The 112028-nt window shown below is 61.9% G+C and carries 113 protein-coding genes and 1 pseudogene (2 of these 114 running past the window's edge); 55 read left to right on the forward strand and 59 right to left on the reverse strand.

Translation table 11 applies throughout. The features are described from left to right. On the reverse strand, nucleotides 1–765 hold the beginning of the coding sequence (locus BLL36_RS17535) for a DEAD/DEAH box helicase (RefSeq protein WP_076952616.1). The gene continues 3483 nt to the left of window position 1, outside the view; only the first 765 of its 4248 coding nucleotides appear in the window; it begins with the start codon at nucleotides 763–765; the stop codon falls past the left edge of the window. A gap of 142 nt (nucleotides 766–907) precedes the next feature. Here BLL36_RS17535 and BLL36_RS17540 point away from each other — a divergent pair, with 142 nt between their 5' ends. After that, a complete protein-coding gene (locus BLL36_RS17540) occupies nucleotides 908–1792 on the forward strand; it encodes a sugar nucleotide-binding protein (RefSeq protein ID WP_076952617.1) in 885 nt (294 codons plus the stop codon). Nucleotides 1793–1959: 167 nt separating this feature from the next. Here BLL36_RS17540 and BLL36_RS17545 read toward each other — a convergent pair whose 3' ends face one another. The 5 genes from BLL36_RS17545 to BLL36_RS17565 form a co-directional block, all read right to left on the reverse strand. Beyond that, entirely contained in the window at nucleotides 1960–2658 is a 699-nt protein-coding gene (locus BLL36_RS17545; protein ID WP_016978527.1) for an OmpW/AlkL family protein, read from the reverse strand. Nucleotides 2659–2752: 94 nt separating this feature from the next. Further along, nucleotides 2753–3265: a DUF3299 domain-containing protein gene (locus tag BLL36_RS17550; RefSeq protein WP_076952618.1), complete on the reverse strand. Its 513-nt coding sequence runs from the start codon at nucleotides 3263–3265 to the stop codon at nucleotides 2753–2755. Nucleotides 3266–3276: 11 nt separating this feature from the next. After that, nucleotides 3277–4542 carry an ABC transporter permease gene (locus BLL36_RS17555; RefSeq protein ID WP_076952619.1) on the reverse strand — a complete coding sequence of 422 codons (1266 nt, stop codon included), beginning with the start codon at nucleotides 4540–4542 and terminating at the stop codon, nucleotides 3277–3279. Nucleotide 4543: 1 nt separating this feature from the next. Continuing rightward, complete coding sequence (locus BLL36_RS17560) at nucleotides 4544–5254, reverse strand: ABC transporter ATP-binding protein (protein ID WP_076952620.1); 711 nt, start codon at nucleotides 5252–5254, stop codon at nucleotides 4544–4546. Nucleotides 5255–5400: 146 nt separating this feature from the next. Beyond that, complete coding sequence (locus BLL36_RS17565; RefSeq protein ID WP_076952621.1) at nucleotides 5401–6006, reverse strand: DUF2796 domain-containing protein; 606 nt, start codon at nucleotides 6004–6006, stop codon at nucleotides 5401–5403. A 133-nt stretch (nucleotides 6007–6139) separates the two neighbouring features. Between BLL36_RS17565 and BLL36_RS17570 the strand changes: the two genes are divergently transcribed. Further along, nucleotides 6140–6487 carry a hypothetical protein gene (locus BLL36_RS17570; protein WP_076952622.1) on the forward strand — a complete coding sequence of 116 codons (348 nt, stop codon included), beginning with the start codon at nucleotides 6140–6142 and terminating at the stop codon, nucleotides 6485–6487. On the opposite strand, the gene trxA is transcribed toward BLL36_RS17570, so the two are convergent. The 4 genes from trxA to BLL36_RS17590 form a co-directional block, all read right to left on the reverse strand. Further along, nucleotides 6484–7356, reverse strand: a complete 873-nt coding sequence (trxA, locus tag BLL36_RS17575) for a thioredoxin (RefSeq protein WP_076952623.1) — start codon at nucleotides 7354–7356, stop codon at nucleotides 6484–6486. The two genes, BLL36_RS17570 and trxA, sit on opposite strands and share 4 nt — an antisense overlap. Nucleotides 7357–7428: 72 nt before the next feature. After that, the gene (locus BLL36_RS17580; RefSeq protein ID WP_076952624.1) at nucleotides 7429–8430 is read right to left on the reverse strand and encodes an Abi family protein; all 1002 of its coding nucleotides are present in this window, start codon (nucleotides 8428–8430) and stop codon (nucleotides 7429–7431) included. Between the two features lie 264 nt (nucleotides 8431–8694). After that, on the reverse strand, nucleotides 8695–9348 hold the full coding sequence (locus BLL36_RS17585; protein ID WP_076952625.1) for a class I SAM-dependent methyltransferase: 654 nt from the start codon (nucleotides 9346–9348) through the stop codon (nucleotides 8695–8697). Beyond that, the gene (locus tag BLL36_RS17590) at nucleotides 9345–9800 is read right to left on the reverse strand and encodes a YbaY family lipoprotein (protein ID WP_076952626.1); all 456 of its coding nucleotides are present in this window, start codon (nucleotides 9798–9800) and stop codon (nucleotides 9345–9347) included. The genes BLL36_RS17585 and BLL36_RS17590 overlap by 4 nt, the downstream gene beginning before the upstream one ends. A gap of 140 nt (nucleotides 9801–9940) precedes the next feature. Here BLL36_RS17590 and nrdR point away from each other — a divergent pair, with 140 nt between their 5' ends. The 10 genes from nrdR (at nucleotide 9941) to BLL36_RS17640 (ending at nucleotide 17367) form a co-directional block, all read left to right on the forward strand. Continuing rightward, a complete protein-coding gene (gene nrdR, locus BLL36_RS17595; protein WP_076952627.1) occupies nucleotides 9941–10411 on the forward strand; it encodes a transcriptional regulator NrdR in 471 nt (156 codons plus the stop codon). Next, nucleotides 10408–11547, forward strand: coding sequence for a bifunctional diaminohydroxyphosphoribosylaminopyrimidine deaminase/5-amino-6-(5-phosphoribosylamino)uracil reductase RibD (gene ribD / locus BLL36_RS17600; RefSeq protein ID WP_076952628.1), 1140 nt, complete (start codon nucleotides 10408–10410; stop codon nucleotides 11545–11547). Before nrdR ends, ribD begins: the two co-directional genes overlap by 4 nt. 49 nt (nucleotides 11548–11596) lie before the next feature. Continuing rightward, on the forward strand, nucleotides 11597–12259 hold the full coding sequence (locus BLL36_RS17605; protein WP_076952629.1) for a riboflavin synthase: 663 nt from the start codon (nucleotides 11597–11599) through the stop codon (nucleotides 12257–12259). 15 nt (nucleotides 12260–12274) lie between these two features. Beyond that, nucleotides 12275–13366: a bifunctional 3,4-dihydroxy-2-butanone-4-phosphate synthase/GTP cyclohydrolase II gene (gene ribBA / locus BLL36_RS17610; protein WP_076952630.1), complete on the forward strand. Its 1092-nt coding sequence runs from the start codon at nucleotides 12275–12277 to the stop codon at nucleotides 13364–13366. Nucleotides 13367–13455: 89 nt separating this feature from the next. After that, nucleotides 13456–13932, forward strand: coding sequence for a 6,7-dimethyl-8-ribityllumazine synthase (gene ribH / locus BLL36_RS17615; protein WP_003194576.1), 477 nt, complete (start codon nucleotides 13456–13458; stop codon nucleotides 13930–13932). Further along, nucleotides 13929–14429, forward strand: a complete 501-nt coding sequence (nusB, locus tag BLL36_RS17620) for a transcription antitermination factor NusB (RefSeq protein ID WP_076952631.1) — start codon at nucleotides 13929–13931, stop codon at nucleotides 14427–14429. The genes ribH and nusB overlap by 4 nt, the downstream gene beginning before the upstream one ends. A gap of 18 nt (nucleotides 14430–14447) precedes the next feature. Then, the gene (gene thiL, locus BLL36_RS17625; RefSeq protein ID WP_076952632.1) at nucleotides 14448–15401 is read left to right on the forward strand and encodes a thiamine-phosphate kinase; all 954 of its coding nucleotides are present in this window, start codon (nucleotides 14448–14450) and stop codon (nucleotides 15399–15401) included. Between the two features lie 147 nt (nucleotides 15402–15548). Further along, nucleotides 15549–16166 (forward strand): GTP cyclohydrolase II, encoded by a 618-nt coding sequence (ribA, locus tag BLL36_RS17630; RefSeq protein ID WP_076952633.1) that lies wholly within the window; start codon nucleotides 15549–15551, stop codon nucleotides 16164–16166. Next, nucleotides 16163–16582: a nuclear FMR1 interacting 1 family protein gene (locus tag BLL36_RS17635; protein ID WP_076952634.1), complete on the forward strand. Its 420-nt coding sequence runs from the start codon at nucleotides 16163–16165 to the stop codon at nucleotides 16580–16582. The genes ribA and BLL36_RS17635 overlap by 4 nt, the downstream gene beginning before the upstream one ends. Beyond that, on the forward strand, nucleotides 16579–17367 hold the full coding sequence (locus BLL36_RS17640) for a cobalamin-binding protein (protein ID WP_076952635.1): 789 nt from the start codon (nucleotides 16579–16581) through the stop codon (nucleotides 17365–17367). The genes BLL36_RS17635 and BLL36_RS17640 overlap by 4 nt, the downstream gene beginning before the upstream one ends. A 99-nt stretch (nucleotides 17368–17466) precedes the next feature. On the opposite strand, the gene BLL36_RS17645 is transcribed toward BLL36_RS17640, so the two are convergent. The 5 genes from BLL36_RS17645 to BLL36_RS17665 form a co-directional block, all read right to left on the reverse strand. Next, nucleotides 17467–19362, reverse strand: a complete 1896-nt coding sequence (locus BLL36_RS17645) for a TonB-dependent receptor domain-containing protein (protein WP_076952636.1) — start codon at nucleotides 19360–19362, stop codon at nucleotides 17467–17469. A 138-nt stretch (nucleotides 19363–19500) separates the two neighbouring features. Next, a complete protein-coding gene (gene dxs / locus BLL36_RS17650) occupies nucleotides 19501–21399 on the reverse strand; it encodes a 1-deoxy-D-xylulose-5-phosphate synthase (protein ID WP_076952637.1) in 1899 nt (632 codons plus the stop codon). Nucleotides 21400–21509: 110 nt separating this feature from the next. After that, the gene (locus tag BLL36_RS17655) at nucleotides 21510–22397 is read right to left on the reverse strand and encodes a polyprenyl synthetase family protein (protein WP_076952638.1); all 888 of its coding nucleotides are present in this window, start codon (nucleotides 22395–22397) and stop codon (nucleotides 21510–21512) included. Continuing rightward, a complete protein-coding gene (locus BLL36_RS17660) occupies nucleotides 22394–22636 on the reverse strand; it encodes an exodeoxyribonuclease VII small subunit (RefSeq protein ID WP_003176346.1) in 243 nt (80 codons plus the stop codon). Before BLL36_RS17660 ends, BLL36_RS17655 begins: the two co-directional genes overlap by 4 nt. Before the next feature lie 75 nt (nucleotides 22637–22711). Next, nucleotides 22712–23851 carry a Fic family protein gene (locus BLL36_RS17665; RefSeq protein WP_076952639.1) on the reverse strand — a complete coding sequence of 380 codons (1140 nt, stop codon included), beginning with the start codon at nucleotides 23849–23851 and terminating at the stop codon, nucleotides 22712–22714. 206 nt (nucleotides 23852–24057) lie between these two features. Here BLL36_RS17665 and BLL36_RS17670 point away from each other — a divergent pair. Together BLL36_RS17670 and BLL36_RS31315 are read left to right on the forward strand one after the other, a co-directional pair. Beyond that, nucleotides 24058–24510, forward strand: a pseudogene (locus tag BLL36_RS17670) (DUF1016 N-terminal domain-containing protein). A 4-nt stretch (nucleotides 24511–24514) separates the two neighbouring features. Continuing rightward, nucleotides 24515–24649: a hypothetical protein gene (locus BLL36_RS31315; RefSeq protein ID WP_231998932.1), complete on the forward strand. Its 135-nt coding sequence runs from the start codon at nucleotides 24515–24517 to the stop codon at nucleotides 24647–24649. A gap of 49 nt (nucleotides 24650–24698) precedes the next feature. On the opposite strand, the gene ycaC is transcribed toward BLL36_RS31315, so the two are convergent. Continuing rightward, the gene (ycaC, locus tag BLL36_RS17675; protein WP_027605204.1) at nucleotides 24699–25331 is read right to left on the reverse strand and encodes an isochorismate family cysteine hydrolase YcaC; all 633 of its coding nucleotides are present in this window, start codon (nucleotides 25329–25331) and stop codon (nucleotides 24699–24701) included. 525 nt (nucleotides 25332–25856) lie between these two features. Between ycaC and BLL36_RS17680 the strand changes: the two genes are divergently transcribed. Further along, complete coding sequence (locus BLL36_RS17680; RefSeq protein ID WP_076952640.1) at nucleotides 25857–26093, forward strand: hypothetical protein; 237 nt, start codon at nucleotides 25857–25859, stop codon at nucleotides 26091–26093. A gap of 52 nt (nucleotides 26094–26145) precedes the next feature. Here the strand turns inward: BLL36_RS17680 and fic are convergent, their stop codons facing one another. The 10 genes from fic to exaC all read right to left on the reverse strand — a co-directional run bounded on the left by fic (nucleotide 26146) and on the right by exaC (nucleotide 37357). Next, nucleotides 26146–27267 (reverse strand): protein adenylyltransferase Fic, encoded by a 1122-nt coding sequence (fic, locus tag BLL36_RS17685; protein WP_076952641.1) that lies wholly within the window; start codon nucleotides 27265–27267, stop codon nucleotides 26146–26148. A gap of 555 nt (nucleotides 27268–27822) precedes the next feature. Then, nucleotides 27823–28599: a LexA family transcriptional regulator gene (locus tag BLL36_RS17690; protein WP_076952642.1), complete on the reverse strand. Its 777-nt coding sequence runs from the start codon at nucleotides 28597–28599 to the stop codon at nucleotides 27823–27825. A 212-nt stretch (nucleotides 28600–28811) separates the two neighbouring features. Beyond that, on the reverse strand, nucleotides 28812–29339 hold the full coding sequence (gene ppa / locus BLL36_RS17695; RefSeq protein WP_076952643.1) for an inorganic diphosphatase: 528 nt from the start codon (nucleotides 29337–29339) through the stop codon (nucleotides 28812–28814). Between the two features lie 109 nt (nucleotides 29340–29448). Further along, the gene (locus BLL36_RS17700) at nucleotides 29449–30264 is read right to left on the reverse strand and encodes a M90 family metallopeptidase (protein WP_076952644.1); all 816 of its coding nucleotides are present in this window, start codon (nucleotides 30262–30264) and stop codon (nucleotides 29449–29451) included. A gap of 6 nt (nucleotides 30265–30270) precedes the next feature. Next, entirely contained in the window at nucleotides 30271–30927 is a 657-nt protein-coding gene (locus BLL36_RS17705; protein ID WP_076952645.1) for a DedA family protein, read from the reverse strand. Nucleotides 30928–31366: 439 nt separating this feature from the next. Then, on the reverse strand, nucleotides 31367–31825 hold the full coding sequence (locus tag BLL36_RS17710; RefSeq protein WP_076952646.1) for a GNAT family N-acetyltransferase: 459 nt from the start codon (nucleotides 31823–31825) through the stop codon (nucleotides 31367–31369). A gap of 91 nt (nucleotides 31826–31916) precedes the next feature. Then, a complete protein-coding gene (eutC, locus tag BLL36_RS17715; RefSeq protein WP_076952647.1) occupies nucleotides 31917–32750 on the reverse strand; it encodes an ethanolamine ammonia-lyase subunit EutC in 834 nt (277 codons plus the stop codon). Continuing rightward, nucleotides 32747–34141: an ethanolamine ammonia-lyase subunit EutB gene (locus BLL36_RS17720; protein WP_076952648.1), complete on the reverse strand. Its 1395-nt coding sequence runs from the start codon at nucleotides 34139–34141 to the stop codon at nucleotides 32747–32749. Before BLL36_RS17720 ends, eutC begins: the two co-directional genes overlap by 4 nt. A 52-nt stretch (nucleotides 34142–34193) precedes the next feature. Next, nucleotides 34194–35627, reverse strand: a complete 1434-nt coding sequence (gene eat / locus BLL36_RS17725; RefSeq protein WP_076952649.1) for an ethanolamine permease — start codon at nucleotides 35625–35627, stop codon at nucleotides 34194–34196. A 209-nt stretch (nucleotides 35628–35836) separates the two neighbouring features. Next, on the reverse strand, nucleotides 35837–37357 hold the full coding sequence (gene exaC, locus BLL36_RS17730) for an acetaldehyde dehydrogenase ExaC (protein WP_076952650.1): 1521 nt from the start codon (nucleotides 37355–37357) through the stop codon (nucleotides 35837–35839). 270 nt (nucleotides 37358–37627) lie between these two features. On the opposite strand from exaC, the gene BLL36_RS17735 reads away from it, so the two are divergent. From BLL36_RS17735 to BLL36_RS17755, 5 genes are all read left to right on the forward strand, one after another. After that, the gene (locus tag BLL36_RS17735) at nucleotides 37628–39520 is read left to right on the forward strand and encodes a sigma-54-dependent Fis family transcriptional regulator (protein ID WP_076952651.1); all 1893 of its coding nucleotides are present in this window, start codon (nucleotides 37628–37630) and stop codon (nucleotides 39518–39520) included. A 560-nt stretch (nucleotides 39521–40080) separates the two neighbouring features. After that, the gene (locus BLL36_RS17740) at nucleotides 40081–40626 is read left to right on the forward strand and encodes a hypothetical protein (protein WP_231998931.1); all 546 of its coding nucleotides are present in this window, start codon (nucleotides 40081–40083) and stop codon (nucleotides 40624–40626) included. Between the two features lie 264 nt (nucleotides 40627–40890). Beyond that, nucleotides 40891–42240, forward strand: coding sequence for a UDP-N-acetylmuramate:L-alanyl-gamma-D-glutamyl-meso-diaminopimelate ligase (gene mpl, locus BLL36_RS17745; RefSeq protein ID WP_076952652.1), 1350 nt, complete (start codon nucleotides 40891–40893; stop codon nucleotides 42238–42240). Continuing rightward, nucleotides 42237–42866: a flavin prenyltransferase UbiX gene (gene ubiX, locus BLL36_RS17750; RefSeq protein ID WP_076952653.1), complete on the forward strand. Its 630-nt coding sequence runs from the start codon at nucleotides 42237–42239 to the stop codon at nucleotides 42864–42866. The genes mpl and ubiX overlap by 4 nt, the downstream gene beginning before the upstream one ends. Next, a complete protein-coding gene (locus BLL36_RS17755; RefSeq protein ID WP_076952654.1) occupies nucleotides 42859–43143 on the forward strand; it encodes a YceK/YidQ family lipoprotein in 285 nt (94 codons plus the stop codon). Before ubiX ends, BLL36_RS17755 begins: the two co-directional genes overlap by 8 nt. A 122-nt stretch (nucleotides 43144–43265) precedes the next feature. Here BLL36_RS17755 and BLL36_RS17760 read toward each other — a convergent pair whose 3' ends face one another. The 3 genes from BLL36_RS17760 to BLL36_RS17770 form a co-directional block, all read right to left on the reverse strand. Beyond that, the gene (locus BLL36_RS17760) at nucleotides 43266–43907 is read right to left on the reverse strand and encodes an oxidoreductase (RefSeq protein ID WP_076952655.1); all 642 of its coding nucleotides are present in this window, start codon (nucleotides 43905–43907) and stop codon (nucleotides 43266–43268) included. A gap of 29 nt (nucleotides 43908–43936) precedes the next feature. Next, nucleotides 43937–45655, reverse strand: coding sequence for a C13 family peptidase (locus BLL36_RS17765; RefSeq protein ID WP_076952656.1), 1719 nt, complete (start codon nucleotides 45653–45655; stop codon nucleotides 43937–43939). Nucleotides 45656–45760: 105 nt separating this feature from the next. Further along, entirely contained in the window at nucleotides 45761–46216 is a 456-nt protein-coding gene (locus tag BLL36_RS17770) for a MaoC family dehydratase (protein WP_076952657.1), read from the reverse strand. A 158-nt stretch (nucleotides 46217–46374) separates the two neighbouring features. Here BLL36_RS17770 and BLL36_RS17775 point away from each other — a divergent pair, with 158 nt between their 5' ends. Genes BLL36_RS17775 through BLL36_RS17785 form a run of 3 tightly spaced genes read left to right on the forward strand, consistent with a single transcriptional unit; the run spans nucleotide 46375 to nucleotide 48053 of the window. Further along, entirely contained in the window at nucleotides 46375–46728 is a 354-nt protein-coding gene (locus BLL36_RS17775) for a CidA/LrgA family protein (protein ID WP_076952658.1), read from the forward strand. Continuing rightward, nucleotides 46725–47441 (forward strand): LrgB family protein, encoded by a 717-nt coding sequence (locus tag BLL36_RS17780; protein WP_076952659.1) that lies wholly within the window; start codon nucleotides 46725–46727, stop codon nucleotides 47439–47441. The genes BLL36_RS17775 and BLL36_RS17780 overlap by 4 nt, the downstream gene beginning before the upstream one ends. A gap of 21 nt (nucleotides 47442–47462) precedes the next feature. Beyond that, complete coding sequence (locus BLL36_RS17785) at nucleotides 47463–48053, forward strand: LON peptidase substrate-binding domain-containing protein (protein WP_076952660.1); 591 nt, start codon at nucleotides 47463–47465, stop codon at nucleotides 48051–48053. A 145-nt stretch (nucleotides 48054–48198) separates the two neighbouring features. On the opposite strand, the gene BLL36_RS17790 is transcribed toward BLL36_RS17785, so the two are convergent. Together BLL36_RS17790 and BLL36_RS17795 are read right to left on the reverse strand one after the other, a co-directional pair. Then, entirely contained in the window at nucleotides 48199–49515 is a 1317-nt protein-coding gene (locus BLL36_RS17790) for a bifunctional DedA family/phosphatase PAP2 family protein (RefSeq protein ID WP_076952661.1), read from the reverse strand. A 91-nt stretch (nucleotides 49516–49606) separates the two neighbouring features. Further along, complete coding sequence (locus BLL36_RS17795) at nucleotides 49607–50290, reverse strand: DNA-3-methyladenine glycosylase (protein ID WP_076952874.1); 684 nt, start codon at nucleotides 50288–50290, stop codon at nucleotides 49607–49609. 176 nt (nucleotides 50291–50466) lie between these two features. Between BLL36_RS17795 and BLL36_RS17800 the strand changes: the two genes are divergently transcribed. The 13 genes from BLL36_RS17800 (at nucleotide 50467) to BLL36_RS17860 (ending at nucleotide 62944) form a co-directional block, all read left to right on the forward strand. Then, nucleotides 50467–51732, forward strand: coding sequence for a glutamate-5-semialdehyde dehydrogenase (locus BLL36_RS17800; RefSeq protein ID WP_076952662.1), 1266 nt, complete (start codon nucleotides 50467–50469; stop codon nucleotides 51730–51732). Beyond that, nucleotides 51732–52376 carry a nicotinate-nucleotide adenylyltransferase gene (gene nadD / locus BLL36_RS17805; RefSeq protein WP_076952663.1) on the forward strand — a complete coding sequence of 215 codons (645 nt, stop codon included), beginning with the start codon at nucleotides 51732–51734 and terminating at the stop codon, nucleotides 52374–52376. The genes BLL36_RS17800 and nadD overlap by 1 nt, the downstream gene beginning before the upstream one ends. 69 nt (nucleotides 52377–52445) lie before the next feature. Continuing rightward, entirely contained in the window at nucleotides 52446–52940 is a 495-nt protein-coding gene (gene rsfS / locus BLL36_RS17810; protein ID WP_003237041.1) for a ribosome silencing factor, read from the forward strand. 9 nt (nucleotides 52941–52949) lie between these two features. After that, a complete protein-coding gene (gene rlmH, locus BLL36_RS17815) occupies nucleotides 52950–53417 on the forward strand; it encodes a 23S rRNA (pseudouridine(1915)-N(3))-methyltransferase RlmH (RefSeq protein ID WP_003176297.1) in 468 nt (155 codons plus the stop codon). 15 nt (nucleotides 53418–53432) lie between these two features. Continuing rightward, the gene (gene mrdA, locus BLL36_RS17820) at nucleotides 53433–55331 is read left to right on the forward strand and encodes a penicillin-binding protein 2 (RefSeq protein WP_076952664.1); all 1899 of its coding nucleotides are present in this window, start codon (nucleotides 53433–53435) and stop codon (nucleotides 55329–55331) included. A gap of 31 nt (nucleotides 55332–55362) precedes the next feature. Beyond that, nucleotides 55363–56466 (forward strand): rod shape-determining protein RodA, encoded by a 1104-nt coding sequence (gene rodA, locus BLL36_RS17825; protein WP_162279262.1) that lies wholly within the window; start codon nucleotides 55363–55365, stop codon nucleotides 56464–56466. Nucleotides 56467–56483: 17 nt separating this feature from the next. Continuing rightward, complete coding sequence (mltB, locus tag BLL36_RS17830) at nucleotides 56484–57494, forward strand: lytic murein transglycosylase B (protein WP_076952666.1); 1011 nt, start codon at nucleotides 56484–56486, stop codon at nucleotides 57492–57494. Continuing rightward, nucleotides 57494–58492 (forward strand): septal ring lytic transglycosylase RlpA family protein, encoded by a 999-nt coding sequence (locus BLL36_RS17835; RefSeq protein WP_076952667.1) that lies wholly within the window; start codon nucleotides 57494–57496, stop codon nucleotides 58490–58492. Before mltB ends, BLL36_RS17835 begins: the two co-directional genes overlap by 1 nt. A gap of 177 nt (nucleotides 58493–58669) precedes the next feature. Further along, nucleotides 58670–59827 carry a D-alanyl-D-alanine carboxypeptidase family protein gene (locus BLL36_RS17840; protein ID WP_003176292.1) on the forward strand — a complete coding sequence of 386 codons (1158 nt, stop codon included), beginning with the start codon at nucleotides 58670–58672 and terminating at the stop codon, nucleotides 59825–59827. Nucleotides 59828–59910: 83 nt separating this feature from the next. Further along, nucleotides 59911–60186 carry a DUF493 domain-containing protein gene (locus tag BLL36_RS17845; protein WP_048724650.1) on the forward strand — a complete coding sequence of 92 codons (276 nt, stop codon included), beginning with the start codon at nucleotides 59911–59913 and terminating at the stop codon, nucleotides 60184–60186. After that, entirely contained in the window at nucleotides 60186–60833 is a 648-nt protein-coding gene (gene lipB / locus BLL36_RS17850) for a lipoyl(octanoyl) transferase LipB (protein WP_076952668.1), read from the forward strand. The genes BLL36_RS17845 and lipB overlap by 1 nt, the downstream gene beginning before the upstream one ends. Before the next feature lie 26 nt (nucleotides 60834–60859). After that, a complete protein-coding gene (gene lipA / locus BLL36_RS17855; RefSeq protein WP_162279261.1) occupies nucleotides 60860–61861 on the forward strand; it encodes a lipoyl synthase in 1002 nt (333 codons plus the stop codon). 165 nt (nucleotides 61862–62026) lie between these two features. Next, entirely contained in the window at nucleotides 62027–62944 is a 918-nt protein-coding gene (locus tag BLL36_RS17860) for a S66 peptidase family protein (protein ID WP_076952670.1), read from the forward strand. Between the two features lie 108 nt (nucleotides 62945–63052). Here BLL36_RS17860 and BLL36_RS17865 read toward each other — a convergent pair whose 3' ends face one another. The 5 genes from BLL36_RS17865 to leuS form a co-directional block, all read right to left on the reverse strand. Next, the gene (locus BLL36_RS17865; protein WP_076952671.1) at nucleotides 63053–64378 is read right to left on the reverse strand and encodes a lytic murein transglycosylase; all 1326 of its coding nucleotides are present in this window, start codon (nucleotides 64376–64378) and stop codon (nucleotides 63053–63055) included. Nucleotides 64379–64439: 61 nt separating this feature from the next. Continuing rightward, entirely contained in the window at nucleotides 64440–64604 is a 165-nt protein-coding gene (gene arfA, locus BLL36_RS17870; RefSeq protein ID WP_003176285.1) for an alternative ribosome rescue factor ArfA, read from the reverse strand. A gap of 230 nt (nucleotides 64605–64834) precedes the next feature. Beyond that, nucleotides 64835–65872, reverse strand: a complete 1038-nt coding sequence (gene holA, locus BLL36_RS17875; RefSeq protein WP_076952672.1) for a DNA polymerase III subunit delta — start codon at nucleotides 65870–65872, stop codon at nucleotides 64835–64837. Nucleotides 65873–65911: 39 nt separating this feature from the next. Beyond that, a complete protein-coding gene (locus tag BLL36_RS17880; protein WP_076952673.1) occupies nucleotides 65912–66517 on the reverse strand; it encodes an LPS-assembly lipoprotein LptE in 606 nt (201 codons plus the stop codon). Between the two features lie 88 nt (nucleotides 66518–66605). Continuing rightward, a complete protein-coding gene (leuS, locus tag BLL36_RS17885) occupies nucleotides 66606–69212 on the reverse strand; it encodes a leucine--tRNA ligase (RefSeq protein WP_076952674.1) in 2607 nt (868 codons plus the stop codon). A 261-nt stretch (nucleotides 69213–69473) separates the two neighbouring features. Here leuS and BLL36_RS17890 point away from each other — a divergent pair, with 261 nt between their 5' ends. Then, nucleotides 69474–69791: a hypothetical protein gene (locus BLL36_RS17890; RefSeq protein WP_076952675.1), complete on the forward strand. Its 318-nt coding sequence runs from the start codon at nucleotides 69474–69476 to the stop codon at nucleotides 69789–69791. A 100-nt stretch (nucleotides 69792–69891) separates the two neighbouring features. Continuing rightward, a complete protein-coding gene (locus BLL36_RS17895) occupies nucleotides 69892–70653 on the forward strand; it encodes a YdcF family protein (RefSeq protein WP_076952676.1) in 762 nt (253 codons plus the stop codon). Between the two features lie 119 nt (nucleotides 70654–70772). On the opposite strand, the gene lnt is transcribed toward BLL36_RS17895, so the two are convergent. From lnt to miaB, 5 genes are all read right to left on the reverse strand, one after another. Next, nucleotides 70773–72296, reverse strand: a complete 1524-nt coding sequence (gene lnt, locus BLL36_RS17900) for an apolipoprotein N-acyltransferase (RefSeq protein ID WP_076952677.1) — start codon at nucleotides 72294–72296, stop codon at nucleotides 70773–70775. Nucleotides 72297–72304: 8 nt separating this feature from the next. Further along, nucleotides 72305–73144, reverse strand: a complete 840-nt coding sequence (locus BLL36_RS17905; RefSeq protein WP_057724910.1) for an HlyC/CorC family transporter — start codon at nucleotides 73142–73144, stop codon at nucleotides 72305–72307. Between the two features lie 41 nt (nucleotides 73145–73185). Further along, nucleotides 73186–73644 carry an rRNA maturation RNase YbeY gene (ybeY, locus tag BLL36_RS17910; protein WP_076952678.1) on the reverse strand — a complete coding sequence of 153 codons (459 nt, stop codon included), beginning with the start codon at nucleotides 73642–73644 and terminating at the stop codon, nucleotides 73186–73188. After that, entirely contained in the window at nucleotides 73637–74641 is a 1005-nt protein-coding gene (locus BLL36_RS17915; RefSeq protein WP_076952679.1) for a PhoH family protein, read from the reverse strand. Before BLL36_RS17915 ends, ybeY begins: the two co-directional genes overlap by 8 nt. 236 nt (nucleotides 74642–74877) lie before the next feature. After that, nucleotides 74878–76206 (reverse strand): tRNA (N6-isopentenyl adenosine(37)-C2)-methylthiotransferase MiaB, encoded by a 1329-nt coding sequence (gene miaB, locus BLL36_RS17920; RefSeq protein ID WP_076952680.1) that lies wholly within the window; start codon nucleotides 76204–76206, stop codon nucleotides 74878–74880. Nucleotides 76207–76337: 131 nt separating this feature from the next. Between miaB and BLL36_RS17925 the strand changes: the two genes are divergently transcribed. Next, the gene (locus BLL36_RS17925; RefSeq protein ID WP_076952681.1) at nucleotides 76338–76664 is read left to right on the forward strand and encodes a DUF1820 family protein; all 327 of its coding nucleotides are present in this window, start codon (nucleotides 76338–76340) and stop codon (nucleotides 76662–76664) included. A 128-nt stretch (nucleotides 76665–76792) separates the two neighbouring features. On the opposite strand, the gene BLL36_RS17930 is transcribed toward BLL36_RS17925, so the two are convergent. From BLL36_RS17930 to BLL36_RS17945, 4 genes are all read right to left on the reverse strand, one after another. After that, nucleotides 76793–77347 (reverse strand): tetratricopeptide repeat protein, encoded by a 555-nt coding sequence (locus BLL36_RS17930; RefSeq protein WP_076952682.1) that lies wholly within the window; start codon nucleotides 77345–77347, stop codon nucleotides 76793–76795. Nucleotides 77348–77571: 224 nt separating this feature from the next. Further along, nucleotides 77572–78855, reverse strand: a complete 1284-nt coding sequence (gene hemL / locus BLL36_RS17935; protein WP_076952683.1) for a glutamate-1-semialdehyde 2,1-aminomutase — start codon at nucleotides 78853–78855, stop codon at nucleotides 77572–77574. Nucleotides 78856–78871: 16 nt separating this feature from the next. Then, nucleotides 78872–79495, reverse strand: a complete 624-nt coding sequence (thiE, locus tag BLL36_RS17940; RefSeq protein WP_076952684.1) for a thiamine phosphate synthase — start codon at nucleotides 79493–79495, stop codon at nucleotides 78872–78874. 18 nt (nucleotides 79496–79513) lie between these two features. Further along, nucleotides 79514–80311 carry a hydroxymethylpyrimidine/phosphomethylpyrimidine kinase gene (locus BLL36_RS17945; protein WP_076952685.1) on the reverse strand — a complete coding sequence of 266 codons (798 nt, stop codon included), beginning with the start codon at nucleotides 80309–80311 and terminating at the stop codon, nucleotides 79514–79516. Nucleotides 80312–80598: 287 nt separating this feature from the next. Here BLL36_RS17945 and BLL36_RS17950 point away from each other — a divergent pair, with 287 nt between their 5' ends. From BLL36_RS17950 to BLL36_RS17965, 4 genes are all read left to right on the forward strand, one after another. After that, nucleotides 80599–82989: a hybrid sensor histidine kinase/response regulator gene (locus BLL36_RS17950; protein ID WP_076952686.1), complete on the forward strand. Its 2391-nt coding sequence runs from the start codon at nucleotides 80599–80601 to the stop codon at nucleotides 82987–82989. Between the two features lie 190 nt (nucleotides 82990–83179). Then, complete coding sequence (locus BLL36_RS17955; RefSeq protein ID WP_076952687.1) at nucleotides 83180–84832, forward strand: acyl-CoA dehydrogenase family protein; 1653 nt, start codon at nucleotides 83180–83182, stop codon at nucleotides 84830–84832. Nucleotides 84833–85013: 181 nt separating this feature from the next. Beyond that, the gene (gene amn / locus BLL36_RS17960; protein ID WP_162232034.1) at nucleotides 85014–86486 is read left to right on the forward strand and encodes an AMP nucleosidase; all 1473 of its coding nucleotides are present in this window, start codon (nucleotides 85014–85016) and stop codon (nucleotides 86484–86486) included. Nucleotides 86487–86556: 70 nt separating this feature from the next. Beyond that, complete coding sequence (locus BLL36_RS17965) at nucleotides 86557–87192, forward strand: pseudouridine synthase (RefSeq protein ID WP_076952875.1); 636 nt, start codon at nucleotides 86557–86559, stop codon at nucleotides 87190–87192. Here BLL36_RS17965 and BLL36_RS17970 read toward each other — a convergent pair. Beyond that, nucleotides 87187–87396 carry a DUF2788 domain-containing protein gene (locus BLL36_RS17970; RefSeq protein WP_065891203.1) on the reverse strand — a complete coding sequence of 70 codons (210 nt, stop codon included), beginning with the start codon at nucleotides 87394–87396 and terminating at the stop codon, nucleotides 87187–87189. The two genes, BLL36_RS17965 and BLL36_RS17970, sit on opposite strands and share 6 nt — an antisense overlap. 195 nt (nucleotides 87397–87591) lie before the next feature. Next, nucleotides 87592–88071: an Lrp/AsnC family transcriptional regulator gene (locus tag BLL36_RS17975; RefSeq protein ID WP_003194418.1), complete on the reverse strand. Its 480-nt coding sequence runs from the start codon at nucleotides 88069–88071 to the stop codon at nucleotides 87592–87594. Between the two features lie 397 nt (nucleotides 88072–88468). Here BLL36_RS17975 and BLL36_RS17980 point away from each other — a divergent pair, with 397 nt between their 5' ends. Next, complete coding sequence (locus BLL36_RS17980; RefSeq protein ID WP_076952688.1) at nucleotides 88469–89503, forward strand: DUF6515 family protein; 1035 nt, start codon at nucleotides 88469–88471, stop codon at nucleotides 89501–89503. On the opposite strand, the gene BLL36_RS17985 is transcribed toward BLL36_RS17980, so the two are convergent. Continuing rightward, complete coding sequence (locus tag BLL36_RS17985; protein ID WP_076952689.1) at nucleotides 89500–90393, reverse strand: cation diffusion facilitator family transporter; 894 nt, start codon at nucleotides 90391–90393, stop codon at nucleotides 89500–89502. The genes BLL36_RS17980 and BLL36_RS17985 overlap by 4 nt on opposite strands. A 9-nt stretch (nucleotides 90394–90402) precedes the next feature. Further along, nucleotides 90403–90822, reverse strand: a complete 420-nt coding sequence (locus BLL36_RS17990; protein WP_076952690.1) for a polyribonucleotide nucleotidyltransferase — start codon at nucleotides 90820–90822, stop codon at nucleotides 90403–90405. A gap of 165 nt (nucleotides 90823–90987) precedes the next feature. Here BLL36_RS17990 and hrpB point away from each other — a divergent pair, with 165 nt between their 5' ends. Beyond that, nucleotides 90988–93495 (forward strand): ATP-dependent helicase HrpB, encoded by a 2508-nt coding sequence (hrpB, locus tag BLL36_RS17995; RefSeq protein ID WP_076952691.1) that lies wholly within the window; start codon nucleotides 90988–90990, stop codon nucleotides 93493–93495. Nucleotides 93496–93617: 122 nt separating this feature from the next. On the opposite strand, the gene BLL36_RS18000 is transcribed toward hrpB, so the two are convergent. Together BLL36_RS18000 and BLL36_RS18005 are read right to left on the reverse strand one after the other, a co-directional pair. Beyond that, nucleotides 93618–94706, reverse strand: coding sequence for an endonuclease/exonuclease/phosphatase family protein (locus BLL36_RS18000; protein ID WP_076952692.1), 1089 nt, complete (start codon nucleotides 94704–94706; stop codon nucleotides 93618–93620). A 40-nt stretch (nucleotides 94707–94746) separates the two neighbouring features. After that, on the reverse strand, nucleotides 94747–95406 hold the full coding sequence (locus tag BLL36_RS18005; RefSeq protein WP_076952876.1) for a YciC family protein: 660 nt from the start codon (nucleotides 95404–95406) through the stop codon (nucleotides 94747–94749). Between the two features lie 176 nt (nucleotides 95407–95582). Here BLL36_RS18005 and BLL36_RS18010 point away from each other — a divergent pair, with 176 nt between their 5' ends. From BLL36_RS18010 to BLL36_RS18020, 3 genes are all read left to right on the forward strand, one after another. Continuing rightward, entirely contained in the window at nucleotides 95583–96329 is a 747-nt protein-coding gene (locus BLL36_RS18010) for a DUF2076 domain-containing protein (RefSeq protein WP_076952693.1), read from the forward strand. A gap of 118 nt (nucleotides 96330–96447) precedes the next feature. Then, on the forward strand, nucleotides 96448–96924 hold the full coding sequence (locus BLL36_RS18015) for a LabA-like NYN domain-containing protein (protein WP_025858209.1): 477 nt from the start codon (nucleotides 96448–96450) through the stop codon (nucleotides 96922–96924). Between the two features lie 25 nt (nucleotides 96925–96949). After that, complete coding sequence (locus BLL36_RS18020) at nucleotides 96950–97561, forward strand: 3'-5' exonuclease (RefSeq protein WP_076952694.1); 612 nt, start codon at nucleotides 96950–96952, stop codon at nucleotides 97559–97561. Nucleotides 97562–97701: 140 nt separating this feature from the next. Here the strand turns inward: BLL36_RS18020 and BLL36_RS18025 are convergent, their stop codons facing one another. Both BLL36_RS18025 and BLL36_RS18030 read right to left on the reverse strand, forming a co-directional pair. Beyond that, complete coding sequence (locus BLL36_RS18025) at nucleotides 97702–97998, reverse strand: DUF6124 family protein (protein ID WP_076952695.1); 297 nt, start codon at nucleotides 97996–97998, stop codon at nucleotides 97702–97704. 630 nt (nucleotides 97999–98628) lie between these two features. Beyond that, nucleotides 98629–99090, reverse strand: coding sequence for an Lrp/AsnC family transcriptional regulator (locus tag BLL36_RS18030; protein ID WP_076952877.1), 462 nt, complete (start codon nucleotides 99088–99090; stop codon nucleotides 98629–98631). Nucleotides 99091–99250: 160 nt separating this feature from the next. On the opposite strand from BLL36_RS18030, the gene yedA reads away from it, so the two are divergent. Together yedA and BLL36_RS18040 are read left to right on the forward strand one after the other, a co-directional pair. Then, the gene (gene yedA, locus BLL36_RS18035; RefSeq protein WP_076952696.1) at nucleotides 99251–100147 is read left to right on the forward strand and encodes a drug/metabolite exporter YedA; all 897 of its coding nucleotides are present in this window, start codon (nucleotides 99251–99253) and stop codon (nucleotides 100145–100147) included. A gap of 48 nt (nucleotides 100148–100195) precedes the next feature. Further along, nucleotides 100196–101530, forward strand: a complete 1335-nt coding sequence (locus BLL36_RS18040; RefSeq protein WP_076952697.1) for a DEAD/DEAH box helicase — start codon at nucleotides 100196–100198, stop codon at nucleotides 101528–101530. Nucleotides 101531–101650: 120 nt separating this feature from the next. Here BLL36_RS18040 and BLL36_RS18045 read toward each other — a convergent pair whose 3' ends face one another. After that, a complete protein-coding gene (locus BLL36_RS18045) occupies nucleotides 101651–102877 on the reverse strand; it encodes a TIGR03862 family flavoprotein (protein WP_076952698.1) in 1227 nt (408 codons plus the stop codon). Nucleotides 102878–103048: 171 nt separating this feature from the next. Then, nucleotides 103049–103969 carry a histone deacetylase family protein gene (locus BLL36_RS18050; RefSeq protein WP_076952699.1) on the reverse strand — a complete coding sequence of 307 codons (921 nt, stop codon included), beginning with the start codon at nucleotides 103967–103969 and terminating at the stop codon, nucleotides 103049–103051. Between the two features lie 76 nt (nucleotides 103970–104045). On the opposite strand from BLL36_RS18050, the gene BLL36_RS18055 reads away from it, so the two are divergent. From BLL36_RS18055 to BLL36_RS18065, 3 genes are read left to right on the forward strand one after another with little or no spacing between them, the layout of a single operon-like run. After that, entirely contained in the window at nucleotides 104046–104615 is a 570-nt protein-coding gene (locus BLL36_RS18055; RefSeq protein WP_076952700.1) for a GNAT family N-acetyltransferase, read from the forward strand. Nucleotides 104616–104653: 38 nt separating this feature from the next. Next, the gene (gene tesB, locus BLL36_RS18060; protein WP_076952701.1) at nucleotides 104654–105523 is read left to right on the forward strand and encodes an acyl-CoA thioesterase II; all 870 of its coding nucleotides are present in this window, start codon (nucleotides 104654–104656) and stop codon (nucleotides 105521–105523) included. Beyond that, complete coding sequence (locus BLL36_RS18065; RefSeq protein WP_076952702.1) at nucleotides 105520–106107, forward strand: HAD family hydrolase; 588 nt, start codon at nucleotides 105520–105522, stop codon at nucleotides 106105–106107. The genes tesB and BLL36_RS18065 overlap by 4 nt, the downstream gene beginning before the upstream one ends. A 241-nt stretch (nucleotides 106108–106348) precedes the next feature. Here the strand turns inward: BLL36_RS18065 and BLL36_RS18070 are convergent, their stop codons facing one another. From BLL36_RS18070 to BLL36_RS18080, 3 genes are read right to left on the reverse strand one after another with little or no spacing between them, the layout of a single operon-like run. Beyond that, a complete protein-coding gene (locus BLL36_RS18070; RefSeq protein WP_076952703.1) occupies nucleotides 106349–107323 on the reverse strand; it encodes a hypothetical protein in 975 nt (324 codons plus the stop codon). Beyond that, complete coding sequence (gene ypfJ / locus BLL36_RS18075; protein WP_076952704.1) at nucleotides 107324–108205, reverse strand: KPN_02809 family neutral zinc metallopeptidase; 882 nt, start codon at nucleotides 108203–108205, stop codon at nucleotides 107324–107326. A 45-nt stretch (nucleotides 108206–108250) separates the two neighbouring features. Next, complete coding sequence (locus BLL36_RS18080; protein ID WP_076952705.1) at nucleotides 108251–108664, reverse strand: lipoprotein; 414 nt, start codon at nucleotides 108662–108664, stop codon at nucleotides 108251–108253. 178 nt (nucleotides 108665–108842) lie between these two features. Here BLL36_RS18080 and BLL36_RS18085 point away from each other — a divergent pair, with 178 nt between their 5' ends. Then, nucleotides 108843–109721, forward strand: coding sequence for a DMT family transporter (locus tag BLL36_RS18085; protein ID WP_076952706.1), 879 nt, complete (start codon nucleotides 108843–108845; stop codon nucleotides 109719–109721). 1 nt (nucleotide 109722) lies between these two features. Here BLL36_RS18085 and BLL36_RS18090 read toward each other — a convergent pair whose 3' ends face one another. After that, nucleotides 109723–111057, reverse strand: a complete 1335-nt coding sequence (locus tag BLL36_RS18090) for an MFS transporter (protein ID WP_076952707.1) — start codon at nucleotides 111055–111057, stop codon at nucleotides 109723–109725. Nucleotides 111058–111269: 212 nt separating this feature from the next. On the opposite strand from BLL36_RS18090, the gene quiC reads away from it, so the two are divergent. Next, nucleotides 111270–112028, forward strand: the beginning of a protein-coding gene (gene quiC / locus BLL36_RS18095) for a 3-dehydroshikimate dehydratase QuiC (protein WP_076952708.1). It continues 1143 nt past the right edge of the window; only the first 759 of its 1902 coding nucleotides appear in the window; its start codon is at nucleotides 111270–111272; its stop codon lies beyond the right edge, outside the window.

The raw sequence follows: 112028 nt of genomic DNA on the forward strand, positions 1-112028 counted from the left end.
CGAGAGCGGCACCGGCGGCACCTCGATACCCAGGTCGCGGGGGCGGGCGTGGCCGATGTCGACAATCGCGCAATCGCGGCCGCTGCCCACCAGGAACCGCGACACCGCCTCGATGGGCTTTTGCGTGGCCGACAGGCCGATGCGCGTCAGCGGTTCACTGCACAGCCCCTGCAGGCGCTCCAGGCTTAACGCCAAATGGCTGCCGCGTTTACCGGCGGCGATGGCGTGGATCTCGTCGACGATCACCGTGCGTGTGCTGGCGAGCATCTGCCGGCCGGAGTCCGAGCCCAGCAGCACGTAGAGCGATTCCGGAGTGGTCACCAGGATGTGCGGCGCTCGCTTGCGCATCTGGGCACGGTCTTTTTGCGGCGTGTCGCCGGTGCGCACGGCGGTGCGGATCGCCAGCGGCGGCAGGCCCAGGCGCTGCAGGTGCTCGGTGATCCCGGCCAGCGGGTTTTGCAGGTTGATCTGGATATCGTTGGACAGCGCCTTGAGCGGCGACACATAGACCACCAGGGTTTCATCCGGCAGTTGCCCGCCGTTGGCCAGGCCCTGATGGACCAAGTCATCGAGCACCGCCAGGAAAGCCGTCAGTGTCTTGCCGGAGCCGGTGGGCGCGGCGATGAGTGTCGATTGGCGTTGGCGGATCAGTGGCCATGCCTGGGCCTGGGCGCCTGTCACCGAAGGGAAGGTGCTGGCAAACCAGGCGCTGACGGCGGGGTGGAAGCCGTTCAAGGCGCTGTCGGTGGATTCGGGTCGGTTCATGTAGTGATTGATACTGCCCGATCCAACAAGTTGCAATCGCGCAGTTTATCCGTGACGGTTGCGCTACAAACCCGCAAAATGCAACGATTCTGACAAATACCTGAACTACCTTCGTTCCACACTGACCGGGCCTGCTCAATCTATGCGAATGCGCCTTATGTTACTGGGCGGCGGGAATGCCCTCGGGCAGGCGCTGATTCGCCTGGGTGCAGAGGAAGACATCGGTTTCCTCGCACCCAAACCGCCCCAAGACGGCTGGGATGCCGCGAGCCTCACCCAATTGCTCGACGACACCCGTCCCGATGCCTTGATCAACCTCGCCTACTATTTCGACTGGTTCCAGGCCGAAGCGGTCAGCGAAACGCGCCTGGCCTCCCAGGAATTCGCCATCGAGCGCCTGGCCGAGCTGTGCCAGCACCACAACATCACCTTGCTGCAACCCTCCAGCTACCGCGTGTTCGATGGCTCCCGCGCCACCGCCTACAGCGAAAAGGACGAGCCGGTGCCTCTGGGCCTGCGCGGCCAGGCGTTGTGGCGAATCGAGCAGAGCGTGCGCGCCACGTGCCCGCAACATGTGCTGCTACGGTTTGGCTGGTTGCTGGATGACAGTGTTGACGGAACGCTCGGGCGCTTCCTGGCACGGGCCGAGAAACCGGACGAATTGCTGATGGCGGACGACCGTCGCGGCAACCCGACGCCGGTGGACGATGCCGCGCGGGTGATCATCTCGGTGCTCAAGCAACTCGATTGCGCTGCGCCGTTGTGGGGCACCTATCACTATGCCGGCCAGGAGGCGACCACACCGTTGGCGCTGGGCCAGGCGATCCTCACCGAAGCGCGCACCTTTCACCCGCTGGCGATCGAATCCCCCACGGCCCAGGCCCACGCGGCCCGGCCGGATGCCGGTGAAGAACCGCAACACGCGGTGCTCGCCTGCAAGAAAATCCTCCACACGTTCGGCATCAAGCCACGGGCGTGGCGGGCAGGGCTGCCGGCGTTATTGGACCGCTTCTATCGCCATAGCTGACACACCAAAAAAACCCCATGTGGCAGCTGGCTTGTGTGGGAGCTGGCTTGCCTGCGATGCAGACACCTCGGTGTGTCAGCTAGACCGAGGTGATGCTATCGCAGGCAAGCCAGCTCCCACATAAAGCTCACTCCCACATGGGGGTTGTGGTGTTGGTTGGCGTCGGGTCAGAACTTATAGCCAATCCCCACCATGTAAACCATCGGGTCCACGTCCACATTGACCTTGGCGCGAGTGCCCGGCGCCACGCCGTTGTTTTCAACGGTGGCCTTGGTGCTGATGTCGATGTAGCGCGCCTGGGCGTTGATCATCCACTTGTCGTTGATCATGTAGTCCGCGCCGATCTGCGCGGCCCAGCCCCAGGAGTTTTCAGCCTTGAAGTTGCTGAAGCCGGCGCCTTGGGCGCGGCTGCCGACGTGTTCGTCGTAGATCCAGGTGTAGTTGATACCGGCGCCCACATAGGGTTGGAAGGCCGACTTGTTGTCCAGCGGGTAGTAGACAACGCTCAAGGTCGGCGGCAGGTGTTTGAGGGTGCCGAGCTTGCCGTTGGCCGGGCTCAGTGCGGTGCCCTTGATCTTCACATCGTGCTCGAACGGTGTAGCGGCCAGCAGTTCGATACCGACGTGGTTGGTCAGCATGTAGGCGAAGTTCAGGCCCAGTTGGGTGTCGCTGCTCATGGTCGCCTTGCCGCCCAGGTTGGTGCCCGCCAAGGGGCCCTGGTCGACTTTGACGTGGCCGCTGTCCGCCTTCGGGTTCACCGTAATTGCACCGGCGCGAACCAGAATGTCGCCCGCTTCGTGAGCGTGTGCGACAGGGGCGACGAGGGCGAGCGCGAAAAGGGACGCGCCAAGCAGAGACTTGTTCATGGGAGCTCCAAAGGACGTTTAAAAGTTGTACGTCCAATGGTAAAGATCGTTCCGCCCGGTCTTTTGACTCAGCTCAATGAAAGCTTCATCAGCTCTATTCCGGCAGCTCATACATGTAAATCTTCTCGGCCTCCATCTGGTAACCGGCGTCGGCCAGTTCGCTGCTCGACGGCTTGACCTGCATCGCGCCTTCGATCCAGTACGGCTGATACAGCTCATCAAGCTTCACGCCGACTTCGCTGGTGACATGCACGATCTGGTTGGAAGGTGGCGGCGGCACATGGATGCAGGCGCCGAAATACGGCACCAGCAAAAACTCGGTGGTGCGGCCGTTCTCGCCGACTTCCAATGGCACGATATAACCCGGCAGGCGGATGTGCTTGCCGTCAAGGGCCGGCACCACGGGCGCGTGGGGCATTTCCTGCTTGGCCGCCGGCGCCGATTCCAGCGCATCGGCCATGCCGGACAAATTGTGCAGCGGCTGCATGTTCGGTACTTCCGGCTCGGCGTCCGGCGGGATCAGCTCCGACCAGGTCAGCTCTTTGGGCTCGGCGGCCCAGGCGGGCAGGGCGATCAGCAGCAACAGGGCAAACAGGGCACGGCGCATCGAAACCTTCCTCATAAACGGATGGACAGGCCATCGGCCAAAGACTGCCGGTAGGCGCGCCACGCGGGCACGCTGCCCATCAACAGCGCGGCGGCCAGGATACCGGCGAGCAGCGTCCATTCATATTCGCTGGGCCACGACATCGGCAGGTCCAGCCCATAGTTGGCCTGCAAATACCCGCGCGAGGCGGCGATGCACACGTAGAGCAGGCCCACGCCCGCGACCACGCCGGACAACGCCAGGGCGAACGCTTCGAAGATCAGCAACGTCGCGATATGCCACGGGCGGGCACCCACCGAACGCAGGATCGCCATTTCGCGGCGGCGCTCGTTGAGGCTGGTGAGGATCGCCGTGAGCATGCCGATCAAACCGGTGAGCACCACGAACAGCGAGATCACGAACAGCGCCTTTTCAGCCGTGCCCATCATGCTCCACAACTCTTGCAGCGCCACGCCGGGCAGAATCGCCAGCATCGGCTCGCCACGGAATTCGTTGATCTCCCGTTGCAGGGCGAAGGTGGAAATTTTGTTGTTCAGGCCCAGCATGAACGCAGTGATGGCCTGCGGCGTGAGGTCCATATTGCGCGCCTGGTCGGCGCTGATCCGGCCTTTGCCCTGGGCCGGCACGCCGTTGTGCCAGTCGATATGGATCGCTTCCATGCCGCCCAGGCTGATATGCAGTGTGCGGTCCACCGGTGTGCCGGTGCGCTTGAGAATGCCGACCACGGTGAAAGGTTTGTCATCGTGTTTGACCAGGCTGACCACCGCCACGCCATGGGCCAGCACCAGTTTGTCGCCGAGCTTGTAATGCAGCGCGTCGGCCACTTCGGCGCCAAGCACCACTTCGAACGGGTCGGTGGCAAAGGCGCGGCCGCTGGCCAGTTCGAGGTTCTGCTTGCGGCCGTACTGGTAGTGTTCGAAGTAGGACGCGTTGGTGCCCATGACGCGGTAGCCGCGATGGGAGTCGCCGAGGGAAATCGGGATGGCCCACTTTACTTGGGGGTTGGCGGCGAAATGTTCGTAGCTGTCCCAGCGGATGTTGTTGGTGGCGTTGCCGATGCGAAACACCGAGTACAGCAGCAGGTTCACCGAGCCCGAGCGGGCACCGACGATCAGGTCGGTGCCGCTGATGGTGCTGGCGAAACTGTTGCGCGCCTCAACGCGCACGCGCTCCACCGCCAGCAACAGGCACACCGACAGGGCGATGGCGAAGGCGGTGAGGATCGCGGTAAAGCGGCGGTTAGCCAGGCTGGCCATGGCTAGACGGAACAGATACATCTCAAACCTCTGCGGGCGTGGCGGCGCGATTGAGTTCGGCCAGCGACAGGTTGCGGTCGAACAGGGCGGCCAGGCTTTGGTCATGGCTGACAAACAACAGGCTGGCGCCCGCGTCGCGGCACTCGGCGAACAACAGCTGAAGGAAGGCTTCGCGGGCGTCGTAGTCCAGGGCCGAGGTGGGTTCGTCGGCGATCACCAGTTCCGGTTGACCGATGAGTGCGCGGGCGGCGGCCACCCGTTGTTGCTGGCCGATGGACAGCGAGTCGGCGCGGCGTTCCAGCAGGTTTTTGTCGTTCAAACCCAGATGCGCCAGCAAGGTCGCGGCGGCCCGGTCGACACTGCCGTGGCGCTGCTTTGCCCGTTGCGCGCGCAGTTTGGAAAAATGGCACGGCAACTCGACGTTTTCCCGAACCGACAAGAACGGCAGCAGGTTGAACTGCTGGAAGATATAGCCGGTGTGGTCGACACGGAAACGGTCGCGGGCCCCGGCCGAGAGTTCGGTCAATTCCTGGCCCAGCAGGTGAATGCTGCCCCGGCTGGGTTTCTGCACACCGCCGAGCAGGCCCAGCAGCGTGGTTTTGCCGCTGCCGCTGGGGCCCTTGAGGAACAGGGTTTCGCCCGCTCCCAGGCGGAACGCGGGAATGTCCAGCAACTGCGGGTGACCGGGCCAGTTGAAGCCCAGGTCAGACAGTTCGATTAAGGCATGAGTCATGGGGAATCAATGTCACCGTTTTAGGACTTGACGCCGATCCTCTGCGGGAGCTGGCTCGCCTGCGATAGCATCACCTCGGTATCACTGATACACCGAGGTGCCTGTATCGCAGGCAAGCCAGCTCCCACATTGACCGCATTTGCACATCAGAATTTGAGGGTGGCCGCTTTGGCCGTCGCATCAACACCCTGCTGACCGCTCGGGCCGATCAGTTGTACCTGAATTTTCTGGGTGGCGGGGAAGGTCTTGAACACCTGGGTCAGGTCAAGATTGCTCAGGGCCGTCGGCGTGGCGCAGGTGAACTGGTAGTGAGCGTGGATTTCGCTGTGGTCGTGATGATGTTCGTGGGCGGCGTCTTTGGCGTCGTGATCATCGTCGTCGTCATGGTCGGCTTCAGGCTTGTCGCCGAACAATGGGCTGTTGAGTTCCTGGGAGCTGACCACGCAACCGGCGGCTTTGGGCAGGTTGAACAAGGCCGCCGGGTTCTCCAACTGTTTGCGCGCGGCGGCGACCTTGGCTTTGTCGGCGGCGCTGGTAGCCACGTGCTCAAAGCCCACCAGGTTCATCGCCGGGCTGTCCAGCTCAAGCTCCAGGGCCTGGCCATCGAGCACGGCGTTGAGTCGCCCGACGCCGTGCTCGTGGGCGCCGAGGCTGCCGTGTTCATGGTCGTGATCGTGGTCGTGTTCATCGGCCGCATGGGCAATGGCCAGTGGCAGCAGGGCAAACGGCAAAGCAAGCAGCAGACGACGCATGGGAAAGCTCCAGGACATGAAAGTTTTGTTATGTGATCTTATAACAAATGGTGTCGAGAGTTTGACCGCCCGCTTGGCGTTGCGCAAGCCACATGGGAGCATGCCGGTCAGAAAAAAGTGCAGGAGTAGGGCGATGTTGCGAATTCGTGGAACCGTCGGCGACCTGCCGGTGGACTTGACCCTGGAGTTGGACGACGGCGACTGGGCGCGACTGGGCGCGCAATTGCAGGCAACGCCCGTGCCCGGCACGGCCGCCGCGCCAGTGGCGCCGGTCAAGCACAATGATGACCTCTGGCAGAACGCCCAGGACCTGCTGCGCAAGGCCGGGCAACTCAGCGGCCTTGAGCTGCTCGACCAACTGGAAGGCTTGACCGGTGACGCCTCGGCGGGCAAACGCCTGCTGGTGCGCCTGCGCCACAGCGCCCAGGTGAAAGTGGCCAGCGGCGGGGATACGCCGCTGTACAGCTGGATCGGCGATTAGTACAGCGCGGCAAACATCTTGCGACGGTACACGCTCACCAGTGGGTGATCGTTGCCCAGCAGTTCGAATACCTGCAGCAAGGTTTTGTGCGGCAGGCCTTCGCTGTAGCCGCGGTTGCGGATAAACAGTTTGAGCAACCCTTCCAGCGCTGCATCGTACTGCTGACGCGCCAGTTGCTGAATCGCCAATTGGTAGGCCGCTTCGTCGTCCTGCGCATTTTGTGCCAGGCGGCTTTTCAAGTCGGCGGCGTCCGGCAGCTCGGCGGCCTGACGCAAAAAGGTAATTTGTGCCTTGGCCCCGGCGAGGGCAGCTTTGTGGTCGTCGCTTTTTACCGCATCCAGCACGGCCTGGGCTTCGCCCAATTCACCGCGCTCGGCCAGGCAGCGCGCGTACAGGATCAACGCGGCGGCATTGGTATTGTCTTCGCCCAACAGCGCCACCAACAGCGCCTCGGCATCGCTGATGCGGCCTTCGGCAAACAACGCCTGGGCCTGCTCCAATGGATCTGCCGCGGCCGGTGGCGGCATCTGCACATGGGGTTCGAGCATCGCCCGCACCGCCGACTCCGGCTGCGCCCCGGCAAACCCGTCCACCGGCTGGCCGTCCTTGAACAGCACCACCGTCGGCAGGCTTTGGATGCCAAAGCGCGCGACGATATCCTGCTCGGCCTCGCAATCGACCTTGGCCAGCAGCAACTCTCCCTGATAACTCTCGGCGATCTGCGCCAGCATCGGCATCAACGCCTTGCACGGTGCGCACCACTCGGCCCAGAAATCCACCAGCACGGGTTTTTCGAAAGAATTCTGGATCACTGCCTGTTCGAAGTTGGCGGTGGTGACGTCGAAGATGTAGGGCGTGGGCTCACTCATGGGGAATCTCGAATAAAGCGGGAATGGGGCAACTATAAGGGCTGGCGCAGCCTACCGGAAGCGGCAGGGTGTTCAGCCACGCAGCGCGTGCCAAAAAGGGTCTTGATACCAGTCGGTAGGGAACCCCATCGCTTTGAGGCTAACCTCGGGAAACTCATGGACGAGCTGATACAGGCGTTGATCCCAGCGAGCTGGCGGACTCACCTGATGCATCAAGTGATTCAGAATGCAAAGAACCGTAAAAATGCGGGTATGCGGCCCAGGCTGGAACAGATGCTCGGGCCATGGAAAATGGGCTTTCTTCGGTAATTCGGGACGAATACCCAACTCCCGGTTCCACATCCGCGAATGATGGGCGCAGATGTTTCGAATGATGGTCAAGGCGTGCAGCCATGACTGCATCAGGGGCGCCGCAAGTCCCAGGCGCTTGGCAATGGCTTTCTTGTCCGCGTCTTTGGCCAGGCCTTTATACAAGTGAGACAAGTCGCCCAGCGTCAGTTCTTCCAGCATGGCCCAGCCAGGCATCAGAGGAGGATCAGCGTAGGTGGCAGGATAGTGGCGAGCGTAGTTTTCTCTCGCTCTCTGGCGTTTGAGGATGGTTTTTCTTTTGTCATCTGCGTGCAGCCTGTCGATGCGCTCGCATTCGCGTTGGTAGTCACGTGTTGCGTTGGATTGTTTGACCGACAGGTTTGCCAGCAGGCGCTGATGATCAAACGTAGGATGAAACATCCGGACGTTTATATGCCAGTGACTGCCATGGGCAGGTCCCATGTGGTTACTGATAACTGCGCGCGATGCAATTTCGACCCTTTCTATGGCATCCATCGTCAGTAGACGAAGTCGACGGTCAAAATCGTAGAGGCGGGTTAACTGACGAAATTGGCTACCGTTTCGAAAGCGATGGTCGATATCGTCCGGATGTTGGAGAGGCCGCATGTAGGGGCTTAAACGAAAGAAACTGACGGACCGCAAAAAAGCCTCGGCGCGAGCTTCATTTTGAATAAGCAAGCCGCGGCGCTTGAGCAGTTCCAACTGGGCCGGAACGTCGATGGCGGGCTTACTGAATGACCTCATGCCCTAAAAGCACCAGGCATAAAAAACCCGCACAATTTGTGCTTGGCTACTGACGCAGCCAGAGGCATGGCGGGTGTATTGCCGCAGAGGTTAGGCAGCGGTCCGGGTTTTTGCAAGGCCTTTTTACAGGGGGCGGTAAGCGAAAACGTCTGGAAATGCATGCCGGTTGATTGCCCTAGCTGCGTGCGAAAGGAGGGCATTTTCCATAGCCTCACCTTTTCTGTCTCAGCCAATGTATTGCCAGACATTTGTAACGCTCGGGGCTTACCGCCGCGAATGGTACAGGCTCACCTTGCGAAACTCCCAAGGCTCGGCCAGGTCCGGCAAGGTCAGTGCCTCAAGTACCTCCAGGCGCTGATAATCCGGGTGTTGAAAATCCCTCACCCGAGAATCCGCGACCAGCGCTTCACGGCCCCGTGTCAGGAACTGGTCCAGCAGCGGCAGGTTCGCTCGGTCATAGAGCACGTCGGCGACAAGGATCAGGTCAAAGCGGTCGGCTTCGGCGAAAAAATCCGCCGAATAACCCAATTCCACCCCATTGAGTTGGGCATTGGCCCGGCAGGCTGCCAGCGCCAGCGGGTCGAGGTCGCAAGCGACCACTTCCGATGCGCCTGCTTTAAGCGCAGCAATCGCGGCGACACCGGAGCCCGCGCCAAAATCCAGTACGCGTTTGCCGGCCACCCATTCAGGGTTCGCCGCCAGGTACCGCGCCAGTGCCAGGCCGCTGGCCCAGCAGAAACTCCAGTAGGGCGGTTCGTGCAGGATGCGCCGGGTTTCTTCGGGGCTGAAGGCGCGGTCCATGTTGTCCGCATCCAGCAGCCACAGCGACAGCGCCGTGCCCGGCAGTGGGCAGGGCACCAGGTGAGCGTCGCCGATCAGCTCGCTCAGGGCGTGCTGCAAGTCCAACGGTGGCGTCATGGTGCCTTGACGAGTTCCAGGGGGCCGGTGGTCTGGGTGATCGCCTGGGTAATGCGTACGGCGGGCAGGTGCAGGATCAACTGGCCGGACTGGCTGGCGCGGCCGCGCAATTCAACCCGCGCACCGGCCGGGAACGCCTCGGGGTTGAAGCGCAGGCGGAAGGCCAAGGGCTTGCCGTTGCCGGTCAGTACGCTGCTGGCGAGCAGCTGTTGCGGACGCGAACGGTCGTCGATCACCAGCAACGCCATCTCGACTTCAGCGCCGGCCGGCACGTTGGTCAGGCTGCCGTTGATCTCGCGCTGGTAGGCCGGCAACGGGCCAAGGTCTTCAATGCCCGGGACTTTTTTCTCCTGCGCGGGCGTGGGTTGTGGCGCGGAAGGCTTGGGGGCTTCGCTGCTGCAGGCGACCAGAACACTGAACAAGGTGAGTAAAACAAGTGGTCGTAACTGCATATACGGCTCCAGAAAGGACAAAATCCGTGGCTTGAATAATATGAAACATATAAGCCTGCCTATATACCGTAAAGGCTATGGCTTGTCTTGCCACGGGGATGCGCTACCATGGCCCTCCCTTTATTTGTTGCCTGCCAACCATGCACTGTCCCTTCTGCGGTGCCAACGACACCAAGGTCATTGACTCACGTCTGGTCGCCGAGGGCGATCAAGTACGTCGCCGGCGCGAATGCCTGGCCTCTGGCTGCGGTGAACGTTTCACCACCTTCGAAACCGCCGAACTGGTGCTGCCACGTCTGATCAAGTCCGACGGCAGCCGCCAGCCTTTCGACGAAGACAAACTGCGCGCCGGTATGCAGCGCGCCCTGGAAAAACGCCCGGTGAGTGTCGAGCGGCTGGAGGCGGCGTTGGTGCATATCAAGCACAAGCTGCGCGCCACTGGCGAGCGCGAGGTCAAGAGCCTGGTGGTTGGAGAGCTGGTGATGGGCGAGCTGCAAAAGCTCGACGAAGTCGCCTACATCCGTTTCGCTTCGGTGTATCGACGCTTCCAGGACCTCAATGAGTTCCGCGAAGAGATCGACCGCCTGGCCCGTGAGCCGATCAAAGAATGAATCCACCTTCCATGTCAGAGCTGGCTGTCCTCGACGCCCATTACATGGCCCGCGCCCTCGAACTGGCGCGCAAGGGCCTGTACACCACCCATCCCAACCCACGGGTAGGTTGTGTGATTGTGCGCGATGGGCAGATTGTCGGCGAAGGCTGGCACGAGCGCACCGGCCAGCCCCATGCCGAGCCCAATGCCTTGCGCGCCGCAGGTGCCAAGGCCCGTGGTGCCACCGTGTACGTGACCCTTGAACCGTGCAGTCACTATGGGCATACGCCGCCCTGCGCCGATGCGTTGGTCACGGCCGGCGTCGCCCGCGTCGTGGCCGGCATGCAGGACCCGAACCCTGAGGTGGCCGGGCGCGGCATGCAGCGTCTGGCGCAAGCCGGGATCGAGGTGCGCAGCGGTGTGCTGGAAGCCCAAGCGCGGGCGCTTAACCCCGGTTTCCTCAAACGCATGGAACACGGCTTGCCTTTTGTGCGGGTCAAGTTGGCGATGAGCCTGGACGGGCGCACCGCGATGGCCAGCGGCGAAAGCCAGTGGATCACCGGCCCCGCCGCCCGTGCCGCCGTGCAGCGCCTGCGCGCCGAAGCCAGTGTGGTGCTGACCGGCGCCGACACGGTGCTGGCCGACGGTGCGCGCCTGACCGTGCGCGCCGCCGAGCTGGGCCTGGACGAAGCCACCACCGCCCTGGCCATGTCGCGTCCGCCGCTGCGCGTGCTGATCGACGGGCGTCTTCGTGTGCCGCTCAACGCACCGTTCTTCAAGGCCGGGCCGGCGCTGGTGATTACCTGCGTCACCCCGGAAAACCAGTTTCCCCGCGGGCCCGAGTGCCTGGTGGTGCCGGGCGTCGAGGGCCAGGTCGACCTGCGCTCGGCACTGGTCGCGCTGGCCGCCCGTGGCGTCAACGAAGTGTTGGTGGAAGCGGGCCCGAGCCTGGCGGGCGCCTTTGCCCAACAAGGCCTGGTGGATGAATATGTGATTTTCATCGCTGGCAAGTTCCTCGGCTCCGCCGCCCGCCCTCTGCTGGACTGGCCGCTTGAGAAACTGGCCGACGCCCCCCAACTCAAGATCACTGAAATGCGCGCCGTGGGCGACGACTGGCGAGTCACTGCCATCCCGCTACCCGCAGCGAGCGTATAATTCCCGGCCTGCGCTTTGCGCGTCAGCCCCCCGTTTTCAGGAGAACGAAATGTTCACCGGCATTATCGAATCCATCGGCAGCATCCGCGCCATGACCCCAAAAGGCGGCGACGTGCGCCTGCTGGTTGAAACCGGCAAGCTCGACCTGGGCGACGTCAAGCTGGGCGACAGCATCGCCGTCAGCGGCGTGTGCCTGACCGTTGTCGAATTGCCGGGCAACGGCTTCGCCGCCGATGTCAGCCGCGAAACCCTGGATTGCACCGCGATGAACGATCTTGCGGCCGGCAGCCCGGTGAACCTGGAAAAAGCCCTGACCCCGACCACACGGCTGGGCGGTCACCTGGTCAGCGGCCACGTCGACGGCGTCGGCGAAGTGGTTGCCCGCAGCGAAAACGCACGCGCCGTGGAATTTCGCATCCGCGCGCCCAAGGAACTGGCCAAGTACATCGCCCACAAAGGCTCGATCACCGTCGACGGCACCAGCCTGACCGTGAACGCCGTGAATGGCGCCGAATTCGAACTGACCATCATTCCCCACACCCTCAGCGAAACCATCATGGCCTCGTACCAGCCAGGTCGCCGGGTGAACCTGGAAGTCGACTTGCTTGCCCGTTACCTGGAGCGCCTGCTGTTGGGCGATAAGGCCGCAGAGCCTGCATCAGGGAACATCACTGAAAGTTTTCTAGCCGCCAACGGCTACCTCAAATCCTGACCAAGGGGGTGCCGCGTGGCGCTCAATAGCATCGAAGAACTGGTTGAAGACATCCGCCAAGGCAAGATGGTCATCCTAATGGATGACGAAGACCGCGAGAACGAAGGCGACATCATCATGGCCGCCGAGGCCTGCCAGGCCGAGCACATCAACTTCATGGCCAAGCACGCCCGTGGGCTGATCTGCATGCCCATGAGCCGCGAGCGCTGCGAGCTGCTCAAGCTGCCGTTGATGGCGCCGCGCAATGGTTCAGGCTTCGGCACCAAGTTCACCGTGTCCATCGAAGCCACGACGGGTGTCACCACCGGGATCTCCGCCGCTGACCGCGCGCGCACCGTGCAGGCCGCCGCCGCGAAAGACGCCAAGGCCGAAGACATCGTCAGCCCCGGCCACATCTTCCCGCTGATGGCCCAACCGGGCGGCACCCTGGCCCGCGCCGGCCACACCGAAGCCGCCTGCGACCTGGCGCGCATGGCCGGGTTCGAGCCGAGCGGGGTGATCTGCGAAGTGATGAACGACGACGGCACCATGGCCCGTCGCGCCGAACTCGAAGCTTTTGCCACCGAACACGGCATCAAAATCGGCACCATCGCCGACCTGATCCACTACCGAATGATCCACGAACGTACCGTTCAGCGGATTGCCGAGCAGCCGCTGGACAGTGAGCTGGGCCAATTCAACCTGGTGACCTACCGTGATTCGGTGGAAGGCGACGTGCACATGGCGCTGACCCTGGGCAGCATCAGTGCCGACGTACCGACCCTGGTGCGCGTGCACAACATGGACCCGCTGCGCGACCTGCTGATGGTCAAGCAGCCGGGCCGTTGGAGCCTGCGCGCCGCGATGGCGGCGGTGTCCGAGGCCGGCAGTGGCGTGGTGCTGCTGTTGGGCAATCCGGTCGATGGCGATGTGCTGCTGGCGCATATCCGTGAAACCGCCGAGCAGACCCAGGTGAAAACACCGACCACCTACAGCATCGTCGGTGCCGGCTCGCAGATCCTGCGTGACTTGGGCGTGCGCAAAATGCGCCTGATGAGCGCACCAATGAAATTTAATGCGATATCCGGTTTCGACCTGGAAGTAGTAGAATACGTGCCCTCCGAATAAAGGCTGGCGATTGTCGCCCTTGTTCGCGGTTCAAATATCACTAAGGGGCGCGTCTTACGCGCGTCCCGGCTCTTTAAGAGATTTGTCGAATGACCCTGAAGACCATCGAAGGTACCTTCATCGCCCCCAAAGGCCGCTACGCCCTCGTAGTTGGCCGCTTCAACAGCTTCGTCGTTGAAAGCCTGGTCAGCGGTGCCGTGGATGCCCTGGTTCGCCACGGTGTGAGCGAAAGCGATATCACCCTTATCCGTGCCCCTGGCGCCTTCGAAATTCCACTGGTTGCGCAAAAAGTTGCTCAACAGGGCGAATACGCGGCAATCATCGCCCTGGGCGCGGTCATTCGTGGCGGTACGCCGCACTTCGAATACGTGGCTGGCGAATGCACCAAGGGCCTGGCCCAGGTGTCCATGGAGTTCGGCGTGCCGGTCGCGTTCGGCGTGCTGACCGTGGATTCCATCGAGCAAGCCATCGAGCGTTCCGGCACCAAGGCCGGTAACAAAGGCGCTGAAGCTGCCCTGTCCGCCCTGGAAATGGTCAGCCTGCTGTCGCAGCTGGAGGCCAAGTGATTTCCGACGAGAGCGACAACTTCAACCCGCGCGAACCACGCCCGGCGGACGCCGGCAAGCCATCCAAGAACGAGAAGCGCCGCGCGGCTCGTCAGTTGGCGACCCAGGCGTTGTATCAGCGCCAGATGGCGGGTACGTCGTTGAACGAAATCGAAGCACAGTTTCGTGTCGACAACGACTTCACCTTCGCTGACCTGCCTTACTTCCATGACATCCTGCACGGTGTGCATGCCAACCTGACCGAGATCGACACGGCGCTGGCGCCCTGCCTGGACCTGACCCTCGAAGAGCTGGACCCGGTCGAGCTGTGCGTGATGCGCCTGTCCACCTGGGAGCTGCTCAAGCGCGTCGACGTGCCGTATCGCGTGGTGATCAACGAAGGCATCGAACTGGCGAAAGTCTACGGTTCGACCGACGGCCACAAGTTCGTCAACGGCGTGCTCGACAAGCTGGCCCCGCGCCTGCGGGAAGCCGAAGTGAAGGCGTACAAGCGCTAATCCGCGCTTGACTCCCGAATGGGCGAGTTCGAGCTGATCCGCAAATATTTTGCCGCCGCGCCCTGTGCGCAAGGCGGCGAAGGCATTGCCCTGGGGATCGGCGACGACTGCGCCTTGCTGGCGCTCCCTGCCGGGGAGCAACTGGCAATTTCTACCGATACGCTGGTGGCCGGGGTGCATTTTGTCGACCCCTGCGACCCGTTCCTGCTCGGCCAGCGCTCGTTGGCCGTGGCGGTGAGCGACTTGGCCGCCATGGGCGCCCACCCGCTCGCGTTTACCCTTGCTCTTACCACGCCGACGGTCGATGCCGATTGGCTGCAGCGCTATGCCCAGGGATTAAACCTCATGGCGCAGAACTGCGGCGTCGGCCTGGTGGGCGGCGATACCACGCGCGGGCCGTTGAGCCTGACCCTCACAGTGTTCGGCCGTGTACCGGCCAGGCAGGCGCTCAAGCGCAGCGGCGCACAACCGGGCGATCTGCTCTGTGTCGGTGGCGAGTTGGGCAATGCGGCCGGCGCCTTGCCGCTGGTATTGGGCCAGCGCTGCGCCGAAGCCGCCATCGCCGACCCGCTGCTGGCCCATTACTGGTCGCCGCAACCGCAATTGGCCCTGGGCCTGGCGCTGCGCGGCAGGGCCACAGCGGCCATGGATATCTCCGACGGGCTGCTGGCCGATTGCGGGCATATCGCCAAGGCGTCGCAGGTCAGCCTGTTGATCGAGCACCGCAAGCTGCCGTTGTCAAAAGCCTTGCTGGCCTTTGTCGGCGATGACGCCGCGCGCGTGGCCGCATTGAGCGGTGGCGACGATTACGTGCTGGCCTTCACCTTGCCGGCTGCACAATTGCCGGCGTTGCTGGCCGAGGGCTGGCCGATCCACGTGATCGGCCGCGTGCAGGCGGGGCAGGGCGTGACGTTACTGGATGCCAACGGCCAGGACATCACCCCGGCGGTACGGGGTTACCAGCACTTTTAGCGATGCGCCCCGACGCGGCTTGCATAGAACCGAAGCGAACACCAATCGAACCGATTGATCTTTATCAGCGATCATTCAGCTTAAGCGTCTGTAGGAACCTGCTGTTACAATGGCCGCCTTTGTAAAAACTGAAATCAGGAGCACACGGTGCCCGTCGTTTTCGTCGCCGCTTCCAAGCTGCCTACCCCTTTTGCCACGTTCACCATGAACGGCTTTCTCGAAGAAGGCACCGGGCGTGAACATGTTGTGCTCAGCCTCGGCGATATCGCTGACGGCGCGCCGGTGCTGGGGCGGGTGCACTCCGAGTGCCTGACCGGCGACGCGCTGTTCAGCCAGCGTTGCGACTGCGGTTCGCAACTGGAAGCCGCCATGCGTGCCATCGCGCGCGAAGGCCGTGGCGTGCTGCTGTACTTGCGCCAGGAAGGCCGTGGCATTGGCCTGATGAACAAAATCCGCGCCTACGAGTTGCAGGATGGCGGCGCCGATACCGTCGAAGCCAACGAGCGCCTGGGCTTTGCCGCCGACCAGCGCGACTATGCGATCTGCCTGCCGATGCTGCAGCACTTGGGCGTCAAGTCCCTGCGGTTGATGACCAACAACCCGCGCAAGGTCAAAGCCTTGACCGAGATGGGCATCACCGTGGCCGAGCGCGTGCCGTTGCACACCGGGCACAATCCGCACAACAAACTCTACCTGGCCACCAAGGCCAGCAAGCTCGACCACATGATGGGCAACGAGCACCAGGGCGAGGTCGACCGCGCGTGACCCGAGGCCAGGTGAAACGGCGACTGTCCTTCAGTTGGTGGCAATACCTGGCGCTGGCGCTGCTGCCGTTGTTCGTGATCAACCTGGTATTTGGTCGCGGCGAGTCGCTGCTGCCGATGCTGGCCATGCCGTTCTTCATTGCCGGCGTGGCCTCGATGTTCCTCAGCCTGCGCTACTTCAACGGCTATAAACACGCGTTGATCGCCACCTCCAAAGCCCTCGATACACCCGAAGAACCGGCCGCCTGGATCACCCTGGCGGCGCGTCGGCGCACGGCCTTGCTGGTGGCCGGCATCCCCGCCTGGATCGGTGCGCTGGCGGTGTTTGTCGGCCTGGAAGCGGTGCCGCTGTTTCTCCTGGCGCTGTCGACCACGGTGCTGTTTTACCTCTATCGCATCCCGCGTCAGTTGGGATGATGCGTCGCTGGCTGGCGCTCGTGCTACTGGCATTGAGCGCCCAGGCATTGGCGGCCGAGCGGGTCGTCAGCCTGGCGCCGTCCCTCTCTGAAATCGTGGTTGAACTGGGCGCCGCCGACTTGCTGGTGGGCCTGCTCGACGGCGGCGATCGCCCGCCCGCCCTGGCGCAAGTGCCGTCGGTGGGGCGTTACGGCCAATTAGACATGGAGCGCCTGCTCAGCCTCCAACCCGACCTGATCCTGCTGTGGCCCGGCAGTGTCGGCCCGGCGCAGCGTGAGCAATTGCAGCGCCTGAATATCCCGGTGTATGTCGCCGAACCCCATAGCCTTGAACAACTCACCACCCAGGTCCAGGCCATCGCCGGGCAGTTGGGCCGCGCTGACGCCGGTCGTCAGCTCGCCACGCAGCTGCGCCAACGCCTGGCCGAACTGCGCCAGCGCTATCAGCGTGCCGAGCCGTTACGGGTGTTCTATCAGGTGTGGAACACGCCGCTGTATACGGTAGGTGGTGGGCAGATCATCAGCGATGCGTTGCGTGTGTGCGGCGCGCGCAATGTGTTTGATGATCTCAAGTTGCCGGCGCCGCAGGTGAGTATCGAGTCGGTGTTGCAGCGTGATCCCGAGTTGATTCTGGTCGGTGATCAAGCGCAGAAGGAGGCCTGGAAGGTCTGGCCAGCGATGGCTGAGCGTGTGCGGCTGGTTCCGGATAAAGGGCTTGAGCGGCCCAGTGGGCAGATGTTGGAGGCGGTGGCGCGGTTGTGTCAGGTGATTGCTCCGAATCTGTGACACCGCTATCGCAGGCAAGCCAGCTCCCACCTTTTGAATGTGGTCGCAAATCAAATGTGGGAGCGGGCTTGCCCGCGAAGAGGCCAGCACAGGCGACCCTTAAATTTCCGGTGTCCAGGTCACTCCCATCATCCACACTCGACCTTCTTCCCTGTAATCCTGATTATTCAGGAACGCCGGATCGTCATAGCTGTAACGCGCCCGCGCATAAGTCTTGCCCAGCAAGTTATCGACCTTCAACGACAACGCCACTTCCCGACTGAGCGCCCAGCTGCTGCGCAACCCCAGCAACGCATACCCGCCCAGTCGGTGGGTATTGTCTTCATCGTCATAGCTGCTGCTGATCGCCTGCCAGGTTGCGCCCACCCCGAGCTTGTCGAACTGCCGGTCCAGATCCAGGCTCAGCGTACGCCGTGCCCGACGAGCCAGGGTGTGGCCGCTGTCGCGGTCGCGTGGGTCGATGAGCGCCAGCCCCAGGTTGCCTTGCCAGCCAAACAGCTCCTGCTTGAGTGCGGCTTCGAAGCCGTTGATGCGCGCGGTCGCCACGTTCTGCGGCTTGCCGGCGCGGTCGAGGATGATCGCGTCGCTCAAATCGGTGCGGTACAGCGAGGCTTCCAGGCGCGTGCTGTCGCTCAACTGGCTACGCCATTGCAGCTCGTAGCTCTTCGAGGTTTCAGGCTGCAGGTTGGGGTTGCTGTACTGGGTGTCGGGGTAATACAGGTCGTTGAAGGTCGGCGCGCGGAAGCCTTCGCTGTAACTCAGCAGCAGGTCATTGTCCGGGTTGAGCGGCAAGGTGACGGTGCCGCTCCAGCTGTTCTGGCCCCCGAACTGCTGGTTCTGGTCGCGGCGCAGCCCAAGCTCCGTGGAAAACCCGTCGCCGTGGAAGCGATGCTGCACAAACGCCGCGCGGTTCCAGCGACTGTTTTCGGTAAAGGTCGTGGAGCCGTGGAAGCGGTCTTCGTACCAGTCGCCGCCGAGAATCAGGCTGTTCTGCTCGTTCAACGTCAGGTCGTTCTGCCAGTTGACGGAATCGCGGTAGGTGTTGAACACGCTGAAGTCATCGCTGAGGGTGTCGCGCTTGGTATCGCGGTTCTCGCTGTGGCCCAGCTCCAGGCGTGATTGCCAGCGCTCGTTGAACCTGGCATCGACATAACCGCTGGCGCTGCTGACGGTGTAGTCGGTGTAAGGCTTTTGCCCGACGGTTTGCCCGCTGGCGAAATCGTAGCGGCCGAAGCTGTTGTCGTACTCTGACTTGCCACGGCTATCCAACAGGTTGAAGCCCACCTCCAGCCCATCGGTGAAAGCGTGGCTGAGGTTCACGCTCAGGGACTGGTTGCGATAGGCGTCATGGTCGCCATCGCTGGGGAATGAGGTGTGCGTCGAGTTAATGCCTGCGGTTTCATCCAGGCTGGCGCCAAGGTTGAAGCGCGTGTGTTCATCGCCACCGGAGAGGCCGAGGCTGCGCTCCCAGGCCTGGTGGCTGCCAACGCCCAGTTTCAGGCGCGGTTGCAGGCCTGGCTCGGCATTGCGGCGGGTGAAGACCTGGATCACCCCGCCAATCGCATCGCTGCCGTAGATCACCGAGCGTGAGCCGCGCAGTACTTCCACCCGTTCAATCTGGTCCACGTTCAGGTATTGCAGGCCGCTGTCGCCGGAGGTGGTGTTGGCGATGCGCTGGCCGTCCACCAGCACCAGGCTCTGGGCGGATTTGGTGCCGCGGATATAAATCCCTGGCAGACTGCCCCGGCCACCGGTTGGTGCCACTTGCACGCCGGGAACGCGGCTGAGCAGATCGGTGAGGCTGGTGGGTTGCAGGCGGTCAATGTCGTCGCGGGTGAACACGCTGTTGGCGGCGCTGCTGTCGTTGCGGGCCTGGACCTGGCGGTTGGCGCTGATGACTACGTTGGGGAGTTTGAGGGCGTCGTCGCGATTATCTGCGCGCAGGTCCGGGGAAGTCAGCAGCAGCAAGGGCAGGGCGAGGCGCGGAAGTTTCATGGCTGTCCATAGCATTTGAAGTTGACACAAACCCATGTGGGAGCTGGCTTGCCTGCGATGACGGCGGCACATTCAACATCAATGCGTCAGTTAAACCGCTATCGCAGGCAAGCCAGCTCCCACATTTTGATCGAGGTTCTACAGGTTGAGTAGTGCCATGCGCTCGCGCACCGCCGCTTCTATCCCGGCCTCATCCAGCCCGCATTCAGCCAGCATCTGCGCCGGCTTGGCGTGCTCGACATACACATCCGGCAAACCCAGGTGCAGCACTGACTTGAGGATATTCTCCCGCGCCAGGAACTCGCTGACGGCCGCACCGGCACCACCCATGATGGCGTTTTCTTCGACGGTCACCAGCAACTCATGGCGGCCGGCGATTTCGCGTACCAAGGCTTCATCCATGGGTTTGACGAAGCGCATGTCGACCACGGTCGCGTCGATCTTCTCGGCGACTTTCAAGGCTTCGGCCAATTGCACGCCAAACACCAGAAACGCGGTCTTGCTGCCTTGGCGACGCACAACACCCTTGCCGATCTCGATAGGCTCCAGGTCCTTCTCGATCAGCGCATTCGGGCCATTGCCGCGCGGATAACGCACGGCCGCCGGGCCTTTGTACAGGTGGCCGGTGCTGAGCATCTTGCGCAGTTCGTTTTCATCGCTCGGCGTCATTACCAACATGCCGGGGATGCAGCGCAGGTAAGAGAGGTCAAAGCTGCCGGCGTGAGTCGGGCCGTCTTCGCCCACCAGGCCTGCGCGGTCGATGGCGAACAGCACGTCGAGGTTCTGCACCGCCACGTCATGCACCAGTTGGTCGTAACCGCGTTGCAGGAACGTCGAATAGATCGCCACCACCGGCTTGGCGCCTTCACAGGCCATGCCGGCCGCAAACGTGACGGCGTGCTGCTCGGCAATCGCCACGTCAAAGTAGCGCAGCGGGAAACGTTCGCTGAACGCCACCAAATCGGAGCCTTCTTTCATCGCCGGGGTAATGCCTACCAGGCGCGAATCGGCGGCGGCCATGTCGCACAGCCATTCACCGAACACGCCGGAATACTTCGGCCCGCTGGCTTGTTTCGGCGCGGCGGCCGGGGCGTCCAGGGGGTCGAGCTTGGTGATCGCGTGGTAGCCGATCGGGTCGACTTCTGCTGGGGCGAAACCCTTGCCTTTCTTGGTGACGATATGCAGGAATTGCGGGCCCTTGAGGTCACGCATGTTGCGCAGCGTGGCGATCAGGGTGGGCAGGTCGTGACCGTCGATCGGGCCGATGTAATTCCAGCCCAGCTCCTCGAACAGGGTGCCGGGAACCAGCATGCCCTTGGCGTATTCTTCGGTACGACGGGCAATTTCCCACGCGCCGGGCAGGCGCGAGAGCACCTTCTTGCTGCCTTCGCGCATGCTGGCATAGGTACGGCTGGAAAGAATCTTTGCCAGATAATTCGACAAGCCACCGACGTTGCGCGAAATCGACATGTCGTTGTCGTTGAGGATCACCAACATGTTGGCGTCCACTTCCGGCGCATGGTTCAGCGCTTCGAAGGCCATGCCGGCGGTCAGCGCACCGTCGCCAATCACGGCAATAGCCTTGCGCTCGCTACCCTGCAGGCGGGCAGCAATCGCCATGCCCAGCGCGGCGCTGATGGACGTGCTGGAGTGGCCGACGCCAAAGGTGTCGTACTCGCTCTCGGCGCGGCGCGGGAAGGCGGCAATGCCGTCCTTCTGGCGCAGGGAGCCCATTTGCTCGCGGCGCCCGGTGAGGATTTTATGCGGATACGCCTGGTGGCCCACGTCCCACACCAGCCGGTCGTCCGGGGTGTCGAACACGTAATGCAGGGCGATGGTCAGCTCGATGACGCCCAAGCCTGCACCAAAATGCCCACCGGTCTGGCCGACCGTGTAGAGCAATTCCAGGCGCAACTCATCGGCCAGGGTTTCCAGCTCGGCTTCAGCCAGTCGACGCAGGCCGGCCGGCGTGACAGCACGGTCAAGCAGGGGCGTGGACGGGCGCTTGCGGGGAATCTCTTGAAACGTCGTGGGCATCAGGCGAATCGTTATAGGTATAGAAGAGGCCGCAGTTTACCTCAAGCATCGCGAACTGCGCACGCCGAGCGCCGAACTTGGCGGATAGGTGGCCGCGATGGTCGTTGTAATCAGTACCGACGTTCGACGATATACCGCGCCAGGTCGCGCAGTGGCGTGGCTGCCGCGTCGAAAGGTCGCAGGGCGTCCAGGGCCTGGTCGCGCAGCTCAATGGCATACGCCTTGGCCGCGGCAAGCCCGAGCAGCGCAGGATAAGTCGGTTTGTCCCGTGCGATATCGGCGCCTTGGCGTTTACCCAGGGTCGCGGTGTCACTTTCCACGTCGAGAATGTCGTCCTGCACCTGGAACGCCAGGCCGATGGCCCGGGAATAGGTCTGCAACGCGGCCAATTGCGCCGCGTCGGCGCGGCCACTGGCCAAGGCGCCCAGGTGCACGGCCGCTTCGATCAGTGCGCCGGTCTTGTGCCGGTGCATGTGTTCCAAGGCGTGTTGATCCAGCTTGAGGCTGACCGAACCCATGTCGATGGCTTGCCCGCCGACCATGCCGGCTGGGCCGGCGGCCAATGCCAGGGCGGTGACCATGCGCAAGCGGATCTCGGCGTTGACGCTGCTCAAGCGCGGGTCCAGCAATGCGCTGAACGCCAGGCTCTGCAAACCGTCACCGGCCAGGATCGCGTAGGCTTCATCAAAGGCTTTGTGGGTGGTCGGCTGGCCACGACGCAGATCGTCGTCGTCCATCGCCGGCAAATCGTCATGTACCAGGGAATAGGCGTGAATCAGTTCTACCGCGCACGCCGCGCCATTCGCTTCTTCGGCTGGCGCACCCAGCGCTTCACACGCCGCATACGCCAGCAACGGGCGCACACGCTTGCCGCCGTTCATTACGCTGTAGCGCATGGCGGCATAGAGGCGCTCCATTTCCGGGCTTGGCGCAACAAACAAGGGCTCCAGCGCCGCATTCACCCGGGCTTGGCTACTGGCCTGATACGCGTCGATCATTCAGGTTGTTCCGCATCGAAAGGTTCTTCGGCCAACTCCCCATCACGTTCCAGCAACACCTGCACCTTCTGCTCCGCCTGCGCGAGCGCGCTCTGGCAGTCACGGGTCAGGCCGATGCCTTGCTCAAACGCGGTCAACGAGTCTTCCAGCGACAACTCGCCGTTCTCCAGACGCTCGACCAGGGTTTGCAGGTCGGCGAGGGATTGTTCGAAATCGAGTGCAACTTTTTTGCGGGCCATGGCGGCTATTCCGGTAGACGGTAAACCCGCGCGACACTAGCAGACATGCGGATTCTGGGCAAATGAGCGGGGGCATTACTCGCGCGCTGTATTGACCTTATAACGCGTGCTGCGGCCGCCTCCGGGTAGACGTATCAGGCAGTTTTTTTCCAGCAGGTCGGCCAGGTGCCGCGTGGCCGTTGCCTTGGATACCTGGGCCACCGCCTGGTACTGCGCGGCGCTGATCCCGTGTTCAAAGCCCCTTTCACCGCCGTCGAGCAAACGGTTGAGCGCCTTGATCTGTTCGGCGGACAGCACGAGGTCGCGGTGCTGCTGCCAGAACCGGCTTTTGTCCAGGACCCGGTCAATCCGCGCCATGGCTTGCTGAATGCTGCGCAACAGGGTCTTGAGAAACCATTCCAGCCAATCCGTGATGTCCAGCGTGGCTTTCTGGCTTGACTCCAGCGCGTTGTAATAACCGGTGCGGTCCTCAAGGATGCTGGCCGACATCGCATAAAAGCGGATGGCCTGGTGCTCCCCCTGTGCCAGCGCCAAATCCGTAATGGCGCGTGTCAGGCGACCATTGCCGTCATCGAAGGGATGCAGCGTGACAAACCAGAAATGCGCCACGCCGGCGCGCACCAGCGGGTCGAGCTCCGGTTGATGTCGGCTGGTTTCGAACCATTCCAGAAAGTCTTCCAGCGCTTGTTCCAAGCCCTCACGCGGTGGCGCCTCGAAATGCACCGTTGGCCGATCAAGGCGCCCCGACACCACCTGCATCGGCTCATCCCCGCGCAACGCGCCGACATTCAATGCTCGCGCCGCATAGCTTGCTTGTGGCGTTGGAAACAACAAATGGTGCCAATTCAAAAGACGGGCGAGGGTGAAGGGTTGGGCGTATTGCTGGGTCGCATCCATTATCAGTTCGGCCAGGCCTTCACTGCGGCGGCTGACGCTCGTGTCCTTCGAGGGCTCCAGGCCCAGACGCCGCGCCAGCGATGAGCGCACCGAGCCGACATTCAGCTGTTCCCCTTCGATGGCCGAGGAGGTCAGGATGTTCTGTAGCAAGGCATCCAGCTCATTCTGCGCATTGACCGCCTGGCTGACCGTACCGAGCATGCCCAGCAACTTGCCTTGCGCTTGCCCGCACTCGCGCAGCAAAGGCGCCAAGCGGCCTGGTCGCCAATGGAAGTGCGGCCAGTCGGTGTGTTTCCAGATCCAGAGGGGTTGGTCCATGGAGGGATACCTGATTATCTGAGCCGAATGGGAATGTTATTCGGCTCACTTAATGAGCCGATTGTGCATGCTTTCCGGCTCATCGCCTATGGGTATTTCTGCTCATGCTGAGGGAACCAAGGGCGAAGGACGGATGACCCTGCGACCAGAACTTACTGCGTTGACTGCCTATACAACGCGCAACACTGTCGGTAAACCGCGAATTGGTGCTGCTCTATTGGCAGGTCGGTCACGATATTCTGATCCGCCAGGCCGCACAGGGGTGGGGTACCAAGGTGATTGAGCGCCTCGCTCAAAATCTGCGTGCGGCCTTTCCAAAAATAAACGGCTTTTTCGCCACGTAATCTCAAGTACATGCGTGCTTTTGCGCAGGCCTGGCCTTATACGGAATTGTGCAAGAGGTGCTTGCACAGATGCCCTGGTATCACCAACTGGCTCTGCTGAATAAACTCCCCGGCCCCGAAACCCGACGTTGGTACGTTAGTCAGGCAATCGAGCACAACTGGTCGCCCAACACGCCGGTGATGCACATCGAAAATCGTCTGCTGGAGCGCAGTGGCAAAGCCGTCAGCAACTTCGAAACCCATCTGCCCAAACCACAATCCGATCTTGCGCGCGACTCGCTGAATTGGCTTGCTGTTATGCAAGCGCAAGAATGAGGTTGTGGCGGAATATGCGTTGCGTGACAACAACGGACCTATTGGGGTGGCGGAATATCAACGGGTTGAATCGTTGCCTGCGGAGCTGCAAACCAGTTTGCCAAGCATCGAGCAGACAGAGCGAGAACTGGCAAAATAACGGCGAAAGCCTGCTTCTAAGGGCAGGCTTGTCGTACGGCTTTGCTTACTTACTTCTGATGCGCCGTCAGCGCGGCATACCCATTCATCAAATTGCGATAGTTAGGAATCCGCTGCGACAGCAAATTCCCCAGCCCTTCAATATCGTTGCGCCAGTCGCGATGCAGCTCACACGCCACCGAAAACCAGTTCATCAACTGCGCACCCGCTTGCGTCATCCGGCTCCACGCCGCCTGCTGCACCGTGGTATTGAACGTGCCCGATGCATCGGTCACCACAAACACCTCAAACCCTTCCGCCAGTGCCGACAATGTCGGGAACGCGACGCACACATCCGTGACCACACCGGCAATGATGATCTGCTTACGGCCGGTGGCCTTGATCGCCTTGACGAAGTCTTCGTTGTCCCACGCGTTGATCTGGCCAGGGCGGGCGATGTACGGCGCGTCCGGGAACATCTCTTTGAGCTCTGGAACCAGCGGGCCGTTGGGGCCTTGTTCGAAGCTGGTGGTAAGGATGGTCGGCAAGTTGAAGAACTTGGCCAGGTCGGCCAGGGCGAGCACGTTGTTCTTGAACTCGTTGGGCGAGAAGTCCTGCACCAGGGAAATCAGGCCGGTTTGGTGGTCGACCAGCAGAACTACGGCGTCGTCTTTGTTGAGGCGGTTGTAGGTTGGAGTGCTCATGGTTGAATCCTTTTTTGTTTAGGTTGGTTGGGCGTTGCGTTCAACATGGGCACAGGTTAATGGGTGGAAGCTGGGTGATAAATCGGCTGGAAGGCGTCTTACTGTCAACTTAAAAGGGACGATTGGGTTTGGCGGTTTGTGCAGCAGCCTGTTGCACAACTATAGGTAGCGAGTGATTGCTGTCTGGTTGGGGCCCTGATCTTGAGTGGCCAGCAGGGCCTCTCCCTTTCATTTGCAGGACGTTTCCGAGAGAATCCCAACCGCATTGCGCCAGCGGGGATGGGTGACTAGGCTGCGGATTATCACTGCACATTCAGTGATCGGGTTTAGTCGCCCGGATTCGATTGGCGTATGAGCAACTCATGAGTCAGGCACCCCTTCGCCTGCATCTTATGGTGGCTGTACGCAGGGCACCTTCGGGTGCGCCGGGTTTCCAATCGACCGGTCGACTAACCTGCGTACAGCTGCCGCCTTTTGTTTAGTCGCGGGAAGTGGCAGCTCCAAATTATCGATTGGAGGTTTGCTATGGATAACGTTGTTTCGGGTTCCCCGCCATCGGCTGCGACCAAGCCATTTGTTGTTAATGAAGAACTGAGCTTTGAGGATGCCTGGGTGCGTGTGGCTGAGCTGCTGCAGTGTGCGGTGGCGACGTCGCAGATGCTCGGGGAGCCGCAAGGTGCACCGCAAAGGGCGGTGATGCATTTGGTGGAGATGGCGAAGATGGTGGCGGATCGGGCTGTGGAGTGTATGCAGCTTAGGTAAGTCGAAGTCGCCTGTTCGGGCTTCACCGTTCAGGCGATTTAATTCTTACTGTTCAGTCATAGAGCCTAAATTCGTTGCTATCGCGAATTAGCAGTTGCATCAGCTTGGGATGAATGAAGAGCTTCTCTTTGCCGACCTGAACCTCTCGCAAAACACCAATGGAGACCAAGTCTTTGAGGTAGCGAGCGGCGGCCTGGCGCTGAGCAATCTGTTTATCGACGACGTTGGTAATGCGGCAGTAAGGCTGTTCGAAAATTACATCCACCAGTTCACGGGAGTAGGTTTTTGGCAGACGCTCGCGAACAAACTGGCTGGTGTGCTCGGAAAGGCTACGAATGGCGGCAATTTTGGCGCTGGTCCAGCGAGCGGTTTCTTCCACCGCGGTGAGCATATACAGCAGCCAGGGTTCCCAGGCTTGATTGCGTGTGACGTCAAGCAGAAGTCGGTAGTAATCGGCTCTATGCGCAATGATGAAATGGCTAAGGTAAAGAATCGGTAGATTCAACAGACCTTCCTGGATCAGGTACAGAGTATTGAGCACTCGCCCAGTACGACCGTTGCCGTCGGTGAAAGGATGAATTGCCTCGAATTGGTAGTGCCCTACTGCCATTCGCACGAGAGGATCGAGGTCGGTCTCGTTGTGCAGGAAACGTTCCCAGTTGGCGAGCAAGTCGCGTAAGCGATCTTCGCCCTCTGGTGGGGTGTAGATAATCTCGCTGGTACGATCATTGGCGAGTTGGACGCCTGGCACTCGGCGGATGTCCATGTTTACGCCCTTGAGCGTGCGACATATCTCTACGGCCGTGCCGGTGGACAGTGGTCGCTCAGCCAACGATTGGTAACCGTTATGCAGAGCCTTGCGGTAACGCAGTGCTTCCTTGGTTGCGGGGTCTGCATGGTTGGCGCCATCCTGGGCGTGCTGGAAGAGCAAGTCCGTAGTAGTGACGATACTTTCGATCTCGGAGCTGTCCTTGGCTTCAAGCAAAGGGATGGTATTGATAAGCATCGTTTGATTAGGGATCAGCTCGGCCGCCTGTTTCAATTCAGCCAGGGCTGCACGGGCTTCAATACAGCGTTTAAGTACTGCTCGAGTTTCAAGCTCAGCAGTCGGCGGCAATGGCGGAAGCTGGTTGTAGGGCTTATCGGCCTGCCAGGGAAGATGAGGTTTAGTCATGGGAGCGCGCGCTCACTAGGTCGTACAGTTAAAGGCGAGAGCGCCCGTATATGCGTCTTTTTTCATGTCGTCAGTGTAAGCACGTGTGCCTATCGTGTCGCTGTTTTTTGGTTTTTGCGACACGTTTCGCGTTTGTGTCGCTGTTAGCGACATGTCGGATAAGGCCTGCGAGGCTCTCCACGGTATTTGCAAAAAAAGGGCCGCAGATGCAGTGGCCTAATCCGTTATCTGGGTTGAGGTGTGCAAGGCCGGCACATAAATGCGTAAGTCACGTTAGCTTGACGAGGTTAGGGCGAGTTTAGTCAATGGTCATTGAGCCATCGACTTGCGAATGCGAGATTCTTCAGACATTAAAAAGCCGGCTTGTGGCCGGCTTCTCGGGGACTGGTTCAGTCTATTTTTGGTAAACCTCACCAGCCTTCAAATCGCTCAACCCACATTGCGTCGGGCTGAATAGCAGGGGCATCCGCGGGAACTCCTCCGCATCGCCGAGCAGGGTGAATAGCTTCAAGCCACCCCCTGCCAAATGTGCGGCGCATGATACCCACATCCATCTCAGTTGCCCACCTCCGGATCCGATTTAGAGCCTTCCCAGCCCAACAGGTGATCATCCAGCGGCACCGGTGGCCTGCGGTTGTTCAGCGTGGACCACCAGAACACCCAGCCCAGAATCTGGAAGTTCTGCTCAAAGCGTTGTTCGTACGTAAGGTATTCATCCGGATGCTCGCCGGCATTGTGGCTACGCATGCGCAAGCCACCTCCGGGTCGGTTGTAGAGGTATTTGATGCGCAGCATGCCGTCGTGTTCTACGGCGTAGATTTCGCCGTCGATGATCTGGGTGCGGCCTCGGTCCACGGCGAGGGTGGCGCCTTGTTGGATGATGTCGATCATGCTGTTGTCGACCATGTAGGCGCCCAGGGCGCGGTCGGGGTTGACGTTGAGGGTTTCGAAAGTGTGCAGGGAGATGCGGATGCGTTCGGTTGAGGTGAATGAAGGGTGGAGGTCGATCTCCACGTCAATTTTTTCTGGAGAACAGGCGGGGCCTGTGAGGTATTTGCCGCTTCCTTCGCGCAGTGTGGGCAGTCCTTTTCGGGTGTCCGGGCCTTCCAGCAGGAAGTTGGCCGGTGGGTGTTTGGGGCCTTCGCCGGTGCGCAGCCAACGGCTGGAGACGCAGAGCAATTCTGCGATCTCGTTGAGTCGGCCCATGGGTACACCGCGCTTGAACCAGTTGTTCACGTGTTGAGGCGTGACACCGCGGTTCTTGGCGAAGTCGGAGGCGGAAAGATGAACTTCCCGCAGTAACGCTTTTAAACGATCACCTGATGTATTCATAAACGCAGAGTTTACTGGCGGGATTTACAGATCAAATAAACCATGCGTTGAGTTGCCCGTGTAGGCTTTTGCTTAGTTGTAGCTTGATACTTCAGATTCAGGCGCTAGTTAAACGGTGTTTATAAAGTATTGAACTTGTCGTTTAATTTCTCCCACAAAAAAGCCCCGAATGATCGGGGCTTTTTCAATTCGCGGGCAATGAAGAGCAGGTATCAGCCTTTGTAGGCGGCGACCGACTTCATGATCTCGGCGCGGGCGGCTTCTGCGTCGCCCCAACCGTCGATCTTCACCCATTTGCCTTTTTCGAGGTCTTTGTAGTTCTCGAAGAAGTGCTTGATCTGTTCCAGCAGCAGGGGCGGCAGGTCGGTGTATTCCTTCACGTCCACGTACAACTGGGACAGCTTGTCGTGGGGGACCGCGATAACCTTGGCGTCGCCGCCGCCGTCGTCGGTCATGTGCAGGATGCCGACCGGGCGGGCACGGATGACCGAGCCTGGGGTGACGGGGTAAGGGGTTACCACCAGCACGTCGAGGGGGTCGCCATCGTCAGCCAGGGTGTTGGGGATAAAACCGTAGTTGGCCGGGTAGAACATGGGGGTGGCCATGAAACGGTCAACGAACAGGCAGTCGCTGTCTTTGTCGATTTCGTATTTGATCGGCGCGTGGTTGGCCGGAATCTCGATGGCGACGTAGATGTCGTTCGGCAGGTCTTTGCCAGCCGGAATCTTGCTGTAGCTCATTGGGCGTTGCCCCCGTTAGTTGGCCATATGACATGGCCGGATTGGCCTAAAAGTGGCGGCGATTATAGGCATATTCCGGCGCCGATGCCATGCGCCAGACGTCGTACGGTCATTCGCCTTGTGGTTGATAACGCGGGTCACTGGCTTGCAGTTGGGCGAGGCGGGCCAGTGGATCCTGGCGGTAAAAGCGGCTGAGTTGGGCGTACACCTGTGGATAACTGTTAGCCAGCAGGTCCGGGGCGCTGAAAAAATATTCGCTGGTGACGGCGAAGAATTCCGCCGGGTTTTCCGCGGCGTAGGGGTCGATCTCGGTGTCGGCGTCCGGGTTAGCGTCCAGTTGGCGATTGAGGTCGTCGTAGGCGCTTTGCATCACGCTCGCCCATTCCTGCACGCGCATGTCGTTGTGCAGCGGCGGCAGGCCGTTGGCGTCGCCGTTGAGCATGTCGAGCTTGTGCGCCAGTTCGTGGATGACCAGGTTGTAGCCTTCCCAGTTGCCACTGGCCAGTACGCCGGGCCACGCCAGGATCACCGGGCCCTGTTGCCAGGCTTCGCCGCTGTGTTCGCCGTCCCATTCGTGTTCGATGCCGCTGCTGTCGCGATGGCGCTGGGGGCTGACGAAGTCGTCGGGGTACAGCACGATTTCGTGAAAGCCCTGGTACCAGTCGAGGTCACCCAGGTTCATCAGTGGCAGTTGCGCCTGGGCGGCGAGCAGCAGGCGTTGTTCCTGGTGCAGTTCGACGCCGGGCAGGGCGGTGAGATGTTTGTCGGCGAGGAACAGCACGCAGGCTTCGCGCAGCCACTGGTCCTGCTCGGGGCTGATGCCGTCGAGAAAGGTCAGGTGCTCGCGCACCCGCTGCCAGGTGTCATCGGCAATCGGGTGCTTCGCCAGCAAGCGCTGGCGACGCCAGGCGCTGAGGGACCACATCGCAGGTTACTGCTGCTTGGCTTCGGAGGACGCACGGCCAAAGCGGCTGCGGAACACGCCAATGATCATCGGCACCAGCGACAGCAGGATGATGAACACCACCAGCAGCGACAGGTTTTTCTTGATGAACGGCACGTTGCCGAAGAAGTAGCCCAGGGTCACCAGGCCACCGACCCAGAGGACGGTGCCGAGCACGCTGAAACCGAAGAAGCGCGGGTAAGGCATTTTCGCGATGCCGGCGACGAACGGCGCAAAGGTGCGCAGGATCGGCAGGAAGCGCGCCAGGGTCACGGTTTTGCCGCCGTGCTTGTCATAGAACTCGTGGGTTTTTTGCAGGTAGTCGCGGCGGAAGATTTTCGAGTTCGGGTTATTGAACAAGCGTTCGCCCACCGTTCGCCCGATCACGTAGTTGGTGCTGTCGCCGAGGATGGCCGCGAGCATCAACAGGCCACCCAGCAGCACCGGGTCCATGCCCCCGCCTGCAGCCACGGCGCCGGCGATAAACAGCAACGAATCACCTGGCAGGAACGGCATGACCACCAGGCCGGTTTCGCAAAAAATGACCAGGAACAGAATGGCGTAGATCCACGGACCGTAATTGGTTACCAGCAGGTCGAGGTAGACATCGAGATGCAGGATAAGGTCGAGCGGGTTGAAATCCATGGATGGCACCTGTGTGAATGGCCCGGCTCTGCAGGCCTGTGCGGAAGCTCGGGTAATAAGGCTACAAGTGTATGCCGCATTTCTTACAACCCTGAAAGGTCCGCATTATACGGATTGAGAGGTGAAAAGCGTGTTGGTTTTGTAGCGGGGGATGTCTCGCAGATGCTGGGTTGCGGTGTGAATGTTATCGAATGTCCAAATAGTGGAATAGGGCTTGTGTGGGAGCTGGCTTGCCTGTGATAGCCACGGGTATCTACGCACTGTAGTGAGCGGGCTTGCCCCGCGCTGGGTGGCGAAGCCGCCCCAATCGGACCGCTGCGGTGTTTCAGGTGAAATTGGGCAGACTGGTTTTGGGGCGGCTTCGCCACCCAGCGCGGGGCAAGCCCGCTCACTACAGAAATATCCAGCCTCATGTACGCCAGCGTTCGACAGGTGTTTGTTAATCCTCGTTAATGGGCAACGTGTAGTTCTTGAATTCGGTGTCCTCGCGAAACCCGATCGACTCATACGTCTTCTGCGCCACTTCGTTATCGCTGCTGGTCGACACCCGCAGCCGTACCGCGTGGGTTTCCTTGGCCATCTTCTTCGCCGTGCGTATCAGGTTGTCCGCCACCAACTGGCGTCGCGCATCTTCGGCGACATAGATGTCGTTGAGAATCCATACGCGCTTGAGCGACAACGATGAAAAGCTCGGATACAGCTGGCAAAACCCCAGCAGCCGTTTGTCGTCATCATCCGCCAGCGCCAGGTAAATCACCGATTCCTTGCGGCGCAGGCGTTTTTCCAGAAAGGCCCGCGACGAATCCGGGAAGGGAAGGGCCCCGTAGAACTCGCGGTATTTGACGAACAACGGGGTCAACAGGTCCAAGTGTTCCAGGGTCGCTTGAGTAATCCGCATGCCAGGCCTCAACTTCCTAATGGGTATGACCACACGCGCGGCCGTGACTCGATGCTGCCTAAAGGTGCGAAAAAGCGCAATCGTGCAGCGATCAGTCCTGCGGCGGGCTGAGCAGGAAGTTACCTTTCATCAGGTCCGGATCGTCGGACTCGAGGGTCTGAACCTGCGCCTCGTCCTTGAGATTAACCCCCGACAACTGGCGGCGACATGCCTCTCGCATCAGGTACAGCAGGCGATGGGCTGCCATGCCGTAGCTGAGCCCTTCCAGGCGCACGTTGGAGATGCAATTGCGATAAGCGTCGGTGAGCCCCACCTTGGGGTTGTAGGTGAAATACAGCCCCAGGCTGTCCGGCGAGCTGAGGCCAGGCCGTTCGCCGATCAGGATCACCACCATTTTGGCGCCGAGCAATTGCCCGATTTCATCCGCCACCGCCACGCGGCCCTGTTCGACCAGGATCACCGGCGACAAGGACCAGCCTTCGGCGTGGGTGTGTTCCTCCAGGCGCGCAAGAAACGGCAGGGTATGTTTATGCACGGCCAGCGCCGATAAACCATCGGCCACCACCACCGCCAGGTCTACGCCGCCGGGATTGGCCGAGGCGTGATCACGCAAGGCCTGGGCCGACTCGTCACTGAGCCGCCGCCCCAGATCCGGGCGTTGCAGGTAGCTGTGCCGGTCGGCGGCGGCACTGTGCAGCAGCAGGCTGTCGCGGCCGCGTTCGGCCAATTGGCGGCTGAGGCCGGCATGGTCAAACGGCAAGTGCACCGCGTCGCGCGCCTGGGCGTGGGCGAATTGGAAATCCAGCTGCGCGCTGGTGGGAAGGCTGGTGCCGGTGCGGCCCAGCGCAATGCGCGCCGGGGTGAGGCGGCGCAGTTCCAGCCATGGGTTGTCAGGCAGGTCGAGTTGCACGGGCGGCTCCTTCATCCCAGTTGCGCCAAGGCGTGGCGGAACGCCGGCGGCAGGCTGTTGCCGAAGCGCACCTTGCCGTCGGCTTGCGTGAAGATGCCCATCTTCGCCAACCACTGTTCAAATTCCGGCGCCGGTTTCAAGCCCAGCGTCTGGCGGGCATACAAGGCGTCGTGGAACGAGGTGGTCTGGTAGTTGAGCATGATGTCGTCGGAACCGGGGATGCCCATGATGAAGTTGATCCCGGCCACGCTCAGCAGGGTCAGCAGCGTGTCCATGTCGTCCTGGTCGGCTTCGGCGTGGTTGGTGTAGCAGATGTCGCAACCCATGGGCACGCCGAGCAACTTGCCGCAGAAGTGGTCTTCCAGGCCCGCGCGGATGATCTGTTTGCCGTTGTACAGATACTCGGGGCCGATAAAACCCACCACGGTGTTCACCAGAAACGGCTTGAAGTGCCGCGCCACCGCATAGGCGCGGGTTTCGCAGGTTTGCTGGTCGACGCCAAAGTGCGCATTGGCCGACAAGGCACTGCCCTGGCCGGTTTCGAAATACATCAGGTTCTGGCCCAGCGTGCCGCGATTGAGGCTCAAGCCCGCGTCGTAACCTTCCTGCAGCAGGCTCAGGCTGATGCCGAAACTGGCGTTGGCCGCTTCGGTGCCGGCAATCGACTGGAACACCAGGTCCAGCGGCACGCCACGATTGATCGCCTCAATGGAGGTGGTGACGTGGGTCAGCACGCAGGCCTGGGTCGGGATCTCATAGCGCTGGATGATCGCGTCGAGCATCTCCAGCATGGCGCAGATCGAGGCGGTGCTGTCGGTGGCCGGGTTGATGCCGATCATGGCATCGCCGTTGCCATACAGCAGGCCGTCGAGGATGCTCGCGGCGATGCCCGCCGGCTCGTCCGTGGGATGGTTGGGTTGCAGTCGTGTGGATAAACGCCCGCGCAAGCCCATCGTGCCGCGAAATTGCGTGACCACGCGGATCTTCTGCGCCACCAGGACCAGGTCCTGCACGCGCATGATCTTGGACACGGCGGCGGCCATTTCCGGTGTCAGCCCCGGCGCCAAGGCACGTAGGGATTGTTCATCGGCGGCGTCGCTGAGCAGCCAGTCACGCAGGTCGCCGACGGTCAGGTGGCTGACGGTGGCAAACGCCTGCTTATCGTGGGTGTCGATGATCAGTCGGGTGACTTCGTCGCTTTCATAGGGGATCAGCACTTCCTGCAGAAAGTGTTTGAGCGGGATGTTCGCCAGCGCCATCTGCGCCGCCACCCGCTCGCCGTCGTTCTGCGCCGCGACACCGGCGAGAAAGTCCCCGGAGCGTGCGGGGCTGGCCTTGGCCATCACGTCCTTGAGGCTGTCGAAGCGGTAGGTCTGTGCGCCCACCGCGTGGGAAAAGCTTGCCATACAGAGTCTCCTTGACGACGCGAGCAACTGCCCGCGTCGAGGTTTACGGCATTCAGTGCAGGGCGGCCTCTGCGGCCTGGATCGCCGCGAATTCCTCTTCGGGCGTGCCCGCTACCAAGTGATGCCGGCTGTAGAAAGCAAAGTAAGCAATTAATACTCCATAGATGATCGCGGCGCCAATCACCACCCGCGGATCCACCAGAAAGCCCGCCACTACGGCCACGCAGGCCAGTACCAGCGCGACGCCCGAAGTGAAGATGCCGCCCGGCGTGCGGTAGGGGCGATCCATTTTGGGGCGGCGGATGCGCAGGGTGATGTGCGCAGCCATCATCAATACATAGGAAATGGTCGCGCCAAACACCGCCACCAGGATCAGCAAATCACCCTGGCCGGTCAGCGACAGGCCAAAACCGATGATGCCGGGGATGACCAAGGCCAGTACCGGCGCCTTGCTTTTGTTGGTCTGGGACAGCTTGCGCGGCAGGTAGCCGGCACGGGACAGCGCGAAGATCTGCCGCGAATAGGCGTAGATGATCGAGAAGAAGCTGGCGATCAGCCCGGCCAGGCCGACCAGGTTGACGAAGCTGCCCATCCAGGTCGAACCGCCGTAGGCCAGGGCCAGCGCTTCCACCAGTGGGTTGCCGGATTTGACCAGTGCATACGTGCCGGCGCCGCCCGGAGCGATGACGAGGATCAGCAGGGCAAAGCTGGTCAGCACCACAATGGCGCCGATCAAGCCGCGCGGCAGGTCGCGTTTCGGGTTCTTGGTTTCTTCAGCCGCCAGGGGCACGCCCTCTACCGCGAGAAAAAACCAGATGGCATAGGGAATCGCCGCCCACACCCCCACATAGCCGAACGGCAGGAAGCTGCTGGCGCCCTTGGCTTCGCTCACCGGAATATCCAGCAGGTTGGCGACGTTGAAGTGCGGCACCATCGCCACCAGGAATACGCCCAGGGCAATCGCGGCCACGGCGGTGATCACAAACATCAGCTTCAAGGCTTCGCCGACGCCGAAAATGTGGATGCCGATAAAGATGATGTAGAACGCCAGGTAAATCATCCAGCCGCCGATACCGAACAGCGACTCGCAATAGGCACCAATAAACACTGCGATGGCGGCGGGGGCGATGGCGTATTCGATCAGGATGGCGGTGCCGGTGAGGAACCCGCCCCAAGGGCCAAAGGCGCTGCGGGCAAAGCCGTAGCCACCCCCGGCGGTGGGGATCATGGAAGACAGCTCGGCCAGGGAAAAACACATGCACAGGTACATGGTGGCCATCAGTAATGTGGCGAGGAACATCCCGCCCCAGCCGCCTTGGGCCAGGCCGAAGTTCCAGCCGGCGTAGTCGCCGGAAATCACGTAGGCAACACCCAGGCCAACCAGCAGCACCCAGCCGGCGGCGCCTTTTTTCAATTCGCGTTGTTGGAAGTATTGGGAATCGACTTTTTCGAAGTCGACCGAGGATCCAGTGGGTTCGCTAGGCATAGGGAAGTACCTTTCGTTTGTTATTGTTTTAACTCGGCCTCTGTGTGCCGAATGAAGTTCGCAAGTACTTATGAAAATCTGAAACTGTGGGAGCTGGCTTGCCTGCGATGGCGGTGTCTCAGCCAATGCACAGCCAACTGACACACCGCCATCGCAGGCAAGCCAGCTCCCACATTTGATTGCATTTCAAATGTGGGACGGGAGGTTGGTTAGAAAAAGCCCAACGGATTAATGTCGTAACTCACCAGCAAGTTCTTGGTCTGCTGGTAGTGATCCAACATCATCTTGTGCGTCTCACGCCCCACGCCAGACTTCTTGTAACCGCCGAACGCGGCATGCGCCGGGTACAGGTGGTAGCAGTTGGTCCACACGCGGCCCGCCTTGATCGCCCGGCCCATGCGGTAGGCGCGGTTGATGTCGCGGGTCCACACGCCTGCGCCCAGGCCGAACTCGGTGTCGTTGGCAATCGCCAGGGCTTCGGCTTCGTCCTTGAATGTGGTGATGCTCACCACCGGGCCGAAGATTTCTTCCTGGAACACGCGCATTTCGTTGGTGCCCTTGAGCAGCGTCGGCTGGATGTAATAGCCGCCGGCCATATCGCCTTCGAGCTTCTCGACCTTGCCGCCGGTGAGCAGTTGCGCGCCTTCGCCCTTGGCGATTTCCAGGTAGGACAGGATCTTGTCGAACTGCTGCTCGGACGCCTGGGCGCCGACCATGGTGTCGGTGTCCAGCGGGTCGCCGCGTTTGATCTGCTCGACTTTCTTCATGACCACTTTCATGAAGTCGTCGTAGATCGACTCTTCCACCAGCGCGCGGGAGGGGCAGGTGCACACTTCGCCCTGGTTGAAGAATGCCAGCACCAAGCCTTCAGCCGCTTTCTCGATAAACGAAGGTTCGGCTTTCATGATGTCGGCGAAGAAGATATTCGGCGACTTGCCGCCCAGCTCAACGGTGGACGGAATAATGTTCTCGGCCGCCGCGTGCATGATGTGCGAGCCCACCGGGGTCGAGCCGGTGAACGCGATCTTGGCGATGCGTTTGCTCGTGGCCAGCGCTTCGCCGGCTTCCTTGCCGAAACCGTGCACCACGTTGAGCACGCCCGGTGGCAGCAGGTCGCCGATCAGTTCCATCAGCACGTTGATGCCCAGCGGGGTTTGCTCGGCCGGCTTGAGCACCACGCAGTTGCCGGCGGCCAGGGCCGGGGCGAGTTTCCAGGCGGCCATCAGCAGCGGGAAGTTCCACGGGATGATCTGGCCGACCACGCCCAGCGGTTCATGGAAGTGATAGGACGCGGTGTGTTCGTTGATCTCGGCGCTGGTGCCTTCCTGGGCGCGGATGCAGCCTGCGAAATAACGGAAGTGGTCGGCGGCCAATGGGATGTCGGCGTTGAGGGTTTCACGCACGGCCTTGCCGTTGTCCCAGGTTTCGGTGATGGCCAGCAGTTCGAGGTTCTGTTCGATGCGGTCGGCGATTTTCAACAGGACCAGCGAACGGTCCTGGGCCGAGGTCTTGCCCCAGGCGTCGGCGGCGGCGTGGGCTGCGTCCAGTGCCTTGTCGATGTCCTTGGCCGTGGAGCGCGGGAATTCAGCGATTGGCTTGCCATTGACCGGCGAAGTGTTGGTGAAATAGTTGCCATCGACCGGTGCAACGAATTCGCCACCGATGTAGTTGCCGTACTTGGCCTTGAACGAAACGATGGCACCTTCAGTACCGGGGTGTGCGTAACGCATGGTGGGTATCTCCTGGCTTTTATGTTTATTGGGAGCGCAGCGCAAAGCGCTTGATAAAGCGTAGAGCAAAGGTTGGGCCACCGCTGTGCGGGTCAACAAAATCAGGGGGTTGGAGTTGTCGCAAGGCGTGACTGTCACGCCCGTGGTACAAGCAGGGTGACAGTTTGTGCCATGACCGGTACAGCCAGTGACCGGTGGGTCGGCCCGGGATTGCATTGCCTGGATGGCTGAGGGATGCTGGGCGTTCTCACGCAGGGAGAATAATAAGAAATGCACAACGATCATTTCAGCCGGCATGCCCAGCAGGTGCTCACCGTGGCCCATGGCCGCGACCCGTCAAGCGACCCGTCCATCGCCCGCTCCTGGCTGCGTTGCCTGGAGGACTACCACCTCGACCCTGCCCAAACCATTGCTCCCACCGTGCTTGAACATGGCCGCCTGCTGGAAAGCCGCGAACGCCTGCAACAGGTGCTGCACATCGCCGGCAGCGAGATGAACAGCCTGCATCAACAGCTCTCGGGTGCGGGTCATGCCGTGCTGTTGACCGATGCGCGCGGGGTGATCCTCAACTGCGTCACCGCGCCGTCCGAACGCAAGATCTTCGAGCGAGCCGGGCTGTGGCTGGGCGCCGATTGGAGCGAAGCCTGCGAAGGCACCAATGGCATCGGCACCTGCCTGGTGGAGCGCCAGTCCCTGACCATTCATCGCGACGAGCACTTCCGTGGTCGCCACACCGGGTTGACCTGTTCGGCGAGCCCGGTGTTCGACCCCCATGGCGACCTGCTGGCGGTGCTGGATGTGTCGTCGGCGCGCGAAGCGGTGTCGCGCCAGAGCCAGTTCCATACCATGGCGCTGGTGAACCTGTCGGCGAAGATGATCGAAAGTTGCTACTTCCTGCGTCACTTCGAAAACCACTGGTTGCTGCGCTTTCACCTGCAGGCGGAGTCGGTGGGGCTGTTCAGCGAAGGACTGTTGGCATTCGACGGCGAAGGACGCGTATGCGCGGTCAACCAGAGCGCACTGAACCTGCTGGGGCAATTGCGTGGCCGTTTGTTGGGCCAGCCGGTGGAGGCGTTTTTCGACTGCTCCCTGGACCAGTTGCTCGAACGCGCCAGCGCCAATGCCACGGCCAGTTGGCCGTTGCGTACCCGTGATGGGCGGCAGCTGTTCGCGGCATTGCGCGGCCAGGCACGCCGCCCCTCGGCGTTCGTCGCCAAGCCTGCCGCATTGGACCGGCCGCGCCTGCCTGGTATCTGCCTTGGCGATCCAGCGCTGCAGGAGGAATTCAGCAAGGCGCTGCGGGTATTCGAGCGCGACGTGCCGTTATTGATCATTGGCGAAACCGGCTCCGGCAAAGAGGCCTTCGCCAAGGCGGTGCATCAGGCCAGCCAGCGCGCCGACAAGGTGTTCGTTGCACTCAACTGCGCCGCCATCCCGGAAAGCCTGATCGAAAGCGAACTGTTCGGCTATCGCGGTGGCAGCTTTACCGGCGCGCGCAAGGAGGGCATGCAAGGCAAGTTGCAGCAAGCGGATGGCGGCACCCTGTTCCTTGATGAAATCGGCGATATGCCTCTGGCGCTGCAGACCCGTCTGCTCCGGGTGCTGGAGGATCGACTGGTGGTGCCGCTTGGCGGTGAACCCCAGGCGGTGAACGTGCGGATTATCAGCGCAACCCACCGCAATTTGCTGGCGCGGGTGCAGGACGGCAGCTTCCGCGAAGACTTGTACTACCGGCTCAACGGCCTGGAAGTCGGGTTGCCGCCTTTGCGCGAACGCAGTGACAAGTCCCAGTTGCTGGACTTCCTGCTGGCGGAGGAAGCCGGTGGGCAGTCCGTGCGCCTTGAGCCCGCTGCGCGCCAGGCATTGCTGGGGTTTGCCTGGCCGGGCAACGTACGGCAATTGCGCACGGTATTGCGCACATTGGTGGCGCTTTGTGATGACGGCCGAGTGGGGCTGGCGGACTTGCCTGTGCCCATGCGCCACGCGCCCGCACAAACGGTCGCCGAGTTGCCGCTGGAGGATGCCGAACGGCAAACGCTGTTGGCGGCCCTGGAGCGCCAGCACTGGCACATGACGCAAACCGCCGAACACTTGGGGGTCAGCCGCAATACGTTGTACCGCAAGTTGCGCAAACATGGGATTGCGCGTTTAGCCTCGCTGTAAGTTTAATGGGCGATATTTGTCAGTTGAGGCTGTAGGTTTTGATGTTCTAGCGTTGTCGGTCATCCACTGTTTTTTATTGTTGTCTTGAGCATGACTTGCATGTTGAGTCGGGCTGGTCCGACAGGAACTATTAAGTACCGGCTGTTCACTCAATTAAGGCAACTCGAACAGTATTTAAAACAATAAAATTTAGTTGGGTGAATAGGATGATCATTACAATACCAGCGGCGCCTTTCGTTCCTGCGCATTTCCCCTCGGCAGAAGTACCTTCGGGCTCGACCGAGGCTAAAAATCACGAGTCTCAGGACCCACCGTTAACGCGCAGTAAAAGGGCACTAAGAGGTTTTTCATGGTTGGGAGGCAGAAAGTCTTCAGTCGCGCCTTCGTTGCCCGGCGCTGCGACCTTGCCCACGCCCAAGCCGCCAATACCGGCGCCTAAATCTTCGCCCAGGCCCGGCCCTTCTGCCAAACCCGGTCAGCACCCACCGTTGGATAAGTTCAAGGGGGCGGGGCAGGCGGCGATTCATGCCAATAAGATCAAGGCAAATGACGAAGTACTCATGACCAACCTGCGTAAGCAGGCGCCGATGAACGTCGCCGAGGCCGCCAAGCGACTGATCGATGCCGAGCGGCTGGTCAAGTCAGGGGTCATTGCCACCGGGCCCAATGCCAGCCGGGTCGCCCGTGATGCGTTCATCAGCGCGGGGATTACCGGGATGGTCAGTGCGCCGATTAACGTGGCTGCCTATGCGGGTTCCGTCGCTACGGGCGAGACGATCAAGTCCAGCTATGCGCCAGGCGTGTTGCCGCCACCCTTTTTGCCGAGCACCGCCGGCTCGGCGAAGACCGCGTCTTTGCCCGTAGAGCCCACGCCGTCCAAAGCTGACCCGATCATCACGCGATTGGACGAAGTTGAAATGAAGTTGTTGGGCATGTCCTCTACGGTCATGTTCACGCTTGGGGATACCAGCAGTGTGTTTACCAAGGATGAACATTGGCCGACCGACACTAACGGACGCCTGGCCAATGTCGAGAAGTTGTTGCAAGTGTCGGAGCAACACCTTAAAAAAGCCGCTCGGAAAAATGGGCTTGTGTTCAAACCGTAAAAACCGGCAGAGCCAATCCCCACGGAGCCGAAGGACCGTCTCGCCTTGATTGAAAAGAAATTTGAGCGCATGGCCGAAACCTATGAGAAGTTGCGGTTTCTGGCGGCAATGAAAGACAGCGAAAACCAAGCTAAAACCGTCGCCTGAAGCACGCCGAGGCCGAGCGAAGCGCCAGGGGGCTCTTCACTCGGCCGGTGGCCGCATATAAAGGTGCGATTTTCGCCCCCCTGCGCTAACCTGCCTCGATGTTTTACGAGGTCGACTATGCACATTCATATTCTCGGTATTTGCGGCACGTTCATGGGTTCGATGGCGGTACTTGCCAAAGAGCTGGGCCATCACGTGACGGGCTCCGATGCCAACGTTTACCCGCCCATGAGCACGCAACTCGAGGCCCAGGGCATTGAGCTGACCCAAGGCTACGACCCCTCGCAGTTCAACCCGGTCCCGGACCTGGTCGTGATCGGCAACGCCATGTCGCGCGGCAACCCGGCCGTCGAGTACGTGCTCAATAAAGGTTTGCCTTATGTGTCCGGCCCGCAATGGCTGGCGGACCATGTGTTGCAAGGCCGCTGGGTGCTCGCGGTTGCCGGCACCCACGGCAAGACCACCACCAGCAGCATGTTGGCCTGGGTGCTGGAGCATGCGGGCATGGCTCCGGGTTTCCTGATCGGCGGCGTGCCGCAGAACTTCTCGGTGTCGGCGCGCCTGGGCGATACGCCGTTCTTCGTGATCGAGGCGGATGAGTATGACAGTGCCTTTTTCGACAAGCGTTCCAAGTTCGTCCACTACCGCCCGCGCACGGCGATCCTGAATAATCTGGAATTCGATCACGCTGACATTTTCCCCGATCTGCCAGCCATTGAGCGTCAGTTCCATCACTTGGTGCGCACCATTCCAAGCGAGGGCCTGGTGATCCATCCCACCACCGAGCCCGCCTTGCAGCGCGTGATCGAGATGGGCTGCTGGACCCCGGTGCAAACCACCGGCGCGGGCGGGCAGTGGCAGGTCAACCTGCTCAGCGAGGACGGCTCCAGGTTTGAAGTGCTGTTCGAAGGCCAAGCCCAAGGCATTGTCGAGTGGGACATGACCGGCCAGCACAACGTTGCCAATGCGTTGGTCACGTTGGCTGCCGCACGGCATGTTGGCGTGGTGCCGTCCATGGGCATTGCCGCGCTCAGCGCCTTCAAGAGCGTGAAGCGGCGCATGGAAAAAGTCGCCGACGTGAACGGGATTACCATCTACGACGACTTTGCCCACCACCCGACGGCAATCGCTACTACCTTGGATGGCCTGCGCAAGCGTGTCGGCGATGCGCCAATCATTGCGATTGTCGAGCCGCGTTCCAACTCCATGAAGCTCGGCGCCCACCGCGACGGCTTGCCGCAAAGCGTCAACGATGCCGACCAGGTGGTGTGGTACGCGCCGGCCAATCTCGGCTGGGACCTGCCGGCGATTGCCGCATTGTGCACGGTGCCGTCCACCGTGTGTGATTCCATCCAAGGCATCATTGAACACGTCAAGCGCTTGGCCACACCCGGCACCCACGTGGTGGTCATGAGCAACGGCGGCTTCGGCGGCCTGCATGGCAAGCTGGCTGAGGCGCTGAAATGAGCGGCCCGGAACGCGTCACCCTGGCGATGACCGGTGCATCCGGCGCGCCCTATGGTTTGCGCCTGCTCGATTGCCTGGTGCGCGAAGACCGTGAGGTGCACTTCCTGATCTCCAAGGCCGCGCAGTTGGTGATGGCGACCGAGACCGACGTGGCGCTGCCGCCCAAGGTGCAGATGATGCAGGCCTTCCTGACCGAATACACCGGTGCGGCGGCAGGGCAGATCAAGGTTTACGGCAAGGAGGACTGGATGTCGCCAGTGGCCTCCGGCTCCGGTGCGCCGGCGGCGATGGTGGTGGTGCCGTGTTCCACCGGCACCTTGTCGGCGATTGCCACCGGTGCCTGCAACAACTTGATCGAGCGCGCGGCGGACGTGACGTTGAAGGAACGCCGCCAGTTGATCCTGGTGCCCCGTGAAGCGCCGTATTCGAGCATCCACCTGGAGCACATGCTCAAGTTGTCGAACATGGGCGTGACGATCCTGCCGGCCTCGCCAGGGTTTTATCACCAGCCGCAAACCATCGATGACCTGGTGGACTTTGTGGTGGCGCGCATTCTCAACCTGCTGAACATCCCTCAGGACATGCTGCCGCGCTGGGGCGAACACCATTTGAGCAATGATGAATAAGGTCCTGTTGGTGGTGCTGGCGTTGCATCTCACGGGCTGCGCCACCGTGCGCACGCTGGACGCGGCGCAGCCAAACGCGCCGGTGGTGTATGCCGGCACGCGCCTGGATCTGTATGCAATGAATGGCGGTTGCTGCGCCAAGGACAGGTTTGGTGCCGAGGCGCCGAGTTACCCCGGCCTTGACCTGCCGGCGAGTGCGTTGCTCGATACCTTGCTGTTGCCACTCTCGGTGTTGACGGTGATTGGGGTGGGTTTCAACGCCACTGGCGGTCTATAAAAGTGTATTGCCTGTGCTGGCTTCATCGCAGGCAAGCCAGCTCCCACATTTGGAGCTGTGTGAACTCGATCAAATGTGGGAGCCGGGCTTGCCCGCGATGAGGCCAGCACAGGCACCTCAGATCATTTGCCCAGCTTGCGCAACTCATCCGACTCCACCACCCGCACCCCATCCTGCTCTTCCAGCGCCAGGCGCCACATGGCCCGGGCCAGCTCGCACACTTCAATACCGTGGTACTTGCCTGGAATCAGCCGTGACAATGGCCCGGCCAGTTGCTCGGCCAGGCGCGGTTCCAGCCGTTCCCCCAGTAACAGCGAAGGCCGCACGATGGTCAATTGTGGCCAGTCCTGGGCCTTGAGCGCCTCTTCCATTTCGCCTTTGACGCGGTTGTAGAAGATCGACGATTTCGGATCGGCGCCGATTGCGCTGATCACGATCAAGTGCCGCGCACCCATGTCCCGCGCACGCCTGGCGAAGGCCACGACCAGGTCCAGGTCGACGGCGCGAAAGGCGGCTTCGGAGCCCGCTTGTTTGATGGTGGTGCCCAGGCAGCAGAAGGCGATGTCCACCCGGCCGCTCAGTTGCGGCAGGATCACCGCCGGGTCGCCGACGGGGTTTTCCAGATGCGGGTGTTCGGCCAGCGGTTTGCGACTCGGTGCAAGCACGCGGGTCACGGTGGGTTCGTTGAGCAGGCGGTCGAGCAGGTGTTCGCCGGTAAGGCCGGAGGCTCCGGCAAGCAGGATATGCTGAGGCGTCAGGTACATGGTGTTTCCCCCTTGTTACACGTTACAGCTTAGTTGCCTTTGGCTTCCTTGCTATTCATTGAGACGCTTTCGAGCGCCTTTCGTGCCTGCTGCTTGCGTAATAATTGCCAGTGGGCGATGACGCCCTTGGGGGCCCAGATCTGCGGTTCAGAGGCTTCGAAGTTGTCCGCCTGTTCGCGTTCGGCCACATGCAGTTGGGCCAGTTTGAAGGCTTGCTGCAGGTCGTCGGTCTGGTTGAAGGCCTGGGCGAAGAGGGCGTCGCCGAAGTAAGTGAAATCGGCTTCCTCCGAGCAGCCGAACGACACGCGGTCGGCCCGGGAGGCGGTCATGATCAGGGTGCGCTCATCTTTCAAGGCCGGGATGAAGCCGCCGGAGTAGCAGGCCGAAATCACCACGATCTTGTCGCGGTTCTTCAGTGGCGCCAGCACGGCGGCCAGCTCATCGGCGGGCAGGTCGGCCAGCTCCATGCGCGGTTGGTCCAGCACCAATTCGTGTTCGTGGGTGCCGTGGCTGGTCATGTAGATAAACACCAGGTCTTCCGGCCCGGTGCGTTCGGCCAGGGTTTGCACGGCGCGACGCAGGCTTTCTCGGGTGGCCAGCGGGCGGTCGGTGATGTGGTCGCGGTGGTTGACCAGGCGTACCTGCCCGCGCGCGCCGAAACGGGTGGCTAGCAGGTTGCTGACGTAATCGGCCTCGCGCAGGAACACGCTTTGCTTGCCGTCGCCGGCCACGGCCAGGGTGTACAGTTCCACCGCAGGCGTGGAGGCGGGCACGGCGATCAGGGCCGCGTCCAGCAGGCGGCCTTGGGCCAGCACGCCGATTTCCAGTGGGTCGGGCAACAAACTGCCGTCGGCGTCACGCACGCGCATGCCGTTGACCCAGGTGCCGGCCTGTACGGTGCCGTCGGTTAGCACAAGGGTACCTTTGCCCTGGTAGCTGTCGCCGTCGAAGCCGCCGATATAGAAGCTGCCGTCGGTGAGGTTCAGGCGGCCTTCGCCGCTGAAGCGCCAATCGCTGAACTGACCGACATAGTGGCTGCCGTCGACACCAATCAACTCGCCCTTGCCGCTGAGCGCGCCTTCCTTGAATTGGCCGATCCACACGTCGCCGTCGGCGTTCTCATAGCGGCCTTTGCCGTTGAGCTGGTTCTGTTTGAACTGGCCGACATAGATGTCGCCATCGGCGCTGTTGAACGTGCCGTTGCCTTCCAGTTGGCCATCGACGAAATGGCCACTGAACTGGTTACCGCTGTCGTCGTTGCGCTGGCCTTCGCCATTGGGCTTGCCGTGGGCGAACTGGCCCTGGTACTGGCTGCCGTCGGCCAGCTCCAGGCGACCGAGGCCGGAGTACTGGTCGTCCTTGAACTCGCCGCGATACGTCATCTTCCCCTCTTTGAGGGTGCCTTCGCCGTTGCGTCGCCCGTTCTTGAACCCGCCCACGTACTGGCTGCCCGCGGTGGTCAGGCTGCCCTGGCCATCAAACAGGCCCTGCTTGAACTGGCCCTTGTAGACTTCGCCGTTGCTGCCATGCCACTCGCCCTGGCCGTGCCATTGGCCCTTGTCGAACTGCCCGGCGTACCAGCTGCCATTGGGATAGTCCACGCGACCCTGGCCTTGCAGCAAGCCATCGACCACGTCGCCCCGGTAGCGCCCGCCATCAGGCAGGCGCGCATCGGGCGGCAACAGCGATTCGCCGTCTCCGCAAGCGGTGAGCAACAGGGCAAGGGCAAGGGGAGCGAGTGGGCGCATAGCGGGATCCGGATAATTGAGCGCCGAGTATGCCGCAGCTGCGAGTTTCATACATAAATTTACATACACTGTGGCAAGGTTTATTGCCTCACCACAGGTACGGCCCTACACGAAGCAGAGGGACAGCGACTCGGCGATGTAAGCGGGTTTTTCCTGGCCTTCGATCTCCAGGGTGGCGGTGGCCTTGAACAGCCATTGGCCAGGTTTTTTCTCGGTCACGTCGCTGAGGGTCACGTTCAGGCGCACCTTGGAATCAACCTTCACCGGCTGGATGAAGCGCACGCTGTCCAGGCCGTAGTTGACCGCCATCTTCAGGCCTTCGGGCATGATCAGGATGTCTTCCATCAGCATGGGCATCAGCGACAGCGACAGGAAACCGTGGGCAATGGTGCTGCCAAACGGCGTCTGCGCGGCCTTGACCGGGTCGACGTGGATGAACTGATGATCGCCGGTGGCTTCGGCGAACAGGTCGATGCGTGCCTGGTCAATGGTGAGCCATTCGGAACGTCCCAGTTCCTTGCCGACGTAATCTTTGAGCTGCGCTACGGGTACAGAGGGCATTGCGTCTCTCCTTGGTTCATCAGTTGTTATGGGTGACAGAGAACCAATGTAGATCATCATGGCCATTAGGCCCGGTCAACCCTCCATGCTTTTGGCGAATGCCGATGCATAGGTCGGGCGTGCTTATAATGCGGGCGAGTCTTGAGGGGGAATGACGGATGCTGTTACGTGGCCTGACCTGGCTGGTGCTGTTTCAACTGATCGGCACGGCGATCAATCATTTGCTGTTGCCGGTATTGCCGGGGCCGATCATCGGCCTGCTATTGATGCTGGGCTTTCTGGTCTGGAAGGGCGAAGTCGGAGAGCCCTTGAGCCTGGCGGCCAGCAGCCTGTTGCGTTACCTGCCGTTGCTGCTGGTGCCGCCGGCGGTCGGGGTGATGGTGTACGCCAAGGACATTGCCGCAGACTTCTGGGCCATTGTCGGCGCCCTGGTCCTGTCGCTGGTGATCGCTATGGGCTTTGTCGGTGTGCTGATGCAGCACCTGGTCAAGCGCAAGGAGGGGGATCAATGATCTTCGACTGGCAGGGAGCGTGGACGGCGGTGATTCATCATCCGTTGTTCGGCATCGGCATTACTCTGGGCGCCTATCAACTGGTGCTGGCAGGGTTTGAGAAAACCCGCTGGATCTTTCTGCAGCCGGTGCTGGTCTCCATGCTGTTGGTGATCGGCGTGCTGCTCACCTGCGGCCTGAGCTACGCCGAGTACCGCAAGAGCACCGAGATTATGGGCGTCCTGCTGGGCCCGGCGACGGTGGCGCTGGCCGTGCCGCTCTATTTGAACCTGCGGCGCATTCGGCAATTGTTCTGGCCGATTTTTACTACGCTGGTGGTAGGCGGGGTGCTGGCTACCGGCCTGTGTGTGCTGCTGGGGTGGTGGTTCGGCGCCGAGCACAGGATGTTGATGACCATGGCGCCCAAGTCCGTGACCTCGCCGATCGCCATGCTGGTGGCCGAGCAGATCGGCGGCGTCGCGGCATTGGCGGCGGTGTTTGTGCTGATCACCGGGGTGGTGGGCGCGATGGTCGGCCCGGCGCTGCTTTCACGCTTGGGTGTGTACAGCGTTGAGGCGCGCGGCATGGCCTTGGGCATGACCGCCCACGCCGTCGGCATCTCGGTGGCCTTGCAGGAAAGCGAAGAGTGCGGCGCCTTTGCGGCGCTGGCGATGAGTCTGATGGGCGTGGCCACGGCGGTGTTCCTGCCGCTGGCCGTGTCGGTGATTGTTTAAACCGGGTTTAAGGAAACCTTTATGAGTCTGGCGCTGTTCCCGCTCAATACCGTGCTGTTCCCTGGCTGCACCCTCGACCTGCAACTGTTCGAGGCGCGCTACCTGGACATGATCAGCCGCTGCATGAAAAAGGGCGAAAGCTTCGGCGTGGTGTGCATCCTCGACGGCACGGAAGTGGGCCAGGCACCGGACGGCTATGCGCTGGTTGGCTGCGAAGCGCTGATTCGCGACTTCAAGCAACAGGACAACGGCCTGCTGGGGATTCGCGTCGAAGGCGGGCGCCGGTTTCGCGTGCGGGATGCGGGCGTGCAGAAGGACCAATTGCTGGTGGCCGAGGTGCAATGGCTTGAAGAGCTGCCGGACCGGCCATTGGAAGAAGAGGACGCCGACCTGCTTGCGCTGCTCCAGGCGTTGGCAGAGCACCCCATGGTGGCGTCGCTGGACATGGACGCCCATGCGCAAGGGCAGCAAGCCCTGGGTCATCAGCTGGCGTATCTGCTGCCCTTCTCCGAGGCCGACAAGATCGACCTGCTGCAACTCGACGACCCGCAGCAGCGCCTGGATGCGATCCAGATGCTGCTTGATGAGCTGCAGGGCGAGCTGTTTACCTAATGGATATCTTGTAGTGAGCGGGCTTGTCCCGCGCTGGGGGGCGAAGCCGCCCCAACCCAGGCAACCTGGTTCTACCTGGAGTTCGGCGGTGCCTTTATTGGGGCGGCTTCGCCACTCAGCGCGGGGCAAGCCCGCTCACTACAAGTTAATAGGCGTAGCGCAGCAGCGCGTGCGATGTGCCGGCCAGTGCGATAAAGCCCAGCACCGCCACCAACGCCGGCAGCAGCAGCCACCAGGTTTTTTGCGGCATGGCCGGCAATGGGCTTCGGTATTCGCTGATGCCCAGGCTGAACGCGCACACCGTCATGGCCAGCAGCGTGCCGGCGAGAATGTCGGTGGGCCAATGGGCGCCTAGGTAAACCCGCGACAGCGCGATGAATGCCGCAGGGATGCAGCCCAGCAGCATCCAGGTCAGGCGCAGCCGCGTGGGTTGGCCGCGCCCTGCCAGTACCGCCAGGGCCAGGAAAAACGCGAACGCGCCGGACGCGTGGCCGCTGGGCATGCTGAAACTGGTCAAAGGGTCTGTCAGGATTTCCGGGCGGCCGCGCGCAAAAAACAGCTTGGTCCCGGTGTTGATCACCGCAGCCCCGGCCAGCGTCACGCCGACAAACAGCGCATGACGCCATTGCCGCGCCAGCAGTAGCAAGCCGGTGAAGAGGGCGCTGGCTACAAACATCTTCTTGAATTCGCCCAGTTGGGTGATGCGCACCATCACTTCGTCCAGCCAGGGGCTGCGGTGTTCCTGCACGAGGGCGCTCAGGCCGTGATCGAAGTTATCCAGCGAGTGGTAGCCGATAAACAGCGCGATCAACAGCACCAGGCTGGCGCAACCAATCCATAAGGTGGCGCGCCGATGGCCGCGCAGGCTGCTGTTCAGGCTCAGCCCGACCACCACCGCCAGGCACCCCGCGACCACCGCCGCCTCGGGCCAGAACCCATCGGGCAACGGCAGGCGGAACGCGGCGCCGGTCGCCCAGCCCGGTAACAGATACGCCACCGACCAGCCCGCCGCCGCCACGATGCTCACGATTGCGAAGCGTGGGAAGGGCATGTCGCACATCCCGGCCACCATCGGCAGCATGGGCCGCAGCGGGCCGATGAAACGGCCTACCAGCAGGCTGGCGATGCCGTACTTGTGGAAGTAGGTTTCGGCGCCGCTCATCCATTCCGGGTGCTGGCGCAGACCCGGCAGGCGCCGGATGTTCTGATGGAAATTTCGGCCCAGGAAGTAGGAAACCCCATCACCCAACAACCCGCCAAGGAAGCCCAGCAGCAAGGTTTCACTCAGCGACAGCGCGCCGCTGCCGGCGAGCGCCGCAATGGCGAACAACAATACCGTGCCCGGCACGATCAGGCCGGCGATGGCCAGGCATTCCACGCAGGCAACGATGAATACCGCCACCGCCAGCCATTCGGGGTTCAGGCTCAACCAGCCGGTAATGCTATCGAGCCATTGGCCCATACAATCCACTCCATCAATGCACAACATACTTGGAAACACTGGGGATCAACTGTGGGATCTGCTGTGCTGCAGGTCTCAATGTTCACTCAATTCAAATCAAAAAATAGTCGCGGCCTTCGACCTGGCCCCTGCGCAACGGGTTCCGTGTGCAATAAGGCGCATAGCTTGCATCGACGAAGCGGTACATCAGGTGTTCATCGCGACCGATTGGAATACCCAGGCGCGTCGTCTGGATGATCTGGGCCGGTGTCTGGCCCACATCCTCGACGTAGAGCAACTCCTGATCGAAGCGCTTGGCATCCCACATCGGCACCTTCAGCCCCAGGGCTTTGCACAACAGGGTCTGGCCGGCGCACAGCTTGTGCGACGGGCGCGGGCTGCCGTCGGGATTGGGGTTGTTCAACAACATTTGCGCCAGGCTGGCCGGGCCGGACAATGCGTCGACCCACGGATACGCCGATTTGATCAGCACGGCATTGCCGGGCCCGTGTGCGCTGAAGTTAAGGGAGTCGCCGCCGCGGGCGTAGTACATGTAGATGTGGCCGCCATCCAGAAACAAAGCCTTACGCTTTTCTGTGTAGCCCAATGAAGAGTGACTGCCCTTTTCGGCCGCGTAATACGCCTCGGTTTCAATAATTCGCGCCGAAAGCCAAATTTCGCCGACACGATGGCGAATGACTTTTCCGAGCAATTGCTGGGCAAGCAATTGCGCGTCGCGGTCGAAGAAGCTGTCGGGCAGGGCGCTGGCGGGGAGTTGCGGCATTGAACTGGGCATGGCGGTCAGGGTAAATACGGCTAAATGTGACGGAATCATAACAAGTCCCGCCTTAATTACGGCTGAACACAAGGTTTTTACAGTTCATTTCGACCATCCGCCCCTCACCGCTGTCAGTCAGGCGGCGTCACAGCTATAATCTGCCGCTTTCCTCTTTGCCAAGACTTCCTGACCCAATGACTGAGTCCGTTCTTGACTACATGACCCGCCTGGGTCGCGCTGCCCGTCAGGCCTCGCGGTTGATCGCCCGTGCGAGCACCGCGCAGAAGAACCGTGCCCTACTGGCCGCCGCCGATGCGCTGGATGCTTCGCGCGCAGCGCTCGCCGCCGCCAATGAGCTGGACCTGGCCAACGGCCGCGCCAATGGCCTGGAACCGGCCCTGCTGGACCGCCTGGCGCTGACCCCGGCACGTATCGACGACATGATCGAAGGCCTGCGTCAGGTGGCCAAGCTGCCTGACCCCATCGGTGAAATCCGCGATATGCGTTACCTGCCGTCCGGCATCCAGGTCGGCAAGATGCGCGTGCCCCTGGGCGTGATCGGCATCATTTACGAGTCGCGCCCCAACGTGACCATCGACGCCGCGAGCCTGTGCCTCAAGTCCGGCAACGCCACCATCCTGCGTGGCGGTTCCGAGGCCATCCAATCCAATCGAGCCATTGCTGCGTGTATCCAGCAAGGCCTGGCCGTGGCCGAACTGCCCGCTGAAGTGGTGCAGGTGGTGGAAACCACCGACCGCGCGGCCGTCGGCGCGCTGATCACCATGCCGGAATTCGTCGACGTGATCGTACCGCGCGGCGGCAAGAGCCTGATCGAGCGCGTCAGTCGTGAGGCCAAGGTGCCGGTGATCAAGCACCTGGACGGCGTGTGCCACGTATTCATCGACGTCGCCGCCGACATCGACAAGGCGATCCGCATCGCCGACAACTCCAAGACGCACCGCTACGCGCCCTGCAACACCATGGAAACCCTGCTGGTGCACGCCGGTATTGCCGAGCGCGTGCTGCCGCCGCTGGCCGCCATCTACCGCGACAAGGGCGTGGAGCTGCGCGGATGCGTGCGCACCCGAGCACTGTTGGGCGCGGACGTGATCGAGGCGACCGAGCTGGACTGGTACACCGAATACACGGCACCGATCCTGTCGATCAAGATTGTCGACGACCTGGACGAGGCCATCGAACACATCAACACTTACGGCTCCAAGCACACCGACGCCATTGTTTCCGAGCATTTCAGCGATGCGCGGCGTTTCCTCAACGAAGTGGATTCCGCTTCGGTGATGATCAATGCCTCGACGCGCTTTGCCGATGGCTTCGAGTACGGCCTGGGGGCGGAGATCGGTATCTCCACCGACAAGCTTCACGCCCGCGGCCCGGTTGGGCTGGAAGGCCTGACCAGCGAGAAGTACGTGGTGTTCGGCGACGGTCATGTGCGCACTTGATGGCTAAACGCATCGGGTTGCTCGGCGGTACCTTCGACCCCGTGCACATCGGCCATCTGCGCAGTGCCCTGGAAGTGGCGGACGCGCTGGCCTTGGACGAGCTGCGCCTGATCCCCAATTTCCGGCCGCCGCATCGCGACACGCCGCAGGTGGCGCCGCAACAACGCCTGGAAATGGTGCGCCTGGCGGTTGAAGGCATTGCGCCGCTGGTGGTGGACGATCGCGAGCTCAAGCGCGACAAACCGTCCTACACTGTCGACACCCTGGAGCTGATGCGCGCCGAGTTGGGCGCCGATGACCAGTTGTTTCTGCTTTTGGGCTGGGACGCATTTTGCGGCCTGCCCTCTTGGCATCGCTGGGAGGAACTCCTCCAGCATTGCCACATCCTGGTTTTGCAACGCCCGGATGCCGACAGCGAACCGCCGGATGCCTTGCGCAACCTGCTGGCCGCGCGGTCGGTAAGTGACCCCTTGGCCCTGACCGGGCCGAACGGGAATATTGCATTCGTCTGGCAGACCCCGCTTGCGGTGTCCGCCACCCAGATCCGTCAACTGCTGGCCAGCGGGAAGTCGGTACGTTTCCTGGTGCCTGACGCGGTCCTGGCCTACATCGATGCGCACGGGCTTTACCGTGCGTCGAACTGAAAAGGCGCGCTTGAACCTACGCACAGTCGTAGCGCGAGCGCCCGAACATACGAGCAAAACAGGTTTTATATGACGAACAAAGACGTAAGCAAAGTTAAGCGCAAAGGCACGTTCAAAAGCGCCCCGCTGCCGGTTGAAGCCCACGTTGGTCCTGAACTGGCTGGCGAAGAGCTGGTAAAAGTCGCCGTGGCGGCCCTGGAAGACGTGAAAGCCCAGGACATCCAGGTGCTGGACGTGCGCGACAAGCAGAGCATCACCGACTACATGATCATCGCGACCGGTACCTCGAACCGCCAGATCGGCGCGATGCTCGACAAGGTGCGCGAAGCCGTCAAGGCCCAGGGCGTCAAGCCGCTGGGTGAAGAAGGCAAGGGCGACAGCGACTGGGTGCTGCTGGACATGGACGACGTGATCGTGCACATGATGACCTCCAACGCTCGCCAGTTCTACGACCTGGAGCGCCTGTGGAAAGGCGCCGAACAGAGCCGTGCCGCCGATGGCAAGCACCACAGCCCGGAAGTGGGCCACGCGCACTTCGACAAGCTCAACAAAGACCAGGAATAAGGAACGGCTGTGCGCCTGCGTCTGATTGCTGTCGGTTCACGCATGCCCAAGTGGGTGGAAGAAGGCTGGCACGAGTATGCCAAGCGTCTGCCCGCCGAGCTGTCGCTGGAACTGGTAGAGATACCGCTCAATACCCGGGGCAAGAATGCCGATGTGGCGCGCTTCATCCGTCAGGAAGGCGAAGCCATGCTGGCCAAGGTCGGCCCCAACGAGCGCATCGTTACCCTTGAAGTGCACGGCAAACCCTGGAGCACCGAGCAACTGGCGGTGGAGCTGGATCGCTGGCGCCTGGACTCGCGTACCGTCAACTTCATGGTGGGCGGTCCCGAAGGGCTGGCGCCGGAAGTCTGTGCGCGGGCGGACCAGCGTTGGTCGTTGTCTGCGCTGACGCTGCCGCATCCGTTGGTAAGAATCCTGATCGGTGAACAGCTGTATCGCGCCTGGACAGTTCTGTCCGGGCACCCTTACCACAAATAATCTGCGCCCCTGCCGATGACCCAGCCGATCCGCATCAAGGACCACGAGAAAGACGCACGTCTGGTACGCGCTCGCGTGGTGTTTGGCGCCTTTATGGTGGTGGGTTTGATCGGTGTGCTGGTGGCGCGCCTGTATTTCCTGCAGGTCATCCAATACGACTATCACTCCACGCTGTCGGAAAACAACCGGGTGCATGTGCAACCGATTCCGCCGACCCGTGGGCTGATATTCGACCGCAATGGCGTGGTGGTGGCCGATAACCGGCCCAGCTTCAGCCTGAGCATGACCCGGGAACGTTCCGGCGACTGGCAGCAGGTGCTCGACGTGATCGTCGAGGTGCTGCAGCTGACGCCGGAAGACCGCGTGATCTTCGAAAAGCGCATGCGGCAGGGGCGCCGACCATTCGAGCCGGTGCCGATCCTGTTTGAGCTGACCGAAGAGCAGATCGCCCGGATCGCGGTGAACCAGTTCCGTTTGCCCGGTGTGGAAGTGGTGGCGCAGTTGGTGCGGCATTACCCGCAAGGGCCGCACTTTGCGCACTCGGTGGGCTACATGGGGCGGATCAACGAGAAAGAGCTGAAAACCCTCGACCCGGTCAATTACAGCGGCACCCACCATATCGGCAAGACCGGCATCGAGCGGTTCTACGAGCCGGAGCTGCACGGGCAGGTGGGTTACGAAGAAGTCGAGACCAACGCCCGTGGCCGTGTGCTGCGGGTGCTCAAGCGCACCGACCCGGTGCCGGGCAAGGACATCGTGCTGAGCCTGGACATCAAGTTGCAGGAAGCCGCCGAGATGGCCCTGGGCGGTCGTCGCGGCGCAGTGGTTGCACTGGACCCGAAAACCGGCGAAGTGCTGGCGATGGTCAGCCAGCCGAGCTTCGACCCCAACCTGTTCGTGACGGGGATCAGCTTCAAGGCGTACGCCGAATTGCGCGATTCCATCGACCGGCCGTTGTTCAACCGCGTGCTGCGCGGCCTGTATCCGCCGGGGTCGACGATCAAGCCGGCGGTCGCGATTGCCGGGCTCGACGCCGGTGTGGTCACTGCCTCCAGCCGCGTGTACGACCCCGGTTACTACATGCTGCCCAACTACGATCACAAATACCGTAACTGGAACCGCACCGGTGACGGCTATGTCGACCTGGATACCGCCATCATGCGTTCCAACGACACCTATTTTTATGACCTGGCCCACAAGCTGGGCATCGACCGCTTGTCTGCCTATATGGGCAAGTTCGGCCTGGGTCAGAAAGTCTCCCTGGACATGTTCGAAGAGTCCCCCGGCCTGATGCCGTCGCGGGAATGGAAGCGTGCGACCCGCCGGCAGGCCTGGTTCCCGGGCGAAACCCTGATCCTCGGCATCGGCCAGGGCTATATGCAGGCCACGCCGCTGCAGTTGGCCCAGGCCACGGCGCTGGTGGCCAACAAAGGTGTGTGGAACCGTCCGCACCTGGCCAGGACCATCGAAGGCGAGAAGCCGGTGGATGAGAACCCGATCCCGGACATCGTCTTGCGCGACCCGTCCGACTGGAACAAGGTCAATCACGGCATGCAGCAAGTGATGCACGGCGCCCGCGGTACCGCGCGCAAGGCGGCCATCGGCGCGCAGTACCGCATTGCCGGCAAGAGTGGTACGGCCCAGGTGGTCGCTATCAAGCAGGGCGAGAAATATGACCGCTCCAAGGTGCAGGAACGCCACCGCGACCACGCCTTGTTTGTGGGTTTCGCGCCGGCGGACGACCCCAAGATCGTGGTGGCGGTGATGGTCGAGAACGGCGAATCCGGCTCCGGCGTTGCGGCCCCTGTAGTGCGCCAGATCATGGACGCCTGGCTGTTGGCGAGCGACGGCCGGCTCAAGCCCGAATATGGCGGCCCCCCTACAAGCACCGAGGTTACGGCCAATGAAGAGTAATTTTGACCGCATCCTTTCCAGTGAAGATGTGATGCGTCGCCGTGCAACGTTGCTGCAACGCATGCACATTGATGGCCCGTTGTTGATCCTGCTGCTGACCCTGGCGGCCGGCAGCCTGTTCGTGCTGTATTCGGCCAGCGGCAAGAACTGGGACCTGCTGATAAAGCAGGCGTCGTCGTTCGGTCTGGGTCTGTTGTCGATGGTCGTCATCGCCCAGCTTGAACCACGCTTCATGGCGCGCTGGGTGCCGTTGGGTTATGTGGCCGGCGTGTTGCTGCTGGTGGTGGTGGACGTGATGGGCCACAACGCCATGGGCGCGACCCGCTGGATCAACATTCCTGGGGTAATTCGCTTCCAGCCGTCGGAATTCATGAAGATCCTGATGCCGGCGACCATTGCCTGGTACCTGTCCAAGCGCACCTTGCCGCCGCAGCTCAAGCACGTGGGCATCAGCCTGATCCTGATCGGCGTGCCGTTCATCCTGATCGTGCGCCAGCCCGACCTGGGTACCTCGTTGCTGATCCTGGCGGGCGGTGCGTTCGTGCTGTTCATGGGCGGCTTGCGCTGGCGCTGGATCCTCAGCGTGCTGGCCGCCGCCGTGCCGGTGGCTGTGGCCATGTGGTTCTTCTTCATGCACGACTACCAGAAGCAGCGGATCCTGACCTTCCTCGACCCGGAAAGCGACCCGCTCGGCACAGGCTGGAACATCATCCAGTCGAAGGCCGCGATCGGTTCCGGCGGCGTATTCGGCAAGGGGTGGTTGCTGGGTACGCAGTCGCACCTGGACTTTTTGCCTGAGAGCCACACCGACTTCATCATCGCGGTGCTGGGCGAAGAGTTCGGCCTGGTGGGCATCTGCGCGTTGCTGCTGATCTACCTGCTGTTGATTGGTCGCGGCCTGGTGATCACTGCGCAGGCGCAGACGTTATTCGGCAAACTGCTGGCCGGCGCGCTCACCATGACTTTTTTTGTTTATGTTTTCGTCAACATCGGTATGGTCAGTGGCCTGCTGCCGGTGGTGGGGGTGCCGTTGCCGTTCATTAGCTACGGCGGAACTTCGCTGGTGACGTTGATGTCAGCGTTTGGGGTTTTGATGTCGATTCATACGCATCGCAAATGGATCGCACAGGTTTGAATAAGGTGAAGATGTCAATGCAAGTAATGCGCGGCTGGGCGACTCGGCACGCGTCCTGGATGGGCCTGATCGGGCTGCTGGGCGCAACGCAAGAGGCGCAGGCCGGTGACTATGATGGTTCACCCCAGGTCGCCGAGTTTGTCGGTGAAATGACCCGCGACTATGGGTTCGCCGGCGAACAGCTGATGGGCGTGTTCCGCGAAGCCCAGAAAAAGCAGGCGATCCTCGACGCCATCTCCCGCCCTGCCGAACGCGTGAAGCAGTGGAAGGAATACCGTCCGATGTTCCTGACCGATGCCCGCGTGGCCCGGGGTGTGGACTTCTGGCGCCAGCACGAGGCGGTACTGGCCCGCGCCGAGCAGGAATACGGCGTGCCGGCTCAGGTGATTGTTTCGATCATCGGCATCGAGACCTTCTACGGGCGCAACACCGGCAGTTACCGGGTGATCGACGCCTTGTCGACCCTGGGCTTCGATTACCCGCCGCGCGCCGACTTCTTTCGCAAGGAACTGCGCGAATTCCTGTTGCTGGCGCGCGAAGAGCAGGTCGATCCGCTGACGCTCAAAGGTTCCTACGCCGGTGCGATGGGCCTGCCGCAGTTCATGCCGAGCAGCTTTCGCGCCTATGCGGTGGATTTCGACGGTGACGGCCATATCAATATCTGGAGCAACCCCGACGACGCCATTGGCAGCGTGGCCAGCTACTTCAAGCGCCACGGCTGGATGGCCTGCGAGCCGGTGGTGGCCCGCGCAGAGGTCGCTGGCGATCGTGCCGACGAGGGCCTGACCCAGGGCATCGAGCCGGCGAAGACGGTCGGGGAGTTGCGGGCGCTGGGCTGGTCGAGTCAGAATGCGCTGCCTGACGATATGCCAGTGACGGCGTTCCGCCTTGAAGGCGAAAATGGCCCGGAATACTGGATGGGCCTGAAGAATTTCTACGCAATCACGCGTTATAACCGCAGTGTGATGTACGCCATGGCCGTGCATCAACTGTCAGACATGCTGGTCCAAGCACGGGGCAACAAGTAATGCGGGCATCGCTGTTCAATCAACCGCTCAAGCTGGTGGCGTTCGCCGCGTTGTCCCTGCTGGTCGTCAGTTGTTCCACCAGCCGCGGGCCGGTGCAGCAGAAATCCGGGGGCGCGGTGGTCCGTGCCCAGCCGGGCCTGGACATCAACCGCGCGCACAAAGACGGCGCGCCGTGGTGGGACGTCGACGTGTCGAAGATCCCGGACGCCACGCCGACCCTGCACACCGGCCCGTACAAGGCCAACCCCTATACGGTGCTGGGCAAGAATTACTTCCCGCTGCAGGATTCCAAGACCTACGTGCAATCGGGCACGGCGTCCTGGTACGGCACCAAGTTCCACGGCCAGAACACCGCCAACGGCGAAGTCTATGACCTGTACGGCATGAGCGCCGCGCACAAGACCTTGCCGCTGCCCAGCTATGTCCGCGTGACCAACCTGGACAACAACCGCACCGTGATCCTGCGGGTCAACGACCGTGGGCCGTTCTATTCGGACCGCATCATCGACTTGTCCTACGCGGCCGCGAAGAAGCTCGGTTACGCCGAAACCGGTACCGCGCGCGTGAAGGTCGAAGGTATCGACCCTGCGCAGTATTGGGCCCAGCGAGGCAAGCCGGCGCCGTTGATGCTCAACGAGCCGCCGACCCAGCCGCAAGTGACCGCCTCGACGGGCAAGATCGAGCAATGGACGCCTCCGCCGCAGCAGCACGCGCCGGACACGGTCGTCGTGCCCAGGGCTGCGCCGGGCGCAGCGGCAGCGGGTGGTCAATACCTGCAGGTCGGCGCTTTCGCCAACCCGGACGCGGCAGAACTGTTAAGGTCCAAACTCAGCGGTATGGTCAACGCGCCGGTCTTCATCAGCTCCATCGTGCGTAACCAGCAGACCCTGCACCGGGTGCGCATGGGCCCGATCGGCTCGCCGAGCGAGGTCGCACAAGTGCAGAACAGCGTGCGCCTGGCCAACCTGGGGCAACCCAGCGTCGTCACGGCTGAATAATAAAGAATTGATGGTCCTGGCCCGTCGGGCCTGGGCTGTGGTTGTTGGCTCGTTGAACAATAAAAACCCAGGGGCAAGGGGTGAGCGGGCAACCGAACACGCGACAGTCTGGCAACGGGCTGTCTGAATAAGTTTTGCCCGCGAGGGCAAGTTTCCATAAGCAATTTCGAGAGACGGATGAACATCACCACCTTAGCCAAACGCACGTGCCTGCTTCTTTCGCTGATCATCACCCCGGCCGCCTGGGCGGTTGAAATGGTGCCGGCCTCCCCGCAACTGGCCGCCAAGGCCTGGGTCCTCATGGATGCCGCCAGCGGCAACGTGCTGGTCGAGAACAACGGTGACCAGCGCCTGCCGCCGGCCAGCCTGACCAAGCTGATGACCGCCTACATCGCGACCCTGGAAATCCGCCGCGGCCAGATCGGCGAGAACGACCCGGTGACCGTCAGCGAAAACGCCTGGCGTACCGGCGGCTCGCGGATGTTCATCAAGGTCGGTTCGCAGGTCACCGTGAGCGACCTGCTGCACGGCATCATCATCCAGTCCGGCAACGACGCCAGCGTGGCCCTGGCCGAGCACATCGCCGGCAGCGAAGACGCGTTCGCCGACATGATGAACAAAACCGTGGCCGACCTGGGCATGACCAACAGCCACTTCATGAACCCGACCGGTCTGCCGAACCCTGAGCACTACTCGTCGGCTCACGACATGGCAATCCTGGCGCGCGCGATCATTCGCGTCGACCCGGTGCACTATGCGATCTATTCCCAGAAGGAATTCTTCTGGAACAACATCAAGCAGCCTAACCGCAACCTGCTGCTGTGGCGCGACAAGACCGTCGACGGTCTGAAGACCGGCCACACCGAAGAAGCCGGCTACTGCATGGTGTCGTCCGCCGTGCGTGACGGCCAGCGCCTGATCGCCGTGGTCTTCGGCACCAACAGCGAGCAGGCCCGTGCGGCCGAGACGCAAAAACTGCTGACCTACGGTTTCCGCTTCTTCGAAACCCAGACCTTCTACCAGAAGGGTGCGGAGCTCGCGACCGCGCCGGTCTGGAAAGGCGCAACTTCGCAAGTCAAGGCCGGCCTGGCTGAAGACCTGACCCTGACCATGCCTAAAGGCCAGCTGAAAAAGCTCGCGGCCAGCATGACCATGAACCCGCAATTGGTGGCGCCGATCGCCAAGGGCGACGTGATTGGTAAAGTCGAAGTCAAGCTGGACGACAAGGTGGTGCACAGCGCCGACCTGATCGCCCTGGACGCCGTCGACGAAGGTGGTATCTTCCGCCGCGTGTGGGATAGCATCCGTCTATTCTTCTACGGCTTGTTCAACTGATAGTGTGCACCTGCAAAGCCCCGCGTTGATCCGACGCGGGGCTTTGTTGTCGCCAAGGCTTACGCTTACGAGGCCGTTACGCCATGACCGATACCGAAGTAAAGGCGCCAAAGATCGAATTCCCGGTGGTGGACTATCCGATCAAGATCATCAGCGATACCGGCGTAGGCCGCAAAGATTTGATCCTCGAGATTGTGCGTAAGCACGCGACGATCAATGACCAGCGTGTGGACGAGCGATCCAGCTCCACAGGCAAATACACCACGATCCAATTGCACATCGTTGCAATCGGGCAAGACCAGCTCTACGACATCAACAGTGAACTGCGGGCCACCGGCTTCGTGCACATGGTGCTGTGATGCCACAGGTATTGGGCTTTCGCGAGCTCGGCCGGATGGCCTACGAGCCCGTCTGGCATGCCATGCAGCGCTTTACCAACGAGCGCGGCAGCACCGCCGCCGATGAAATCTGGCTGGTGGAACACCCGCCGGTGTTCACCCAGGGCCAGGCCGGCAAGGCCGAGCATCTGTTGCTGCCGGGGGATATTCCGGTGGTGCAGGTCGACCGAGGTGGCCAAGTGACTTACCATGGGCCGGGTCAACTGGTGGCTTACTTGCTGCTGGACGTGCGCAAGCTTGGGTTTGGCGTACGCGACCTGGTGAGCCGAATGGAGGCTTGCCTGATCGAGCTGTTGGCCAGTTACGGCGTGACCGCCGCGGCCAAGCCCGATGCACCCGGTGTGTATGTGGATGGCGCGAAAATCGCGTCCCTCGGCTTGCGCATTCGCCACGGTTGTTCCTTTCATGGCCTGGCCCTGAACGTGGACATGGACCTGGCGCCGTTCCGGCGGATCAACCCGTGCGGTTATGCCGGGTTGGCGATGACGCAACTGAGTGACCACGCCACACCGATTAAATTTGCCGAGGTAAGTGCCCGGCTGCGTGCGCAGCTCGTCAAACACCTCGACTATGCTGAGCAGACGACCCTTACGGGCGGAATCGACTGACTATGACTACTGATGCAGTGCAAACCATGATCCCGACGGTCGACGTGACCGACCGTCCGGCCCCGGCCCCGCGTGCCAAGGTGGAAGCCGGCGTCAAGCTGCGCGGCGCCGAGAAGGTTGCACGCATCCCGGTGAAGATCATTCCGACCACCGAACTGCCGAAGAAACCCGACTGGATCCGCGTGCGCATCCCGGTTTCGCCGGAAGTCGACCGTATCAAGGCCCTGCTGCGCAAGCACAAGCTGCATAGCGTGTGCGAAGAAGCCTCCTGCCCGAACCTGGGCGAGTGCTTCTCCGGCGGCACCGCCACCTTCATGATCATGGGCGACATTTGCACCCGTCGTTGCCCATTCTGCGACGTCGGCCACGGCCGGCCGAAGCCTCTGGACGTCAATGAGCCGGAGAGCCTGGCTATCGCCATCGCCGACCTGAAACTCAAATACGTGGTGATCACCTCGGTCGACCGCGACGACCTGCGTGACGGCGGCGCCCAGCACTTTGCCGACTGCATCCGCGAAATTCGCAAGCTGTCGCCGAACGTCATGCTCGAAACCCTGGTGCCGGACTACCGTGGCCGTATGGACGTGGCGCTGCAAATCACCGCCGCCGAGCCGCCGGATGTATTCAACCACAACCTGGAAACCGTACCGCGCCTGTACAAGGCCGCGCGTCCGGGTTCGGATTACCAGTGGTCGCTGACCCTGCTGCAGAAATTCAAGCAGATGATGCCGCACATTCCGACCAAATCCGGCTTGATGCTGGGCCTGGGCGAGACCGACGAAGAAGTGATCGAAGTCATGAAGCGCATGCGCGAACACGACATCGATATGCTGACCCTGGGCCAGTACCTGCAACCGTCCCGCAGCCACTTGCCGGTGCAGCGTTTCGTGCACCCGGACACCTTCGCCTGGTTCGCCGAGGAAGGCTACAAGATGGGCTTCAAGAACGTGGCGTCCGGCCCGCTGGTGCGCTCCTCGTACCACGCGGACGAGCAGGCCAAGCTGGTCAAGGCGAGTCTGGTCTCGTAATACAAATTTGGCCAACACCGCTGATCCAATGTGGGAGCGGGCTTATGTGGGAGCTGGCTTGCCTGCGATGCAGACACTTCGGTACAACAGATGTACCGAGGTGATGCCATCGCAGGCAAGCCAGCTCCCACAGTTCGTTCTGCGCTAATTTAGGGAGAGTTGTGGATGAGCATTGCCGTACCTGCCTTGCGATCCGAAGGCACCATCGCCCTGATCGCCCCCGCCGGCCCCGCCGCGCTGGACGTCGAAAAAGCCGGCCAATGGATGCGCGCCCGCGGCTATGACCTGCGAATCTTCCCTGGTGTGTATGAGCGAGACGGTTACCTCGCCGGCAGCGATAAAGTCCGCCTCAACGACCTGCACAGCGCCTTCGCCGACCCTGCCATCGACGCCATCTTCTGCCTGCGCGGCGGCTACGGCACGCCACGCCTGCTCGACAGCCTGGATTTCGAACTGCTGCGCGCCAACCCCAAGCCCTTCGTCGGCTACAGCGACATCACCGCCTTGCACCTGGCGATCAACCGCTACGCTGGTTTCGTGACCTTCCACGGGCCCATGCTCAATGCCGACCTGCTCGGTGCCAAGCAACCACCCACCGAGTCGTCATTGCTCGGCCTGCTGCGCGGTGACCTTGGTGCGGGCAGCGTGCTTGCCCACCCCGCAGCCTTCCCGTTGACCACCCTTGAGCCAGGCATCGCCTGTGGGCGTTTGCTGGGCGGCAACCTGTCGATGATCGCGGCAGTGATGGGCACGCCTTACGAGATCGACGCCGACGGCATCATCCTGTTCATCGAAGACATCAACGAGCCGATCTACCGCATCGACCGCCTGCTCACGCATTTGCGCCTGGCGGGCAAGCTGCAGCAGGTTGCGGGGGTGCTGGTGGGGGATGTGGCGGGTGTGGAGTCTGTTGCCTTGGAGCGTCTGTTGAAGCAGACCTTTGCGCCGCTGTGCATTCCGGTGCTGTCCGGCTGGCGCAGCGGGCATTGTGACCCGAACCTGACGCTGCCGATGGGCGCGTGGGTGCGGTTGGATGCGGGAGAGCAGCGGGTGGTGCTGGAGCAGGATGTGGTCTTTAAGTAGTTGTTGCCCGGCAGGGCCTCATCGCAGGCAAGCCAGCTCCCACAGGGAAATGCATTCCAAATGTGGGAGCTGGCTTGCCTGCGATAGCGGTGGTCGCCATAAGCAGATCTAACGGTTCTGCAACGATTCCAGCAGTTTCACCGTCGGATACCCATCCGCCGGCCAGCCCAGCGCCTGCTGCGCCGCGCGGATCGCCTTGCGCGTATTGGCGCCGATGATCCCGTCCGGGTTGCCCGCGTCATAGCCATTGGCACTCAACGCCGTCTGCAAATCGATACGCTGCGAGCGGCTCAACGGCAGCTCATCTTTTGGCCAATCGCCACGAATCACGCCGCCACCGCCGAACCGCTCCGACAGCAAGCCAACCGCCAGCGCGTAGGACGACGAGTTGTTGTACTTGAGGATCGCACGGAAGTTATCCAGCACCAGGAACGCCGGGCCACGGTAACCCGCTGGCAGCAATAGCGCGGCGGACAGTTGGTCGACGTCGGGCGGCAGGCTGGCGCCGGGTGGCAGTTGGATGCCGAGTTTCAACCATTCAGCGACGGTCTTGCGGATGCCACCGTCGGCGAGGGCGTAATCAAAGTTCGTCGGCAGTTGTTTTACCTCGAAACCCCATGGCTGGCCTTTCTGCCAGCCGGAGCTTTGCAGGTAGTGCGCGGTTGAGGCGAGGGCGTCGGCCGGGCTGTTCCAGATATCGCGGCGACCGTCGCCATCGAAGTCCACGGCGTGGGTGTTGTAGGTGGTCGGAATAAATTGGGTCTGGCCCATGGCGCCGGCCCAGGAGCCTTTCATCTGGTCGGCCTGGATGTCGCCGTGCTGGATGATCTGCAACGCCGCCAGCAGTTGCGCCTGGGCAAACGCCGGGCGACGGCCTTCGTAGGCCAGGGTCGCCAGCGAGCGGATCACCGAGTTATTGCCCTGGAACTGGCCGAAGTTGCTTTCCATGCCCCACACCGACACCAGCGCCTGGCGGTCGACGCCGTAGCGTTGCTCGATGCTCTGCAGGATGTCGGCGTACCTGACCAGCAAGGCCTGGCCGTTGCGCACGCGCACCGGCGAGAGGGCGCCGTCCAGGTATTCCCACACCGGGCGGGAAAATTCCGGCTGGCTGCGGTCGGCGCGGATCACTGCCATGTCGGGCGTGACGTTGGCGAAGGCATTGTCGAACACGGCGGCAGTGATGCCGGCCTGCAGGGCTTGCGCGCGAAAGCCGGCCTGCCATTCGGCAAAGGTCTGGGTGGGTTGGATATCAAGGTTGTCCACGGCCAGCGGGGCCACTACGGCAGGCGCGACCACCGGGGCGGTCTGGAGTTTGGGCAGTGGTTGAGCGTCGGCGGCGGTTGGTTTTTCCGCGCAGGCGACAAGCAGAATGAGGCTGGAGGCAGCGATCAATTGGCGAAGGTGCCAACGACGGGAAAGACTAGAGGGCATGCACAGGTCCAGGGATTACAAATCAGAAGCAGACCTTATCATGCCGGAGGGGCGCTTGCCTTCAGGCAGCCAGAAAGTAAGAAGCCTCCCAGCTATTAGACTGGAAGGCTTCGCGGCGGTAGCTGCCTTTGCCCTTGCCGGCGCGTTCCTGACGGCTGCGGAACAGTGGCTGGGCGATGATGGATTTGGCCTTGTTGGGGCCATGCTTGGATGGCTTTTTGCTCATGTCGGTACTCTCGATAGGTGAGGGGAAGCGGGGCAAATTTTCTGCCGAAGTTTGGCCGCTGTAAAGCCCCTCGATGCGTAGGCGTTTTCACAGAGTAATGTGGGCACAGTCAATGTGGGAGCTGGCTTGCCTGCGATAGCGGTGTATCAGTGCCAGAGATGCAAGCTGACCGACCGCTATCGCAGGCAAGCCAGCTCCCACAGGGTTTTGTGGTGATTTTTTGGACGGGGTTATTCGGCGGGAAGGGTCAGGCGCTGGCCGCACATCAACAGCGACAAACGGCTCAGGCTCATCCACGGCGAACCGGCTGCCTGGCCCTTGATCTGCGCATCGATGCGCTGCGCTTCCAGCAAAAGCTGCGCCCAGCGTTGCGCCGAGTGCCGTTGCAGGGCTTTGCTCATCAGGGGCTTGCGCTTGTCCCAGACCGGCGGCCGAGCCTGGCTGAAACATTTGTCCAGCGGCGTGCCCTGGCTGTATTGCAAGGCAATATTGGCCAGCACCCGCAGTTCTCGGGCCAGGGCCCACAGGATCACCGGTGGCTCCACGCCTTCGCCGCGCAGGCCTTCGAGCATGCGCAGGGCGTGGGCGGGTTCGCCGTTGAGGATTGCGTCCACCAGCCCGAACACGTCAAAGCGCGCGCTGTCAGCCACGGCGCCCTGAACGGTTTCGACGGTGATCTGCCCGTCTTCAGCCATCAGCTTGAGCTTTTCGATCTCCTGGGCGGCGGCCAGCAAGTTGCCTTCGACCCGCGCGGCGATCAGCTCGACTGCGTCCTGGGTGGCCGACAGCCCCGATTGAGACAGGCGCTGGCGAATCCACTGGGGCAGTTGGCTGCTGTCCACCGGCCAGATCTGGATGAACTGGGTGTGTGCCCCTTCCACCAGGGCCTTGCCCCATTTGGTTTTCTGCGCACTGCCATCGAGCTTGGGCAGGCTGATCAACAGCACCGTGTCTTCGGCAGGCCGTGAGCAATATTCCATCAAGGCTGCCGCGCCCTTGTCGCCGGGCTTGCCTGAAGGCAGGCGCAGTTCCAGCAGGCGTTTTTCGGCAAACAGCGACATGCTCGCGCCGGCTTGCAGCAGCGTGCCCCAGTCGAAACTGGCGTCGGCGCTGAACACCTGGCGTTCATCGAAGCCTTGCTGGCGCACGGCGGCGCGGATGGCGTCGGCGGCTTCCTGGCACAGCAGCGGATCATCGCCGCTGACGATGTAGACAGGCGCGAGGCCACCTTGCAGGTGCTTGGCGAGTTGGGCGGGGGCGAGTTTCATAGGCAGGGCGAACGGGGCGCTTGGCGCGCCCCGTCTGGCTTACTCGACAGGGACTTCAACAGGCGATTGTTTCGGCGTGTTGTCTTCGTACTCTTGGGCAGCCTTGAGTGCGTCGGCGTCAGCCTTGGCCTTGTCGTCAGCCCGTTGCTGCAGGACCTCAAGCTGTTGCGGCGTGATCATCGCCAGGCGCAGCATCATGCGCTGTACCAGTTCGCGACGCATTTCCTTGCGCACTTGGATGGTTTCGGAGTCCGAACCCACCAGGTTGTTGCCGTCGTGGCTGACGATTTTCTGGATCTGGATGTCGTCACCCATCAAAGGCAGCTTGTCGTGGCCCTGGATTTCAAAGCTGAGCACGGTGCTCAGTTCGATATCGGACGCACGCCCGGCGCTGGCATAACTCAGGTTGCGCTGGGTTTCCCGTTCGTTGGCCAGGAACAGCTTGTAGGTCGCGCCGGTGTAGACGTGTACGCCACTGTTTTCCAGGACCTGACGCAACTGGGTCACTGTTTCGCTGTAGGCGTCGCGGGCACTGACGTCCAGTTCCTTGATCGCCAGTTCCTGGGTGCCGGTACCGCGCAGTTGGAAGCCGCAAGCGCTTAGCAGCACGGCAAGGCCCATAACCAGCAAATTGCGTTTGATCATTTTGTTGCTCCCCTTGAAACCATGTGGGCCTTATCGAGGCCCTGAAGGCTTTGTTCGGCGCAGGGCTCAAGCCCTGCGCCCGATCCGATTAGCTAGCGACGATATTGACCAGTTTGCCAGGCACCACGATCACTTTGCGGATCGTCAGGCCCTCGGTGAAGCGCAGCACGTTTTCGTTGATGCGGGCGGCCGCTTCCACGTCTTCGCGGCTCGCGCTGGCCGGCATGTCGATCTGGCCGCGCAGTTTGCCGTTGACCTGGATCACCAGCTGCAGCGTGTCCTGTACCAGGGCGCTGTCATCCTGCACCGGCCAGCGTGCATCGATGACCGCTTCGCTGTGGCCCAGACGGTTCCACAGGTCATGGCTGATGTGCGGCGTGATCGGGGCCAGCAGCAGGGTGACCGTTTCCAGGCCTTCCTGCACCAGCGCGCGATCCTGTTCAGTGGCTTGTGGGGCTTTTTCCAGCACGTTCATCAGCGTCATTACCTGGGCGATGGCGGTGTTGAACTTGTGGTGCTGGCCCACGTCCTGGCTGGCTTGCTTGATGGCCAGGTGGGTGCTGCGGCGAATGGCTTTCTGCTCGTCGTTCAAGGTCGCCACGTCCAGCTTGCCCGGCAGGCCCTGGCTGATGTGCGCGTGCGCCAGGCGCCAGACGCGCTTGAGGAAGCGGTGCGAACCTTCGACGCCGGAGTCGGACCATTCGGCGCTCATGTCGGGCGGCGAGGCGAACATCATGAACAGGCGGCAGGTGTCGGCGCCGAATTGATCGATCATCGACTGAGGGTCGACGCCGTTGTTCTTCGACTTGGCCATCTTCTCGGTGCCGCCGATTTCCACCGGCAGGCCGTCGGCGATCAGCTTGGCGCTGATGACCTTGGCTTTGCTGTCGCGCTCGAGCTCGACGTCGGCCGGGTTGAACCAGGTGTAGGCGCCATTGGCTTCACGGCGATAGTAAGTCTCGGCGACCACCATGCCCTGGGTCAGCAGGTTCTTGAACGGCTCATCGGAACTGACCAGGCCTTCGTCGCGCATCAGCTTGTGGAAGAAGCGCGCGTACAGCAGGTGAAGAATAGCGTGTTCGATACCACCGATGTACTGGTCCACCGGCAGCCAGTGGTCGGCGGCGGATTTTTCTACCAGGCCGCCTGCATAGTGCGGCGAGGCGTAGCGGGCGTAGTACCACGAGGACTCGACGAAGGTGTCCATGGTGTCGGTTTCACGCTTGGCAGGCTGGCCGCATTTCGGGCAACTGCACTCGTAGAACTCTGGCATGCGCGCCAGTGGCGAACCGGCACCGTCCGGTACCACGTCTTCCGGCAGGACGACCGGCAGTTGGTCTTCCGGCACCGGCACGTCGCCACAGCTTTGGCAGTGGATGATCGGGATCGGGCAGCCCCAGTAGCGCTGGCGGCTGATGCCCCAGTCACGCAAGCGGAACTGGGTGCGCGAGGCACCGAGGTTTTTCTTGATCAGGGCGACTTCAATCGCGTCGAAAGCGCCCTGGAAATCCAGGCCGTCGAACTCGCCGGAGTTGATCAGCTCACCGTGCTCGCCGTAGGCGTCCTGCCACGGGGCCGGGTTGGTGTCGCCCGCGCTGGTGCGCACCACGGACTTGATCGGCAGGTTGTATTTGCTGGCGAATTCGAAGTCACGCTCGTCGTGGGCCGGTACTGCCATGACGGCGCCATCGCCGTAGTGCATCAGCACATAGTTGGCGACCCATACCGGCAATTTCTCGCCAGTCAGCGGGTGCTCGACGAACAGCCCGGTCGGCAGGCCTTTTTTCTCCTGGGTGGCGACGTCGGCTTCAGCCACGCTGCCACCTTTGCATTCGGCGATGAACGCCTGCAGCTCAGGGTTGTTGCGTGCGGCCTGGGCGGCCAGCGGGTGTTCAGCGGCCACGGCGACGTAGGTCGCGCCCATCAGGGTGTCCGGACGGGTGGTAAAGACTTTGAGCACGCCCGCTTCGCCGATCGAATCGACGTTGTACGGGAACTGCACTTCCATGCCCTTGGACTTGCCGATCCAGTTGCGCTGCATGGTCTTGACCTGTTCAGGCCAGCCCGGCAGGTCGTCGAGGCTCGACAAGAGCTCATCGGCGTAGGCGGTGATCTTGAAGTAGTACATCGGGATTTCGCGCTTCTCGATCAGCGCGCCGGAGCGCCAGCCGCGACCGTCGATCACCTGCTCGTTAGCCAGCACGGTCTGGTCGATCGGGTCCCAGTTCACGGTACCGCTCTTTTTGTAGATCACACCTTTTTCGAACAGGCGCGTGAACAGCCATTGTTCCCAGCGGTAGTAGTCCGGCTTGCAGGTGGTCACTTCACGGGACCAGTCCACCGCCAGGCCCAGGCTGCGCAGCTGGTTCTTCATGTAGGCGATGTTTTCGTAGGTCCACTTGGCGGGCGCCACGTTGTTTTTCATCGCGGCGTTTTCCGCCGGCATGCCGAAGGCGTCCCAACCCATGGGTTGCAGGACGTTCTTGCCTTGCATGCGCTGGTAGCGGGAAATTACGTCGCCGATGGTGTAGTTGCGCACATGCCCCATGTGTAGCTTGCCGCTGGGGTAAGGGAACATCGACAGGCAGTAGAAAGTCTCCTTGCCTGGCTGTTCGCTGACTTCAAAGGACTTTTGCTCGTCCCAGAAGGTTTGGGCGGCATTTTCTATTTCACGGGGCTGATAGTGTTCGTGCATGGCTACTTTTGAACTGGATAGGGGTGGCCTAATCCTCTTCGGTGCAACGTTCAGGTTGATCGACACCAGAAAGCGGCGCGTCCGTGCCCAAACCCTGCGGGAAGTGGAGTGACAGGAAGCGCCGTAGCATACATGAGCCCGCTCTATCGAGGGAAACCCTGATTGCGCAGGCCAGGCCGTCTGTCGCGGCGCCAGGCAGGCGCAGCAACGGGGACTACGCTGTTTATTGGGGAGCAAGTCTTTCTTCAATGAGGTGAGGGGATGGTTGAATCGCAGCGAATCGTATCGAAACCGGATATCTACGAAGGATTGATCGACCGTTTGGGTCGTGCATTGGATGCGGCGAGGACGGCGGGCCGATTGCGTGATGAACGGCCCGTTGAGTTGGAGTTGCGCGGTTTGAGCCGCGCGGAGCTGGAGCTGATCAAGGCTTATCTGGAACGCAATGGGCGTACCACGCCTCCCTGGGTGGCGACCCCGCCAGCCAAGGGGCCTGCTCACTCTGCCAAGGTGGTGTGGCTCAAGGACTTGTCTGCCGGTCGTGGCCCGGAAAAACTCCGGTCCGCCCGCTACACGTAGTCAACCGCTCTCCTGTACCGCATCACCGCGCCATTTCACCGTAAAGATTGTCGCTAAACCCCGTTACACCTTAGGCTTCGGGCATCTATGGAGATGCTCGATGCCTATTCGTTATTTCATCAAACAACTGCTCCTGCCGCCCGGCATTCTCTTGCTGTTGCTGGCCCTTGCCTGGTGGTTTCGTCGCAGCCGCCCACGCCTGGCGGCGTGTTGTTTTGCCTTGGGGTTCGGCGGGATGTGGCTGATCAGCCTGCCGGCGGTGGTGGAGTGGGGCGCACGGGCCCTGGAAACCGAGCCGCCGCTGGCGCGGGAAGATTGGTCGACCCTGGCTGGGCGCGCCGACGCCATTGTGGTGCTGGGGTCGGGACGCGAGCGTGGAGACCCGGCCTGGGGCACCGACCAGCCCACCGGTATCGGCCTGGAACGCCAGCGTTATGCCGCGCGCTTGGCCAAGGCGTCCGGTTTGCCGGTGCTGACCACCGGCGGCCTGCATTACGGCACGCCGCCCAGCGAGGCCGAGTTGATGGCGGTGTCGATGCGCGATGACTTCGGCGTGAACGTGCGTTGGAAGGAAGAGCGCAGCCGCACTACGTGGGAAAATGCGCAGATGAGCGCTGAGATACTACTGCCCGAAGGCGTCAAACGTGTGGTAGTCGTGACTCATGCCTCGCATATGCCGCGGGCGGTATGGAGTTTTGAGAAAGCCGGTTTCACCGTAGTGCCTGCGCCGGTGGGGTTTCTGGGGGTGGATAACGCTCGCCCGCTGGGTGGCTGGTTGCCGGAATTCAAGTCGATATGGCAGAGCGGGCAGTTGATCAATGAAGCGGTAGGGCAGGTGGGTTATCGGGTATTTTACAGGTAACACCGCAGGGCAAATGTGGGAGCTGGCTTGCCTGCGATGGCATCACCTCGGTATCACTGAACACCGAGGTGTCTGCATCGCAGGCAAGCCAGCTCCCACAAAGGTTTTGTGTCTGCCGGTTAGACGGTTTTCGACATGCGGGCCGCCAGCAGCGCCCAGCCGAACAGCACCACGCACACAATAATCAACGGCCACGACCGCCATTGCAGGTACGGCGTGAGATTGTGCATCGGCACCACTTCACCGTAGAGAATGCCGCGCTCGAATTGCGGGATCTGCGCGGTGATCTGCCCGAATGGGTTGATCAGGCCGGTCACGCCATTGTTGGTGGCGCGGATCATCCAGCGGCCCGCCTCCAATGCCCGCATCTGCGCCATTTGCAGGTGCTGCAAGGGACCGATGGAGCGGCCGAACCAGGTGTCGTTGCTGATGGTCAGCAACAGGTCGCTCTGGGCCGACAGGCCGGCGGCGAATTCCGGGTACACCACTTCGTAGCAAATGAACGGCGCAATCTGGTAGCCCTTGGCCTGCAACATCGCCTGGTCGGCGGGGCCGCGGGCGAAGTCCGACATCGGCAGATCGAAAAAGGCGATCAGGCCGCGCAGCATGTCCTGCAGTGGCACGTACTCACCGAACGGCACCAGTTTCTGCTTGAGGTAGGTGCCGTCGCCTTCGCCGACCACGGTGATGCCGTTGAAGTAGCGCTTCTGGTGATGCACTTCCTGGCGGATCGGCACGCCGGTGATCAGCGCCGTATGCCGATCGGCGGCGAACTTGCCCATCATGCCCAGGTAGCCTTCGACGGACTCCTTGAGAACGGGCACGGCGGTCTCCGGCCACACCAGCAGGTCGACGCGCTTGGAAGCGAAGCTCATGTCACGGTACAGCGCGAGCTGCGCATTGAGCTGCTCCGGGTCCCACTTCATGCTTTGTTCAACATTGCCTTGAAGAGCTGCAACGGTCAGCGGCGCGCCAGACGGGCTGGTCCAGGCGTGATGCTTGAGCGCCAGGCCGATCGCCCAGGGCGCCACCAGCAGCACCAGGCCCGCGCCGATGAATGCGTTGCGCTTGCCTGCCAGCAGGCGCGGCAGGTTGCACAGCAGCGCCGCGGTCAGTGCGAGGGCAAACGAAATCAGCCACATGCCGCCCACCGGCGCCAGGCCCGAGAGGGGGCCTTCAAGCTGGCTGTAACCGGAGTACAACCACGGAAAGCCAGTAAGGAACCAGCCCCGAAACGCTTCCTGGCCGACCCACAATGCGGCGAATGTCAACGCATCCGCCAGCGGTGCCTCATTGCGACGCAGCCAGCGCGCCCACAGCCAGGCGGGCAGGGCGAAGAACCAGGCGATGGCGGCGGTAAACAGCAGCATCAGGAAGCCCGCCAGCAGCACCGAAGCGCCGCCGAAGTGGTGAATGCTGTAGTAGATCCAGCTGGTGCCGGCGCCAAACAGGCCGAAACCGAAACACCAGCCACGGCCCAGTGCCTGGCGTGGGCTCAATTCCCGCAGCCCCACGTAAAAGAACCCGACCGCCACCAGGGCAAGCGGCCACAGATCGAACGGCGCCAACGCCAGGGTGGTGATGGCGCCGGCCACCACGGCCAGCAGATTACCGGGCCAGCCGGGTGCGATCAGACGGCGCATTTGAGTCCTTATCGGGCAATAGGGGTCAGACGGATCAGGTGGATACGACGGCTGTCGGCATTCAGGATGCGGAAGCGATACGCGCCGATCTCGGTGGTTTCGTTACGTTTTGGCAGATGCCCGAACGCGCTCATCACCAGGCCGCCGACGGTGTCGAACTCGTCGTCGGAGAACTCGCTGTCGAAAAATTCGTTGAAGTTCTCGATCGGCGTCAGCGCCTTGATCAGGAAATCACCGCTGGGCAGTGGCTTGATGTAGCTGTCTTCCTCGACGTCGTGCTCGTCTTCGATGTCACCGACGATCTGCTCCAGCACGTCTTCAATCGTCACCAGGCCGGCCACGCCGCCGTATTCGTCGATCACAATGGCCATGTGGTTGTGATTGGCGCGGAATTCACGCAGCAGCACGTTCAGGCGCTTGGATTCGGGCACGAAGGTGGCCGGACGCAGCAGGTCCTTGATGTTGAAGCTGTCGCCGTTCTCCTTGAGGATCAGCGGCAGCAGGTCCTTGGCCAGCAGGACGCCCATGACGTCGTCATGGCTTTCGCCGATTACCGGGTAGCGCGAGTGCGCCGAGTCGATCACGGCCGGGAGGAACTCCCGTGGGGTCTGGGTCGCCCTGATGCTGATCATCTGCGAGCGCGGGACCATGATGTCGCGTACTTGCAGGTCAGCCACCTGAATGGCGCCTTCGACGATGGCCAGCGCTTCGCTGTCCAGCAACTTGTTCTGGTGGGCCTCGCGCAGCAGCTCAAGCAGCTCCTGGCGGTTTTTCGGCTCGTGGGCAAAAGCCTGGGTCAGTTTCCCCAGCCATGACTTCTGCCCGTTGCTCGATCGGTCTTCGCTCATAGCGATTACTCTGAATCCTTTAGTGTGACAGTTGAGTGTTTTTAAACTTCGTCGTCCGCATACGGGTCCGGATGGCCCAGTTCTGCAAGCAACGTTTGTTCCAGTGCTTCCATTTCCTCGGCTTCGTCATCGTCTATATGGTCGTAACCCAAGAGATGCAAGCAGCCGTGGATGACCAGATGGGCCCAATGGGCCTCAAGAGCCTTGCCCTGTTCCTTCGCTTCGCGTTCCACCACCTCGACGCAAATCACCAGATCGCCCAGCAGCGGGATATCCAGCAGCTCATCCGGTACATCAGCGGGAAAGGACAACACGTTGGTCGCGTAATCCTTTTGACGCCAGGTGTGGTTCAGCGCTCGACCTTCGGGTTCATCCACCAGACGGATGGTCAGTTCCGAGTCGGCGCTGCGCTGGCGCAGGGCCAGCGCACACCATTGGCGAAACTGTGCTTCGCTGGGGACGGATGCTTCGGTGGCCAACTGCAGGTCAAGCTCAAGCATCGCGGCGTGCGTCCTTGGCCGGTGCGTCGTCGCGATGATCGAAGCGCTCATAGGCCTCGACAATGCGCTGCACCAGCGGGTGGCGCACCACGTCCTTGGGCATGAAGTGCGTGAAGCTGATACCCGGTACGTCCTTGAGCACTTCGATCACCTGGGCCAGGCCCGATTTGGTGCCCTTGGGCAGGTCAACCTGGGTGACGTCACCGGTGATCACGGCAGTGGAGCCGAAACCGATGCGGGTGAGGAACATCTTCATTTGTTCGACGGTGGTGTTCTGGCTCTCGTCGAGGATGATGAAGCTGTTGTTCAAGGTGCGTCCGCGCATGTAGGCCAGCGGAGCGATTTCGATCACCTGGCGTTCGATCAGCTTGGCCACATATTCGAAGCCGAGCATCTCGTAGAGCGCGTCATAGAGCGGGCGCAGGTACGGGTCAATCTTCTGGGCCAGGTCGCCGGGCAGGAAGCCGAGCTTCTCGCCGGCCTCGACCGCCGGGCGCACCAACAGGATGCGACGCACCTGCTCGCGCTCCAGCGCGTCGACCGCGCAGGCCACGGCCAGGTAGGTCTTGCCGGTACCGGCGGGGCCGATGCCGAAGTTGATGTCGTTGCCGAGGATTTCCTTGACGTACTTCTGCTGATTCAAGCCGCGCGGGCGAATCATGCCTTTTTTGGTACGCAACGCCACGCTGGCTTCGGCCACGGGGTTGTTGGCGAGGTCTTCGACCGCCGATTCCTGCAGGTACAGGTGCACGGTTTCCGGCGACAGCTCGCTACCCTTGGTTTCGCGGTAGAGGCGGCGCAGCAGGTTTTCTGCGGACGTCGTGTGTTGGGGTTCACCAATGAGCTCGAACTGATTGCCGCGGTTGCGGATCTCGATGCTCAGGCGTTGTTCGATCAGGCGCAGGTGCTCGTCGAACTGTCCGCACAGGTTGGCGAAACGGCGAGCCTCAAACGGCTCGAGAATGAAACGATGGGGTTCTACTATGGGTGCGTTCAAGGTCGCTTTTAGCCGCCCTTTGGCTGTTGAGGTGGATTAGAGAATAACGCCAGCCGCCCGTGTGCGAAAGCACTTAAATGGACTGGGTTATCTCTCAAGAACAACAAAAATCTACTGTGGGAGCTGGCTTGCCTGCGATAGGGCCGGCACATTCAAAAAAGATATTGCCTGTTGCACCGCTATCGCAGGCAAGCCAGCTCCCACATTTGATCTTCATTTGTCTTGAGACCTGCGTGTCAGTTGATCAACGACCCCCGCAACGAATGCGGTTGCGCCGCATCGATATGCACCTCGGCAAACTGGCCGATCAGGGTCGGATTGTCGCACCGGAAGTTGACGATTCGGTTGTTCTCAGTACGGCCCTGCAATTCGCCGGGGTCTTTTTTCGAGTAGTCGGTGACCAGGATGCGCTGGGTCGAACCGACCATTTGTCGGCTGATCTCGAAACCTTGTTGGTTCAGGCGATGTTGCAGCGCGTTCAGGCGCTCTTTTTTCAGCGCTTCCGGGGTTTCATCCGCCAAGTCGGCCGCCGGGGTGCCGGGGCGCTGGCTGTAGACGAACGAGTAGGAGAAGTCGAAACCGACGTCTTCGATCAGCTTCATGGTCTGCTCGAAGTCTTTCTCGGTCTCGCCGGGGAAGCCGACGATAAAGTCCGAGCTGATGCAGATGCCCGGCACCGCCGCGCGCAATTTGCGCAGTTTGGATTTGTACTCCAGGGCGGTGTGGTTGCGCTTCATGGCCGCCAGGATGCGGTCCGAGCCCGATTGCACCGGCAAGTGCAGGTGCTTGACCAGCTCCGGCACTTCGGCGTGGGCCTGGATCAGGCTGTCGGAAAACTCCAGCGGGTGCGAGGTGGTGTAGCGAATGCGCTCGATCCCGTCCACGGCCGCGACCACGCGGATCAACTCCGCCAGGTCGGCCAGGCGGCCGTCGTGGGTCTGGCCGCGATAACCGTTGACGTTCTGGCCCAGCAGGGTCACTTCACGCACGCCATTTTCGGCCAGGTGGATAATTTCTGACATGACATCGTCAAACGGCCGGCTGACTTCTTCGCCACGGGTGTAAGGCACCACGCAAAAGGTGCAGTACTTGCTGCAGCCTTCCATGACCGACACGTAGGCGCTCGGCCCGTCGATGCGTGGCTCGGGCAAATGGTCGAATTTTTCGATCTCCGGGAAGGACACGTCGACCTGCGGCAGCTTGGTGAGGCGCGCGGCGTCGATCATTTCCGGCAAGCGGTGCAGGGTCTGCGGGCCGAACACCACGTCGACATAGGGCGCGCGGTCGCGGATCGCGGCACCTTCCTGGCTGGCCACGCAACCGCCGACGGCGATCACCATGTCCGGGTTGGCCAGTTTCAGTTCGCGCCAGCGGCCCAGCTGCGAGTAGACACGGTCCTGGGCCCGCTCGCGGATCGAGCAGGTATTGAGCAGGATCACGTCGGCATCTTCGGCGCGGGCGGTGACTTCCAGGGCCTGATGTTCGCCCAGCAGGTCGACCATGCGCGAGCTGTCGTACTCGTTCATCTGGCAACCGTGGGTTTCGATGTAAAGCTTCTTGGCCATGGGAATCGTCAACTGGTGGTAAAGAACCGCGCATTATAGGGGGCATGCCCATTGGTTCCTAGCGCTGTGCATCGGGTGCCATGCTATAGTTCGCGCCCTCTTTTATATCCCCGATGTGTTATCCGCCCACCATGACCAAACGTGAAGCTCCAATCTATAAGGTGATTTTCCTCAACCAGGGCCAGGTGTTCGAAATGTACGCCAAGCAGATCTATCAGAGCGATCTGTGGGGTTTCCTGGAGGTGGAAGAGTTCGTCTTTGGCGAGCGCACCCAGTTGGTCGTCGACCCGGGCGAAGAGAAGCTCAAGGCGCAGTTTGAAGGCGTGGTGCGCAGTTTTGTGCCGATGCATTCGATTGTGCGCATCGATGAGGTCGAGCGCATGGGCACGCCGAAGATCAGCGAGGCGCGGGGCACCAGCAATGTGATGCCGTTTCCGATGCCGATGCCTGAGAAGTAGGGCGTTAGACCGCGTCGCGTCCATCGCAGGCAAGCCAGCTCCCACAGTCGATCGAGTTCCAACTTTGGAATGCATTCAACTGTAGGAGCTGGCTTGCCTGCGATGGCGGTAAAAGGGTTTAGCTGAAATCAGGGCAAGGGTGAAAAGGGCGAACGCCCATCCGCACTCTGCAATTCCTGCAAATAATTGCGGAAAATCTGCCCCAGCACCTGCGTCGCCACTTCCAGCTCATCGCGCTGCATGTGCTCGGCCACTTCATCAGCCGTGTCCAGCGCGTCTTCGGCGCCGTTGACCGCAGCCATTTTCAACACGATGTACGCCTGCACGTTGTTGGCCGGTACGCCTTCGCCTTTGAAAAACATGCTGCCCAACTGAAACTGCGCTTGGGCATGACCCTGCAGCGAAGCTTTCTCGAAGTAGCTCAAGGCCTTGTTGAGGTCACGTGCCGGGTTTTTGCTGTCGTGGAAGTACTCGCCCAACTCGTATTGCGCCTGCGCATCGCCGCCGTCGGCCTGTTTTTGGCACGCGCTCAGGGCTTCGGCCTGGCTGTCTGGCTGGGTATTGAGGGTGCAGCGACCCATCGCTGGGATTAACAACGAGTTGCCGCCTGCTTGTGCATGCGCCAGCAGCGGCTGAAGGAGCAACAGGCAGCCCAGAACCAGGGTGCGGCCGGTGCGTTTCATGGGAATCGACTTACCTCTGACGGGGCGCGCGGACCCTCGGGGGGTCCAATAAGCGCGCATTATGAAATAAGCAGGCCTCTGCTTACAAAGTCTTTACTCGTTTTTCTGCTGGTTGGGCAAGTTATCTGCCGGATTGCAGGTAATTTCTCGAAAAAAGTCGGAAATATCTGTCAGTAAAGTAGCAATCAGGCACCGTTTGCGCGGTGCCTGATGGTGGCTGCCGATTACTTCAGTGCAGCGAAGGCCCGCTCGGCTGCGTCGAGGGTCAGTTTCAGCTCGGCGTCGCCATGGGCGATCGAGGTGAAGCCGGCTTCGAAAGCGCTCGGCGCCAAGTACACGCCGCCTTCAAGCATAAGGTGGAAGAAGCGCTTGAACAGATCGGCATCGCTGCCCATCACGTCATCGAAGGTGACGATATCGTCGGCGCCGCTGAAGTACAGGCCGAACATGCCGCCCGCCTGGGTGGTAACAAAGGGGATACCGGCCGCATCGGCGCGCAGTTGCAGGCCATCGAGCAGGCGAGTGGTGTAGTCGGTCAATTCGGCGTGGAAGCCTGGGCGGCTGATCAGGCGCAGGGTGGTCAGGCCGGCGGCCATCGCCAGCGGGTTACCCGATAAGGTGCCCGCTTGATACACCGGGCCCAGCGGCGCGATGTGCTGCATGATTTCGCGTTTGCCGCCGAAGCAGCCCACCGGCATGCCGCCGCCGATGATCTTGCCGAAAGTGCTCAGGTCCGGCGTCACACCGTAGTGGGCCTGGGCGCCGCCAAGGGCGACGCGGAAACCGGTCATCACTTCGTCGAAAATCAGCACCACGCCGTGCTTGTCGCACTGCTCGCGCAGCCCTTCGAGGAAGCCTGGCGCCGGCGGTACGCAGTTCATGTTACCAGCCACCGGTTCGACGATGATGCACGCCACGTCCTGGCCCACCTCACTGAGCATCTGCTCGACGGCGCCGATGTCGTTGAACGGCAGGGTCAAGGTGTGTTTGGCAAACGCCGCCGGCACACCGGCCGAGCTTGGTACGCCTTGGGTCAGCGCACCGGAGCCGGCTTTTACCAACAGGCTGTCGGAGTGGCCGTGGTAGCAGCCTTCGAACTTGATAATGCTGTCGCGGCCGGTGAAACCACGGGCCAGGCGGATTGCGCTCATGGTGGCCTCGGTGCCGGAGCTGACCATGCGCACCATTTCCATCGACGGCACAATGCTGCACACCAGGTCAGCCATCTCGGTTTCCATGGCGGTCGGCGCGCCGTAGGAAAGGCCGTGTTGCAGTTGCTGACGCACAGCGTCCAGCACGTCCGGGTGGCTGTGGCCGAGGATCATCGGGCCCCAGGAGCCCACATAGTCGACGTAGCGTTTGTCATCTTCGTCGGTGACGTAGGCGCCTTCGGCATGCTTGAAGAACAACGGCGTGCCGCCCACGCTCTTGAACGCACGCACGGGGGAGTTCACACCGCCGGGGATGTGTTTCTGGGCATTGGCAAACAGGGTTTCGGAACGGGACATGATGGGCTCTCTGAAATCAAATCTTGAAAAGGGCGTTGAACGCACGGGCGCGACGCGTGACTTCCTGGGTGCTGTCGGCACCGAACAGGCCGTGCACCACCGCCAGCAGGTCGGCACCGTGGCCCACCAGGGGTTCGGCGTTCTCCAAGGTGACACCGCCGATCACGCAGATTGGCAGGTGCAGACGCTTGCGCGCGTCGGCGAGCATCTCAACGGTGGCGGCCGGTGCGCCGGGCTTGGTGCTGGAATTGAAAAAGCGGCCGAAGGCGACGTAGCTGGCGCCTTCCTTGGCGGCCTGTTCGGCCAGTTCGATATGGCTGTGGCAGGTGGCGCCGATGATCGCCTTGGAGCCGAGCAGCGCACGGGCCGGGGTCAGCGGGCCGTCGGTCTGGCCCAAGTGCACGCCGACACCGAGGCGAGCGGCCAATTCAGCGTCATCGTTGATGATCAGTTGAGTCTTGTAGCGCGAGCACAGTTCCCGCAGTTTTTCCGCTTCACGCAGGCGCCGGGCTTCGTCGCTGCTTTTGTCGCGGTATTGCAGCAGGGTCACGCCTCCGTCCAGCGCCGCTTCGACGTAGGCGAGGAATTTGCCGGCCAATAATTGGCTGTCGGTAATGGCGTAAAGGCCACGTAGTTTCATCGGGCGAGCCTCTCGGCGTTACGAACAGAAATCCAGCGGCAACCGGCGCGGTACAAACTGGCCCTGGCCGAGTTGTTCGGCATCACGCAGGGTGCGCCAAGTGTAGTTGAGCGCCGATTGCACGGCGCTGACCAGGCCTTCGCCCTGGGCGATTCGCCCGGCCAACGCGCTGGCCAACGTGCAGCCCGAACCGTGATAACTGCCGGGCAGGCGCTGGCAGGTAAAGGTCTGGCGCGTGCCGTCGCGACTGTACAGCCGGTTGTGCACTTCGTGCTCGTCGCCGTGGCCGCCAGTGATCAGCAGATGCTTGATGTACGGCAACAGCTTCTCGGCGCACTCATCCGCCGTGCCTTCAGGCAGTTCTGCGAGGATGCGCGCTTCGGGCAGGTTCGGCGTGGCGATCAGCGACAACGGCAACAGCCGCTCGCGCATCGCGAAGCCGACTTCGTCCTTGCCCAGGCTGCCCCCGCCACCGGCGCGCAGTACCGGGTCGCACACCACCGGCAGGTGCGGGTGCGCCTGCAGCAGTTCAACCACGGTGTCGACCATCGCGGTGGAACCGAGCATGCCCAGCTTGACCGCCGCCACCTCGGAATCGCCGAGCACGGCATTGGCCTGGGCCAGTACCCACTCGCGGTCGAGCACGCGGAAATCGCTGACGTTGACGGTGTTCTGCACGGTCAGGGCGGTGACGGCCGGGGCCGCATGGCAACCCTGGGCGAGCAGGGCTTCGATATCTGCCTGCAAGCCGGCGCCACCACTGGGATCATGGCCGGAGAGACAGAGGACAACGGGGCGAGAGCTGTAGATATTCATGGTGCGCGAGCTTACCACCAAACGCTTTTGGCGGGGCCTTCCGACGATGCCTGAATGTTAGACGTATTTATCGCGGTTTATGGCGGTTTGCTAGTATTTGCCGGATGCGGTAGAACGCGCTGTAACCCTTGTTCTAGAGCCTTTCGAAATTTTATTTCAATGGTGTCTAATTGCCTTTAGCGGCTATGCTAGAGTGGATCCAAACGACTAACTGTATTGCCGGTGTACGTCTTCTCAAAAGGATGGGGGGCTTTTTGACATAACCGGACAGGCCACGCTGGGGCTCTATGCGCTATTTGCTGATGTTACTGTTGTGCGGGCTGCCGATGCTCGCCGGCGCCGTTGAGTTCACCCAGGACACGCGAAGCCTGCCGTTGGGTCGGGCCATGCAAGTGCTCGAAGACCCGACCGATGCCTTGACCATCGCTGATGTCAGCGCGCCTTCCGCCGCCGTGCAGTTCAAACTCCACGATAAAGACACCCTGAATGCGGGCTACTCGCGCTCAGTGTTCTGGCTGAAGGTCAATCTGCACTACCAGCCCGATCATTCCGACGCGCAACGCACCTGGTTGCTGGAACTGGCCTACCCGCCGCTCGATCATCTTGACCTCTACTTGCCTGACAGCACCGGTATCTATCGCCTGGCCGGGCGAACCGGGGATGCGCTGGCGTTTTCCGCCCGCGAGATCCGGCAGAACAACTACCTGTTCAAGGTCGACTTTGCCCCTGGGGAGGCGAAGACCGTCTACCTGCGTCTGCAAAGCGAAGGCTCGATCCAGGCGCCATTGACGCTCTGGTCCAGCACCGCCTACCTGGAGCAGCAACCGCTGCGCCTGTACGTATTGGGTCTGATTTATGGCGTGTTGCTCGGCATGCTGGTCTACAACCTGTTCATCTACCTCAGCGTGCGCGACACCAGCTACCTCTATTACATCTTCTATATCGCTTCGTTCGGCATGTACCAGCTGTCGGTCAACGGCGCGGCGGTGGAGTATTTCTGGCCGAACAACCCCTGGTGGGCGAATGCCGCGACGCCGTTCCTGATCGGTGCGTCGGCGTTGTTCGGCAGCCTGTTTGCGCGCAGCTTTCTGCACACGGCCCAGCACAGTCGCTGGATCAACCGCCTGTTGCTGACACTGGTGGCCTGCGGTGGCGTGGTGATGCTGCTGTCGTTGATGACCAGCTATGCCCTTGCGCTGCGCCTGGCCACCGGGTTGGCGCTGGTGTTCACCGTGACTATCTTTGTGGCGGCCATCAAGGCCTGGTATTGCGGCCAGCGAGTGGCGCGCTACTTCATCATCGCCTGGTCGGCGTTCCTGCTGGGTGGGGTGGTGAATACACTGATGGTGCTGGGCTACCTGCCCAATGTGTTCCTGACCATGTACGCCAGCCAGATCGGCTCGGCGATTGAAGTGGCGTTGTTGTCCCTGGCCCTGGCCGACCGCATCAACGCCATGCGCGAGCAACAGGCGCAGATCCTGTTCGACGCCAGCCAGAAGCTCGAAGTGCTCAACCAGCAATTGGCCCGCAGCAACCGCCTCAAGGATGAATTCCTCGCCACCCTGACCCATGAACTGCGCACGCCCATGAACGGCGTGATCGGTTCCCTTGAACTGATGCAAACCCTGCCGCTGGACGCGGACCTGGCGAGCTACCAGCAAACCGCGGCGGGTTCGGCGCGGGACATGATGCGCATGGTCAATGGCATCCTCACCCTCACCGAATTGCAGGCTGGACGCTTGAGTGCCCAGCCCCAGGTGTTCAGCCTGCGCGGCACGCTCGACACCTTGCGCCAGCAGTTCAACGCCAGTGCCCAGGGCAAAGGCCTGGCGTTTTCCATCGACGTGGCGCACGAGCTGCCGGACCGCGTGCTGGGCGATGCCGATAAACTGCTGCAGTGCCTGGACTGCTTGCTCGATAACGCCTTCAAGTTCACCCACGAAGGCTCAGTGCGCCTGCGTGTGGTCGGCGTGCCCCAGAGCGACGGTGCCCTGCACATAAGCTTTATCGTCACCGACACCGGTATCGGCTTTGCTTTCCTCGATGAGGCTACGCTGTATCAGCGGTTCTTCCAGCTCGATGGCTCGACGACGCGCGAGTACGGCGGACTGGGTATCGGGCTGGCGATCTGCCGTCAATTGATCGAGTTGCTGGGCGGGCGCCTTACCCATCATTCCGAACCGAGCAAGGGCAGCCGCTTCCAGCTGGACGTAACACTCAGCCCGGTTGCGCCCGAAGCGAAGCCTGCGCCAGAGCGGCAACGTTCGCCCCAGGAGTGCGCGGTGCTGTTGGTCGATGACAACAGCGTCGGCCAGTGGGTGGTGCGTGGCATGCTGCTCAAGCTGGGTTACCGGGTGAAAACCGTCGACACGGCTCCGAACGCGTTGGCGGCTTTGCAGGGTGGGGATTTTGACGCGGTACTGCTGGATATTCCCGAAGGCGGGTTCTCATTGTGCTGTCAGATTCGGGCACTGCCTGGCTGTGGTGAGTTGCCGGTGATCGCCTTGAGCACTTCGCTCAATGTGTCGGAGCGTGAGGGTTGCCATGGTGTGGGCGTGTCTGATCGCCTGGCCAAGCCGGTGCGGTTCGAGGCGTTGCAAGCGGTGTTGGAACGCCGCTTGTTGTGTCCAGCAGAGGGCAAAAGCGCCGCGTATTCGGCAGGTTTACCACTTTTTTAAGCGGGTTGACGGTGCTTAACTGAAAAGACCGGCCTCTCGGCATGCCCTTGTAGGAGCGAGCTTGCTCGCGAAAAACCTGAGAACAACGCGTTTATCTAGAATGAACGCGTTATCGTTGACGTTCTTCGCGAGCAAGCTCGCTCCTACAGGAGGCGTTGATCGACATTGGCCTTTTTCCTGGAGGCCCGTCATGAACCTGCATCAGTTCGCCGAAACCCACGACGTCACCAACCAGCCCCCGTCCCTGGACGGCACCAACCTGTACCGTATCGATGTGCCCCTGCAAGAATGGTCGCGCCGCTTTGGTGCCGGCTGGGCGCAACCGCGCATCGATGCCTACGGCGCGTTGGCCGGCGGGCCGCTGATGGCGGCCGGGTTCCTGGCGAACCAGAACAAACCGGTGTTCAACAGCCATGACCGTTATGGTCACCGCATCGACCTGGTGGAGTTTCATCCGGCCTATCACGAGCTGATGCGTACCGCCGTCGAGCACGGCCTGCCGTCGCTGCCGTGGGCCCATCCGCAGCACGGCGCCCATGTAGCCCGCGCCGCCATGACGTACCTGCACACCCAGGCCGAAGCCGGCACCGGTTGCCCGCTGACCATGACCTTCGCCTGTGTTCCGGCCCTGCGTTTGCAGCCGGAGTTGGCTGACACCTGGCTGCCGAAAATACTCAGCACCCACTACGACCCGCGCAACGTCGGCATCGCCCACAAGGCCGGCGCCACCATCGGCATGGCTATGACCGAAAAGCAGGGCGGCACCGATGTGCGCGCCAACACCACCCGTGCCTATCCAGTGGGCGCCGGCGGCCCGGGCCAGGCCTATGAGCTGGTGGGCCATAAATGGTTCTGCTCGGCGCCGATGTGCGACGCGTTCCTGACCCTGGCGCAGACCGACAAGGGCCTGACCTGTTTCCTGCTGCCCCGGCACCGCCCGGACGACACACGCAACGCGTTCTACATCCAGCGTCTCAAAAACAAGCTCGGCAACTGCTCCAATGCCTCCAGCGAAGTGGAGTTTCGCGGCGCCCTGGCCTGGATGATCGGCGAAGAGGGCCGCGGCGTGCCGACCATCATCGAAATGGTGGCGATGACCCGCTTCGATTGCATGGTCGGCTCCAGCGCCCTGATGCGCCAGGCGCTGACCCAGGCCAGCCATCATTGTGCCCATCGTTCGGTGGGCGGCCGCATGCTCAGCGAGCAACCGCTGATGCAAAACGTGCTGGCTGACCTGGCGCTGGAAAGCGAAGCCGCCCTGGCCTTGAGCCTGCGCATGGGCCGCGCGTTGGACCACTTGGGCGATGAGCAGGAAGCCAAGTTCGCCCGGCTGGTGACCGCGGTGGGCAAATATTGGATCTGCAAGCGCGCCCCGGCGATGATCAACGAGGCCGCCGAGTGCATGGGCGGCGCGGGGTATGTCGAGGACAGCATCCTGCCGCGCCTGTACCGCGAGGCACCGGTGAACTCGACGTGGGAAGGCTCCGGCAACGTACAATGCCTGGACGTGCTGCGGGCGTTGTCGAAGGAGCCGGGGGTGCTGGAGGCGTTGTTTGTCGAGCTGGGGGACGGCCATGGGGACAAGCAACTGGCGCGGCGGATTGAACAGCTGAAGTCGGCATTCATGGACACCCAGGACATCCAGTACCGCGCGCGACAGCTCACCGAGGATATTGCCGTGGCGTTGCAGGCCAAATTGTTGCTGGAGGCGGGGCATGCGGCGGTCAGCGATGGGTTTATTGCCGGCCGGTTGGGGGAGTCGTCCGGTCGGGTCTACGGCGCCTTGCCGCGTGGCGTGGATGTGGAAGCGCTTGTCGCCCGCGCAACCCCTCAATTTATCTGAATAAACACGGTCAATTGTGGGAGCTGGCTTGCCTGCGATAGCGGTGGGACAGTTATATAGTTGTTGGCTGGCACACAGCCATCGCAGGCAAGCCAGCTCCCACATTGGTAGCATTCCAATTCCTTTGTTTAAGTGAGCCTGGGATACAGGCAAGATAAAGACCTGCAACTCAGTACACAGGATGCTTACCGTGACCGAAGCTTTTGTTGTCGTTCAAACCGCCGAAGAAGCCGTGGATCGGCTGGCGGCCCTGCATGAGCGCGCTACCGGCGCGCTCAATCAAGCCCTCAAGCAATACCTCAAGGACCGCGTAGAGCCCGACGCCGAACAACGCGCGCTGTTTCGCTACCCGGAACTGCGCCTGACCTACCACTGCCACGGCGAAGTCCCACAGACCACCCGGGCGTATGCCAAGGTCCAGTTGCCGGGAACCTACAGCGTTACCGTCACTCATCCGGCGGCGTTCCGTAAATACCTGCTGGAGCAACTGGTGCCGCTGATGCACGATTTCACCGTGACGGTGGAAGTGGGCGTCAGCCAACAGAACATCCCGTATCCGTATGTAGTGGAGCAGGGCGACGAGTTGGCCGGCTCCGGCGTGACCGCCGCGACCCTGGCCCGCGTGTTCCCCAGCACCGACCTGTCGGCCGCCACCGATGGCATTGCCGATGGCCTGTACGATTGGGAAAACACCGACCCGCTGCCGTTGGCGCTGTTCGATGCGGCACGCGTGGACTTTTCCCTGCGCCGCCTGGTGCATTACACCGGCAGCGACTGGCGCCACGTGCAGCCATGGATCCTGCTGACCAACTACCACCGCTATGTCGACCAGTTCATCCTGCATGGCCTGGAACAACTGCGCAGCGATCCGCGGTTTATCCGCATGGTGCTACCGGGCAATGTGATCATCGACAAGAGCATGGACCATGGCGAAGCGTCGGCGATTGCCGCCGGCGTGGTCTGGCACCGCTACCAGATGCCGGCCTACCACCTGCAAGCCACCGACGGTCACGGCGTGACGCTGGTGAACATCGGCGTCGGCCCGTCCAATGCCAAGAACATCACCGACCACCTGGCCGTGCTGCGTCCGCATTGCTGGCTGATGATCGGCCATTGTGGCGGCCTGCGCCAATCTCAGACCATCGGCGATTACGTACTGGCTCACGCCTACATGCGTCGCGACGGGATTCTGGACCGCGTGGTACCGCCGAACATCCCGATTCCGGCCCTGGCCGAAGTACAGATGGCCTTGCAGCAAGCGGCCGCCAACGTGACTGGCGAAAAAGGCGAAGAGCTGAAAAAACGCCTGCGCACCGGCACCGTCCTGACCTATGACGACCGCAACTGGGAACTGCGCTGGGCCCAGGAACGACCGTTGATCAACCTGTCCCGCGCCGTGGCGGTGGACATGGAAAGCGGCACCATCGCCGCCCAGGGTTATCGTTTGCGGGTGCCGTACGGCACGTTGCTGTGCGTATCGGACAAACCGCTGCACAGCGAGATCAAGCTGCCGGGTTCGGCCAACGCGTTTTATGAGCGTGCGGTCAGCCAGCACCTGAAGATCGGCATCGAGGCGGTCGACCTGCTGCGCACCGAACTCAACTCGCTGCACTCGCGCAAACTGCGCAGCTTCGACGAGCCGCCGTTCCGCTAAGCGCTGGGGATGGTCATTTAACGGTCAGGCCACTAGCATTGTCGGTCCTGACCGTTAGATGTTCCTTGCCATGTCCCGTCCCACCCGTCCCGATTCGCGCCGCCCTGGCGCGAAACCTCCGTATTCCGCTGCGCGCCGCGTCGCCAAGGCGCCGCCGGCCGAGCCGAAGTTGATCCTGTTCAACAAGCCGTTCGACGTACTGACCCAGTTCAGCGACGAAGGCGGGCGCGCGACTCTCAAAGACTTTATCGATATTCCCGGCATCTACCCGGCCGGCCGCCTGGACCGTGACAGCGAAGGCCTGTTACTGCTGACCAACGATGGCCAGTTACAGGCGCGCATTGCCGACCCCAGGCACAAGCTGGCGAAAACCTATTGGGTGCAAGTCGAAGGCGAGCCCAGCGAAGAACAGCTGCAACGCCTGCGCGACGGCGTGGAGCTCAACGACGGTAAAACCTTGCCCGCCGAAGCCCGGCCGTTGGATGAACCTGAGTTATGGCCACGCAACCCGCCGGTACGCTTTCGCAAAAGCGTGCCCACCCATTGGTTGGAGCTGGTGATTCGGGAAGGGCGCAACCGTCAGGTACGCCGCATGACGGCGGCCGTGGGCTTGCCCACGTTGCGGCTGGTGCGTGTGCGAATTGGCGATTGGACCCTCGACGGCCTGGATCAAGGCCAGTGGCGGGAAGTACCGGCGCGTTTATAAGGCGCCGGACTCGATCAGGCCGATCACCACGCTCTTGATGATGAACGCGGCCACGCCCAGCCCCAGCACGAAGAACAGGATAAACGAGCCAAAGCGCCCTGCCTTGGACTTCTTCGCCAGGTCCCAGACGATAAAGCCCATGAAAATGATCAGGAGGGTGACCAGGCCGGTCATCATCCATTCTTCAAACAGGACGGGGTCGATGTTGTTCATAGGGACTTTTCCGACAGGGCAGGCGGGCAGTATAGGGCAGGGTCACAGGCGCAATATTGACCTGAGTCGGTCGCGGTCAATGTGGGAGCTGGCTTGCCTGCGATAGCGGTGGACCAGTCAGCCTCACTGTGACTGACAGACCGCCATCGCAGGCAAGCCAGCTCCCACATTTGAACTTCGCTGCCTTTAAGTACGCAGGTGGGTCAGTGGCAGTTCGGTGCTATTCAATACCTGGTTCAGCACAAAACTGGAACGCACACTGGTCACGCCTTCAATGCGGGTCAAATGCCCCAGCAGCAGTTTCTGGTAGTGGTCCATGTCCGGCACCACCACTTTCAACTGGTAGTCGGCATCCATCCCCGTCACCAGGCTGCACTCCAATACCTGTGGCAGGGTGCGGATCGCCGCTTCGAAATTCTCGAAACGCTCGGGGGTGTGGCGGTCCATGCCGATCAGCACATAGGCCGTGAGGCTCAGGCCGAGCATCTTGCGGTCGAGCAACGCGACCTGGCGGGCGATGTAGCCGTCGTCTTCCAACTGCTTGACCCGGCGCGAGCACGGCGAAGGCGACAGGCCGATTCGCTCGGCCAACTCCTGGTTGGAGATCCTCGCGTCACGCTGCAATTCCGCCAGAATACTCAGGTCGTATCGGTCAAGCTTGCTCATCGGGTTAACCTTTGTCGTAACTATTGCGGTGAATTATCCATGAAGGGTTAAAAATTGCGCAAGCACTGTTTATTGACGCAATCTTCGCAATCATCTGTCGGGCGCGGGCGGGTATCGTTATCAACAGAATCACCGCCTGGACAACAGTCCACAGCAGCCCGCCCAATCAGGTGCGCTGCGGCCGCCACCCCAGCAGGGTTGAGCCGGCCTCCAGGCTGCACACTGTCCACAAGACGGCGTGAGGTGAGCCAACGCCAAAAGCGTTGAGCCAGGACGAAGTTCTCAAGGGGTGGCCGACGGGTCGCCCCTTTTCTTTTGCCTACTGATAACCTGTGCCAGAACCGGGCCTCGCTTTTCCAGTCTTATGGACAGGCCCTAATCCGCAGTGAGGAATAGCATGAAGCGCATCTGGCGTATGGCAGGTGTTGGTTTGCTGGTGGTCAGTGTCGGCACGCAAGTAGTGGCCGACGAGCGCGATAACTCACCGAATCAGGGGCAGCGGCCGCAGGGCGGAGGTGGGCAGCATGAGCGTGGTCCTGAAGGCGGGCGGCCGGAAAGTAATCCGCCGCGCCCTGAGAACAATCAGCCACGCCCGCAGAATCAGCATTTTGAACGTGGCGGCCCTGACGGCGGCGGCCAATGGCAAAGCCGTCCGCTAAACAATGAGCAGCCTCGGCCGGCGCCGCAGCCCCAGCCGGCGAACAACCTGCCGATCCAGGGCCGGCCCGATACCGTGCGTCAGACCCAGGAACCGCGCCAGGGCTACTACCGCGACATTCCCCGGCGCAACGACGACAACCGACACTGGGAGGCGGGTGGCCCCGGTTCGCGCCCCGGCTACAACGGCCATCCCAACGATAACCGCTGGCCAGGCCGTCCCGACGGCCACGGCAATGGCTGGGGCCCGGGCCCGCAGTATCGCCCCGGCTATATCGTCGACCGCTTCCCGGAGCGTAATTACCGTGTGCCCTATCGTGGCCAGGATTACTTTTTCTCGGGCGGCTACTGGTATCGCCCGCAAGGCCCGCGCTACGTCGTGGTCGCTCCGCCGTATGGCATCCGCGTGCATTACTTGCCGGACTATGCCCGAGAAGTATGGGTGGGCGGTTCGCTGTTGTTCCTCGCCGCCGGCGCTTACTACGCCTACGAAGAAAGCACCCAGCAGTACGTGGTGGTGCAACCACCGGCGGCTGTGCCCACGCCGCCGCCCGCGCCGCAGGGCAACGGTTATGACGTGGTGGCGTACCCCGCCAACGGCCAGTCACCGGCCCAGGTGCAGCAGGACGGCAATGACTGTTATCGCTGGGCGGTGCAGCAAAGCGGCTTCGACCCCCAGCAAGTCACCTACGCCCCCGACCCGGCCGTGGTGCGCACCTACCGCCAGGCCCAAGGCAATTGCCTGAGCAGCCGCGGCTATCAGGTGCAGTACTAGGCCTTATTGCCCGTGACCACTTCCCGTGGGTCGGCGTGCACCAGCACTTCGGCGCGCGGGTAGGCTTGGTGGATGGCATCGGCGGCTCTGTCGCTGATGCCGTGGGCGACGGACAGCGTCAATTCCCCCGGCAGCTCCAGGTGCAACTGCACAAACCAATGGTTGCCCGACACGCGCGTGCGCAAGTCATGGGCACCCAATACCCCCGGTACGCCACGGGCCAGTTCCAGCATGTGCTGGCTCACATCCGGCGGCAGTTCCTCATCCATCAGCACCGCAAAGCTTTCGCGGGCAATCTGAATCGCGCTCCATAAGATGTAGGCGGCGATGCCCAGGCCGAACCAGGCGTCCACCCGATGGTAGCCAACGCCGGCCAGGATCAGTGCCACCAGAATGCTGCCGTTGAGCATCAGGTCCGAACGGTAGTGCAGCGAGTCGGCGCGCACGGCGTTGGAGCCGGTTTCACGGACCACCCGGTGTTGCAGCATCAACAACGCCACGGTCAGCACCAGGGAGAAGACGATCACCCCGATGCTCAACCACGGCGCGCCCACCGGTTCCGGGTGTTGCAGGCGCCCGTAGGCCTGGAACGCGATCAGTACCGCGCTGCCGCCGATAAACAGCGCCTGGGCCATGCCCGACAGCGACTCCGCTTTGCCATGCCCATAGCGGTGATCGTCATCGGCCGGGCGCAGCGCGTAATGCACGGCCACCAGGTTAAGTAGCGAGGTCACGCCGTCCAGCAGTGAGTCGGTCAGCCCGGCGAGCATGCTCACCGAGCCGCTGAACCACCAGGCGATGGCCTTGGTGACAATCAGCACACAGGCCACGCCCACCGACGCGCGGGTGGCCAGGCGCAAGAGCCTGGCGTGTTCGGCACTGCTGGTCATAAACGGTCCTTAGGCGGCGGGCTGCAGGCCCAGGGCCGCGAGTTGCTGCACGCTGCCCTTGAACTGGATCATGCGCGGATCGTCCAGCGGCAAGGTACGGCCGGTTTCTTTCTGGATGATGCTTTGCAGCTTGGCGTTGTCGACCTTGCCGTCGGCGCCAATGGCTTCGTGGAGTTTTTCCGGGGCGACCAGGGCGGTCTTGCCCGGTTCGAAGTAAATGGCGCCGGTGGCGAAGTCCACGCCAAAGGCGATCAGGCCGGGGATTACGTAGAAGAGCAGGCCGATGGCGTCGAGCGCAGCGATAGCCGGGTCGATCTTGCCGTCGATCTGGCCGCGGCGGTCGGGGTAGAAGATCGAGCCGCAGGCGGTGAGTTGGCTCAGCAGGGTGAGGGCGAGGACACCGCCGATGACACGGGAAGCGATACGCATAAAATTCTCCTGAACTCGTTTGAAAGGTGACTATAAGCCAGATCTACCAGGCGACGCTGTTCCCACATTGGACCGCATTCACAGCCCATGCCGGTGGTGCTATACAGACCATCATCGGCATCCGGCAGTTCGCCGTTATACTCGCCGCTCTGCTTTGGAGCCAGTATGAATTCGTTGCCGATTGATGAAGTTTTACCCGCCCTGCGTGACGCTTTGGCCAACCGCCATGAAGCCGTGCTGGAAGCGCCGCCCGGCGCCGGTAAAACCACCCGCGTGCCCTTGGCTTTATTGAACGAGCCCTGGCTGGCCGGGCAGACCATCCTGATGCTCGAACCCCGGCGCCTGGCCGCCCGCGCCGCAGCGGAGCGATTGGCCAGCGAATTGGGCGAAAAGGTCGGTGAAACCGTCGGCTATCGCATTCGCCTCGACAGCAAAGTGGGCCCCAACACCCGCATCGAAGTGGTCACCGAAGGCATTCTCACCCGCCGCCTGCAGGATGACCCGGCGCTGGACGGCGTGGGGCTGCTGATCTTTGACGAGTACCACGAACGCAGCCTCGATGCCGACCTGGCGCTGGCCCTGAGCCTGAACGGTCGCGATCTGTTTCGTGATGAGCAGCCGCTGAAAATCCTGCTGATGTCCGCCACCCTGGAAGGCGAGCGCCTCTCCGGTTTGCTGGACAACGCGCCGATCCTGCGCAGCGAAGGGCGCATGTTCCCGGTGCGGATGCGCTGGGGGCGGCCGTACCAGGCTGGGGAATTTATCGAGCCGCGGGTGGTGCAGACCATCCTTGAAGCGCTGCATGATGAAACCGGTAGCGTGCTGGTTTTCCTACCGGGCCAGGCGGAAATTCGCCGGGTCAATCAGCAACTGGCCGACGCTCTGGGTAACCGCCCGGATCTGCTCCTTTGCCCGCTGCATGGCGAACTGGACCTCAATGCCCAACGCGCCGCCATCGACCCCGCGCCCGCCGGCAAGCGCAAAGTGGTGCTGGCCACCAACATCGCCGAGACCAGCCTGACCATCAACGGCGTGCGCGTGGTGATCGACGCCGGGCTGGCCCGTGTGCCGCGTTTCGACCCGGGCAGCGGCATGACCCGCCTCGATACCCAGCGCATTTCCCGCGCCAGCGCCACCCAGCGCGCCGGCCGGGCAGGGCGCCTGGAGCCGGGCGTGTGCTATCGCTTGTGGTCCGAAGACCAGCACGAAGGCCTGGCCGCTTATGGCAGTGCCGAAATTCTCGCGGCAGATCTAGCCGGCCTGGCCTTGCAGTTGGCGCGCTGGGGCGTCACGCCCGCGCAGCTGGTATGGCTGGATCTGCCGCCGGCCGCTGCATATGCCCAGGCCGAGGATTTGCTGGTGCGCCTGGGCGCTTTGAAGGAAGACAAGCTGACCGCCCATGGGCAGAAGATGGCCGAGTTGCCGGCCCATCCGCGCATCGCCCATTTGTTGTTGCGCGGGCAGGACCTGGGGTTGGCGGCGATGGCGTGCGAGGTCGCCGCGCTCTTGGGTGAGCGCGATATCCTGCGTGGCGGCGGTGCGGACTTGCACAGTCGCCTGGCGCTGCTGTCCGGCGAAGAACGTGCGCGCGGTACGCAAGGCGGCGTACAGCGCGCCAAGCAGCTGGCCCGGCAATATCGCGGCTACCTGAGAGGCCAGGCCACGCAACCGGTTGGCGACCCCGACCACCCGCGCTGGCTCGGCGCTTTGCTTGCCCTGGCGTACCCGGACCGCGTCGCCCAGCAACGCCGCCCCGATGGCGCCGAATACCGCCTGGCCAACGGCCGCGCCGCGCTGTTCGCCGAGGCGGACAGCCTGATGAAGCAACCCTGGTTGGTCATCGCCGACCTCGGCAGCCGCCAGGGCCAGCGCGAAGAACGCATCTACCTGGCGGCCGAGTTTGATCCGGCATTGTTCGATACGGTACTCGCCGAACAAGTGCGCACTGTCGACCAGTTGGATTGGGACGAGCGCGAAGGCGTGCTGCGTGCCGAGCGCCAGCGCAAAGTCGGCGAACTGGTGCTCAGCCGCGAACCGCTGACTGGCCTCGACGAATCCGCCCGCAGCCAGGCGCTGGTCAACCTGGTGCGCCGCAAAGGCCTGGAGCTGCTGCCGTGGACCCCCGAGCTGCGCCAGTGGCAGGCCCGCGTCCTGCTGTTGCGCCATCTCGACGCCGGCAAAGCCAGCGAATGGCCCGACGTCAGCGACAGCGCCTTGCTCGCCAGCCTCGAACACTGGTTGATGCCCTACCTGGGCAAAGTCTCGCGCCTGAGTCATTTCGCCAATTTGGATATCTCCAGCTTCCTGCACAACCTGCTGCCCTGGCCGCTGCCCCAGCGCCTCGACGAACTGGCGCCGCAGCATGTGAAAGTGCCGTCTGGCTCGTCGGTGCGCCTGGACTACAGCGAACAGCCGCCGATCCTGGCGGTGCGTTTGCAGGAGCTGTTCGGGCTGGCGGATACGCCACGCATCGCGGGCGGGCGTCAGGTGGTCAAGCTGCACCTGCTGTCCCCGGCACGGCGGCCGGTGCAGGTCACGCAGGATCTGGCGAACTTCTGGCGCAGTACCTACGCCGAGGTGAAGAAGGATTTGAAGGGGCGGTACCCCAAGCATTACTGGCCGGATGATCCGTTGATCGCCGAGCCCACTGCGCGGATCAAACCCCGCAAGTAGCCGCGACAGAGGTCAAATGTGGGAGCTGGCTTGCCTGCGATGATATCGCTGCGGTGTTACTGACAAACCGCGTCGTCTGCATCGCAGGCAAGCCAGCTCCCACATGGGTTTTGTGGTGTGGCTTATTGCGCGGCGGGGAGCAGGAACCGCGCAATCACCGGCAGATGATTTGAGATGCGCAGCGTATCTTCCTGCCGCACCTTCGCTTCCACGCGTTTGATCCGCGGGCTGTAGAACAGGTAATCCAGGGTGCGATCCGGGCCATCAAGGCTTGGGTCGTTGGGGAAGTGGGTCAGCCATTTTTCACGGTCAATCCCGCTGGATTGGCTGTTGCTCGGGATCATCGGGTATTTGTCCCAGAGCAAATGCAGTTCGCTGTCCGGTGAATACTGCCCGCGTTTGCCGGCGTCCAGGCGCAGGAATTGGCCCAGGGGCAGCAGGTTGAAATCCCCGCCGATCAGCCAGGGCGTGCCACGGCTTTCGAATTTATCCAACAGCTTTACCGTGGTTTTGACCTGCTCCTGTACCGCGTTGCGCCCAGGGGCATCGCCGTCCAGGCGCGTGTTAAGCACCGCCAGTTGGCCGCCGTCGCTCAGTGGCAGGTAGGTCAACAGCAAGGCCGGCTTGGGTTGGAACTGACGGCTCAGGATGTTCGCCTCGGGCGCCGGCAATTGCAGGCGTTCGGCGTGTTCGATCTGGTAGCGGCTCAGGGTCGCCAGTTTGCGGCCGACGCTGCCGAAAATGTGCAGGTCTGGCACGAAGTCGGCTTTCCAGTCGAAGGCTTGTGCGCTGCACGGGTAAAGATCGACCAGGCGTTCCTGCAGCAGGGCGAGTTGGTCCTGGTAGTGGGAGGGCTTGGCGTTTTCGTCGAGTTCCTGCAGCAGCAGGATGTCCGGTTGTTCGTCGCGAATCACCCGCGCCACTTCGTCGAGGCTGGCGGCCATGTCTTCGACCGTGGGGCGGTCGTCGGGGCCGCTGCCGTCGGCGGTGTCATACCAGAACACATAGTTCTTGCCGGCCAGGTATTGCACGTTCCAGGTCATGACCTTGAGCGCCTGGCCCGGCAACAGCGTCGGCGCACGGGGCGCGACGCAGCTCACCGGCAGGGTTTCCTTGGCCTCGGGGCGCCAGGTCGCGCTATAAATCAGGGTTGCGAGCAGGCCTGCGATGATCAACAGGCCCAGCAAGGTGATGCGCAATAAACGGGTCATCGGCTCGGCTTATGGCGTTTCAGGAATGGAGCGGAGCATATCACCGCGCGTCGGCATCGCCACCGATCAACATGAATAAACGGAACAGCACCACGCTGGTAAACAGTTGCAAAAAGCTGTGAGCGCTGTCGAGCAACAACCCGACCAGCGGCGCAGGCGTCGGATACGCCGCCACGCTGGCGCCCTTGAGCAACCACAGCGGCGTCATCACGCACAGCAGGCACACCAGGATCCGCCAGAAATGCCCACGGGTCAGGCGAAAGCTTTCCTTCATCGCCTCCAGTGCCGGCATCCCGCGCAGTACCAACAGGTACTCGGCGAAGGCCAGCACCACCATCAGCCACAGGCCCGGCAGGAAATACAGCGACAGCCCCAGCAGAATCAGCAGCGTGCTCATGGCCGTCAGCAGGGCGAAGCGCGGCCACAGGGTCAGGGCCCTGGCCCACACGTCCTGGGTGCGCGGCGACTCGCCACGGGTGCGGGCGTCGAGAAACAGGATCAGGGCACCGGTGTACAGCGGGTACACCAGCAACCCCACCACCACGCTGTATCCGGCAAACGCATCCGGGCCGACGACGTGGTTGAGCACCTGTTGCAGCAGGGCTTCGAAGATCACCAACGGCAAACACAACTGGACGATGGCGCCCAGGTTGTGCCGAGTGAAACGCAAGGAGTCACGCAATACGTCTAACGGATTCATCAAGTTCATCGCAGGCCTGAGAGCAAGGACAACACTTTAACCGATCAGCACCGGCGGTGAGCAAACGTAAACCTTGAGTAAAGACCATTGAAACAACTCGTAACACCCCCATAACTGGAACGGCGCCTGATACCAGGCGAAACCACGATTTCCAACGGCAATCTAACGAGGTCGCCATGAACAGCGAAGAGCAAACCCTGATCGATGGACTGTTTTCACGGTTGCAACAAGCCGAAACGGACTCAGCTCCCCGCGACGCCCAGGCCGAAGCGCGGATCAAGGAGCACATGACTCGCCAACCGGCCGCCGGGTACTACATGACCCAGTCGATTCTGGTGCAGGAACACGCGCTCAAAAGTCTCGACGCGCAGAACAAGCAACAGGCGCAGCAGATCCAGCAATTGCAGGATGAGCTGCAACGGGCCAAAGCCACGCAGCCTGCCGCTTCGGGTGGCGGTGGCTTCTTGTCGAGCATCTTTGGAGGTGGCGGTTCGCGTGAACCGCAACCGGCCCAAAACGCACCGGCATCGTCGAACAGTGGCTGGCGTGAACCGGCGCGGCCTGCGTTTGGCCAGCCTGCGCCGCAGCAGAACTATCAACAGCCGCCACAACAAGCTGCCGCCGCAGCGCCAATGGGCGGCGGCTTCCTCGGCGGCGCGATGAAAACCGCTGCCGGCGTGGCCGGTGGTGTTTTGCTGGCCGAAGGTATCAGCAGTTTGTTCCACCACAACCAGCAGCCGCAGGTGGTGGAGGAAATCATCGAGCAACCGGCACCGGCCAGCGACACAGGCGGCTGGGGCAATGATGACCAGAAGTTTGCCGGGGGCAATGACAGCTGGGGCAGCAACAACTCGGACAGCTTCGCGGACAGCGATTATTCCGACGACTCCTCCTCTTTCGGCGACGATGATTCCTTCGTCTGACCCTCCCGGATCGGGGCGCAACGTCGCCCCGGTCTGATTTTTTCCCGGAAACATCCTCGTGGCTGGCATACTTGCACCCTTTCCGGGCCCTGGCGCCTGGCTGTCATGGGGAAGTGCGGTGAAGAAAATTGCAGTGTTCGCCGATGTGCAAAACCTCTACTACACCGTTCGCCAGGCCTATGGCTGCCACTTCAACTACGCCGCCCTGTGGGCTGATATCAGCGCGCGCGGGCAAATCGTCGAGGCATACGCGTATGCCATCGACCGTGGCGACAGCAAGCAGCAGCAATTCCAGCAGATCCTGCGCAACCTGGGCTTCACGGTAAAACTCAAGCCGTACATCCAGCGCAGCGACGGCTCGGCCAAGGGCGACTGGGACGTGGGCATCACCCTCGACATCATGGATGCCGCCGACCACGTCGACGAAATCGTATTGGCCTCCGGCGACGGCGACTTCGACATGCTGCTCGATCGCGTTATCCACAAGCACGGCGTCGAAGCCGTGGCCTACGGAGTACCGGGGCTGACGGCCAACTCGCTGATACGCGCTGCCAGCCGCTACGTGCCGATCGAAGGCGCGTTGTTGCTCAAATAAATGCTTAAACGGAGTTGAAACAGGTTTGGAACGTATAGCGGTCATCGACTTTGAAACCACCGGTATCACCCCGAGCAGCCACTGCCGGGCCACGGAAATCGGCGTGGTCATCCTTGAGCGTGGGCAAATCGTCGACCGCTACCAGAGCCTGATGAATGCCGGCGTGCGCGTCCCCGGTTTCATCGAGCAACTCACCGGCATCAGCAACGCCATGCTGCGCAACGCGCCGCCGGCCGAGCGGGTGATGAACGAAGTCAATGAATTCGTCGGCACCACGCCCTTGATGGCGCACAACGCTGCGTTCGACCAGAAGTTCTGGGACTTTGAGCTGGGCTTGATCCGCCGCACTCGTTTGCAGAAGTTCGCCTGCTCTTTGTTGCTAGCTCGTCGGTTGATGCCTTCGGCGCCGAACCACAAGCTCGGCACGCTGAACACGTTCGCGCAACTGCCCCACACCGGCAAGGCTCACCGGGCGTTGGCGGATGCGGAGATGGCGGCGAACCTGACCGCGCACCTGGCCAATGAGTTACGCCAGAAGCATGGCCTGCGCGAGTTGTCCCACGATTTGCTGTGCACCTTGCAGAAAGTGCCGGCGGCGAAGATCAATGAGCACCTGAAGAAACATCGCGGGTTCTGAGCCAGCCACAACCTCAGGAACACCGAAGATCCAACTGTGGGAGCTGGCTTGCCTGCGATAGCGGTGTATCAGTCAGCCATTTTTCGCCTGACCCTCCGCTATCGCGGGCAAGCCCGACTCCCACATGGGTTATGCGGTGCCTATTGAGGCTGCACACACTCCAGCGCCCGATCCACCACCCCCTTCGCCATCTCCACCAAATGCATCACCGCCCGCTGCTGCACGTTCATCGCTTCAGCGGATGAATGCGCCGTCTCGACTGCGCAATGCAGCAGATCCGCCGCATGGGCGAGGGCGTCTTCAAAGCTCAGGTTGTCGTTCAGAATAAAGGTGGGCGCATCCGGGGCGGACGCTTTGAGGTAGTAGTCAATGGCTCGGCGATTGAGCAGGGCGTCTTCGCTGAGGAAACGGGGTGGATCGGGGGTGACTTTGACCATGGTGAAACTCCTTGCTGGAAGAAGTCGACACCGTTCGCTTGCACGCGAGTTAGGGTGGCAACTGTGCGTAGGTGTGCAAGACCGGGGCAAGGATCCAAACCCGGCAGGCCCGAAGGCCTCCCACGCACAGCCGCCATAACAGGCTTATTGTCTGTAGGTTTATTTGTGATCTTGCTTGCCATCGGACTTGCACGTCCGGTCACCGAACATTCGATGACGCAGCGAGACTAGCTACCCAATCCGACGGAAACAAGGCCGTGGGATTCTCTCGGAAACTTCCCGCAAATGAAAGCGAACGTTCAGCGCTTAGAGCTTCGGTGAGGCCACTGACGCCATCGCAGGCAAGCCAGCTCCCACAGGTGATCGCATTCAGCCCAGGCAACTCGGTCTACTGTGGGAGCTGGCTTGCCTGCGATGGCCATAGGTATCTACACAACGTTCAAAGGCTGACAAATCTCCCTGTAGTGAGCGGGCTTGTCCCGCGCTGGGTGGCGAAGCCGCCCCAATAAAGACACCGTGCAGTTTCAGACAAACCCAATTCGCCTGGTTTGGGGCCGCTTCGCAGCCCAGCGCGGGACAAGCCCGCTCACTACAAAAATGTGTAGATACCTATGCTGCGATAGCGGTAGATCAGCCTGCACTTTTCCCATTCCCCTCCAACTGCCCCAACGGCACCCGCCGCTCTATCGCACTCGACAAGATGATCGAGGTCTTGCTGAACCCGAACTTCGCGATCCGATTGATCAAGTCTTCCAACTCCGGCATCGAGCCCACCGCCGCTTGCATAATCACGCACGGATCTCCCGTCACCCGGTGGCATTCGGTCAGTTCGGGAATCTCGGCCAGGGCGTCGTATACCTTCTGGCTGCCATGATTGGTCAACCTCAGTTCGATCACACACTGAATCGGCAAACCCACCTTGGACAGGTCCACCTTGGCCTGATACCCGGTGATCACGCCGCTGGCCTCCAGCTTGGCCACGCGTTCGGCCACGGCGGGGGCGGAGAGGTTTACCATGCGGGCCAGTTGCGCGTAGGAAGCGCGGCCGTCTTCGAGCAGGGCGCTGAGGAGCATGCGGTCATATTTGTCCATGATAAGGCTCAGGTTACGCGTGGCTTTCGAAAGCATGGTTTATAGCCTTCACAACCATGCTTTGAAAAGTGTATGGGCGGTTTAAACAGGTTTTGTAACTTATGTTTATTCGCCTTCGTTTCTAGAATAAGCCTCCCATCTACTGCCAAAGAGCCACCCAATGCCTGGCCCACGTCGCTTTCCCTTACCGTTGATCGCCGCCTTTTTTGCCTTGTATGTGATCTGGGGGTCCACCTACCTGGTGATTCGTATCGGCGTGGAGTACTGGCCGCCGCTGTTGCTGGCGGGGATTCGGTTTTGCACGGCAGGCGCGTTGATGTACGGCTACCTCAGGTGGCGCGGGGTGCCGGCGCCGACCTGGTCGCAATGGAAGGCCGCCGGGATGATCGGTATTTTGCTGCTCACCTTCGGCAATGGCGGCGTGAGCGTGGCGGAACACACGGGCGTGTCGTCCGGCGTGGCAGCGCTGGCGGTGGCGACGGTGCCGCTGTTTACCTTGTTGTGCGGGTATTTCTGGGGCGCGCGCAATACGCGCCTGGAATGGGCCGGGGTGATCCTGGGGATTATCGGCATCGCCATGCTCAACATGGGCAGCACCCTGCAATCGAGCCCGATGGGCGCGGCGTTGCTGTTGTTCGCGGCGGCATCCTGGGCGTTCGGCTCGGTGTGGAGCCGGCACTTGCCGCTGCCCCAGGGTGCCATGGCCAGCGCGGCGGAAATGCTGGTGGCCGGTGTGGCGCTGTTGATTGGCAGCGTGGCGTCCGGCGAGCGCCTGCAGGCCATGCCGCCGCTGGAAGGCTGGCTGGCCCTGGCCTACCTGACGGTGTTCGGATCGATCATTGCGTTCAATGCCTACATGTACCTGCTCAAGCACGTACGCCCGGCGGCGGCGACCAGTTATGCCTACGTCAACCCGGCGGTGGCGGTGTTGCTGGGGATTGTGTTCGTCGGCGAGACCATTGGGTTGGAAGAAGCCTTGGCCATGCTGGTGATCATCAGCGCCGTGCTGTTGATCAGCCTGCCCCAATGGCGAAAGCCAAAACCGGAAATAAGGTAAACTGCCGCGCAATTGCGACGTGCGCTGAACTTTTCCTACGGTAAACACATGACTTTCGCCACCCTTGGCCTGATCGAACCCTTGCTGCGCGCCCTTGAGACGCTTGGCTACCAGACCCCGACGCCGGTGCAGGCGCAGGCCATTCCGGCGGTGCTGGCCGGTCGCGACCTGATGGCCGCGGCCCAGACCGGCACTGGCAAGACCGCCGGCTTCGCCGTGCCGCTCCTGCAACTGCTGACCCTGGAAGGGCCGAAAGTCGCCGCCAATTCGGCGCGTGCGCTGATCCTGTGCCCGACCCGCGAACTGGCCGAGCAGGTTCACGCCAGTGTCGCCGAGTACGCGCAAAACCTGCCGCTGACCACCTACGCGGTGTACGGCGGAGTGAGCATCAACCCGCAGATGATGAAGCTGCGCAAGGGCGTCGACATCCTGGTCGCCACGCCTGGCCGCCTGATCGACCTGTTCCGCCAGAACGCCTTGAAGCTCAATCAGCTGCAAACCCTGGTGCTGGATGAAGCCGACCGCATGCTCGACCTGGGCTTTTCCGAGGAGCTGGCGAACATCTACCGCATGCTGCCGAAAAAGCGCCAGACCTTGCTGTTCTCCGCGACCTTTTCCGATGAGATCCGCCTGCTGGCCGGGCAGATGCTCAACGACCCGCTGACCATCGAAGTCAGCCCGCGCAACGTCGCCGCCAACACCGTGAAGCAGTGGGTGGTGCCGGTGGACAAGAAGCGCAAGGCGGAGCTGTTTGTGCACCTGATGCGCAAGGGCCGTTGGAAGCAGGTGCTGGTGTTCGCCAAGACCCGTAACGGCGTGGATGCATTGGTGGATAAGTTGCAGGGCCTGGGCATCAATGCCGACGGCATTCACGGCGACAAGCCGCAAGCCACGCGTCAACGTGCGCTGGACCGGTTCAAATCCAGTGACGTGCAGATCCTGGTGGCCACCGATGTGGCCGCGCGCGGGCTGGACATCGAAGACCTGCCGCTGGTAGTCAATTTCGACCTGCCGATCGTGGCGGAGGATTACATCCACCGTATCGGGCGTACCGGGCGTGCAGGCAACACCGGTGAAGCGATTTCCCTGGTTTGCGCCGACGAGGTGAACATGCTGTCGGCCATCGAGATGCTCACGCGTCAGACCTTGACCCGGCACATGGAGCAGGATTTTGAACCGGAGCATCGCGTGCCGGACACCGATGCCAGTGGGCAGGTGGTGAAGAAACCGAAAAAGCCGAAGAAGCCTAAATCGTCGGGGGGCGGCGGTAAGCGCAACCTGGGCAAGTGGGTGGACAGCGGGGAAGTGACGCCGGCGGAGCCTTCGATCAAGCCGGTGCGCAAGGTGCCGGTGTTCAATACTGGGCCGCGTAAGAAGAAGTAAGATTTTCGGCGCCTGTGCGGGCGCTATCGCAGGCAAGCCAGCTCCCACATTGACGGTGTTTACACATCAAAATGTGGGAGCTGGCTTGCCTGCGATGCGATCTAAGGTTCACCGCAAGACTCAGCGCTTAAGCCACTCCAACATCCCCCGCCCAGCCGCCCGGCCACTGGCAAAACACCCGGTCAGCAAATATCCTCCGGTCGGCGCTTCCCAATCGAGCATCTCGCCCGCACAAAACACTCCGGGCAATTGCTTGAGCATCAGCCGTTCATCCAGCGCCTCAAACGGCACGCCGCCTGCGGTGCTGATGGCTTCATCGATGGGCCGCGTCTTCACCAGGGTCAATGGCAACGCCTTGATATCCACCGCCAATTGCGCCGGGTCGTTAAAGTGTCCGGCCGGCGTCACTTCGCGCAACAACGCGGCCTTGACCCCGTCCAGCCCCAACTGGCTGTGCAGATGTTTGCTCATCGAGCGCGAGCCACGTGGTTTGGCGAGTGCCGCCTGCACCTTGTCCAGCGGCTTGCTCGGCAGCAAATCGATATGCACCGTGGCGGCGCCGTCGCGATTGATCGCCTCACGAATCGGCGCCGACAGCGCGTAGATCAGGCTGCCCTCGATACCCGTGGCGGTGATTACGCATTCGCCCAAGCGAGGCTTGTCATCCCCCAGCCCGATGGCGACGTTTTTCAACGGTGCGCCGGCGAATTTGCTGACCATCAGGTCGCTCCAGGCCGACACCTCGAAGCCACAATTGCTCGGCTGCAAGCGCACGTAGGGCACGCCTTTGCTTTCCAGGATGTTAAGCCAGGCCCCATCGGAGCCAAGGCGTGACCAGCTGCCGCCGCCAAGCGCCAGCAGCACGGCGTCGTTGTGGACAACGTGTTCGCCTGTCGGGCTGTGGATAAGTAAATCGCCTTGGGCATTCCAGCCGGTCCAGCGATGCCGGGTGTGGATAACCACGCCCTGGTCGCGCAGGCGCTTGAGCCAGGCGCGCAGCAGAGGGGCGGCTTTCATGTCGGTAGGAAAGACTCGGCCGGAGGTGCCGACGAAGGTTTGAATGCCCAAACCATGGATCCATTCGCACAACGCCTCGGCACCAAACCCTCGCAGCAACGGCGCCATCTGCGCTGCGCGCTCGGCGTAGCGCGACACAAACGCCGGGTACGCTTCGGAGTGGGTGATGTTCATGCCGCCCACCCCAGCCAGCAAGAATTTGCGCCCGACCGAAGGCATGCCGTCGTACAGGTCCACGCGTACCCCGGCCTGGCTCAATACTTCGGCGGCCATTAGCCCGGCTGGGCCGCCGCCGATAACGGTGACGCGGTGAGGTTGGGTCTGAGGCATGGGCAGGGCTACGGTGCTGTGAATAGGCCGAACATTCTACCGGACAGAGCGGCGCCTGCCTGATCAAAAAATGTACACTTTCCTACAAGCCTTGCTGCGGCGTGTTCTTAGCCGCTTACGCTCAAGTTATCCACAGGCCGTTCCACAGCCATTGTGGGTAACGCCCACACCTCAATGACAACCTGATGACGTCCATACCCGTTGTGCGCTGTGGTGCAGAATGCCATGGCGGCGCGCCAGGGCCGGGCGGTCCTTGCTGTAGCCGCCGCCGATCACGCCCATCACCGGAATGTCGCGGCCCAGGCAGTGGCGCATCACGCTTTCGTCGCGGTTGGCGACGCCTTGGTCTGTCAGCTTGAGGTAACCGAGGGCGTCGTCTTTATGCACATCGACGCCGGCGTCATACAGCACCAGGTCAGGTTGATAGAGCGGCAACAGGTAGTTGAGCGCGTCGTCCACCACCTTGAGGTAATCGGCATCGCCCATGCCCATGGGCAACGGAATGTCCCAGTCGCTCTGGGCCTTGCGCGCGGGGAAGTTCTTTTCGCAGTGCAGCGACACGGTGATGGCGTCCGGTGTGTCGTGGAGGATGCGCGCGGTGCCGTCGCCCTGGTGCACGTCGCAGTCGAAGATCAGCACGCGGTTGACCCGGCCGCTGGCCAGCAGGTAATGGCTGATCACGGCCAGGTCATTGAAGATGCAAAAGCCCGCCGGATAGTCGTAGTGCGCGTGGTGAGTGCCGCCCGCCAAGTGGCACGCCAGGCCGTGCTCCAGCGCCTGTTCCGCCGCCAGGATGGAACCGCCCACCGCCCGCACGGTGCGGCGCGCCAGGGCCTCGTTCCAGGGCAGACCGAGGCGCCGTTGGTCTTCGCGGGACAACTCGCCGCCCATGTAGCGTTCGATATACCCAGCGTCATGGGCAAGCGCCAGAATCTCGGGCGGGCACAGGTCTGGGCGCAGCAACTGGCTGTCTTCGGTCAGGCCGCTGTCCACCAGGTGGTCGCGCAACAGGCGGAACTTGTCCATGGGGAAGCGATGGTCCGCCGGGAACTCTGGGCTGTAGTCATCGTGGTAGATCAAAGGCAAGGGCATGGGATTTTCTGACGGGAACCTGCGACGGATCTTACCAGCGCTGTACACTCACGCACATGGCAAGGAGAGGGGCCCCATGGAGCCGATACTGCAATTGGAAAGCGCACGCCTGGTGCTGCGCCAATGGCGCGACAGCGACCTGCCGGACTTTGCGCGCATGTGCGCGGACCCGCAGGTGATGCGCTATTTCCCGGCCAAATTGAGCCACCTGGAAAGCGCCGCGTTGATCGGCCGTATTCGCGGCCACTTCGCCGAATACGGCTTTGGTTTTTGGGCCTTGCAGCGCAAGGACACCGGCGAATTCATCGGTTTGACCGGGCTGCAGAACGTCAGCTTTGAAGCCGGCTTCACGCCTGCGGTGGAAATCGGCTGGCGCCTGGCCCGTGAGCATTGGGGCCTGGGTTACGCCAGCGAGGCCGCCTGGACCGCACTGCGCTGTGGTTTCGACCGCCTACAGTTGGATGAAATGATTGCCTTCACCACCGAAGCCAATCTGCCATCACAAAAAGTCATGCAGGCCATCGGTATGCATTACGATCCGCTGGCAGATTTTGAACACCCCAAGGTCGCAGCCGATGACCCGCTGCGCCATCACGTTTTGTACCGCATCACCCGCGCCCAATGGTTGGACACGCTGCACGGATAAGCAGCGCGGAATGCCCCGTAGATTGTAGGAGTTGCTCTATGAGCCAAGTATTGGAAGATCTGGTGGACTTGCTGACCCTGGAGCCGATCGAGGAAAACCTCTTTCGCGGCCGCAGCCAGGACCTGGGCTTTCGTCAACTGTTCGGCGGCCAGGTGCTCGGCCAGTCGCTGTCGGCGGCCAGTCAGACCGTGGAAGAAGCGCGGCACGTGCACTCTCTGCACGGTTATTTCCTGCGTCCGGGTGACGCGGCGTTGCCAGTGGTGTACTCGGTGGACCGGGTGCGCGACGGTGGCAGTTTCAGCACCCGCCGCGTGACGGCGATCCAGAAGGGCCACCCGATCTTCACCTGCAGCGCCTCGTTCCAGTACGACGAAAAAGGCTTCGAGCACCAGACCACCATGCCCGTGGTGGTCGGCCCGGAAAACCTGCCGTCGGAACTGGAGCTGACCAAGCAGCGCGCGCACCTGATCCCCGAGCACATGCGCGACAAGTTGCTGTGCCCCAAGCCGATCGAAGTGCGCCCGGTCACCGAAAAAGACCCGTTCAACCCGCAGCCGTCCGATCCGGTCAAGTACGTGTGGTTTCGGGCCGACGGCGCCCTGGCCGACGCGCCGGCGCTGCACAAGTACTTGCTGGCCTACGCTTCGGATTTCGGCCTGCTGACCACGTCCTTGCTGCCCCATGGCAAGACCGTGTGGCAAAAAGATATGCAAGTGGCCAGTCTGGACCACGCGCTGTGGTTCCACGCCGACCTGCGTGCCGATGACTGGCTGCTTTACGCCATGGACAGCCCGTGGGCCGGCAATTCCCGGGGTTTCTCCCGTGGCAGCGTGTACAACCGCGCCGGGCAACTGGTGGCTTCGGTGACCCAGGAAGGCTTGGTCCGCCATCGCAAGGACTGGGCATGAGCCTGAGCGCGGTCAAGCATTGGGTGTTCGACATGGACGGCACCCTCACGGTGGCTGTGCATGATTTTGCCGCCATTCGCGTGGCCTTGGAGATCCCGCCCGAGGACGACATCCTCACACACCTGGCCGCATTGCCGGCGGATATCGCAGCGGCCAAGCATGCCTGGTTGCTGGAGCACGAGCGTGAGCTGGCGCTGGGTTCGGTCGCGGCGCAGGGCGCGGTTGAGCTGGTTCGCGAGCTGGCCGGGCGCGGGTATCGCTTGGGCATCTTGACGCGCAACGCGCGGGAGTTGGCGCATGTAACGCTGCAGGCAATCGGCTTGGCGGACTGTTTTGCCATCGACGATGTGCTGGGGCGTGAGGATGCGCCTCCCAAACCCGACCCCGGCGGTTTGCTGAAACTGGCGGCGGCCTGGGCTGTAGCGCCGAGCGAAATGGTGATGGTGGGGGATTACCGCTTCGACCTGGATTGCGGCCGGGCGGCGGGGACGCGGACGGTGTTGGTTAACCTGCCGGAAAACCCGTGGCCGGAATTGGTGGATTGGCATGCCGAGGATTGCGTGGTATTGCGCCGGATGATCTAAACCCCAGGCGATGATTATCAAAATGTGGGAGCTGGCTTGCCTGCGATGGCGGTGTGTAGTGAGCGGGCTTGCCCCGCGCTGGGCTGCGAAGCGGCCCCAATAAAAACACCGTCGACCTCCAGGTAGAACCGAGTCGCCTGGTTTGGGGCGGCTTCGCCACCCAGCGTGGGACAAGCCCGCTCACTACACACCGCCATCGCAGGCAAGCCAGCTCCCACAGGGTGATTGGGTTTCTTCAGGGCTATTGAGGAAACAGTACTTTCTGCCCCTGCGCCGACGTAAACATCTTTTCCCCGTCATGTCCCACCCCCGGCACCTCCACCAGCTTGTGGCTCAACTGCGGATGCCGCAGCTTCAGGGCGTCAAAATAGTTATGCCCCCGAATCAACCGATAAGCGCCCTGGGTCTCGGCTTCGCAGCCTTTGTCGAGCGCCGGGTGGTTCGGGTCGGTGTCCTGCTGGCCCAGCAGATACGTGATATCCCGTGACACATAAGCCTGTTCCAACTGCTGGGGCCCGCGGCCCTCGGCGTAGGCTGGCAACTTCTGCATGCCGTACTTCCAGTCGTTGAAGCTGGGGCAATCGGCCACGGCAAATTCTACCGGGCGCTGTGGGTTGAAGTAGGCGTAGGACGAAGGGTTGGCCACTACATAACGCAGGCTGATGCCTTCGCTGTGCAGGGCAGGGTGGTCGTGACCCATGAGGGCGAAACGTTGCACCACCTGGCCGCCGCCGGAATGACCCGCCACCACGATTTCCTTGAGCGCCGGGAATAAGCTGCGGTTGCCCAGGTGCTTGATGATCTGGTCCAGGGCGCCGAAGGAGCTGATATGGCCGGGCCCCGTCGATTCCTCGCCGGCCATCCAGTCGTTGCCGTTCCAGCGCAACACCTGGTTACCCAAGTGGTTGCGCTTGATGTCGGCGTCGTTGAGAAACTGCGGCGCAATCACCAGCGTGGTGCCGCCAACCTTCGCGTGCGCAGCCGCGTCCTCACCACTTTGCAGATAGGTCTGCGCGTTACGCAGGCGGCCATGCACGATGATCAGCACGCGGGTGACGTTCGGCAGCGGCTGGCGCCAGTCCTGGCTCATGCCCAGGCTGAGGTCGCCGGCCTGCAGGTGAAAGCGATCGGGGCTGACTACCTTTACGCCATGTTCGGCCGCCACCGTTGGACACGCCAATAACACGGCCAACAGCCATCCCCATCGTGGGTTCATTTAAAGGCTCTTGGCGGCAAAGGTGTCGCATTGCGAGATCTGGCCTTGGGCAAAGCCGGTCTTGAACCAGCGCACCCGCTGCGCGGAGGTGCCATGGGTAAACGAGTCCGGCACCACGCGGCCCTGGCCCTGTTGCTGCAAACGGTCGTCGCCAATGGCGTTGGCCGCATTCAGGGCCTCCTCGATGTCGCCGGGTTCCAGCCAGTTCAAGCGCTTTTGCGCGCGGTTGGCCCACACCCCGGCGAAGCAGTCGGCTTGCAGTTCCTGGCGTACCAACAGCCCGCCGTCACCTTCCATCTGCCGGCCTTGTTGGCGCGCGGCCTGGATCTTCGACGAAATGCCCAGCAGCGTCTGCACGTGGTGCCCGACTTCGTGAGCGATCACGTAGGCCTGGGCAAAGTCGCCGGCGGCCTGGAAGCGTTGCGACATTTCCCGGAAGAACTCCAGGTCCAGGTACACCTGCTGGTCAGCCGGGCAGTAGAACGGGCCGCTGGCCGAGGTAGCGCCGCCGCAGGCGGAATTCACCCGGCCACGGAACAGGACCAATTTGGGGTTCTTGTAGGCCAACCCGTTTTCCTGGAACACCTGGCCCCAGGTGTCTTCGGTATCGCCCAGCACGGCGCGGACGAAATCAGCCTGCTCATCGTTGGCCGGCGGCGCCTGGCGCGACTGTGTGCTCACCGAAGGCGCCTGTTCCATCTGCCCGGTCAGTTGGCCGAGGATCTGCATCGGGTCCTGGCCGGTCAGCCAGCCGATGCCGACGATCAGCACAATGGCCGTGAGGCTCAGGCCCTTGCCGCCACCGAAGCGCATGCCGCCACCGCCGCCGCCATCGCGGGCATCCACCACGTTGTCGCTGCGTCGGCCTTTTTTCCATAGCATGTGGGCAATCCTCTGGGTGATGACAGTATTTGAGTATGGCTGTAATTAGCGGCAGTAGCCTTCGCCGGTATCGACAATCAGGCAGTCCTTCTTGTCGGCCAGCCATTTCAGCCCGGTGGCTTCACCGTCGCCGGCACGCAACAGTTGCGGGCCGTCCGGGCGATTGAAGGCGATGCCGTCCTCGGCGGCCTCACCCTTGAAGGTCCCGGAGTCGTCCGCATCGAGGCCGTATTGCATGGTGAGCAGGTAGTGACCGCGGCCGACGCTGTCGTCCTTGGCGATGGTCAGGTAGAGGCCCTCGACGCCGATCCATTTACCGACCCATTTGTCGGTGGGCGGGGTTTCTGGCACCAGGGTGGCCTGCACGGAAGCCGGCGCGGGTTTAGGCGCGTCCTTGGCTTCTTGATTGCACGCGGTGAGCAGGGCAAGGGCAGACAAGGCGAAGAGTATTTTTTTCATAGTGGCAGGGCCTTGGTTAAAAAATGTACAGCACGGAGATCAATGTGCAGCGTTGGACTCGAATCCCGTGATTTAGTGCGCTGTTCGCACGGTGTTTGGTTATGCTCTTGGGGCAGACTCTGGCCCAACTGCTAGATTATCGGGTTGAACGCCATCGCGCTTCCCACACGAGGATTCAATGACACTCAGCACCCCCCTTTCCGGCGTCAACCATCCTTTCAAAGGCATTTTGCTGATTGTGCTGGCGACGTTTCTGTTCTCCAGCCATGACGCGTTGTCCAAATACCTGGCCGGGTTCTATCCGATTGTGATGGTGGTGTGGGCACGTTACCTGGTGCATACCCTGTTGATGGCGGGCATTTTCCTGCCGCAATCAGGCCTGCGCGTACTGCGCAGCAAACGGCCTGGCATGCAGGTGGTGCGGGCGCTGTGCCTGTTGGGCACCAGCCTGTTTTTCACGGCGGCGCTGCATTACATCCCGTTGGCCGAGGCCACGGCGGTGAACTTCCTCGCGCCGATCCTGGTGACAGCGCTTTCTGTGCCGCTGCTCGGCGAGCACGTGACGCGTGGCCAATGGCTGGCGGTGATCTGCGGGTTTGTCGGCGTGGTGATCATCATCCACCCCGGCGGCGAATTGTTTACCCCGGCGGTGCTGCTGCCGCTGTGTTCAGCGACGTTTTTCTGCTTCTACCAATTGCTCACGCGCATCCTGAGCAAATTCGACACGCCGACCACCAGCAATTTCTTCGCCGGGCTGTGCAATACCCTGGTGATGAGTGCGATGGTGCCGTTCTTCTGGCAGGTGCCGACCCTGTGGCACGGCGTGTTGATGCTGGCGCTGGGCACGTGCGGGATGACCGCGCACCTGATGCTGACCCAGGCGTTCCGCTTCGCGGCGCCGGCGTTGCTGGCGCCGTTCGGCTACTGCCAGATCGTGTTCGCGGGCTTGCTGGGCTGGCTGGTGTTCAGTCATACCCCCGACATGACCACCGTGGTCGGCATCGGGGTGATCTGCATGAGCGGGTTGGCCGCTGCCTGGCAGCAGCGGCGCAGGTAGATCAGGCGTCTACGGCGGGAATCTTGCGCGGCGCCATGAAGTACATCCAGGTCAGCGCAATGAAGTACATCGCGGGGATCAGGGTGAACAACACGGTGTAGTTGTTGTGGGTCACCGTCAGGATGTGACCGACGATCTGGGTCATGAACATGCCGCCGATGGCCGCGCACATGCCGCCGAAACCAAACACCGTGCTCATCATGTGCTTGGGCGTGTAGTCCATCACCAGGCTCCAGATGTTGGCGGTCCAGGCCTGGTGCGCGCCAATCGCCAGAGAGATGGCAAACACCGCGACCCACAGCTGGCTGGAGCCGGCGGCCATGATCACGCCGACGATGCAGCAGGCAAACAGCAGCATCGACAGCAGCCGCGCCTTGATTGAGTTCATCCCGCGACCGATCAGGAACGAGGACAGAATCCCGCCCCCCACGCTGCCGAAGTCCGCGGTCAGGTAGATGATGATCAGCGGGATACCCATCTGGGTCACGTTGATGCCCAGGTTGTATTGCTGGTTCAGGAACGGCGGCAGCCAATACAGGTAGAACCAGAACACCGGTGCGGTCAGCGCGTAGGCGATGGCGAACGCCCAGGTGCCGCGCATGCGCAGGATGCGGCTGAACGGTACGCCAGGTTGTTCCGGCTCGACCTGCTGTTGCACGTAGTCCAATTCGGATTGTTTAACCGTCGGATGCTCTTCGGGGTTGTAGTACTTCAACCCCCAGAACACCAGCCAGATCGCGCCGAGCGATGCCATGCACAGGAACGCCGCTTGCCAGCCCCACACGTGCAGGATCAAGGGCAACAGCATCGGCGTCATCATTGCGCCGACGTTGGTGCCGGCATTGAAGATACCGGTGGCCACCGCACGTTCACCCGCCGGGAACCACAGACGTGTGGTTTTGACGCACGCCGGGTAGTTGGCCGCTTCGGTCAGCCCGAGGATGAAACGACACACCATAAAGCCCACCGCCGACGTGGCCAGGCCGTGGGCGCCGGTCGCCAGGCTCCACAGCAATACGGCGCAGAAGAACACGCGTTTCACGCCCACCCGGTCGATCAAGCGGCCTTGCAGCACAAAACCGATGGCGTAGCCGACCTGGAACCAGAAGTTGATGTTGGCGTAGTCCATCGCCGTCCAGCTCATTTCCTTGGCCAGGATCGGTTGCATCACGCCCAGTGCGGCGCGGTCGATGTAGTTCAGGGTGGTGGCGAAAAACACCAGGGCCAGCATGCCCCAGCGCGTTTTACCCACGGCCAGGGCGCCGCGGATCTTGTCGCCGATGCCGGCGTGCGGGTTGCCTGGGCGATCGGCCAGGACGGAGTTTTGCAGAGGCATGAGGTCGTACCCGTTTTTTGAAATTTTTATGGTGTGTTTTGGGTCTTCTTTGCGTGATCGATGGTGCGCAGTGGCTAAAAAATCGTCAATTCGCCAAACCGGCATAGTGTTCGATAATCGCACCAAAAACTAACCGGTTCGTACATTTTAATTGCTGCGTGTAGGCTGGGGGCGAATAATTTGCCGCAAACAACAATTGCCGGGAGTCGCCCATGCAACGTTCCATTGCCACCGTTTCCTTGAGCGGCACCCTGCCGGAAAAGCTCGAAGCCATTGCCGCCGCCGGGTTCGACGGGGTTGAAATATTCGAGAACGACTTGTTGTATTACGACGGCAGCCCGCGCGAAGTTAAGCAGATGTGCGCCGACCTGGGCGTTGCCATCACGTTGTTCCAGCCGTTTCGCGACTTCGAAGGCTGCCGCCGCGACCGCCTGGCGCGCAACCTTGAGCGCGCCGAGCGCAAATTCGATCTGATGCAGGAACTGGGCACCGATCTGGTGCTGGTGTGCAGCAATGCGTCGGCCGATTGCGTGGGCGACGAGTCTGTTTTGCTCAATGATCTCAGTCTGCTCGCCGAGCACGCCGGCCGCCGTGGCCTGCGCATTGGCTACGAAGCCTTGGCCTGGGGCAAGCATGTGAATACCTGGCAACAGGTGTGGAACCTGGTGCGCCAAGTCGATCATCCGGCCCTTGGCGTGCTGTTGGACAGCTTTCATACCTTGTCCCTCAAGGGCGACCCGAACGCCATTGCGCAGATCCCCGGCGACAAGATCTTTTTTGTGCAGATGGCCGATGCACCGATCCTGGCCATGGACGTATTGGAGTGGAGCCGGCATTTTCGTTGCTTCCCTGGCCAGGGCGAATTCGATCTGGCGGGGTTCCTCGCGCCGATCATCAAGAGCGGTTACACCGGGCCACTGTCCCTGGAAATTTTCAACGATGGTTTTCGCGCCGCGCCCACCCGGGCGAAT

This window comes from Pseudomonas cedrina subsp. cedrina, from assembly GCF_001983175.1.
GTDB lineage: Bacteria > Pseudomonadota > Gammaproteobacteria > Pseudomonadales > Pseudomonadaceae > Aquipseudomonas > Aquipseudomonas cedrina.

Coding starts and splice junctions, on each gene's coding strand:
- BLL36_RS17540 (WP_076952617.1), top strand. CDS start 908: ATGCGAATGCGCCTTATGTTACTGGGCGGCGGGAATGCCCTCGGGCAG.
- BLL36_RS17545 (WP_016978527.1), bottom strand. CDS start 2,658: ATGAACAAGTCTCTGCTTGGCGCGTCCCTTTTCGCGCTCGCCCTCGTC.
- BLL36_RS17550 (WP_076952618.1), bottom strand. CDS start 3,265: ATGCGCCGTGCCCTGTTTGCCCTGTTGCTGCTGATCGCCCTGCCCGCC.
- BLL36_RS17555 (WP_076952619.1), bottom strand. CDS start 4,542: ATGTATCTGTTCCGTCTAGCCATGGCCAGCCTGGCTAACCGCCGCTTT.
- BLL36_RS17560 (WP_076952620.1), bottom strand. CDS start 5,254: ATGACTCATGCCTTAATCGAACTGTCTGACCTGGGCTTCAACTGGCCC.
- BLL36_RS17565 (WP_076952621.1), bottom strand. CDS start 6,006: ATGCGTCGTCTGCTGCTTGCTTTGCCGTTTGCCCTGCTGCCACTGGCC.
- BLL36_RS17570 (WP_076952622.1), top strand. CDS start 6,140: ATGTTGCGAATTCGTGGAACCGTCGGCGACCTGCCGGTGGACTTGACC.
- trxA (WP_076952623.1), bottom strand. CDS start 7,356: ATGAGTGAGCCCACGCCCTACATCTTCGACGTCACCACCGCCAACTTC.
- BLL36_RS17580 (WP_076952624.1), bottom strand. CDS start 8,430: ATGAGGTCATTCAGTAAGCCCGCCATCGACGTTCCGGCCCAGTTGGAA.
- BLL36_RS17585 (WP_076952625.1), bottom strand. CDS start 9,348: ATGACGCCACCGTTGGACTTGCAGCACGCCCTGAGCGAGCTGATCGGC.
- BLL36_RS17590 (WP_076952626.1), bottom strand. CDS start 9,800: ATGCAGTTACGACCACTTGTTTTACTCACCTTGTTCAGTGTTCTGGTC.
- nrdR (WP_076952627.1), top strand. CDS start 9,941: ATGCACTGTCCCTTCTGCGGTGCCAACGACACCAAGGTCATTGACTCA.
- ribD (WP_076952628.1), top strand. CDS start 10,408: ATGAATCCACCTTCCATGTCAGAGCTGGCTGTCCTCGACGCCCATTAC.
- BLL36_RS17605 (WP_076952629.1), top strand. CDS start 11,597: ATGTTCACCGGCATTATCGAATCCATCGGCAGCATCCGCGCCATGACC.
- ribH (WP_003194576.1), top strand. CDS start 13,456: ATGACCCTGAAGACCATCGAAGGTACCTTCATCGCCCCCAAAGGCCGC.
- thiL (WP_076952632.1), top strand. CDS start 14,448: ATGGGCGAGTTCGAGCTGATCCGCAAATATTTTGCCGCCGCGCCCTGT.
- BLL36_RS17640 (WP_076952635.1), top strand. CDS start 16,579: ATGATGCGTCGCTGGCTGGCGCTCGTGCTACTGGCATTGAGCGCCCAG.
- BLL36_RS17645 (WP_076952636.1), bottom strand. CDS start 19,362: ATGAAACTTCCGCGCCTCGCCCTGCCCTTGCTGCTGCTGACTTCCCCG.
- dxs (WP_076952637.1), bottom strand. CDS start 21,399: ATGCCCACGACGTTTCAAGAGATTCCCCGCAAGCGCCCGTCCACGCCC.
- BLL36_RS17655 (WP_076952638.1), bottom strand. CDS start 22,397: ATGATCGACGCGTATCAGGCCAGTAGCCAAGCCCGGGTGAATGCGGCG.
- BLL36_RS17660 (WP_003176346.1), bottom strand. CDS start 22,636: ATGGCCCGCAAAAAAGTTGCACTCGATTTCGAACAATCCCTCGCCGAC.
- BLL36_RS17665 (WP_076952639.1), bottom strand. CDS start 23,851: ATGGACCAACCCCTCTGGATCTGGAAACACACCGACTGGCCGCACTTC.
- ycaC (WP_027605204.1), bottom strand. CDS start 25,331: ATGAGCACTCCAACCTACAACCGCCTCAACAAAGACGACGCCGTAGTT.
- BLL36_RS17680 (WP_076952640.1), top strand. CDS start 25,857: ATGGATAACGTTGTTTCGGGTTCCCCGCCATCGGCTGCGACCAAGCCA.
- fic (WP_076952641.1), bottom strand. CDS start 27,267: ATGACTAAACCTCATCTTCCCTGGCAGGCCGATAAGCCCTACAACCAG.
- BLL36_RS17690 (WP_076952642.1), bottom strand. CDS start 28,599: ATGAATACATCAGGTGATCGTTTAAAAGCGTTACTGCGGGAAGTTCAT.
- ppa (WP_076952643.1), bottom strand. CDS start 29,339: ATGAGCTACAGCAAGATTCCGGCTGGCAAAGACCTGCCGAACGACATC.
- BLL36_RS17700 (WP_076952644.1), bottom strand. CDS start 30,264: ATGTGGTCCCTCAGCGCCTGGCGTCGCCAGCGCTTGCTGGCGAAGCAC.
- BLL36_RS17705 (WP_076952645.1), bottom strand. CDS start 30,927: ATGGATTTCAACCCGCTCGACCTTATCCTGCATCTCGATGTCTACCTC.
- BLL36_RS17710 (WP_076952646.1), bottom strand. CDS start 31,825: ATGCGGATTACTCAAGCGACCCTGGAACACTTGGACCTGTTGACCCCG.
- eutC (WP_076952647.1), bottom strand. CDS start 32,750: ATGAAGGAGCCGCCCGTGCAACTCGACCTGCCTGACAACCCATGGCTG.
- BLL36_RS17720 (WP_076952648.1), bottom strand. CDS start 34,141: ATGGCAAGCTTTTCCCACGCGGTGGGCGCACAGACCTACCGCTTCGAC.
- eat (WP_076952649.1), bottom strand. CDS start 35,627: ATGCCTAGCGAACCCACTGGATCCTCGGTCGACTTCGAAAAAGTCGAT.
- exaC (WP_076952650.1), bottom strand. CDS start 37,357: ATGCGTTACGCACACCCCGGTACTGAAGGTGCCATCGTTTCGTTCAAG.
- BLL36_RS17735 (WP_076952651.1), top strand. CDS start 37,628: ATGCACAACGATCATTTCAGCCGGCATGCCCAGCAGGTGCTCACCGTG.
- BLL36_RS17740 (WP_231998931.1), top strand. CDS start 40,081: ATGACCAACCTGCGTAAGCAGGCGCCGATGAACGTCGCCGAGGCCGCC.
- mpl (WP_076952652.1), top strand. CDS start 40,891: ATGCACATTCATATTCTCGGTATTTGCGGCACGTTCATGGGTTCGATG.
- ubiX (WP_076952653.1), top strand. CDS start 42,237: ATGAGCGGCCCGGAACGCGTCACCCTGGCGATGACCGGTGCATCCGGC.
- BLL36_RS17755 (WP_076952654.1), top strand. CDS start 42,859: ATGAATAAGGTCCTGTTGGTGGTGCTGGCGTTGCATCTCACGGGCTGC.
- BLL36_RS17760 (WP_076952655.1), bottom strand. CDS start 43,907: ATGTACCTGACGCCTCAGCATATCCTGCTTGCCGGAGCCTCCGGCCTT.
- BLL36_RS17765 (WP_076952656.1), bottom strand. CDS start 45,655: ATGCGCCCACTCGCTCCCCTTGCCCTTGCCCTGTTGCTCACCGCTTGC.
- BLL36_RS17770 (WP_076952657.1), bottom strand. CDS start 46,216: ATGCCCTCTGTACCCGTAGCGCAGCTCAAAGATTACGTCGGCAAGGAA.
- BLL36_RS17775 (WP_076952658.1), top strand. CDS start 46,375: ATGCTGTTACGTGGCCTGACCTGGCTGGTGCTGTTTCAACTGATCGGC.
- BLL36_RS17780 (WP_076952659.1), top strand. CDS start 46,725: ATGATCTTCGACTGGCAGGGAGCGTGGACGGCGGTGATTCATCATCCG.
- BLL36_RS17785 (WP_076952660.1), top strand. CDS start 47,463: ATGAGTCTGGCGCTGTTCCCGCTCAATACCGTGCTGTTCCCTGGCTGC.
- BLL36_RS17790 (WP_076952661.1), bottom strand. CDS start 49,515: ATGGGCCAATGGCTCGATAGCATTACCGGCTGGTTGAGCCTGAACCCC.
- BLL36_RS17795 (WP_076952874.1), bottom strand. CDS start 50,290: ATGCCCAGTTCAATGCCGCAACTCCCCGCCAGCGCCCTGCCCGACAGC.
- BLL36_RS17800 (WP_076952662.1), top strand. CDS start 50,467: ATGACTGAGTCCGTTCTTGACTACATGACCCGCCTGGGTCGCGCTGCC.
- nadD (WP_076952663.1), top strand. CDS start 51,732: ATGGCTAAACGCATCGGGTTGCTCGGCGGTACCTTCGACCCCGTGCAC.
- rsfS (WP_003237041.1), top strand. CDS start 52,446: ATGACGAACAAAGACGTAAGCAAAGTTAAGCGCAAAGGCACGTTCAAA.
- mrdA (WP_076952664.1), top strand. CDS start 53,433: ATGACCCAGCCGATCCGCATCAAGGACCACGAGAAAGACGCACGTCTG.
- rodA (WP_162279262.1), top strand. CDS start 55,363: ATGCGTCGCCGTGCAACGTTGCTGCAACGCATGCACATTGATGGCCCG.
- mltB (WP_076952666.1), top strand. CDS start 56,484: ATGCAAGTAATGCGCGGCTGGGCGACTCGGCACGCGTCCTGGATGGGC.
- BLL36_RS17835 (WP_076952667.1), top strand. CDS start 57,494: ATGCGGGCATCGCTGTTCAATCAACCGCTCAAGCTGGTGGCGTTCGCC.
- BLL36_RS17840 (WP_003176292.1), top strand. CDS start 58,670: ATGAACATCACCACCTTAGCCAAACGCACGTGCCTGCTTCTTTCGCTG.
- BLL36_RS17845 (WP_048724650.1), top strand. CDS start 59,911: ATGACCGATACCGAAGTAAAGGCGCCAAAGATCGAATTCCCGGTGGTG.
- lipB (WP_076952668.1), top strand. CDS start 60,186: ATGCCACAGGTATTGGGCTTTCGCGAGCTCGGCCGGATGGCCTACGAG.
- lipA (WP_162279261.1), top strand. CDS start 60,860: ATGATCCCGACGGTCGACGTGACCGACCGTCCGGCCCCGGCCCCGCGT.
- BLL36_RS17860 (WP_076952670.1), top strand. CDS start 62,027: ATGAGCATTGCCGTACCTGCCTTGCGATCCGAAGGCACCATCGCCCTG.
- BLL36_RS17865 (WP_076952671.1), bottom strand. CDS start 64,378: ATGCCCTCTAGTCTTTCCCGTCGTTGGCACCTTCGCCAATTGATCGCT.
- arfA (WP_003176285.1), bottom strand. CDS start 64,604: ATGAGCAAAAAGCCATCCAAGCATGGCCCCAACAAGGCCAAATCCATC.
- holA (WP_076952672.1), bottom strand. CDS start 65,872: ATGAAACTCGCCCCCGCCCAACTCGCCAAGCACCTGCAAGGTGGCCTC.
- BLL36_RS17880 (WP_076952673.1), bottom strand. CDS start 66,517: ATGATCAAACGCAATTTGCTGGTTATGGGCCTTGCCGTGCTGCTAAGC.
- leuS (WP_076952674.1), bottom strand. CDS start 69,212: ATGCACGAACACTATCAGCCCCGTGAAATAGAAAATGCCGCCCAAACC.
- BLL36_RS17890 (WP_076952675.1), top strand. CDS start 69,474: ATGGTTGAATCGCAGCGAATCGTATCGAAACCGGATATCTACGAAGGA.
- BLL36_RS17895 (WP_076952676.1), top strand. CDS start 69,892: ATGCCTATTCGTTATTTCATCAAACAACTGCTCCTGCCGCCCGGCATT.
- lnt (WP_076952677.1), bottom strand. CDS start 72,296: ATGCGCCGTCTGATCGCACCCGGCTGGCCCGGTAATCTGCTGGCCGTG.
- BLL36_RS17905 (WP_057724910.1), bottom strand. CDS start 73,144: ATGAGCGAAGACCGATCGAGCAACGGGCAGAAGTCATGGCTGGGGAAA.
- ybeY (WP_076952678.1), bottom strand. CDS start 73,644: ATGCTTGAGCTTGACCTGCAGTTGGCCACCGAAGCATCCGTCCCCAGC.
- miaB (WP_076952680.1), bottom strand. CDS start 76,206: ATGGCCAAGAAGCTTTACATCGAAACCCACGGTTGCCAGATGAACGAG.
- BLL36_RS17925 (WP_076952681.1), top strand. CDS start 76,338: ATGACCAAACGTGAAGCTCCAATCTATAAGGTGATTTTCCTCAACCAG.
- BLL36_RS17930 (WP_076952682.1), bottom strand. CDS start 77,347: ATGAAACGCACCGGCCGCACCCTGGTTCTGGGCTGCCTGTTGCTCCTT.
- hemL (WP_076952683.1), bottom strand. CDS start 78,855: ATGTCCCGTTCCGAAACCCTGTTTGCCAATGCCCAGAAACACATCCCC.
- thiE (WP_076952684.1), bottom strand. CDS start 79,495: ATGAAACTACGTGGCCTTTACGCCATTACCGACAGCCAATTATTGGCC.
- BLL36_RS17945 (WP_076952685.1), bottom strand. CDS start 80,311: ATGAATATCTACAGCTCTCGCCCCGTTGTCCTCTGTCTCTCCGGCCAT.
- BLL36_RS17950 (WP_076952686.1), top strand. CDS start 80,599: ATGCGCTATTTGCTGATGTTACTGTTGTGCGGGCTGCCGATGCTCGCC.
- BLL36_RS17955 (WP_076952687.1), top strand. CDS start 83,180: ATGAACCTGCATCAGTTCGCCGAAACCCACGACGTCACCAACCAGCCC.
- amn (WP_162232034.1), top strand. CDS start 85,014: ATGCTTACCGTGACCGAAGCTTTTGTTGTCGTTCAAACCGCCGAAGAA.
- BLL36_RS17965 (WP_076952875.1), top strand. CDS start 86,557: ATGTCCCGTCCCACCCGTCCCGATTCGCGCCGCCCTGGCGCGAAACCT.
- BLL36_RS17975 (WP_003194418.1), bottom strand. CDS start 88,071: ATGAGCAAGCTTGACCGATACGACCTGAGTATTCTGGCGGAATTGCAG.
- BLL36_RS17980 (WP_076952688.1), top strand. CDS start 88,469: ATGAAGCGCATCTGGCGTATGGCAGGTGTTGGTTTGCTGGTGGTCAGT.
- BLL36_RS17985 (WP_076952689.1), bottom strand. CDS start 90,393: ATGACCAGCAGTGCCGAACACGCCAGGCTCTTGCGCCTGGCCACCCGC.
- BLL36_RS17990 (WP_076952690.1), bottom strand. CDS start 90,822: ATGCGTATCGCTTCCCGTGTCATCGGCGGTGTCCTCGCCCTCACCCTG.
- hrpB (WP_076952691.1), top strand. CDS start 90,988: ATGAATTCGTTGCCGATTGATGAAGTTTTACCCGCCCTGCGTGACGCT.
- BLL36_RS18000 (WP_076952692.1), bottom strand. CDS start 94,706: ATGACCCGTTTATTGCGCATCACCTTGCTGGGCCTGTTGATCATCGCA.
- BLL36_RS18005 (WP_076952876.1), bottom strand. CDS start 95,406: ATGAATCCGTTAGACGTATTGCGTGACTCCTTGCGTTTCACTCGGCAC.
- BLL36_RS18010 (WP_076952693.1), top strand. CDS start 95,583: ATGAACAGCGAAGAGCAAACCCTGATCGATGGACTGTTTTCACGGTTG.
- BLL36_RS18025 (WP_076952695.1), bottom strand. CDS start 97,998: ATGGTCAAAGTCACCCCCGATCCACCCCGTTTCCTCAGCGAAGACGCC.
- BLL36_RS18030 (WP_076952877.1), bottom strand. CDS start 99,090: ATGGACAAATATGACCGCATGCTCCTCAGCGCCCTGCTCGAAGACGGC.
- yedA (WP_076952696.1), top strand. CDS start 99,251: ATGCCTGGCCCACGTCGCTTTCCCTTACCGTTGATCGCCGCCTTTTTT.
- BLL36_RS18040 (WP_076952697.1), top strand. CDS start 100,196: ATGACTTTCGCCACCCTTGGCCTGATCGAACCCTTGCTGCGCGCCCTT.
- BLL36_RS18045 (WP_076952698.1), bottom strand. CDS start 102,877: ATGCCTCAGACCCAACCTCACCGCGTCACCGTTATCGGCGGCGGCCCA.
- BLL36_RS18050 (WP_076952699.1), bottom strand. CDS start 103,969: ATGCCCTTGCCTTTGATCTACCACGATGACTACAGCCCAGAGTTCCCG.
- BLL36_RS18055 (WP_076952700.1), top strand. CDS start 104,046: ATGGAGCCGATACTGCAATTGGAAAGCGCACGCCTGGTGCTGCGCCAA.
- tesB (WP_076952701.1), top strand. CDS start 104,654: ATGAGCCAAGTATTGGAAGATCTGGTGGACTTGCTGACCCTGGAGCCG.
- BLL36_RS18065 (WP_076952702.1), top strand. CDS start 105,520: ATGAGCCTGAGCGCGGTCAAGCATTGGGTGTTCGACATGGACGGCACC.
- BLL36_RS18070 (WP_076952703.1), bottom strand. CDS start 107,323: ATGAACCCACGATGGGGATGGCTGTTGGCCGTGTTATTGGCGTGTCCA.
- ypfJ (WP_076952704.1), bottom strand. CDS start 108,205: ATGCTATGGAAAAAAGGCCGACGCAGCGACAACGTGGTGGATGCCCGC.
- BLL36_RS18080 (WP_076952705.1), bottom strand. CDS start 108,664: ATGAAAAAAATACTCTTCGCCTTGTCTGCCCTTGCCCTGCTCACCGCG.
- BLL36_RS18085 (WP_076952706.1), top strand. CDS start 108,843: ATGACACTCAGCACCCCCCTTTCCGGCGTCAACCATCCTTTCAAAGGC.
- BLL36_RS18090 (WP_076952707.1), bottom strand. CDS start 111,057: ATGCCTCTGCAAAACTCCGTCCTGGCCGATCGCCCAGGCAACCCGCAC.